This is a genomic window from Mycobacterium sp. NGS59, assembly GCF_059812345.1.
Window position 1 is genome coordinate 55845 of record NZ_JCALCN010000004.1, and the last position, 113415, is coordinate 169259.

The following is a 113415-nucleotide window of genomic DNA, read 5'->3' on the forward strand; positions in this document are numbered from 1 at the left end:
CCCAGCAGGGTGACTTCGAGCACGCCGTCGTCGACCAGCGTCTGGACCTCGGCCAGGATGTCGGTCGGGCTGCGGTCGACCTCCTTGCCCCGCAGCGACGGGACGATGCAGAAGGTGCAGCTGTTGTTGCAGCCGACGGAGATGGAAACCCAAGCGGCGTAAGAGGATTCGCGGGTACTCGGCAGTGACGACGGAAACTCCTGCAGCGCCTCGGCGATCTCCACCTGGGCGGCGTTGTTGTGGCGCGCGCGTTCGAGCAGCGTCGGCAGCGACCCGATGTTGTGGGTGCCGAAGACGACGTCGACCCACGGCGCCCGGCGCAGCACGGTGTCGCGGTCTTTCTGGGCCAGACAGCCCCCGACCGCGATCTGCATGTCGGGATTGCTGCGCTTGCGTGGCGCCAGGTGGCTGAGGTTGCCGTAGAGCTTGTTGTCGGCGTTCTCCCGGACGGCGCAGGTGTTGAAGACGACGATGTCGGCTTCGGTTCCGTCCTGCGCGCGTCGATAGCCGGCCGCCTCGAGCAGGCCCGCGAGCCGTTCGGAGTCGTGGACGTTCATCTGACAGCCGTAGGTGCGGACCTGGTAGGTGCGCGCCGAGTCCGACGCAGCATCGTCTGCCACGTGCCGGGCCACCGTCGAAGTCACGGGGCCATGGTACTGGCGCCCGTCCGCCACGGGCCGCGCTAGACCCGTCGGCGCTCCCGTTCGGCAGCCAGTTCGCCGAACACCACCTCGCACGCGACCGCCTGGCTGTACCCGCGGCGGGCCAGCATCCCGACCAGTCGGCGGGTGACCCTGGTGTCGTCGTCGTCCAGCACCTCCCGGCGCAACCGGGCCCGCACCAACTGCTCGGCGCGGTCCCGCTCGGCGCCGGCGTCGATCCCGGCCAGCACCGTGCTGATCACGTCGTTGTCCACGCCCTTGGTGTGCAACTCGGCGGCCAGCGCGCGCTTGCTCTTGCCCGCGTTGGCCCGTCGGGATCGCACCCACTGTTCGGCGAAGTCAGCGTCGTCCACCAGTCCGACGCCGGCCAGCCGGTCCAGCACCCGGGTGCTGACGTCGTCGGGAAAGCCCTTCCTGGCCAATTGCCCGGCCAACTCGGCCCTGGTCCGGGAGCGTGCGGTGAGCAGGCGCAGGCACAATGCCCGCGCCTGCTCCTCGCGCCGCTCAGAAGTCGACGGGGGCGGGCAGGACGCTGTCATCGGTCACCACTGCGCCAATGCCGAGCTTTTCCTTGATCTTCTTCTCGATCTCGTTGGCGATGTCGGCGTTCTCCAGCAGGAAGTTGCGGGCATTTTCCTTGCCCTGACCGAGTTGTTCGCCCTCGTAGGTGAACCAGGAACCGGACTTGCGAATGAAGCCCTGGTCCACCCCCATGTCGATCAGCGAGCCTTCCCGGCTGATGCCCCGGCCGTAGAGGATGTCGAATTCGGCCTGCTTGAACGGCGGCGACACCTTGTTCTTGACGATCTTGACCCGGGTGCGGTTGCCGACCGCGTTGGTGCCGTCCTTGAGCGTCTCGATCCGCCGCACGTCCATGCGCACCGACGCGTAGAACTTCAGCGCCTTGCCACCTGTGGTGGTCTCTGGACTCCCGAACATCACGCCGATCTTTTCCCGCAGCTGGTTGATGAAGATCGCGGTGGTGCCCGAATTGTTCAGTGCACCAGTCATTTTCCGCAACGCCTGGCTCATCAGCCGGGCCTGCAGCCCGACGTGGCTGTCACCCATCTCGCCTTCGAGTTCCGCGCGTGGCACCAGTGCGGCCACCGAGTCGATGACCACGATGTCCAGCGCGCCCGAGCGGATCAGCATGTCGGCGATCTCGAGGGCCTGCTCCCCGGTGTCCGGCTGGCTGACCAGCAGCGAATCGGTGTCGACGCCGAGTTTCTTGGCGTACTCCGGATCCAGCGCGTGCTCGGCGTCGATGAACGCCGCGACACCGCCGGCGGCCTGGGCATTGGCCACCGCATGCAGCGCCACGGTGGTCTTACCCGAGGACTCCGGGCCGTAGATCTCGATGACCCGGCCCCGGGGCAGGCCGCCGATGCCCAGGGCGACGTCCAGTGCGATGGACCCCGTCGGGATAACTGAGATCGGCTGACGCACCTCGTCGCCGAGGCGCATCACCGAGCCTTTGCCGTAACTCTTCTCGATCTGGGCCATCGCCAGTTCGAGAGCCTTCTCGCGGTCAGGGGCTTGTGCCATGGTGCCTCTCCTGTAGTCGTGTGTTCGGTGACCGGTATCGGTCGGTTGGCCGTGACACTAGAGAAGGCCACCGACAAGTCGAGATCACCGAATGCCACCACAGTAGACGAACATGTGTTCGACCGGGGTTCGACACGCCGCGTGTGGCACCATCTCCCCACATGGACATCTCCGCGGAGCTGGCCGAGATTTCCTCTTACGGTGGGTTTTTCGCCCTGACCGTCGGCGGTGACCCGGTCGGGTGGCACCCGGTCACCCAGTCCTACGCCGACGGATTCGGCGATCTCGTCGGCCGGTACCGCACCTCCGAGCGCCGCATCGGCGCGTCCTTGGTGCACCTGGGCCACGCCGCCCGACTGTGGTCACCCGTGCTGGCCTGCGTGCTCGCCCACGGCGTCCTGCCCGACCTGACCGATTTGCAGCGGGCCGACGACAGCGCGCAACTGCGGCTGCCCATCCCCGTCGGCGATCCCGTCGACCCCTCCCCCGAACTGGTCTACCGCGTCGTGGTGACCGACCACATGGCGCGGTTCGCAGCCGGACTGAGCGTCGACCTGGCTCCGGGACTGCTCTCCGGCAACATTGCATCCGCGCTGGTGGGAACCGCAAGGATGCTGCTCGGTGCGCGGCCCGACCTGCGTGAGCAGATCACGCAGCTGACGACCGCCTTATTGAGCACCGGTGACCTGGCCGGGACCGGGGTGCTCACCAGCCGCGATCTCGGCTTCCGGCGCCACAGCTGTTGCCTGTATTACCGACTGCCCGGCGGGGGTAAATGCGGGGACTGCGGCATCTAACCGATTGACTCTGCGCTCAGGGCGTTGTCTTCTCGCATTTTCCCGCCCTGGGCGCAGAGTCAACAGAGGGCCAAACAATCACCACTGGTCACGAGGCACGTCGAAGTCGGCGCACAACGCCCGCCACACGTCGCGCGGCTCGACACCGTCCTCGATGGCCTGCGCCGCGGTCCGGCCGTCGAAGCCGCTCAGAACGTGATCGACCAGCACCGACGACCCGTAGGCTGCGCCGAACCGCAGCACCACCCGTTCGTTGAACTCCGTCAACCGCACGCCAGCAAGATACCCAGCCGGTTATTCGGCTAAAGCAAGCGCGTCGCGGCACACCCGCACCGGATCGGCCACCTGGGACGCGCTGTCGGCGGCCCGCTGAGCGGCGGCGCGGTAGCTGGGCGACGACAGCACCTCACCCACCGCGGCCACCAGCGCGTCGGCGGACAGCGGCCGGATCAGCTGCCCGCTGCCCTGCCGTACCACGCGATTGGCCATCTCCCACTGATCTCCGCCGCCGGGCACCACCACCAGCGGCACCCCCGCCAGCAACGCCTTGGCCACCAGTCCATGTCCGCCTCCGCCGATCACCAGGTCGGCGTGCTTCAACAGCTCGTCCTGCCGGCCCAGCCCCACCGCCGTCCACGGTGGCACCGTCAGCTCCTCGCCGCCCAGTCGCGAGACCACCAGTCGGGCACCGGTCGGCAACGTCTCCCCCGGCGTCAGGCATTGCAGCGCGAGTCCGGCCAGACCCACCGTGCCGGTCGCCGCGGTCGACGGCGCGATCATCACCACCGGGCCCGAACCCGATGGAATGTCCAGCACCTGATCGGTCGGCTCGAAATGCAGCGGGCCCACCACCACCGCCTCGGCCGGCCAGTCCGGGCGCGGCACTTCCAGCGCCGGCAGCGTGGCGATCAACCGCCGTACCGGCCCCGGATCGTGCGCCGGCAGCCCGATGTCGACCCGGACGGCGGACCGCTGCTGCAGACCCTTGCGCACCGAGCGGGCCGTCAGCGCCCGCATCACGGTGTCACGCAGTCGGCCGCGCAGTCCGACCCCGGGAGCCAGCCCACTGCCGATCGGCGGCAATCCCCTGGACGGCAGATACAGCGGATGTGGGCAGAGCTCAACCCACGGAATGCCGAGGAGCTCCGCGGCCAGACCGCCACCCGAGGTGATGACGTCGGAAACCACTAGATCCGGAGCGAGGTCACCCAGCGTCGGCGCGATCAGCACCGCCATCCGGGCTGCCCGCCGATGAATCCTGGCCCCGGCGTCGACGTCCTCGTCGACCGCTTTGAGTCCGTCCAGCTCGATGGCGTCGACGCCGGCGCTGCGGGCGGCTTCCAGCCATTCGACCCCGGTCAGCAGCGTCGGTGTGTCGCCGGCAGCCAGGAAGCGTTGGCACAGCGCGACGGCGGGGAACGAGTGCCCGGGATCCGGCCCGGCGACCACGGCGACGCGCATCGGCCCTACCCTGCCACAGCCGCCCTCACCTACGCTGGCAAGCATGACCGAGCTGACTCAGACAACGACCGACGACAATATCCGCACGGTCGAGGGATTCCTGTATGCGCTGCAGGACGAGGACTTCGACACCGCGGAGGCCGCATTGGCCGACGACCTCGTCTACGAGAACGTCGGCTTCTCCCGGATGCGCGGCGGGCGCAAGGTGGGCAAGTTGTTCCGCAAGATGGAAGGCCGCATCGGGTTCGAGGTGAAGTTCCACCGCGTGGCCGCTGATGGTAACGCGGTGCTGACCGAGCGCACCGACGCGCTGATTCTCGGACCGCTGCGACTGCAGTTCTGGGTCTGCGGGATCTTCGAGCTCCGCGACGGCCGAATCACCCTGTGGCGGGACTACTTCGATGCCTTCGACTTCCTGAAGGCGATCGCGCGTGGCGTGGCCGGCATTGCCATCCCGTCGCTGCGACCCACGCTCTAGCTACTGAGCTTTTCTCAAGCCGCCGAGCTCGTCGAACGCCTGCGCCCAACCCGACAGACGGTCGGTGGCGCCCACGAGTTCGTCGCGGTAGCGCTGCTGGGTCAGCATGACCACGCCGCCGCCGGCACCGTCGCCGTTCGCCGACGAGACCAGATGCGCCGCGGCGGTGACCATCTCGTTGTACTGACGGACACCCGCGCCGAGCTGCGCGGTGTAGGCGTTGATGGTCGGCACCAGATAGTCGCGCGACGATTTCGAGGACTGCGCGGCACGTTCCATCGACACCACCTGGGCCGCGGTGGCTGCCATCGCCGCAGAGGTTCGCTTGGCGGCGTCGGTGAGGTCGGTGATCTCGTCAGCGGGCAGCATCGCACCGCGCTCGATCACACCGAGCAGCGAATAGAAGCCGCGCTCTGAGGCACCCAGTGCGTACATCGCCGGTCGTGCGGCCGAACCCGATGGTGGCAGCCGACGGGCGCCGGCCGGACGCTGCGCCGGCAGCGGCTCGGACTTCAGCCAGTAGTAGCGGAAGAACAACAGCGTCGCGGGGATCACCATCACGACGGCGACGGCGCCGGTGATCTGCAGCAGCAGCGCGAACCAGCCCCAGGCCGCCAGCACCGCCGTCACCAACGCCCAGAACGCCACCCCGGCGGTGAAGATCCACGCCCAGCGCAGCGCGCGTCGACGGCGGCGCAGCAGACGGGCGCGGGGATCGGATGCTGCGTTGATTTTTCGCGCAACCAGGTCGGACACGTCGGCCAAGGTGTCGAATCCGCGCTGCAGCAGCCGCCGCCACAGCCCGTGCCGATCCGACCTCGCCATCATCACTGCCCCTTACCGACCGCTTACTGACCGAACGGTTTCTCGGGGATCGCCCCGCCGGTCTCGGTGGCCGGCTTGGTCGTGTTGATCCCGGGTGAAGCCGCGCCTCCGGCCGGCAGAGCCTCGCCCCGCATCGACGCGCGGATCTGCTCCAGCCGGGAATGCCCGGCCATCTGAACACCGGCCTGTTCGACCTCGAGCATGCGGCCCTGCACCGAGCTCTGCGCGAGTTCGGCCGAACCGATCGCGTTAGCGTAGCGGCGCTCGATCTTGTCGCGCACCTCGTCGAGACTGGGCACGTTGCCCGGTGCGGCGAGCTCGCTCATCGACCGCAGCGAGGCGCTGACCTGCTCCTGCATCTTGGCCTGCTCGAGTTGACTGAGCAGCTTGGTGCGCTCGGCGATCTTCTGCTGCAGCACCATCGCGTTGCGTTCGACGGCCTTCTTGGCTTGCCCCGCCGCCTGCAGCGCCTGGTCGTGCAGGGTCTTGAGGTCCTCGACGCTCTGCTCGGCGGTGACCAGCTGGGCCGCGAACGCCTCGGCGGCGTTGTTGTACTCGGTCGCCTTGGCGGCGTCACCGTTGGCGACGGCCTGGTCGGCCAAGGTCAGCGCTTGGCGCACATTGACCTGCAGCTTCTCGATGTCGGCCAGTTGCCGGTTGAGGCGCATCTCCAGCTGGCGCTGGTTGCCGATCACCTGCGCAGCCTGCTGGGTCAAAGCCTGATGGGTCCGTTGGGCTTCCTCGATGGCCTGCTGGATCTGGATCTTGGGGTCCGCGTGCTCGTCGATCTTGGAGTTGAACAGCGCCGTCAGGTACTTCCACGCTTTGACGAACGGATTGGCCATCAGTGAGCTCCGCCTTCGCTTCTTGTGTGCCGGTTGGGCCGCAACGCTACCCCTGCAGCCCAATTTAGTGGGTCAGCGCGCATCGCCCTACCCATGGTGCATATCTGGGGCCGGGCGGGTCAGCGATCAGGCAACGGCGAGCGTGGCGACCGGCGGAATGACCACCTTCGTGCTGGCGTCGATGCTGGGAACCGCGCTGCGGGCGGCGCGCTCCTCGCCGGCCATCCGCTGCCCCGCATCGATGAGCACCTGCGACAGCGGGACGTGCAGCGCGCCGCAGATCGCGGTGAGCAACTCGCTGGACGGCTCCTTGCGACCCCGCTCGACCTCGGACAAGTATCCGAGACTCACCCGCGCCGAATCGGACACCTCGCGCAATGTCCGGCCCTGCGTCGTCCGGGTCCCCCGCAGCACGTCGCCAATGACCTCCCGCACCAATGACGTCATCGGGCTCTCCTTCGCTTCTCTCCCACGGATCCCATCCAGAAAGCATGGAACTTTAGGTCAACGCCGGCACTGGGCGGGTTGGTTCCCGGAATGGCGTCCGGATTCAGGCAGCGTGGCCCGTGTGGCGCATTTCGCGCACTGTCGACGCGACGTAGTCGATGCCGGTGACCACCGTCAGCACGACCGCCAGGCCCATCACGACCTGCGCGGCGGTGTGCAGCACCCCCGACAGGGGCAACACGAACAACCCGATCGCCACCGCCTGCACCAGGGTCTTGACCTTGCCGCCCCAGCTCGCGGGAATGACGCCGCGGCGAATCACGGCCAGTCGCAACACGGTGATGGCGATTTCGCGGGTCATGATCAGCACGGTGACCCACCAGGGCAGATCGCCGAGCATCGACAGACCGATCAGTGCCGCACCGATCAGGGTCTTGTCCGCGATCGGGTCGATGAACGCGCCGAACTCGGTCGCCATGCCGTAGTTGCGGGCCAATTGCCCGTCGAATCGGTCGGTAATGCAGGCCAGCGCGAATATCGTCCATGCGGCGATTCGGGCATAAGTATGGTGGCCGTCGCCGTAGAACAACGCGTACAAGAAGATCGGAACCAGCACCAGGCGCAGCAGCGTCAAAGTATTCGCCAGATTGGCGATGCGGGCAGGCCCTGCCACCTCACCCGTTTCAGGCTGCCCCGACACGGCAACAGAATAACGGCTGGCCAGCTCAAGCGGTGGTCGACGTCGATAGTGTCGTTCCGTGACCGAAAGTCGACCGGTGGTACGGCGCGCGCGGACGTCCGACGTCCCCGCGATCAAGCAACTCGTCGACACCTATTCCGGAAGAATCCTGCTGGAGAAGAATCTCGTCACGCTCTATGAAGCTGTCCAGGAATTCTGGGTGGCCGAACACCCCGGGGAGACGGGGAAAGTCGTCGGGTGCGGGGCGCTGCACGTGCTGTGGTCGGATCTCGGCGAAATTCGCACGGTCGCCGTCGACCCCGCCATGACGGGTCACGGCATCGGTCATGCGATCGTCGAGCGGCTCCTCGAGGTGGCCCGTGAGTTGCAGTTGCAACGGTTGTTCGTGTTGACGTTCGAGACCGAGTTCTTCGGCAGGCACGGGTTCACCGAGATCGAAGGCACACCGGTCACGGCCGAGGTGTTCGAGGAGATGTGCCGCTCCTACGACATCGGCGTCGCGGAGTTCCTCGACCTGAGCTACGTGAAGCCCAACACGTTGGGCAACTCCCGCATGCTGCTGGTTTTGTAGCGCGAGCAGACGCAAAAGCCCCTAATTGAGGCGCGAAACGGGGGCTTTTACGTCTGCTCGGCCTCAGAAGTGCCGCCGCGGATCAGCGCTAGTGTCCCGGCCAGTTCGTCGGGTTTGACCAGCACCTCGCGGGCCTTGGACCCTTCGCTGGGGCCGACGATGCCGCGGGTCTCCATCAGATCCATCAGCCGGCCCGCTTTGGCGAACCCGACCCGCAGCTTGCGCTGCAGCATCGACGTCGAACCGAACTGGCTGGAAACCACCAGTTCCACGGCCTGCAGGAACACATCCATGTCGTCGCCGATGTCCGGGTCGACGTCGGTCCGCTCGCCGGTGGGTTTCGCGGCCGTGACGCCCTCGGTGTATTCCGGTTCGGCCTGATCCTTGCAGGCGGCGACGACGGCCTGAATCTCTTCGTCGCTGATGTAGGCACCCTGCAGGCGCACCGGTTTGCTCGCGCCCATCGGGAGGAACAGCCCGTCGCCCATGCCGATCAGCTTCTCCGCGCCGGCCTGGTCCAGGATCACCCGGCTGTCGGTCAGCGACGACGTCGCAAACGCCAGCCGCGACGGCACGTTGGTCTTGATCAGCCCGGTGACCACGTCGACCGACGGGCGCTGCGTGGCCAGCACCAGGTGGATCCCGGCCGCCCGCGCCTTCTGGGTGATCCGCACGATCGCGTCCTCGACGTCGCGCGGGGCGGTCATCATCAGGTCTGCCAACTCGTCGACGATCGCCAACACATAGGGGTACGGCCGGTACTCACGCTGGCTGCCCAACGGCGCCGTGATCGCGCCGGAGCGCACCTTGGCGTTGAAGTCGTCGATGTGGCGCACCCGGGAGGCCTGCATGTCCTGGTAGCGCTGCTCCATCTCCTCGACCAGCCACGCCAACGCGGCCGCCGCCTTCTTGGGCTGGGTGATGATCGGGGTGATCAGGTGCGGAATGCCTTCGTACGGCGTCAGTTCCACCATCTTCGGGTCGATCAGGATCATCCTGACCTCCTCGGGGGTGGCCCGGGTCAGCAACGACACCAGCATGGAGTTGACGAAGCTGGACTTGCCCGAGCCGGTGGACCCGGCGACCAGCAGATGCGGCATCTTGGCCAGGTTCGCCGAGATGAAGTCACCCTCGATGTCTTTGCCCAGGCCGATGACCAGCGGGTGGTGGTCCCGACGGGTCGACGGCGCGGTCAGCACGTCGGCCAGCCGCACCATCTCGCGGTCGGTGTTGGGCACCTCGATGCCGACGGCGGATTTGCCCGGGATCGGCGCCAGCATGCGCACGCTCTCGGTGGCCACCGCGTAGGCGATGTTCTTCTGCAGCGCGGTGATCTTCTCGACCTTGACCCCGGGTCCCAGCTCGACCTCGTAGCGGGTGACGGTCGGGCCGCGGGTGCAGCCGGTGACGGCCGCGTCGACCTTGAACTGGGTCAGCACGTCCCCGATGGCGCCCGCCATGTGGTTGTTGGCGGCGCTGCGCTTCTTCGGCGGATCACCGACGACCAGCAAATCCAGCGGCGGCAGCACGTAGGGGCCCTCCACGACGCGGTCCAGGACTTCAGTGTCCTTGCGCGACTTGCGGTTTCGGGCAACTACGGGTTCCGGCGTCGTCGGTGTGTCGTCCTCGGCCGGAGCCTCCTTCGCCGACGGCCACGCCACCGGCGCGTCGTCTACCGGCTGGTCGTAGTAGCCGTCGGAAAAGTCCTCGCGCGGTGCGACTTCCACGGTGTCGGCGTCGTCACCGGCGAAGTCCTCCGCGAAGTCCTGGTCGTAGTCGTCTTCGTACTCGTCCTGGAACAGGCGGGTACCGAACATGCGCCGCAGGGCATCGGGCACTTCGCGGACCGTGATGCCGGCCAGCAACAACAACCCGAACAGCGCGCCGATGAACAACAGCGGCGCCGCGATCCACGGTGTGAGTCCATCCGAGAGCGGGCCGCCGATCGCGAATCCGACGAATCCGGCTGCCCGCCGGCGCAATTCGGGCTCCTCGGGTGATCCCGCCCACAGGTGCCGCAGGCCCAGGAACGACAGCGCGATCAGGGTGGAGCCCAGGATCAAGCGGGGTCGGGCGTCGGGATCGGGCTCGGTGCGCATCAGCACGACCGCCGTCGCCGCCGCGACCAGCGGCAGCAGCAGGACTGCCGAGCCGACGCACATCCGCAGCCCCGCGTCCAACCACGCGCCCACCGGACGGGCGGCGCCGAACCACGAGCCCGCGGCGACGATGACGGCAAAGCCGAGCAGGGCCAGCGCGATTCCGTCGCGACGGTGGCCCGGTTCGATGTGCCGGGCCTGGCCGATCGAGCGTGCCGCGCCGCCGGTGGCTTTGGCGGCCATCATCCAGGTCGCGCGGGCGGCGCGGCCGCCATTGATCCCGGCCGAGACCAGTAGCGACTGGTTGTGCCGCTTGGCAGGCCTGGTGACCCGCTTGACGGGCTTGCCGGGGCGCTTCTTGGGGGCCCGCGTCGGCGCACCCGAACGCGCACTGCGGGATCCGGCCCCCGAAGCACCCTTGGGCCGGCTCGTTCGGGCACCGGAACTGGCGGCGGTCTTACTGGCCATGACCGCAAGCCTAGTCCCAGTGACCTCATCCGCACCAACCGCCACACTGGTAACAGCGCATTGATCGCGATGTGCTCGTTCGGTGACCTGACGGCGTGAGTAGTGTGTCAACCGGCCAGCCCGTTTGGCCACGTCATACCCGCTGCCCCGCCAGAGTCGTCAGGAGCCCCAGCATGCCCGTCGTCGTGGTCGCCACCCTCACCGTCAAACCGGAGTCGGTCGACACTGTCCGCGAGATCCTCACCACCGCGGTGCCAGAGGTGCACGACGAGCCCGGCTGTCAGTTGTATTCGCTGCACCAGACCGGCGAGACCTTCGTGTTCGTCGAGCAGTGGGCCGACGAGGAGGCGCTGAAGACGCACAGCACGTCGCCGGCGATCGCCAAGATGTTCACCGCGGCCGGCGAGCACCTGGCCGGCGCCCCGGACATCAAGATGTTGCAGCCGATTCCGGCCGGCGACAGCGAAAAAGGGCAGCTGCGCGCCTGATGGCCGAGGGTCCGCTCGCCGGCAAAGTCGCGTTCATCACGGGTGCCGCGCGCGGCCAGGGACGGGCGTACGCGGTCCGGCTGGCCCGGGACGGCGCCGACGTGATCGCCGTCGACCTGTGCGGCCAGATCGACAGCGTGCCTTACCCGTTGGGCACCGCCGAAGACCTGGCCCGCACCGTTCAGTTGGTCGAGGGCACCGGGGCGCGGATCGTGGCCAGGCAGGCCGACGTGCGGGACCGCGCGGGATTGGCGGCCGCCCTGCAGGCCGGGCTCGACGAATTGGGCCGGCTCGACATCGTGGTGGTCAACGCCGGCATCGCGCCGATGCAGTCCGCGGACGGCTGGCGCGACGTCATCGACGTCAACCTCACCGGCGCCTACCACACCGTCGACGTGTCGATACCGGCTCTGGTCGAGCACGGTGACGGCGGGTCGATCGTGCTGATCAGCTCGGCCGCCGGACTCGCGGGTGTGGGCAGTGGCGACGCCGGCTCCCTGGGCTACGCGGCCGCCAAGCACGGCCTGGTCGGCCTGATGCGTCTGTACGCCAATCTGCTTGCGAAACACAGCATTCGGGTCAACTCGGTGCACCCGTCCGGGGTCAACACCCCGATGATCAACAACGAATTCACTCTCAAGTGGCTGGCCGACCTGGTTGCCGAGTCGGGCTCGGCTCCGGGCATGAGCAACGCGTTGCCGGTGCAGATCCTGCAGGCCGACGACATCGCCAACGCGGTGGCCTGGTTGGTGTCCGACCAGGCTCGCTACATCACCGGTGTGACGCTGCCGGTCGACGCGGGTTCGGTCAACAAGCGCTGACCAATGGCTCCGAATCCCGCGGCGCGCACGGCTTTCGGGCCGATGGTGCTGGCAGCGATAGAACAGAACGAGTCCGGCGACCGCAGACTGGTGGACGACGACCTGGCCGGGTTGTTCCTTCCCGCTCCGTTGCGCTGGCTCGTCGCCGCCACCCGGTTCGCACCGTTCCGGCGCGCACTGATCGGTGTATCGGAGTTCACCGGTCGCGGGTTGTGGGCCAATTTGACGTGCCGCAAACAATTCATCGCCGACAAGCTTGCCGGGGCACTCGACGACGTCGACGCGGTCGTGATCCTGGGCGCGGGACTGGACACCCGGGCCTACCGGTTGACCCGGCGGGTCCGGAAGCCGGTGTTCGAGGTGGACCTGCCGGTTAACATCGCCCGCAAGGCCAAGACGGTGCGACGAGTACTGGGCGAGCTGCCGCTGTCAGTTCGGTTGGTCGCAATGGATTTTGAGCGTGACGATCTGCTGACCGCGTTGGCCGAACACGGCTACCGCCCCGACTACCGGGTGTTCCTGATCTGGGAGGGCGTGACCCAGTACCTCACCGAGGACGCCGTCCGCACCACCCTGGCGGGACTGCGCGCGACGGCGCCTGGCAGTCGCCTGGCCTTCACCTACGTTCGCCGCGACTTCATCGACGGCACGAACCGGTATGGCTCCCGCGCGCTGTACCGTTCGGTGCGCCAACGACATCGGTTGTGGCACTGGGGCATTGCGCCCGACGAGATCGCCGCGTTCCTGCACGAGTACGGCTGGCGACTGGTGGAGCAGATCGGTTCCGACGAGATCGTCGAACGCTACCTCGCGCCTACCGGACGCAGGCTCACGGCCTCGCAGATCGAGTGGTCGGGGTACGCGGAGAAGGTTTAGACCTCGATGACGGTCGGCACGATCATCGGCTGTCGGCGGTAGGTTTCGCCGACCCATTTGCCGACGGTGCGACGCACGCCCTGGGCGATCCGGATCGGGTCGACGACGTTGTCGGCCGCCAACACTTCCAGCTCGGCCTCCACCTTGCGCACGGCAGGTTCCAGCGCCTTGGGGTCCTCGGAGAATCCGCGCGAATGCAGGTGCGGCGGCGCCGCCGGTTTGCCGGTGCCGCGCTTGATCACCACGGTCACCGCGACGAAGCCGGACGCCAGGATGAGCCGCTCCCCCAACGTGATGTCGCCGACGTCGCCGGTGATCAGCCCGTCGACGAACATCTTGCCGACCGGCACCGCGCCGGCGATCGACGCCTTGCCGGCCACCAGGTCCACGCTGACGCCGTTCTCCGCCAACAGGATTGAGTCCTCGGGCACCCCGGTGCTGGCGGCCAGTTTGGCGTTGGCCCGCAGGTGCCGCCACGTTCCGTGCACCGGCATGACGTGGCGCGGACGTACCCCGTTGTAGAGGAACAGCAACTCACCGGCATAGGCGTGACCCGAAACATGCACGCGCGCTTGGGCGTTGGTGACCACCCGGGCGCCGATCTTGGCCAGTGCGTCGATCACGCCGTAGACGGCCTCCTCGTTGCCGGGGATGAGTGACGAGGACAGCACGATCAGGTCGCCGGCGGTCAGGGTGATGCTGCGGTGCTCACCTCGCGACATCCGAGACAGCGCCGCCATCGGTTCGCCCTGGGTGCCGGTGGTGACCAGCACCACCTGGTCGGGCGGCAGCATTTCAGCCGCGGCGATGTCGATCAGGTCCGAGTCGGCGACCCGCAGGAAACCCAGTTCGCGGGCGATCGCCATGTTGCGTACCATGGACCGGCCGACGAACGACACCCGACGTCCCAAAGCGACTGCGGCGTCGATGATCTGCTGCACCCGGTCGACGTTGGAGGCGAAACAGGCGACGATGACCCGCCCGTCGGCGCCCCGGATCAGCCGGTGCAGGGTCGGACCGATCTCGCTTTCCGACGGCCCGACTCCGGGGTGTTCGGCGTTGGTCGAGTCACACAGGAACAGGTCCACTCCGGCGTCGCCGAGCCGCGACATGCCGGGCAGGTCGGTGGGGCGTCCGTCGAGTGGCAGCTGGTCGAGCTTGATGTCACCGGTGTGCAGGACGGTGCCCGCTCCGGTGTAGACGGCGATGGCCAGCGCGTCCGGGATGGAGTGGTTGACGGCGAAGTATTCGCATTCGAATACGCCATGCCGGGTGCTTTGCCCCTCTTTGACCTCGACGAACACCGGCTTGATGCGGTGTTCGCGGCACTTGGCGGACACCAGCGCCAGGGTGAACTTGGAACCGACGACCGGGATGTCGGGTCGCAGCCTGAGCAGGAACGGGATCGCGCCGATGTGGTCTTCGTGGGCGTGGGTCAGCACCAGCGCTTCGATGTCGTCGAGCCGGTCTTCGATGTGACGCAGGTCGGGCAGGATCAGGTCGACACTGGGCTCGTCGTGGGTGGGGAACATCACCCCGCAGTCGATGATCAGGAGCCGGCCCAGGTGCTCGAAAACCGTCATATTGCGGCCGATTTCGCTGATGCCGCCGAGCGCGGTGACCCGCAGTCCGCCCGCGGCGAGGGGACCAGGCGGGGTGAGTTCCTCGTTCACGCTTGACTCACCTGAGCACGGACGCCGCACGCATGTCGGCAGCCAGTGCTTCGAGTTGCTCCGGTGTCGCCGCAACTTGCGGCAGCCGCGGCTCGCCGGCGTCGATGCCCTGCAAGCGCAGGCCGGCCTTGGACAGCGTCACCCCGCCCAGGCGGGCCATCGCGTTGCACAGCGAGCCGACCGAGACGTTGATCTTCCGCGCGGTGGCGATGTCTCCAGAATTGAACGCCGACAACAGTTCTCGCAGCTGACCGGCCGCCAAGTGGGAGATGACGCTGATGAATCCGGTGGCGCCCATGGCAAGCCACGGCAGGTTGAGGGCGTCGTCGCCGGAGTAGTAGGCCAGCCCGGTCTCGGCGATGATCTGTCCCCCGCTGTGCAGGTCGGCCTTGGCGTCCTTGACCCCCACGATGTTGGGGTGCGACGCCAGCGCGCGCAGGGTGTCGGGGTCGATCGGCACGATCGAGCGGGGCGGAATGTCGTAGAGCACGATCGGCAGGTCGGTGGCGTCGGCGACGGCAGTGAAGTGCGCCTGCAACCCGCGCTGAGGGGGCCGGGAGTAGTACGGGGTGACGACCAGCAGTCCGTGCGCGCCCTCGGCCGCAGCAGCCTGGGCGAGCTTGATGCTGTGCGCGGTGTCGTAGGTGCCGGCCCCGGCGATGATCCGCGCCCGGTCGCCTACCGCCTCCAGGACGACCCTCAGTAGCTCGCGCTTCTCGTCGTCGGTGGTGGTCGGAGACTCTCCGGTGGTTCCCGAGACGACCAGACCATCGCAGCCCTGATCTACCAGGTGATTGGCCACCCGGGCGGCGGCCCTGGCGTCCAGGGCGCCGTCGGCGTCGAACGGTGTCACCATCGCGGTCAACAAGGTCCCCAGACGTGCCGGGGCGTCAAATCCGACGGTGCTCACGGTTCCTTAGATTACCTGGCTGCGGCAAGGGCTTTGGCAGTTAGGCTTCGGTCGCTAACGGGCTGGTCGCGACCTCGCTGCCGTCGGCCAAAGTCGACACCTCGAAGTCGGCGAACACCGCCGGGGCGACATCGGCGAGCTGACGTAGGCACGCGATGGCCAGTCGCCGGATCTCGACGTCGGCGTGCTCGCTGGCCCGCATGGCGATGAAGTGCCGCCAGGCCCGATAGTTGCCGGTCACCACGATCCGGGTCTCGGTGGCGTTCGGGAGGACGGCCCGGGCGGCCTGGCGGGCCTGTTTGCGCCGCAAGACCCCCATTTTCTCGTTGGGCTGGTCGGTTGCGAACTTGGCTTCCAGCTTGGCCAGCAGCTCTGTATAGGTGGCGCGGCTGGCGTCGGCAGCGGCGAGCAGTATCTCGGCCAGCTCGGGATCGTCCTCCATGCCCGGCGGCAGCACGATCTGCGACTCGGTCTCCGGCACGTAACGCTGGGACAGCTGCGAGTAGGAGAAGTGCCGGTGCCGAATCAATTCGTGGGTGCAGGACCGTGAGATTCCGGTGATGTAGAACGAGACACTCGCGTGCTCGAGCACCGAAAAATGACCGACGTCGATGATGTGCTTGATGTAGCCGGTGTTGGTCGCGGTCCGGGGATTGGGTTTGGACCAGCTCTGATAGCAGGCCCGGCCGGCGAACTCGACCAGGGCGGACCCGCCTTGAACATCAGGGCCGTCGGTCGTCCAGGGCACGTCCGGCGGCGCCAGGAACTCGGTCCTTGCGATCAGTTGCACGCGCAGCGGCGCCGTCTCGGCCACGGCGCTCACCTTAACGCGCTGGTAGCGCATCGCCCGACATCGCAACGGGCAGGATCCCGTCAGATAGAAAAGCAACGCGACCTATGGTCGATCACCCTCAGCCGTCAAATTCCTAACGGTCGGCGCTCACCGGACCGTACGCAGAAGTGAAGTCGGAAGTCCGCGTACGGACATCCTGCGGCCCCCATTTCCGCCGTCGGCCGGGTTGGATCAACGTGCGCAGCGCCTCCCTCGTTTCACGGTCTGTGGAATAGATCACCGTGCCAATCATCCCGCGAGTCAGCAGCACTTTGTATACATGACGGACAAGGACGTCGAACCTGTTGTCCGGCACGGTTTTCGAATTACGAAAGTCAGGGTCTTTGTTGCCCGCGCGAACGCTGATGAAACGTCCATTTCGCCAGACCAGATCTGGTCCGATGATCACACCGCTCCAGTCGTACTCGAACCCTTGGGCCGTGTAAATGCAGCCAACTTGATCGAAGCCGCCGTCGTCAGTGGCCCACAGAGCACTGGGCGGCACATCTCCGATTCGGCGCTCGCTCTTGCTGTTCCACGGCCGTGACCATGTGCCGACTTGAACGTCAGGAACGAGTGAGCCGTCTTCGCGAGCATCGCTCCATTGCCAGCAGTACCCCGCTGTAATCCGTGCTGAATATCCCTGCTGCATCTGCCTCGTTAGATGAAGTTCCATTTCCGCGGGGGTCTCGGCGATCAATACTGCAAACTGCGGATCGTCCGACCAGACAACCGGTGGCTCATCTGCGGCGAGTCCCAGCAGTCGCACCACCCAATGCACGTATTCCTCGCTGCCACCGCATCGGAATTGTTCACCCAATGCGATGTGTTCAAAGCCGAGCCCAAGGTGCCGTGCATGGCGCTCGATTTGTGCAAGGGTGCCCATCTCGCCCGGACGCACCACCTGGTGTTCGTCGAGGAGAAATACCGGCACTCGAGCAGCGGCGATGAGTTCGTCTATCTGCAGGCGGTCGGTCCGTAATTCGGCACGGGTGAATCGATTCGCGGAGGTGTGCCTTATCCGGTGCGCCTCGTCCATGATCAGCACGTCTAGGCCGTTGGGATCGGCGGTCATGAACTGGTTGAAATACTTGAACATTGCCTTGACCTTCGGAGCTCGGACAGCGGCAACTTTGCGCAATGTCTGGGTGAACGACCGAGACCCGGTGGCGTGGATGACAGTGCGGCCGCGCCGCGCCAACTCACCGACCAGAGACAGCGCGATAACGCTCTTGCCGCTGCCGGGACCGCCCGTGATCGCGATGACTCGCTTGGTGTTTCCGGCACGCGCGTGCTCGACGGTGTGCATCACCAGATCGACCGCCAGTTGCTGGTTTCCGATCAATCGGAATTGTGGCCGGTCACGGATCTCTGCCGCCGCGAGTTTCAGCAGTTGTTTCGATGGAGCCACGGGTGAGTTCAGCAACAGATCTGCCGCTTGGCGTCCGGGTCCGGGCGCGAGCCTGGATTGAAGGAATTCCAGCATGGAACCCTTGTCGGCTGCGGTGAACAGTCGCCCTGTCGTCGACACCGGCACGGCGAGCAAATCCTTGACCAGTGCAGGATCGGCGGCGTTGTGCAGGTATGCCATACCGGCCAACGCGTCGGGGAAATCCGCCAGCACGCGCGCGAAGTCGTAAAGGTATTCGCAGTAACCCCGGACCTGGATGACCGGGTGCTGCCGCGGGCCTCCCGGAACGCCCGGTACTTCCAAAATCTCCGGATCGTTTTCGAAGGCGTACGCAGCCGACCACTGCTTCAGTTCCACCACAACGTAGGAAATTTCCTTGGTTTCCGGATGTCTCCCAGCGAGCACAACGTCGGCGCGCTGTGATGTCAGCGGCAGGTGATACTCGACGAGCATCTCGACTTCCCCGAGGCCGGCATCAACAAGATCCCCGGCCAGGACCGGAATACTGCGCTTCCACGAGGTCTGCTCCGCAGGTGCGGCCCGGCGCCCCGTTCGATGCAGCATTTGCTCCAACAGTTGCTCCACCAGCGACTCCGGCGCCATCTCACAAACGCGTGCGGCGGTTGTCCGGATGAGCGTCACGTTGAATCCCCCAGGGCAGCACGAACACAGTCGTGCGGGTGGGGACATATCTGTGACAGCTGCTACCAGCTACGGAAGTCCGTCGAACCGCGAACATCATGCTAGGCAATGTGGCTGCAGATCCGCTGCCAGACGCGATTCAAAAGCACCGCCTGCCCGCAAAGTCCTGACCGGAGTGTTTTGCCTGGCCTAGTCGACGAACCGCTCAACATCTTGTCCGGCAACGGGTTTCGTCGCGGCAGATAGGGAGCCGCGCAGTTTCCCGACGGCCATCCACAACGCGACGTCAGGTTCCCGGGACGCCATCAGCTTGCTCTGCGCACCGGCGCAGCTCTCCAGCGAGGTCACCCCGCGCGGCCACGCTCACCCCGCCCAATCCCAGCCAGGACGCCATCGACTGCAACTCAGCGGCGAGTGCCGCGGCAACCCTTGGCCGCTCGATGTCGGGCTCACCGAATGCGCCCACCACCCGCAGCGTGTCCGCCGCGCGGTCGGCTTTGAGGTCCACCCGCGCCACCAAGTTGCCGTCCAGCAGCAGCGGCCACACGTAGTAGCCGTATTGACGCTTGGCGGCCGGGGTGTAGATCTCGATGCGGTAGTGGAAGCCGAAGATCCGCTCGACCCGCGGCCGGAAAAAGATCAGCGGGTCGAACGGACACAGCAAGGCGGTGCCGCGGTCGCTGCGCGGCACAGTATTTGCCCGCAGGTAGGCCGGCGCAGTCCAGCCGTCGACTTCCACGCGTTCGATCTCACCGGTGCCCAACAGGTCGGCAATCGCCGGCTTGACCTGCCCGGCGGCCAGTCGGAAGTAGTCGCGGATGTCGGCTTCGGTGCCCACACCCAGCGCGGTTGCCGCGCGCAGCGTGAGCTCGCGGATGGCGTGGTCGTCGTCGATCTGACGCGCCAGCACGTCGCGCGGCAGCACTCGTTCGACCAGGTCGTAGTGACGCGCGAAGCCGACCCGGGTGGCCGTGGTGAGCACCCCGGCGGCGAACAACCCCTCGGCTACCCACTTGGTGTCGCTGCGTCCCCACCAGGGGCCTCGCGGACCGCGCGGCTCCGCTTGGAGATGCGCCTCGATCTGCCCGGCGCTGCTGGGGCCGAGTTCGGTGACGGCGGCCACGATGTCCTCGGCGAGTTGGGGGTTGGCTTTGACGATGTGACTGCCCCACCGGCCGTGCCGCCACTGACGCATTCGCCAGCGCAGCAGTGGCCAGTCGTCGACGGCCATCAGCGCCGCTTCGTGCGCCCAGTATTCGACGAGCAACCGCCCTTTGGCCGGTCCCCATGCGGCACGGTCCAGCACGTCGCGGTCATAGGGTCCGAGTCTGCTGAAAACGGGTGCATAGTGGGCTCGCACGGCAACCGACACCGAGTCCAGCTGCAGTACCTGAATCCGGGAAATCAGCCGTCGTAGGTGTGCGCGCGTGATGTTTCCGCGTGGCGGCGGCTCGCTGAATCCTTGCGCCGCAACGGCGATCCGCCGGGCCTGCGCAGCGGTCAACCTGGGGGTCCGGACCGGCACGGCGCCGAGACTACCGGTCGCCGACAGTCGGCGGCGAGATTGCCGCGGGCTTAACCGGTGCCGACTTTCTGGGCCGACGGCATCCGGCCGTTCGACTCGGAACCGGACTCCGCCGCACTCTGTGCGGCTTCGAGAGCGGCCGGAACAGGTTGCAGGTCGCGGTAGACGTCCATCAGTTGCTCGAGCACCTCGATCCGCTGCCGGGTCGCTTCGTCCACCGCCCGCCGCGCCTGCTCGCGATAGTGATCGGCCTCCAGCTTGGCGTCGGCGAGCAACTGCTCACGTTCCCGATTGCTGTCCCGCCAGGCCTCGTCGATCTCCGATCGCGCCTCGGCGCGCATGCCGGCCAGTTCGGCGTCGAGTTGCTGCTTGGTATCGCCGTACTCGGCTTCCATCTCCTGTTGCCGGGCGACCATGCCCGCCACCAACTCCTCGTGCTTGCGCCGCTCATCCTCGGCCTCCTCCCGGGCCGCCACGATCAGTGCCTCCGCCTCGGACTGCGCCTCGGCCCGCATCTGCGACACCTCGTCGACCGTGCGTCGCAGCATCTGGGCCATCCGCTGTTGCACAGCGTGTGGTGAGTCAGAAGTCTCGATGAGCAGCGCAACCTCTTTGCGCAGCGCGGCGACTTCGTCGCCGGATTGAGTCAGCCGTGCCCGCAGGTTCTCGACGTCGGCGCGCAGCAGCTCCTGCCTGGTGGTCAACGCCTCGATATGGGCGTCGACCGCGTTCGTTTCGTAGCCCCAGAATTTACGAGTGAACGCTTTTGCGGGTTCGTTTACCACTGTTGAATTCCCCCTTCAATTGCTCAACGTGCACCGCGGGAGGGATGCGACCGGCTTAAGCCCGAGCGTAGCTGTGAAACCGGTACCGCAGTCCCAGGCGGCTGACCTGCCACTCCCCCGTTGTACCCACCCACGCCTCGTCGAGCAGGGGGGCCAGCGCGTCTTCGTCGTCGCGCGGCAGTTCGATGTCCACTTCGGTGACTTCGCAGCGGTCGGCCAGCGGCAGCGCCAGCGCGTAGATCTCCGCTCCGCCGATTATCCAGGTGTCGTCCGCGGTCAGCGCCTGCTCCAAGGAGCCGACGACCTGCGCGCCGTCGGCGGTGAAGTCCGATCGGCGAGACAGCACCACGTTGCGACGACCTGGCAACGGACGTACGTGAGCCGGCAGCGAGTCCCATGTTCGCCGGCCCATCACCACCGTGTGTCCCAGGGTCAGCTGCCTGAACCGGGCCAGGTCCTCAGGCAGCTGCCACGGGATGTCGCCGCCGCGGCCGATGATGCCGGATGTCGACTGAGCCCACACCAGACTCGTGCGCGTCATACAGCCACGGGGGCTTTGATCGCGGGATGCGGGTCATAGTTCTCTACGAGGACGTCCTCGTAGCGATAGTCGAAAATCGAATCCCTATGCTGCAGAGCCAATTTCGGATACGGACGGGGGTCGCGGGTGAGTTGCAGCTCGACCTGCTCGATGTGGTTGTCGTAGATGTGACAGTCGCCGCCGGTCCAGACGAACTCGCCGACCTGCAGATTGGCCTGCGCCGCCATCATGTGGGTGAGCAGCGCGTAGCTGGCGATATTGAACGGCACCCCGAGGAACAGGTCGGCGCTGCGCTGGTAGAGCTGGCAACTCAATCTGCCGTCGGCGACGTAGAACTGGAAGAACGCGTGGCACGGCGGCAGCGCCATCTGCGGGATGTCGCTGACGTTCCAGGCCGAGACGATGATGCGACGCGAGTCCGGGTCGGTACGCAGCAAATTCAGCGCCGCACTGATCTGGTCGATGTGCGCACCGTCCGGAGTCGGCCAGGAGCGCCACTGCACACCGTAGATGGGACCGAGTTCTCCTGTGTCACTTGCCCATTCGTCCCAGATGGTGACGCCGTGCTCATGCAACCAGCCGATGTTGGATTCGCCGCGTAGGAACCACAGCAACTCGTACACCACCGACTTGAAATGCACTCTCTTGGTGGTGAGCAGCGGGAACCCGGCCGAGAGGTCATACCTGAACTGCTGGCCGAACAGGCTGCGCGTTCCGGTGCCGGTGCGGTCGGATTTCGGCGTCCCCGTTGCTAGCACCAGACGCAACAGATCCTCGTAGGGCGTCGCGATCGGCACGCCGTCAGCTTAGCGGCGATCGCAAGCGCGGCGAAGCCGGGCGCGGCGGGTCGACGCCCAAAAAATCCCGCGGCGATCGCAAGCGCGGCGAAGCCGGGCGCGGCGGGTCGACGCCCAAAAATCCCGCGGCGATCGCAAGCGCGGCGAAGCCGGGCGCGGCGGGTCGACGCCCAAAAACTCCCGCGGCGATCGCAGGAGTAGAACGGAGACCATGCCTGAGATCACCGACACCGTCACCACCCCGGACGGCACCCCCAAAGTGAAATTCTTCACTCCCGACGGCACCGGTCCCTGGCCGGGTGTGGTGATGATTCCCGACGCCGGCGGTGTGCGCACCACGTTCGACGAGATGGCCGCCAAGCTCGCCGGATTCGGCTATGCGGTGCTGCTTCCCGACGTGTACTACCGCGAGGGCGACTGGGCGCCTTTCGACATGGCGAGCGCGTTCGGCGATGCCAAGGAGCGGGCCCGGATCCTGTTCATGATCGGCACCCTGACCCCTGACCGGATCACCCGGGACGCCGACGCCTACTTCGACTACCTGGCCGGCCGCCCCGAGGTCGCCGGTGACCGCTTCGGCGTGTGCGGCTACTGCACGGGCGGCCGCATCTCGGTGCTGCTGGCCGGCCGTCTCCCGGACCGGGTGGCCGCGGCGGCATCCTTCCACGGGGGCGGCCTGGTCACCGACAACGAGCACAGCCCGCATCTGCTGGCCGACCGGATGAACGCCGTCGTCTACGTGGGCGGCGCCAAGAACGACCCGTCGTTCACCGCCGACCAGGCCGAGCAGCTCGGCAAGGCGCTGACGGCCGCGGGCGTGCGGCACACCATCGAGTGGTATCGGGCCGGGCACGGGTTCGCAGTGCCGGACAACGCGCCCTATGACGAGGCCGCCGCCGATCGGCACTGGGCCGCGATGACGGAAACCTTCGCCTCGGCGCTGGGCGGCTGACCCGGCTCGCACTCCCGGGCGGAGCAGCGCGGGCTCCCGACCGGGCTCGCGCTCCCGGGCGAGCAGACGCAAAATCACCCGGGAGCGGACGCTCCAAGGGGATTTTGCGTCTGCTCGCCAGTTCAGGTGACCGGCAGGTCGACCAGGTCGCCCAGCCGCGACCGGTGCCGGTACTCGGTCCCGAAGGCCAGTTGGTCGCTCTTGGCGCGCTTGAGGTACAGATGCGCGGGATACTCCCAGGTCATTCCGATGCCGCCGTGCAATTGCACGCACTCCTCAGCCGCATGCACCGCCGCGCCGCTGCAATAGGCCTGCGCGACCGACGCCGCGACGACGGCGTCGTCGTCATCGCGGGCAGCGCTGTCCGCGGCGTAACGGGCCGCCGACGTCGCCGAACTGACCACTAACCACAGGTCCGCCAGCCGGTGCTTGATCGCCTGATACGAGCCGATCGCGCGGCCGAACTGCTTGCGCTCCTTCGCGTATGCGAGCGTGGTGTCGAAGCACCACTGCACCAGGCCGAGCTGCTCGGAGGCCAGTAGTGCCGCACCTGTCTGCAAAGCCGTTGCCACGGCGCCTGCGCCGGCACCCACGCGGGTGGAGGCGGCACCCGTAAACCGTACGTCGGCGAGGGGTCGGGTCATGTCGAAGGCCAGCACCGGCGTCACCTCGACACCCGCAGAGGAACGCGAAACGGTATGCAGCTCAACCCCGTCCGGTGCGGCCACCGGTACCACCAGCAAGTCGGCTTCGGCGGCACCGGCGACGCTGGTGACCAGTCCGGTCAGCCCGTCGGCACCGGTGCTCACCGCCGGGGCGACATCCCACGGCGCTGTGGGCAGCGGCACCACCAGTGCGGCGGTGCTCGCGCCGGACGCCAGCGCCGGCAGCGCCTCGGTGTCGCCTGCGGTGGTCAGCGCGACCGTCGCGAGCACCGCGCTGGACAGGAACGGCACCGGCGCGACCGCGCGCCCGATCTCTTCCATGACCACCGCAGCCTCGCGGGCGCTTGCTCCTGCCCCGGCAAGGGACTCCGGCACCAGCAGGCCGGCCACTCCCAGCTCCGCGGCCAGTGTGCGCCACAGCGCCGAAAAGTCCGGTGCCACTTGGTCATACGACTTGGCGACGAGTTCCGGGGGACACCGGTCGGCGAAAAGCTGCCGGACGCCGTCGCGCAGTGCCTCCTCGGTGTCGGAATACAGCAGGTCGGTCATCGGGGAATGTCCTTCCAAGCGACGTCCTTGTCGACGCGGTGTTCACCGGGCAGACCCAGCACCCGCTCAGACACCGTGTTGCGCAGGATCTCTGAGGTACCACCCTCGATGGAGTTGCCGCGGGCGCGCAGGTAGCGATAGCCGGGCCCGCGACCGGTCAGGTCCACCACTTCGGGGCGGCGCAAAGTCCAGTCGTCGTAGCGGAGTCCCTGCTCGGCGTGCAGTTCGACTTCGAAGCCCGAAATCGCCTGCGCCAGTTGGGCGAAAACGATCTTCATCCCGGCTCCTTCGGGACCGGGTTGCCCGGCGACGGCCTGCTGGCGTAGTCGTTCCCCGCTCAGCCGGAACACTTCCGCGTCCACCCACAACCGCATCAGATCGTCGTGCATCGCGGGGTTGCGCAGCGCCGGATCCTGCCGCCACGCCTGGGTGACCTTGCCGATATGACCGCCTTCCCGCGGTACCCCCGGCCGGGTGCCGATGGCGACCCGTTCGTTGTTCAGCGTCGTGGTCGCCACCCGCCAGCCGCCGCCCTCGGGGCCGAGCCGATTGGCGTCGGGCACCCGGACGTCGGTGAGAAACACCTCGTTGAACTCGGCTTCGCCGGTGATCTGGCGCAGCGGACGGATTTCGACGCCCGGCTGGGTGACGTCGCACAGGAAATACGTCAAGCCCAGGTGTTTGGGCACTGTGGGGTCGGTGCGGGCGACCAGGATGGCCATCTGCGCGTGCTGGGCCTGCGACGTCCACACCTTCTGCCCGTTGACGATCCACTCGTCGCCGTCGCGCACCGCGCGGGTGGCCGCCGCGGCCAGATCCGATCCCGCCCCTGGTTCGCTGAACAGCTGACAGTAGATTTGCTCGCCAGTGAACAACGGGCGCAGGAACTTTCGCTTCTGCTCGTCGGTACCAAATGCCGCGATCGTCGGCGCGGCCATGCCCATGCCGATGTAATTCTTGGGGGTGCCGCCCACCGGTGCGCCCGCGGCGGCCAGCTGCCGATCGACCCGTTCCTGCACGGTCCGCGGCAGCCCGAGCCCACCGAAACCACTCGGCAGGTACACCCACGCCAGTCCCGCGTCGTACTGCGCGCCCAGGAATTCTCGAGGTTCGGTGCTGGTCGGCGGGTACTCGTCGAGCAGCGCCTGCACCCGCTCCTTCAGCTCGCCGTCGGCGCTCATCTGGCCTGAAAGCCTTCTGCCGCACCCAGTAACAGACCGCCGTCGATCACCATCGTCTCGCCCGTGATCCAACTCGCGGCGTCGGACACCAGAAAAGCGACGGCCCCCGCGACATCGACCGGCTCGCCGATCCTGCCCAGCGCGATCGATCTCGCGAGCGGATCCTCGTGGTCCTTCCACAGTGCCTCGGCAAGCCTGGTGCGCACCACCCCGGGGCAGATCGCGTTCACCCGGATGCGCGGTGAAAGTTCCAGTGCCAGTTGCTTGGTCACGTGAATCAGCGCAGCTTTGGTGGCGTTGTACATGCCCATGGCCGGTGATTGGTGCATGCCGCCGATCGAGGCGGTGTTGACGATCGCCCCACCGTGCTCGCCCATCCCCGACTTGACGACGAGCGACGTCCACAGCAACGGAGCCCACAGGTTGACGTCGAAGATCTTGCTGAATCGCGCGTGATCCTGGTCGATCAGCGGACCATAGGCCGGATTCGTGCCCGCGTTGTTGACCAGGATGTCCACCCGGCCGAACCGCTCCAGCGTGAGATCGACGCAGCGCCGCGCGGCGTCCTCGTCGACCGCGTGCGCACCCACCCCCAGCGCACGGCCACCGACCTCGGCAGCGGCCGCATCGGCCGCCTCCTGTTTGCGTGCGGTCAGCACGACGTTGGCGCCGGCTTCGGCCAGTTGTTGCGCTATCGCCAAACCGATTCCGCGCGAAGCGCCGGTGACGATGGCGGTGCGGCCGGTCAAGTCCAATGAGGTCATCGTGATACGCCTTCTGTCGCTTCGAAGTGGAAATGCGATCTGCTATGCAATGTTTGAATGCCGGTCCGGGTGGTATGCGAGATGAATGTTATCGAAATTGAAGTTCATGAAACCACTGGTGGTGGCCGGGGCAGTCGCTACAGCGATCGCTGCGGCGCCGATGGCCGCGGCTGACGTTGTCGCGGCCGGGCCGGGCACTACCAGCACCGGCATCACCCATTTCGTCCCGCTCGACCCGGGCGGCGGCGGGTGCGACCCCAACGGCAACTGCGGTTCTGGCGGCCTCGACGGCGGCCCGGGTGGCGGCCCCGGCGGCCAGGGCTGCATTCCGGGCGTGGGTTGCGGTAACGGCGGCCAGTTCGGCGGCCCGGGCGGTATACCCGGCGGCGAAGGCTGTCTGCCGGGCATCGGCTGCGGTTCCGGACACGGTTAAAGACTGCCTGCGCGGCGTCCCGGCAGCCTGGCAATCCAGGCCCGGGACTCCGCGGGGTCGATGACGTCGTCGAGCTCGAATGTAGTGGCCGCACGCAACGCCTTTCCGTGTTCGTAGGCCGCCGCGACCAGTTTGTCGAACAAAGCTTGGCGTTCGGAGTCGTCAGCGGCCGCGGCCAACTCTTTGCTGAAGCCAAGGCGCACAGCACCTTCCAGGCCCATGCCGCCGATCTCTCCGGTAGGCCACGCGACGGTGAACTGCGGCGCGTGGAACGAGCCGCCGGCCATGGCCATTGCGCCCAGTCCATAGCCCTTGCGCAGGATGATCATTCCGAACGGGACGGTCAGTTGCGCGCCGAGGACGAACATCCGCCCGAAGCGACGGACCGCGGCCTCCTTTTCGGCTTCCGGGCCGACCATGAATCCCGGTGTGTCGCACAGCGAAACGATCGGCAACCCGAACGATTGGCACAGCGTCAGGAAGTCGCCGACTTTGTCTGCGGCCTCGGCGTCGATCGCGCCGCCCAGATGGTGGCTGCTGTTGGCGATCAACCCGTAGGCCACACCTTCCACGCGCACCAGCGCAGTGACGATGCCGACGCCGTAATCGGGTCGCAACTCCAGCACCGATCCCACGTCGACGACCGATTCGACCGCGCGCCGCACATCGTACGCGCGTAATCGGTTCTCGGGCACCACATGCCGGGCCAGACGCGGATCCGGTGCTTCCCAATCGTCAATGCTGCCTTGAAAATACGAGAGGTATTGCTTGGCCAGCGTGACGGCGTGCGCCTCGTCGCGAGCGACCAGGCTCACCACCCCGTTGCGCCGTTGCACGTCGATCGGGCCGATCGCCTCGGGCGGGTAGACACCCAGTCCCCCGCCTTCGATCATCGCGGGGCCCCCCATGCCGATATTGGCGTCCGGGGTCGCGATTATCACGTCGCAAACCCCGGCCAGCGCGGCATTTCCGGCGAAGCAGCGACCGGAGACGATCGACACCAAGGGGACCCGACCGGCCAGGGCCGCCAGCACCCGGAAGGTCGGGACGTCGAGCCCGGCGTGGCCGCCGACGTCGGTGTCACCGGGCCGACCGCCACCACCCTCGGCGAACAGCACCACCGGCAACCGCTTTCGGCCGGCGAGGTCGAACACCCGGTCGGTTTTGGCGTGATTGCGCATGCCTTGGGTGCCGGCGAGCACGGTGTAGTCGTAGGACACCACCACCGCCTCGGCCGCATCGCGCCCGAATCGATCCGCGCCGATGGTCGCCAGCCCGGCTACCAGTCCGTCCGCGGGGGTATTGGCGATCAGATCCTCCTCCGAACGCCGAGTGCGCTGCGCGGCGATGGCCAGCGCGCCGTACTCGATGAAACTGCCGGGATCGATGAGGTCTGCGATGTTCTCGCGTGCGGTGCGCCGTCCTTGCCGGTGCCGCTTGGCGACGGCCGCCGCCCGCCCCTCGTCCAGGGTGATCAGGTGTCGCCGGCGGACCTCGTCCAGGTCGGCACGCGAACGATCGAGATCTATCGCAGCAGCGGACTTTCCGTCGTTGTCGTCGGCGCCGACGCGGGTGAAGACCACCAGCGCGTCACCGGTTCCCACCACCTGGCCGGGCGCGACAAGGTGCCGGACCGCCCGCAGCGGGGCCGGCGCGACCAGCACGTGTTGCATTTTCATCGCCTCGAGTACCACGACTTGTTGCCCGGCACCGACTTCGGCACCCTCGGGGACCAACTCGATCACCGTCCCGGACAACTGCGCACGCAGCGCCTCTTCGCCCGGGTAGAGCTCGATGTGCGGGTGGCGCTGGGGCTGGCGCGACGCTACCGCAGCCGCCAGCTCGGGCAGTTTCTCGTCCACGAAACCCGTCGTTACTGCCCCGGAGCTGAAACTGTTGTCGGACAACAACTCTCGAAGGAACTCGATGTTGGTTCCGACACCCTCGATGGTGAACTCTCCCAACGCGTTACGGGCTTTGCGGACCGCCGCCGGGAAGGACGTGCCCCTTACATGGGTGATCACCTTGGCGAGCAACGAGTCGTACCGGGGACTGAGCGTCAGTCCCGTCCGGCCGTAGGTGTCCACGCGCACGCCCGGCCCGCTCGGCGGCGAGAATGCGCTCACGGTCCCGGTGGCGGGCAGGACGCTTCCGTCCGGCGCGATCGTCTCCGTGTTGACCCGGGTCTGGATGGCGATGCCGGATCGCGCCGCTGGCTCACCGATGACTTCGGTTCCGTCCGAGGCGATTCCGGACGGCAGACCGAGTTGGTAGTAGGACGCCCCGCCGGCGATGGCCAGTTGCACCGCCACCAGGTCGATCCCGGTGACTTCCTCGGTGACGGTGTGTTCCACCTGTATCCGCGGGTTGACTTCGAGAAAGACGAATTCGTCACCGGTGACCAGGAATTCGACGGTCGCCAGACCGTGCAACCCGATGCGGGCGCACAGCCGGGCCGCGGCGCGGTGCAGGTCACGACGCAGATCGTCGCAAAGATGTTGGGCGGGCGCGATTTCGACGATCTTCTGATAGCGGCGCTGGACACTGCAGTCGCGGTCGCCGAGGGCCAGTGCACGCGTCTGGTATCCGGCCGGTGCCGCCACCACCTGTACTTCGATGTGTCGCGCACCGTCCAGTAGTCTCTCGGCGAACACGGTGGGGTCGCCGAAGCCGAGTTGGGCTTCGGCGGCGCATTGCCGGTAGGCCTCATCGATCTGGTCGGGCCGCGCGACCTTTCGCATTCCCCGGCCGCCGCCACCGGCGAGTGCCTTGACCATGATCGGGCCGTCCTGTGCGGCGAAGAACGAACGCACCTGCTCCAGGCTGCTCGGTCCCCCGGTGGCCGCCAGCACCGGCACTCCGGCGGCGGCCGCCGCGGCACGGGCCTTGGACTTGTCACCGACGACCGCAAGCACCTCTGCGTCCGGGCCGACAAAGGTGAACCCGGCGGCCGCGCAGGCCCGCGCGAATTCCGGCTTCTCACTGAGGAACCCGTAGCCGGGATGAATCAATGTCGCGCCGGCATTCAAGGCGGCCGCCAAGATGGCGCCGTGGTCGAGGTAGGCGGCGACGCCGATGCCCGGCAGACCCAACGCCACGTCAGCCGCGTGCACATGCGGGCTGTCGGCGTCGTCGTCTGCGTAGACGGCCACGGTGCCGATGCCGAGTTCGGTTGCCGTGCGGATGATTCGGAGAGCGATCTCGCCACGGTTGGCAATCAGCAGGGTCGTCTCGATGTCCCGCGGTGGTGGCCGCATGGAGTTAGCGTACGGACCTGATCAGAACACGCCGTGCTTGGGCATGACGACGGGCTTGACGCCGTAGCGGGGCGCCGGGCCGGCACCGCCGTCGCTCGCATTGGCGACCATTCCAGGCGCAAGCGGCGTCGCCTCGGTAGGTTCGTCTTCCTCGCCGACGACCCAGCCGGTCGCCTCCACGGCCGGACGGGCAGCCATTGCCGGGGCTGCCGAAGCCCAGCTTGTCGGCACTGACAGGCCACCGACCACCGACGCGTTGCCCAACCCGGCCACCAACGTCGTGCCACCGACGGGCGCCGGCGTGATCGACTGCGCGAACCCGGGCGTTATCTTGATCGGCGCCTGGAAGCCGGACGGTAGCTCCTCGACTTCGCTTTCTGCGTCGTCTGCGCCACTGCCCAGCTGGCCGATGGTGTAGTCCCAGTAGGTTGCTCGATTGTGGTCGAACCCGCCCCACCACGGATGTTCGACGCTGTCGAGCCAACTCAGGAATCCCAGTACCGTCGTGGGACTGGACTCTGCGGCCGCCGGGGCGGAAAGGCTCATCACGGCCTGCGGGCCGTCGCTGATCAGGTTGCCGAGTTGTACTGCCTGAGCCGAACCGGATGCGGCGGCCTGACCGACCGCGGCGGCCTGATTGGAGATCCCGTCCGGATTGGTGACCTCCGGCGCGCTGGTCAGCGGTTCCAGACGGGCGGCGGCCGCCGACGCGGCGGCGTAGCTGTACATGGCCGCGGCGTCTTGAGCCCACATTTCGCTGTAACGCGCCTCGGTGGCCGCGATCGCCAGCGTGTTCTGACCGAACGTGTTGTTCGCCACCAACGCGGCATGTCGGGCCCTGTTGGCCGCGACGTCGGCCGGCGGCACGGTCATGGCATGGGCCGTCTCGAATGCTGCCGCGGACGCCATGGCCTGAGTGGCCGCCCGCGCCGAGGATTCAGCGGTAGAGCTCAGCCAGACCAATAACGGCTCCACCGCCGCGGCCATCGACAGCGACGCCGGACCCATCCACTGTTGGGAGATCAGCCCGTTGATGATCGACTCGAAGGACGCCGCGGCGGTGCTCAACTCGGCCGCTATGCCGTTCCACGCCGCGCCGGCCGTAAGCATCGGAGCCGCGCCGGCACCTGCGTACATCAGCGCGGAGTTGATCTCCGGCGGAATAGCTCCAAAATCCACTCAGGCATTCCGTTTCTGGTGAGCGCGTCGGCGGCCGGTGCCTCCTTTAAGAAGTCCCCCGTTCCATTTAAACCGCTGCCAACCCGGGGCGCAGGTCGTAGAGGCGCTCGGGTCGGGCAGGCGAACACCTCGACCGCCGGCGTCAGCGACATAAGACGCCGGCCGGTGACACCGTCTGCGGACTGGACAAAGTTCCCATCGCCCATCTGTCGGAAGTCAGGATTCAACACCATACGTACAGTTTCCGTATCATACCTCGCGTTCACGCTGATCAGACACGCCGCGAGTGGTCAGCGTAGCGCCGGACCCCACCGGACCTGTTCACGAAGTTGACCCTTGAGGAGCTTCCCGCCCGCATTGCGCGGCAACGGTGTCGTCACCACGGTGACGTACTGCGGAATCTTGTAGTCGGCGAGCTGCTCGCGGCAGTGCTCGAGTACGGCCGGCACGTCGACGTCCTCCCCCACCAGCACGGCCCCGACCTTCTCCCCCATCACCTCGTCGGGCACCGCCAGCACGCAGGCGTCGTGGACACCGCGCGCCCCCAGCAGCGCGGCTTCGACCTCGACACTGGAGACGTTCTCGCCGCCGCGGTTGATGATGTCCTTGAGGCGGTCGACGAGATGCACCCGTCCCGCGTCGTCCACCCGAACCACGTCGCCGGTGTGCAGCCAGCCGTCCACGATCGTGGCCGCAGTAGTTTCGGGACGGTTCCAGTAGCCGGCGGTGATGTTGGCGCCGCGGGTTACCAACTCACCGACCAACTGACCGTCTTCGAACGGAATCACCCCGAGGTCCACCGAGGGCACCGCGTAGCCGACCGAGTCGGCGTGCTCGATGACTTCCTCGTCGGGCAACGCCGTCATCAACGAAGCGCTCTCGGTCATGCCGTACCCGTTGAACACGCTGGCCTGTGGAAACGCGGCCTTGACCGCCTGCACCAGCGATGGCGCGATGGGCGCGCCACCGTAACCCGCCCAGCGCACAGCGGAGACATCCGCCGTGCTGAATTCGCTGTGCCGCAACAACAACGAGTAGATCGCCGGGACGGTGACCATGACCGAAATGCGCTCGACGCGCAGTGCGGCGATCAGTTCATCGAGGTTGAGCGTCGGCATGATCACCGCCGCGCCGCCGAGCCGGGTCGCGGCCAAAAGCTGTGAGTTGCAACCTGTTACGTGGAACAGCGGTACCGAGACGAGGGTGCGCAGACCCTCGCCGATGTCCCTGGGCTGTCGAAGACACCGGACCGCGTTCTCGGTGTTGGTCACGAACGCCTCGTGAGTGGTCGGCACCCCCTTGGGGTGACCGGTGGTGCCCGAGGTGTAGAACAGGGCGGCGACGTCGGCGCGGCCCAGGTGGTCGGTCACATACGATGCGCCGTCGGGCAGCGGTGCGTCCGGTGCGAGGTCGAAGCTCGCCCCGGCATCGGACAGCACGAAGTCGACCTCCGGCTGAGCGGACCGCGTATTGACCGCCACCGCAATGCCTCCGGCCATCACCGTGCCCCAGAAGGCCAGCACCCAGTTCACACCCGCCGGATATCGGACCGCGACCCGTTCGCCCGCTTTCAGGCCGCCGGCACGCAAACCGCCGGCAACCCGTGCCGCGCGGTCCCACAAATCGCGGTAGCTCAAGCGCTGCGAACCCAGTTCGACCACGGCCTCGCTGTTCGGGCGCGCGGCGACTTGTTCGGCCAGGACGTCCAGCAAGGTGGCCGGCAGGTCGTCGTAGCGCGGGATGCCGTCGCCGTCGATGGAAACCCCAGTTCGCGGGAATGGGTTGTGGCTGCGGGGAATTTCGACCACAGGTGCAATCGGAGGCATGACCACTCCTAAGTTGCCGGTGCCCTATCGTCGTAGCGGTGACGACCGAGGATTCCGTCATCATGCCTGAGGCGTTCTTCACTGTCGACGACGGCTCTTATCACCCCGGCCCGATGACCCGGGGACCGTGGGGTGCGGCGATGGGCGGTCAGATCGTCGGCGGCCTGCTGGGTTGGGGGATCGAGCAATCCGGTATCGACGCGGAATTCCAACCGGCTCGTCTCACCGTCGACCTGCTACGCCCGGCGCTGCTCGAACCGGTACAGATCCAGACGTCGGTGCAACGAGAAGGCCGACGCATCAAGCTCGTCGACGGTGTGCTGACGCAGAACGGGAAAATCGTGGCACGCGCCGGCGCGCTGTTCCTCCGCCGCAGCGACCCGCCCGACGGTGAGGTGTGGTCGACCCCCGTGACGATGCCGCCGCTTCCGACCAGTTCCGAAGGCTTTCCGACGGATATGCCGTTTCTCATCTGGGGCTATGGCGCGACCCTCGAGGGCAGCCCGGGTATCGCCGCCGGCGAGTGGGAGCAGTCTCATTCACCGAAGTTCGCCTGGACACGGCTGTTTCGGCCGATGGTGGCGGGCTTTCCGTTGACCCCGTTCACCCGCCTGGCCTTCGTGGGTGACGTCACGAGCTCGTTAACCCACTGGGGCACAGGTGGATTGCGCTACATCAACGCCGATTACACCGTCACCGCAAGTCGGTTGCCGGACGGCGAGTACATCGGGCTGGCGGCTCAAAGTCATTACGGCGCAGCGGGCGTCGCCACCGGCAGCGCGATCCTGTTCGATCGGCACGGGCCGATCGGCAGCAGTTCGGCGCTGGCGCTCGCGCAGCCGGCTGAAGCGTTTCAGCCGACGTACACCTAGTCCATCAGTTGCGCGGCCACGGTGGCGCCGAGTTCCCAGCACGCCTGCAAGTCGTCTTTGTTCGGCTTGCCCGACACCAGCACGTACTCGGCGGCTTTCACCCATCCCAGCCCGGTGGTGATGGCGGTGACGCCCTTCTCCGCACCCTCGGTGCCCTGGTTGCCGTGCAGGTACAAGCCGAAGGGTCGGCCACGCGTGGAGTCCAGGCACGGGTAGTAGCAGACGTCGAACGCGTGCTTGAGCGCACCGCTCATGTATCCGAGATTCGCCGGGGTGCCGAGCAGATAGCCGTCGGCTTCGAGCATGTCGGCTGGTGACACCCTCAGCGCCGGGCGCCGGACAACCTCCACACCCTCGATCTCCGGATCGGACGCGCCGGCCAGCACCGCCTCGAACATCTCCTGACAGTGCGGAGACGGCGTGTGGTGAACGATGAGCAGCCGCGGCACCGGTCACCTGCCCCGTTTGCGACTGAACATGCGCCGCCAGATGTTCTGGACCTGTTGCTCGGGTAACAGGCGGTGCAACCATGGCTCACCGATCCCGGTCGCGGCCCCGGTTACCAAGGCGGACTTCACCCGCAAAGCCTATAGCTGATTGCGTCAGCTTTCGGTCTCGTCGCCGCGATCATGTAATTCGACGGCGGTCTTCATCGCCTCGCGCGCCCGCCGTCGGTCCCCCGCGTAGTCGTAGGCGCGTGCCAACCGATACCAGCGTCGCCAGTCGTCCGGGTCGACTTCCACTTCGCCGCGCACGGTGTCGAACAGTGCGTCGGCGGCGTCTCGCTGGATGCGCCCGGAGGCGCGCCGCGGTAGTGCGCTGACGTCGAGTTCCATTCCGTCCCGGGCGATCAGGCGAGCCAGCTTCTGGTGGGTGAAGCCGGCTCGCAGCGTCGCGATCATCGCCCACAGACCGAGGAACGGCATGACGAGCACCGCCGCTCCCAAGCCGACGGCGGCAGGTCGGCCGGAGGCGATCATCGTCAGCGCGACCCGGCCGAGCATCAGGAAGTAGACGAGCATCGCCACACAGAGAAAGGCGATGGTCAGCTGTATTCGGATGAGGCGGGCGCTATCGGTCATTGCAGGTCGAGCAGGGGCTCTATGCCTATGGTCAGGCCGGGACGCTCTCCGGCGCGGCGCACGGCGAGCAGCACACCGGGTACGAAGGACGTGCGGTCGATGCTGTCGTGGCGGATGGTCAGCGTCTCGCCCTCGGTGCCGAACAGCACTTCCTGGTGGGCGACGAGTCCAGCCAGCCGCACCGCATGTACCGGGATGCCGTCGACGTCGGCGCCACGCGCGCCAGGCAGACTGCTGCTGGTGGCATCGGGGTTGGGCGGCAGTCCTTTTCGTGCCTGTGCAATCAGTTTGGCGGTGCGGGTTGCCGTGCCCGACGGGGCGTCTGCCTTGTGCGGATGATGCAGTTCGATGACTTCGACCGACTCGAAGAACTTTGCGGCCTGCTGGGCGAAATGCATGGACAACACTGCGCCGATGGCGAAGTTCGGCGCGATCAGGACGGAGGTGTCGGGGCTCTGGGCGAGCCACGACTCAACCTGTCGGACACGGTCATCGGTGAATCCGGTGGTCCCGACGACAGCGTGAATTCCGTTGTCTATCAGGAACTTCAGATTGTCCATGACGACGTCGGGATGAGTGAAGTCGATCACGACCTCGGTGTCGCCGTCGGTCAACAGACTCAGCGCGTCGCCGGCGTCGACTTCGGCAGACAGAGTCAGATCGTCGGCGTCCTCGACGGCCCGCACCATGGCAGCGCCGACTTTGCCTTTTGCTCCCAATACGCCAACCCGCATGGCCTCGAGCCTACTGTTCGGGGTCTGTCGCGAGGACCGGTCGGTAGCCCTCGGCTGCCAACCACGCCCTGGCGCGGCCACGCTTGCGCTCGTCGGACAGCTGAAAGTAGCGCTGCAATTCGTCGGGCCATCGCGAAAGCACATCCTTGAAACGCCGGAACGCCCCTCGTCCCTGGATCGCGATCTCGAGCCGGTCGGCGATCGCGGCGTCGTCGACGGTACTGATGAAGACTTCCATGTCGCCGTAACCGCTGTGCGAGCCCTCGCACAGTACGTAGATCCAGTCGTCGAGATCTTCCTCGTCGATCCCGAGCCACTTGAAATCCGCCTCTTCCGGCCAGCACGCACCGGTTTCGGGGTTGAGGTAGCCCCCGGCGTTCGCTGGGTCGCCTTCCAGCACTGTCGAGAGATCGTCCAGGTCCGCCGGGATTGCTTTAAGCATCGGCGTCGGGGCGTTGCCGAGCACTGCCGACAGCTGCTCGGCCAACTGTTCATCGCCGGTCCAGTCGCGCTCGCGCAGCGCTGCCTCGAATACCGCCCCGATTTGGGCCGCACCGGGCACGTCTTGCGCGACGGCGGCGATCAGAGCATCACCCGCCGATTGCAGGACCTGCTCGACCTCCCGCTCGCGCAGCATCGCGACCAGCGCTGTTGCGTCCGCGCTGTTGACCGCTGCCCGAAGTTTCCGGATGGCTTCCCTATCCCACCCGCGCACGAGGGATACGTTAGCCCGTTCTATCCACAGGTGGCGTTTGGACGTCGCTCTTGTCGGTGGCCGGCGATATCATTCGAACATGCTTTCGATCACGGATGCGGAGGTGGCGGCCCGCCTCGACGCCCTAGACGCCGCCGTGGCCGACCTCGCCGACCTGCCCACCGCCGCCGATCCCAGCGTGCGGGTGCGCGCCCTGGAGCGCCTGGAAACAGCCCGTCGCCACCAAGCGGTGATCAGCCACGACATCATCCACACCCTGGCCGCAGAACAACCCGCCGACATCGGCGGCCCCGTGCACCAGATCGTGGCCGACTGGTGTCGCATCAGCTACACCGAGGCACGCCGCCGCATCCGCGATGCGGCCCAATTGGCCCCCCGGCTGACGCTCACCGGCCAGACACTGCCACCCGAACTCCCCGCCACCGCCCGCCAATGGCGCCAGGGCATGCTCGACGCCCAGCACTTGCGCGTCCTACAAACCTTCATCCGAGACCTGCCGCAGGAGCTGCCCGTCGCCCTGGTCGAACAGGCCGAGAATTTCCTGGCTGATCAAGCCACTCAGCTACGCCCCGACCAACTCGAGAAAGCCGCCCAGCGCACCGCGCTCTACCTCAACCCCGACGGCAAATTCTCCGACGCCGACCGCGCCCGCAAACGCAGCTTCACCTGGGGCAAACAACGCCCCGACGGCATGAGCCAAGCCACCCTGATCGCCACCCCCGAACTGCGCGCAATGATCGATGCCTGGCTGGCCAAATACGCCGCCCCGGGAATGTGCCACCCGGACGACGAAAACCCTGCCGTCAACGGCGAACCCTCGGATGAGGCCGCCGCCCGAGACACCCGCACCTACGGCCAACGCCAACACGACGCGCTCACCCAACTGATCCGCGGCCGACTCGGCGACCCCGCCCTGGGCCACCACAACGGCCTGCCCGTGACCGTCGTGGTCTCCACCACCCTGCAAGAACTCACCACCGCCACCGGCCACGGTGTCACCGCCGCCGGCACCCTGATCCCCATGCGCGACCTCATCAAAATGGCCAGCCAGGCCTGCCACTACCTGGCCATCTACGATCAACACTCCAACCGGCCCCTCTACCTCGGCCGCGCCCGCCGCACCGCGTCCGCCGACCAACGCCTCTTCCTCTACAACAACGAACGCGGCTGCACTTACCCTGGCTGCGACGTACCGGCCGACAAATGCGAAGTCCACCACCTCCACGACTGGGCCAAAGGCGGACACACCGACATCGACAAACTCACCCTGGCCTGCCCCGCCAACCACAAACTCATCGGAAAAGGCTGGACGACAACCAAACTCCCCAACGGCCGCACCGCCTGGCACCCACCCCGCATTTTCGACCGCGGCGGACCCCGCACCAACAACTACCATCACCCCGAACGCCTCTTAGACGACAACGACGACGAGCGCGCAGGACCCTAGTTCTAGTCTTAGATGGTCAAACTGCCGCGCGACCGGAGGTGCTTACGTGAGATCCAGCGACATCCGGATCCGCGAAGCCAGACCGAAGGATTTCGCCAGGGTCGCGGCGATGCATTATCCGGTGTGGCGGCAATCCTGGAACGGCATTGTGGCGACACATGTCCTGGACATGCTCGGCACGCCGAAGACATGGGTGGACATCCAATACTCGACGACTCTGAAGCGCGGCGGCTGGAGCATGTGGTTGGCCGAGTCGCGCGGCAGGTTGGTGGGGATGGCGCTGTTCGGTCCGGATCTGTCCAATCCCGAGCACATCCAGCTCGATGCGCTCTACATCGCGGAACAAGAGCAACGGCATGGCGTCGGGAAGCTGCTGCTGGACAGAGCGCTGCAGGAATACCCGGACAACGACATGATCCTGTGGTGCGCCGACAAGAACCAGAAGGCGCGCGATTTCTACGAGAAGCAGGGATTCGAACTCGATGGTCGCACCTTCGTGTGGAAGCCGCTGCCAGGCGTGACCGTGCCTCATGTCGGCTACCGGCTGTTCCGTTCGGAACCCGAACCGGCCGTGGTCGAAGCTGCAACGGCGGCACCGATCACCTCACTGCTCATGACAGCGAGTGCGCCCGTCGACACGCGGATCCAGCCTTACCCAGTGGATGTCCCCGAAGCCCAGCTCGACGACCTTCGTCAGCGTCTCAACATGGCGCGCTGGCCAGCCGAAATCACCGGTGCAGGTTGGGATTACGGCACCGAACAGGCGTTCTTGAAGAACGTGATCGAACACTGGCTGCACCGCTACGACTGGCGACGTACCGAGGCCGAGCTCAACGCGGCGGGTTCCTTCGTCACCCAGGCGGCAGGTCAGCGCGTGCACTTCCTGCACGCCAAGTCCGAGCACCCGCAAGCCATTCCGCTGGCTGTCACACACGGCTGGCCCGGCTCCATCGTCGAGTTCCTCGACGCACTGCCTTTGCTGCGCAAGCACTTTCACGTGGTGGTGGTGTCGATGCCCGGCTACGGGTTCTCCGGTCCCACTGGCGAACCGGGAGTCGACGTCGCGCGCGTCGCCGCGGCCGTAGCTGACGTGATGGCCCAGCTCGGCTACGAACGCTACGTCGCCCAGGGCGGCGATTGGGGTGCGCTGGTCACCCGCTACCTGGGTGAGCACTACCCGGCGAATGTGGCGGCGATCCACACCAACATGCTGTTCGCCCCGCCCGACCAGAACGACCCGCAGCTGTTGGCGGACGTCTCCGAAGCCGAACTCGCCGCGATCGCTGCCAGCTTCGAGCGGACCAAGGACGGCACCGCGTACCTGGAAGTGCAGTCCACGCGGCCACATTCGCTGGGCTTCGGTCTGGACGACTCGCCGTTGGGACTGGCGGGCTGGATACTCGAGAAGTTCCACGCCTGGTGCGACATCAGGGAAGGCATGCCGATCAGCACCGACCGACTGATCGACAACCTGATGCTGTACTGGCTCACCGGCACCGCCACCTCGGCAGCGCGGCTGTACTGCGAATCAAGACGGGCGGGCACCGGCGCGCTCGACGAATGGACCGGTCGCGTCGACGTTCCCACCGGGTACGCCGTCTACCCGGGCGAGCTGCTGCAGACGCCGCGGGCCTGGGCCGCCGCGCGATACAACCTGGTGCACTACTCGGTTCAAGACCGCGGCGGGCACTTCGCCGCCTTCGAACAACCCGCCCTGTTCGCCGCCGATCTGACCAGGTTCGCCGACGTCCTGACGGAACGGAACGTCTTCTAGACGTCGACGACGACCCGGTCGCCGTCGGACCGCGAGACGCAGACCAGCATCTCGTCGTCGCCCTCGGCGGCGCGGCCGCGCCGATCGACTTGGCCGGCAAGCACTTTGACCTTGCAGGTGCCACAGAAACCCTGTCGGCACGAGTAGGCGGTGGTGGGGTCGCGGTCGAGCAGCACGTCGAGCGCCGAACGATTCGCCGGGATGCGCAGCACTTCCCGAGATCGGCCGAGTTCCAGCTCGAACGGCGTGCCGTTGACGATCGGCGGCGGACTGAACCGTTCGTAGTGCAGCGGCGCATCGGCGTATTCGTCGCGTGCCGTTCGGACCGCTTCGAGCATGGCGGCCGGGCCGCACACGTACACCGCGGTCGTCGGCCCGGCACCGGCCAGCAGGTCTTCGACCGGCGCAAAGCCGCCACGCTCGTCGTCGGCCCATATCGTGACGCGCTCCGGAGCCACCGCCACCACTTCGTCCAGCAACGGCATATAGTCCCGACTGCGACCGGTATAGATTGCGCGCCAGTCGATTCCGCGCTGCGCGGCGACGCGCATCATCGGCAGGATGGGAGTGACGCCGATGCCGCCGATCACGAACAGCACATCCCGCTCCGACGTTCCGAGGTAGAACGCGTTGCGGGGGCCTTCGAATACCAAGGTGTCGCCCACGTCGAAGGCGTCGTGCATCTCGATCGACCCGCCGCCGCCGTCGGCAATGCGGCGCACGGCGATCCGGTAGTCGGTGCGCCGCCCGGGCGGGCCGCACAGCGAGTACTGCCGACGCCGGCCCGACGGCAACTGGACGTCGATGTGCCCGCCAGGCGTCCAGGACGGCAGCAGTCCCCCATCCGGGTCGGCCAACCTCAACGCGACCACGTCCGGCGCCACGAGTTCGCGTCCGACGACCTTCGCCTCGTGTGTGCGCCGCACCGGCGCCACCCGCGCCGGTGTCCACCGCGACGTCGCGGACATCCCGCCCATCACCGTGCGCAGTCCCCACAGCACCGTCAGGAACCGGTCCCGGTCCCGACGGCCGTACAGGTCGGCGGGTCTGCTCGTCCAAATGCTCTCCGGCACAATCACATCCCTACGTCTGATGCGCGTCTCTGCCGGATCGCCGATGAGCCGAGTCGCCGCATCGCTTGCCCGACCCTGGACGTCCAGCCACCGGTCCGGACGGACTTGACGATCGCTCTGGCGCTGCGATGAGCGGCATCCTCGGTGACATCGGTGTCGACCGAGCGCGGGTACACGGCGGTGACCGCGATGCCCTCGCCGGCAAGACCGGAGCGCAGGGACTTGCTGAGTTCTGCCGCGCCGGACGGCGACGCCGCGGCCGGCGAGACGTTGACGATGGCGCCGCCTTCACCTCGTTCGGCCATCTGGTCACCGAAGGTCCCCGAAAGAACGAGCGCCGCGCCGTCAGCAGCGTTGTTCACCAGGATGTCGACCACTCCGTGCTCGCTAAGCACCTCGGCGGCAAGGCGATCGATCGCGCCTTCGTCGGTGCCGTCGACCTGGTAGACCGCCGCCTCGGCGCATGCGGCGCGGACGGCATCCGCGGTTTCGTTGGCAGCGGCCAGATCTCGATCGACGATCACCACCGTGCGGGCGCCGTTGCGCGCCAACTCAATCGCGGTAGCGCGCCCGATGCCCACGCCGGCACCGGTGACCAGCGCCAGTTTGCCGCGCACCTCCCGGGGGCCGCCGCGGATCACCGAGGCTGCTGAAGGGGCGGTCCCACTCGTCACCTGGTCGACCCATTCGGCGGTCAGCCGGGCGACGACGTCGGGCCGTGACGTCACCACCCAATGCCCGCCTTGAATCGGGATAACCCTGCCGCACAACGGAACCGCACCGATGAACCGCTGCAGGGCGGGTGAGATGAACATGTCCTTGCCCGGCACCAGCACCTGGACCGGGACGCGGATTCGTGGCAACTCGCCCGGCGACGCCAGCGGGCCGGGCAGGTTCTCGCGGTAGAGGTTCAGCCCGTTGACGTAGTCACCGATCGACCGTGGCGTCTTGACGCTCCGGCTGTTGACGCTGGTGCGGCCGATACGTTCGGTGGCCTCGACGACTTTGACGCCCACCCGCGAGCGGAAGGCCAACTCCGGGACACCCGGACACAGCAAAAACCCCAGATAGCCCGACGACATCACCTGCCTGGCAATCTCGGCCGCAGCGCGCGGGGTCCGCGCCGACCGCAGGAACTTGCCGGCGTACTGCAGGTGCGGACCCGAGATCGACGTGAAGGACGCGATCTTGGGCGCCACTTCGCCGTCGCTGACCGCGGCCCAGCCCTGCACAGATCCCCAGTCGTGCGCCAGCAGGTGCACCCGGTCGACACCGAGGCTGTCGATCACCGAATCCACATCGGACACCAGTTGTTCCACCCGGTATCCGGATCTGGTTGCCGGACAACCAGATTCACCGGCACCCCGGACATCGTAGGCGGCCACGTTGTAGCGTTTCGCCAGAGTCTCCGCCGCGCCGTCCCAGATCCGGTGGTTGTCGGGGTAGCCGTGAATGGCCAGGATGGTCGGGCGCTCGGAGGCGAAGTCGTTGTATCGGTGGACCGCCAGGGCAACGCCGTCCGACGCAGCGATGGTGGTCATGGATCAGTGCGACGCGCGGGCAGCGGGCGAGACCGCGAGGTAGTCGACGGCCCGCTCCAGCCCGCCCAACTCCGACGGGTGAAAGCCCGGCCGGTAGTAGGAGCCCACCACCCGCATGAGCCGAAGAGGCCCGGGCGCCAGTCCACGGCGCGCCGCGCTGAGGTAATCGCGCCACCGCGCCTTGGTGCCCGGCGGGACGCACGGGTCCAACGAGAACATGAAGCGCACGCCGCGGATCCACAACAGCAGCAGCACCGGCGCGACCACCAACTGGGCGCGTACCTGCCGCCAATACCCCGCGCGCAGATGCTTCATCGTGTCGAACGCCACGGCCTTGTGCTCGACTTCCTCGGCGCCGTGCCAGCGCAGCATGTCCAGCATCACCGGGTCCGAACCGGCTGCGTCGAGCGCCGGCGAGTCCAGCACCCACTCGCCCAGGACGGCCGTGTAATGCTCGACCGCCGCGATCATCGCGACCTGCTCCAGCAGCCAGGCGTGCTGGCGACGTCGGCTGCGATACGGCTTCTCGCCGAGCAGTTTCTCGAACAGCCACCTGATCTGGTTGGTGAACGGCGTGAGGTCGATGCCCTGTGCGTCGAAATGAGCAAGCACTCCGGAATGCGCCTGCGAGTGCATGGCTTCCTGGCCGATGAATCCCTGTACGTCCAGACGCAGTTGGTCGTCCTGGATCAGCGGCAGCGTCTTCTTGAACACGTCGACGAAGAACTCCTCGCCGGCGGGCAGCAGCAGATGCAGGACGTTGAGCACGTGGGTGGCCATCGGCTCATTCGGGACGTAGTGAAACGGCAAACCGGACCAGTCGAACTCGACGTTGCGGGCTTCCAGGACCAGACGCTCATAATCGCCCGATACCGTCGAGTGCGGGCCGACCGCCCGGTCGTCGACTGTGCTCATCAAGGCCCCCTCGCCGCGCCGTTCTACCCGGCGAGTCTATCGAAATGGGCCGGGTATGCGATACCCGCGGTACTACGTTTCTTCGGCTCGCCGCTTGAGGCGCTGCAGTGTCAGCTCGATGTTCTTGGCGTTCTCCGTGTCGCGGTCGACGACACCGGTGGCCAGGCCGGCGAGCTTGCGGAACCAGCCCGGCCGCCGGTCCCAGCTGCTCTCGGTGACCCGGCAGCCCCCATTGGTCGCGACGAGGTCGTACTGCCAGCGGGCGATCGGAAGGACGGTGTGCCGCACCTCGAAGGCGAACGCGCGGCCGGGTTCGGCCTCGGTGACGGTGCACTTGGTGCGCCAGCGCTTGCCGCTGTTCTCGTTGTGCCCGACGAACACCGCGCCCTCGCGGACCGAATCGCCCTTGCGCAACTCCATCTGCGCGACCTCCTCGGCCAGCGACGCCAGTGTCGGCAGGTCGGTGATCAGTCCGTACACGACATCGGGTGAGGCGTCGATCTGCACGGTGGCGGTGGCCGAAGGTGTAGTCATCGGCTGATCATAATTGGCGGGCGCCACGGAGATTCGGAGACAATCGAGGAGTCAACTACACGCGGGCTCGGCAGGAGGCGATCATGCGAGTCGGAATCCCGACCGAGACCAAGAACAACGAATTCCGGGTCGCCATCACCCCGGCGGGCGTCGCCGCGTTGACCCAGCACGGCCACGAAGTACTGATCCAGGCCGGCGCCGGCGAGGGTTCGGCCATTGCCGACGAGAAGTTCAAGGCGGCCGGCGCCCAACTCACCGATACCGCCGAACAGGTCTGGGCGGAGGCGGATCTGGTGCTCAAAGTCAAGGAACCGCTGCCGGCCGAGTACGGCTATCTACGCTCGGGGCAGACCCTGTTCACCTATCTGCATCTGGCCGCGTCGCGCTCCTGCACCGACGCGCTGCTGACCTCCGGCGCCACCTCCATCGCCTACGAAACCGTCCAGACCGCCGACGGCGCACTGCCGTTGCTGGCGCCGATGAGCGAGGTCGCCGGACGGCTCTCGGCTCAGGTCGGCGCGTACCACCTGATGCGCACCGAAGGTGGGCGCGGTGCCCTGATGGGCGGGGTGCCCGGCGTCAAACCCGCTGATGTCGTTGTGATCGGCGGTGGTACAGCGGGATACAACGCGGCCCGGGTCGCCGGCGGCATGGGCGCGTCGGTCATGGTCCTGGACGTCAACCTCGGCAAGCTCCGGTTGCTCGACGCGGAGTTCGCCGGGCGCATCGGCACCCGTTACTCGTCGACCTATGAGTTGGTGGGTGCGGTCAAACGCGCCGACCTGGTGATCGGCGCGGTACTGGTACCGGGCGCCAAAGCTCCCAGCCTGATCTCGAATTCGCTTGTCGCACAGATGAAACCCGGCGCGGTGTTGGTGGACATCTCCATCGACCAGGGCGGTTGCTTCGAGGATTCGCGACCGACCACCCACGACGAGCCCACGTTCGCCGTGCACGAGACGTTGTTCTACTGCGTGGCCAACATGCCCAGCGCCGTCCCGAAGACGTCGACCTATGCGCTGACGAACGCGACCATGCCGTATGTGCTCAAGCTCGCCGACCTGGGCTGGCAGCGCGCGTGCCGATCGGATCCCGCTCTGGCCAAAGGTCTTTCGACGCATGCCGGTGCGCTGCTGGCCGACCATGTCGCCGAAGACCTGGGCCTGCCGTTCACCGACCCGGCCGGCGTGCTGACCGCAAACGGCTAGCGGATATAGGGCGCCAGGGCGGTGACAATGTCGGCGGCCGGCCCCGGCTGCACTTCCTTGTAGGCTTCGCCCGCCCACAGGTTGGTGCCGTGCGGATCCTCTTCCTGAATCGCGGCCGCCCGGATGGGCTTGGTCATCTGGTTGACCTCGGGATAGCCCAGCGGGGCCACGTGGTCGAGCAACCGGGTGAAGTTGTTCGCCAGCCCGCGCGCGTACCGGCCGGAGAACGCCCGGGTGACCACGGTCGCGTCGAACAACGGATTCTTCAGTGCGACACGGTAAGCCGGATGGGTGCCCGCTTCGTCGGAGAGCAACAGCGCGGTGCCCACCTGCGCCGCCACCGCCCCCCGCCGCAGCGCGGCCGCGATGTCTTCGACGGTGCCCAAGCCGCCGGCCGCGATCAGCGGAACATCGTGCATGCTGCCGATCCGCTCGAGCAGCTGGTGCAATGACTCGTTGCCCGGCTCCATGTCCGGTGCGAACGTGCCGCGGTGCCCGCCCGCTGCGGGCCCCTGCACCACCAGATTGTCGGCACCGGCCGCGACGGCGACACCGGCCTCATAGACCGAGGTCACCGTGATCGACACCAGCAGTCCCAGCGCGCTCAACCGACGAATGACGTCCGGCGGAGGTGCGCCGAAGGTGAACGACACCATCTCCGGACGGACGTCGGCGAGCACCTCGAGCTTGGCCTCCCAGTCGTCGTCATCACCGTAGACCGGCCGGCCGACGTCGACGTGGTAGTGATCGGCAACCTCTTCGAGGTCTTCTGCGTAGTACTCCAGGGCATTCCAGTCGGCGACGCTGGGTTGGGGCACGAACAGGTTGGCCCCGATCGGACCGGTGGTCGCGGCGCGCGCCGCGGCGATATCGGCGGCGAACTGATCGGCACTGAGATAACCGCCGGCGACGAAGCCGAGGCCGCCGGCGTTGGATACCGCCGCAGCCAGCGCCGGAGTACCCGGGCCGCCCGCCATCGGCGCACCGACGATAGGCGCGGCGATGTCCCAGAAACCCAGTACCATCGAGTTAACTTATCATTGCTCGAAGTTGTTGCGGCAGCGACCGTTTCGACTTGTACGGACCGAGGACGGCGGCCCCGAACGGTTTGCTCAACACCCGCTTGGCCACGGCGTTGACCTCGTCGAGGGTCACCCGGTCGATCTGGCGCAGCGTGTGCTCGATGCTGCGGTGCGCGCCGTAGTTCAGTTCGCTGCGGCCGATCCGGCTCATCCGTGAACCGGAATCCTCCAGTCCCAGCACCAGCCCGCCCCGCAGCGAGCCCTTGGCGATCCGACACTCGTCCTCGGTGATTCCTTCGCGCGCAACCGATTCCAGTACCGTGCCGGTCACCTTCAGCACGTCGGCGAACCGCTCCGGGAGGCAGGCCGCGTACACCGACAGCGCCCCGCTGTCGGCGAACAGGTCCAGCGCCGAGTAGACCGAGTAGGCCAGCCCGCGGGCCTCGCGCACCTCTTGGAACAGCCGCGACGACAGACCGCCGCCGAGTGCGGTGTGCAGCACGGACAGCGCCCAGCGGTGCTCCCAGCCGCGACCGGGGGTCCGCACGCCCAGCGAGATGTGCGTCTGCTCGGCGTCACGGCTGCCCAGCATCAGACCGGGTGCACCGTTCACCCGTCCCGCTCCCTTGCGCGGCGCCACCGGCTTACGGCCGCGGACCAGGCGCGCCCCGAAGTGCCGGCGCACCAACCCGACGACCTCGTCGTGGTCGACGTTGCCGGCCACCGCCACCACCATCCGCTCCGGCGTGTAGCGCCGCTGGTGAAACGAATGCAGTTGCGAGCGGGTCATCGCCGACACCGATTGCGCGCTGCCGATCACCGGCCGGCCCACCGGATGGTCGCCGAACAAAGCCGTCATGAACATGTCGGCCAGCGCGTCCTCGGGGTCGTCGTCGCGCATCGCGATCTCCTCGAGCACCACGTCGCGTTCGAGTTCGACGTCGTCGACGGCACACCGGCCGTTGAGCACCACGTCGGCCACCAGGTCGACGGCCAGCGTCAGGTCGCTGTCCAGGACATGCGCGTAATAGCAGGTGTGCTCTTTGGAAGTGAACGCGTTGAGCTCACCGCCGACGGCATCCATCGCCTGCGCGATGTCCACCGCGGTGCGGGTCGGGGTCGACTTGAACAGCAGGTGTTCCAGGAAGTGCGCGGCGCCGGCCACCGTGGTGCCCTCGTCGCGCGATCCGACCCCGACCCAGACGCCGACGGACGCCGACCGCACCGCCGGCAGGTATTCGGTGACGACCCGAAGACCGCCCGGCAGTGTGGTCCGGCGTACTGCCGTGCGGTCCGGGTCAGCTGCTGACCGGCGCGGCATCTGCCGGGGCGGCGGTCTCTGCAGCGGCCTCTTCGTCAACGAGCACCAGCGAGATCTTGCCCCGCTTGTCGATGTCGGCGATCTCCACGCGCAGCTTGTCGCCGACGTTGACCACGTCCTCGACCTTCGCGATGCGCTTGCCCCGGCCCAGCTTCGAGATGTGGACCAGGCCGTCACGGCCCGGGAGCAGCGACACGAACGCACCGAAATCGGTTGTCTTGACCACGGTTCCGAGGAACCGCTCACCCACAGTCGGCAGCTGCGGGTTGGCGATCGCGTTGATCCGGTCGATCGCGGCCTGCGCCGACGGGCCGTCGGTGGCGCCGACGAACACCGTGCCGTCGTCCTCGATGGAGATCTGCGCGCCGGTCTCCTCGGTGATCGCGTTGATCACCTTGCCCTTGGGTCCGATGACCTCGCCGATCTTGTCCACCGGGACCTTGATCGTGGTGACCCGCGGCGCGAACGGGCTCATCTCGTCGGGGCCGTCGATGGCCTCGGCCATCACCTCGAGAATGGTCAGTCGCGCGTCTTTGGCCTGTGCCAGCGCACCCGCCAGCACCTGTGACGGGATCCCGTCCAGCTTGGTGTCCAGCTGCAGCGCGGTGACGAAGTCCTTGGTGCCGGCGCACTTGAAGTCCATGTCGCCGAACGCGTCCTCGGCGCCCAGGATGTCGGTCAAGGTGACAAAACGACGTTCGGTCTCCCCGCCGTCAACTTCAATATCGTCGGACACGAGACCCATCGCGATCCCGGCGACCGGCGCCTTCAGCGGCACACCGGCGTTGAGCAGCGCCAGCGTGGACGCACACACCGAGCCCATCGACGTCGAGCCGTTGGAGCCCAGAGCTTCGGACACCTGCCGGATGGCGTACGGGAATTCCTCGACGCTGGGCAGCACCGGCATCAGCGCCCGCTCGGCCAGCGCGCCGTGCCCGATCTCACGCCGCTTGGGCGAGCCGACCCGGCCGGTCTCGCCGGTGGAGAACGGCGGGAAGTTGTAGTGATGCATGTAGCGCTTGGAGGTCTCCGGTCCCAGCGAGTCGATCTGCTGAGCCATCTTGACCATGTCCAATGTGGTGACCCCGAGGATCTGGGTCTCACCGCGCTCGAACAGCGCGCTGCCGTGTGCCCGCGGCACCACCGCGACCTCGGCGGACAGCGCGCGGATGTCGGTGATCCCGCGGCCGTCGATGCGGAAGTGATCGGTCAGGATGCGCTGACGGACCAGCTTCTTGGTCAGCGACCGGAACGCGGCGCTGACCTCCTTCTCGCGGCCTTCGTAGGTGCCGGCCAGGCGCTCGAGGACCTCGGCCTTGAGCTCGTCGGTGCGCTGGTCGCGCTCGGCCTTGCCGCCGATGGTCAGCGCCTTGGTCAGCTCGTCGGTGGCCACCGAGGCCACCGAGTAGTAGACGTCTTCCTCGTAGGGCGGGAAGACCGGGTAGTCGTTGGTCGGTTTTGCCGCCGCGTCGGCCAGTTCCTGCTGCGCGGTGCACAGCGCGGCGATGAACGGCTTGGCCGCTTCCAGGCCCTCGGCAACGATCGTCTCGGTCGGCGCCTGCGCTCCGCCCTCGACCAGCTCGATGACCTTCTCGGTGGCCTCGGCCTCGACCATCATGATCGCTACGTCATCATCGACTTTGCGACCCGCCACCACCATGTCGAACACCGCCCGCTCGAGCTGCTCGACCGTCGGGAAGGCGACCCAGGTGCCGTCGATCAGCGCCACCCGCACGCCGCCGACCGGACCGGAGAACGGCAGCCCACCCAACTGGGTCGACGCCGACGCCGCGTTGATCGCCAGCACGTCGTACAGGTCATTGGGGTCCAGGCTCAGGATCGTCACCACGACCTGGATCTCGTTGCGCAGACCGTCGACGAACGACGGGCGCAGCGGCCGGTCGATGAGCCGGCAGGTCAGGATCGCGTCGGTGGACGGCCGGCCCTCGCGGCGGAAGAACGAGCCGGGGATGCGGCCGGCGGCGTACATCCGCTCCTCGACGTCCACCGTCAGCGGGAAGAAGTCGAAGTGCTCCTTGGGGTTCTTGCTGGCGGTCGTCGCCGACAGCAGCATGTTGTCTTCGTCGAGATAGGCGACCACCGCGCCGGCGGCCTGCTGGGCCAACCGGCCCGTCTCGAAACGGATGGTGCGGGTGCCGAAGCTCCCGTTGTCGATGGTGGCGGTCGTTTCGAACACGCCTTCTTCAATTTCAGTCGCAGACATACGTCTGTGCGGCCTCTCTGGTCATTCGCTGTTTCGCGTACGTCACGCGGAAACCCAGAGGGCGGTCACCAACCTGGATGCGGCTACGGCCGTCGATCGAAGCGGCCGACCTTTCCCAGATCCGGGGAGCCCGGCAGCCACTACCGAAGACCGCCCGATTCAGGCAGCTCCCTTGATACGCAGTGACCCGCTGGAACGGCACACGCGGGTCTGCGTGAACCGCACCGAGGTGCTTGGGCCGATCCGGCCCAGAACGCACTCACTCTACACCGGCTAACTCGTCATATCGGCAGGACGACCCCTACAGCCTCTAGTTTCCGGGTCCGGCGGTGACGTTCTCCACGCACACCGCGAACCTCCGCTGGGCATAGGTGTAACCCAGACCGCTCGCGCACTGGTCGACACCGGCCTGCGGGTCGAGGTCTCTGAGGATCTGGGTGGCGCGCTGCCGGTGCGGCGCGGCGGTGTCGCTGCACTCGACCCGGACCGGGTCGGTGGTGTGCTGCGGGTCAACGCTCATACATCCGCCGACCACCCAGTCGATGTCCAGGCACAGGGTGTTGTCAGCGCCGCTGACCGAGTTGTGCACCGAGTAGGACGAGTCGACGTCGGCGGGGCACTTGACGTCACCGCTGACGAGCGCGGCGACTTTGAAGTTGGATTCCCGGCTGCCGCACACCGCTTTCGTCGCTTGCGGGCGGTCGGCCGTACCGCCGAGCTTCAGACAGTCCCCCACTTTGACGTCGGCGAGGTCGGGCCCACCGGGCCGTGCCGAACATCCCGTCAATGCGCCGGCGACCAGAGCCAGGACAACCCCGGTGAAGGCGGCGCGCACGACGCCACGCGTCAGCGGCGCAGACCCAGCCGTTCGATCAGCGAACGGTAACGCTCGACGTCGACCTGGGTGAGGTACTTGACCAGCCGCTTGCGCCGGCCGACCAGCAGCAACAGGCCGCGCCGCGAGTGGTGGTCGTGCTTGTGCACCTTCAGGTGCTCAGTCAGATCCGCGATCCGCCGGGTCAGCAGCGCGATCTGGGCTTCCGGCGATCCGGTGTCGGTCTCGTGCAGCCCGTAGGACTTCAGAATTTCTTTTTTCTGCTCGGCGGTAAGCGCCACGAAGACATCTCCATCAATAGGTCCGCGATCAAGATCGAAGGGCGCGGCCACCGCGAACCGCAGCGCACGCCGTCGGGCAGTCTAACAGCGGCGGGCCGCCACCATCTAACCCGTGGCGGTCGCAAGCGCGGCGAAGCCGGGCGCGGCGGGCCGCCACCATCTAACCCGTGGCGGTCGCAAGCGCGGCGAAGCCGGGCGCGGCGGGCCGCCACCGTCTAACCCGTGGCGGTCGCAAGCGCGGCGAAGCCGGGCGCGGCGGGCCGCCACCATCTAACCCAGCAGTTTGCGGGTGCGTTTGGTGTCCTTGCCGATCTCGACGACCAGATCGTCGATCGAATCGAACTTCTTCTGCCCGCGGATGCGCGCGACGAAGTCCAGCGCGACGTGCTGGCCGTACAGGTCGGCTTCGGTGTCCAGGACGAAGGCCTCCACCGTGCGGGTACGCCCGGAGAAGGTCGGGTTGGTGCCTACCGACACCGCCGCCTCGTACCGCTCGCCGGGCACGACGGTGCCGGTGGCCGGTCCGTGCCCGAGCACGGTGAACCAGGCCGCGTAGACGCCGTCGGCCGGGATCGCCGAATACATCGGCGGCGCCACATTGGCGGTGGGATACCCCAGCTCGAGCCCGCGCCCGTAACCCCGCACCACGACGCCCTCCACCCGATGCGGCCTACCCAGGGCCTCGGCCGCCGCCACCACATCGCCGGCGTCCACGCAGGACCGGATGTAGGTCGAGGAGAACGTCACGTTCTCGTTGCTGTGGTGCTCGGACAGCAGCGACACCGACTCCACCGCGAAACCGAACCGCTCGCCGGCCCGGCGCAGCGTTTCGACGTTGCCGGCCGCCTTCTTGCCGAACGTGAAGTTCTCCCCCACGACCACTTCCACTACATGCAAGTTCTCCACGAGGAGTTCGTGCACGTAGCGGTCCGGCGTGAGCTTCATGAAATCGGTGGTGAACGGCATTACCAGGAAGACGTCGATGCCCAACTCTTCGACCAGCTCGGCGCGGCGGGTGAGTGTCGTGAGCTGCGCCGGGTGGCTACCGGGGTAGACCACTTCCATCGGGTGCGGGTCGAAGGTCATCAGCACCGACGGGACACCGCGGGCGCGGGCGGCCTTGACCGCGTGCGCGATCAACTCGGCGTGCCCGCGATGCACACCGTCGAAAACCCCTATGGTCAGCACGCATCTGCCCCAGTCCGTGGGGATCTCGTCCTGGCCGCGCCACCGCTGCACGACCGCAAGCCTACGGCGTCGACGAAGGCGCTCCGATAACGCCGAGACACCAAATCAGGCGAGCTCGGATCCCGCGGGCCTAAACTTTCTTGCTGTGAGGGCTGACGAGGAGCCGGGCGGGCTCACCGCGGTTGCCCAGGACTATCTCAAAGTCATCTGGACGGTCCAGGAGTGGTCGCGAGAGAAGGTCAGCACCAAGCTGCTGGCGGAAAAGATCGGGGTCTCCGCCAGCACCGCGTCGGAATCCATCCGCAAGCTCGCCGAGCAGGGTCTGGTCGACCACGCGAAGTACGGTGCGGTGACGCTGACGGCGTCCGGACGGCGTGCGGCGCTGGCGATGGTGCGCCGGCACCGGCTGCTGGAAACGTTCCTGGTCGACGAGCTCGGCTACGGCTGGGACGAGGTGCACGACGAAGCTGAGGTGCTCGAGCACGCGGTGTCGGATCGGCTCATGGCCCGCATCGACGCCAAGCTCGGCTTCCCCCGTCGCGATCCGCACGGTGACCCGATCCCGGCGCCCGACGGTCAGGTTCCGACGCCGCCGGCCCGGCAACTGTGGGCCTGCGACGACGGCGAGACCGGGACGGTGGCCCGCATCTCCGACGCGGACCCGGAGATGCTGCGTTACTTCGACAGTGTGGGGATCAGCCTGGACTCGCAGCTGCGGGTGCTGACCCGGCGCGAGTTCGCCGGGATGATCTCGATCGCTATCGAAGCCGACGACGGCGCGGCGACCACGGTGGAGTTGGGCAGTCCGGCGGCGCGGGCGATCTGGGTGGTGGCCTGAGCCGCGGCGACCTGGCCTAGGTGATGTGGGGTCAGCGCTCGGCGCGCTGGTAGGCGGTGACGACGGCCGCGCCGCCGAGACCGATGTTGTGTTGCAGTGCGGCCGTGACGTTTTCGACCTGCCGCTTATCCGCGGTGCCGCGCAGCTGCCAGGTCAGCTCCGAGCACTGCGCCAGCCCGGTCGCGCCCAGCGGGTGCCCCTTGGAGATCAGCCCACCCGACGGGTTCACCACCCAGCGGCCGCCGTAGGTGGTCTGTTCGTCGTCGATCAGCTTCGGCGCCTCACCCTCGCCGCACAGCCCCAACGCTTCGTAGAGCAGCAGCTCGTTGGCCGAGAAGCAGTCGTGCAGCTCGATCACCTGGAAGTCGTCGGGCCCGAGACCGGACTGCTGGTAAACCTGTTGCGCGGCTTGAACATTCATGTCGTAGCCGATGACGTTGCGGGCACTGCCGTCGAAGGTGGATTCGAAGTCGGTGGTCATCGCCTGCCCGACGATCTCCACTGCCTGCCCGGCCAGGCCGTGGCGGGCCACGTAGTCATCACTGGCCAGCACCACCGCGGCCGAGCCGTCGGAGGTCGGCGAGCACTGCAGTTTGGTCAGTGGGTCGCTGATCACCTTGGCGGCCAGGATGTCTTCGAGGGTGTACTCGTCCTGGAACTGCGCGTAGGGATTGTTGACCGAGTGCTTGTGGTTCTTGAAGCCGATCTTCGCGAAGTGCTCGGCGGTGGTGCCGTACTTCTTCATGTGCTCGCGGCCGGCCGCGCCAAACATCCACGGCGCCACCGGGAATGCGAACTCGTCGATCTCGGCCAGCGCCTTGATGTGGTTGCCCAACGGCGACTCGCGGTCGGCGGCGCCGCCCTGCAGGGCGCCGGGCTGCATCTTCTCGAAGCCCAGTGACAGCACGCAGTCGGCCAGTCCGCCCCGGATGGCCTGCGCGCCGAGATAGAGCGCGGTGGACCCCGTCGAGCAGTTGTTGTTGACGTTGACGATCGGGATGCCGGTCATGCCGAGTTCGTAGAGGGCACGCTGCCCCGACGTGGAGTCACCCGAGCAGTAGCCGACGTAGCCCTGCTCGATCTCGGAGTAGTCGACACCGGCGTCCTGCAGCGCCTTGGTGCCGGACTCCTTGGCCATCTGGGGGTAATCCCAACCTTCGCGGCGGCCCGGTTTTTCGAATTTCGTCATCCCGACGCCGACGACGAACACTTTGTTGGTTGCTTTAGGCATCGTTGCCCCTCTCGAACGGCTTTGACTCAGTCTGCAATGCGCCGAAGCCAAGCTGCTTGCCGGGTCAGCTTTTTCTGTGACCCACGACATATTGGGAATCTATTCGACGCTCTTCAACTTGACCCCGACGTAACGCAAGCGTCCTAGGAGGTCGTCGAGATGAGCACAGCAATCCTGAGCGGGAGGCGAGCACTGGTCACCGGTGGTTCGCGCGGCATCGGCGCCGAGATCGTCCGCCGCCTGGCGGCAGACGGTGCCGCAGTGGCATTCACCTACGCGTCATCGGCAACCAATGCCGAAAAACTGGTTGCCGACGTGACGGCCGGTGGCGGCAAAGCGGTCGCGATCCAGGCAGATGCTGCCGACCCGGCCCAGATCGCCGCGGCGGTCGATCGGACCGTCGCCGAACTCGGCGGCCTGGATGTGCTGGTGAACAACGCCGGCACCATTCACATCGCACCTATCGATGACTTCGATGCCGAGCAGTTCGAGCGGCTGGTGTCCATCAACATCGGCGGCGTCTTCTGGGCCATCCGCAGCGCGATCAAGCATCTGCACGAGGGTGCGCGGATCATCAACATCGGCAGCATCAACGCCGACCGGATACCGGGACCCGGGGTCTCGGTGTACGGGATGACCAAGGGTGCGGTGTCGTCGCTGACCCGCGGATTGGCCCGCGAACTCGGCCCGCGCGGCATCACCGTGAACAACGTGCAGCCCGGTCCGATCAACACCGAGATGAACCCCGACGAAGGCGAATTCGCCGACAGCTTAAGGTCTCTCGTCGCGCTCGGCCGCTACGGGCACACCAGCGACATCGCTGCCATCGTCAGCTTCCTGGCGGGCCCCGAGTCCGGATTCGTGACCGGCGCAAACCTGAACGTCGACGGCGGATTCACCGCCTAGCTCAGGGTCGCGGGGCGGATCACCACCACCGACTTGGTACGCGAACCTTCGTCGCGCAGCAACGCGATCACCCGCCCGTCCGGGGCGGCCCCGGCGTACACGCCCTCGATACCGGCCGGGGACAGCGCCCGGCCGTTGGCGGCGGCGTCGACCTCGCCGGCATCGAGGTCCCGGCGCGCAAACATCAGCAGGCACGCCTCGTCCAGGCTGAGGCTCAGTCGCGGCCGCTCAGCCAATTCGTCGAGCGTGACCGCGTGACTCAGATCGAAACGGCCAACCCGGTTGCGCCGCAACGCCGTCAGGTGAGCGCCCACCCCGAGCGCGTCACCCAGGTCGCGGGCCAGCGCGCGGATGTAGGTGCCCGACGAACAGTCCACCTCCACGTCGAGATCGACCAGGTCTCCTGAGCGCCGCACCGCCAGCACCTCGAAGCGGTCGATGCGCACCGGGCGTGCCGCCAGCTCGACGGCCTCACCGGCCCGGGCCAGCTGATAGGCGCGACGGCCGCCGACCTTGATCGCGCTGACCGCCGAGGGGACCTGGTCGATGTCGCCGCGCAAGGCCCCCACCGCGTCGGCAATCACATCGTCGGTGACGTGCGCGGCCGAAACAGATTGCAGCAGCACACCTTCGGCATCTTCGGTGGAGGTGCGCTGGCCCAGCCGGATGGTGGCCGCGTACGACTTCGAGGTCGCGGTGAGCAGTCCGAGGATTTTGGTGGCCCGCTCGACACCGATCACCAGCACCCCGGTGGCCATCGGATCCAGCGTCCCGGCGTGACCGACCCGGCGGGTACCGAAGATCCGCCGGCACCGCCCCACCACGTCGTGGCTGGTGATGCCGGCCGGTTTGTCGACGATCACCAGCCCGGCGTCGCTCATAACACGATGGCGGTCAGCACCAGGCCGCTCTCCACCGACCAGCGCCCAGCCAGCGATGTCAACGGCGGCCCGGACAGCGCGGCCGGATCGATCAGGATGCGGGACACGAATCGCCCGCTGGATTCGGAGTCGGCCGAGAACGTGATGTGGGCGTCCTCGAACCCCAACCAACGGTTGGTCAGCGGAAACCAGGCTTTGTATGTTGCTTCCTTGGCGCAGAACAGGATTCGGTCCCAATGCAGGCCCGATGGCACGGCCCGGGGGATCTCGATGCGCTCGGCGGGCAGGCTGATCGCGTCCAGCACGCCGTTGGGCAGCACGTCGTGCGGTTCAGCGTCGATTCCGATCGATCGCACGGCACCCCGACGTCCGACGACCGCGCCCCGGTACCCGGTGCAGTGCGTGAGGCTGCCCACGACACCGTCGGGCCAGCGTGGTTCGCCCTTGTCGCCCTTGAGGATTGGCACCGGCGCCACCCCGAGCTCACCGAGGGCGACGCGGGCGCAGTGCCGTACCGTGATGAACTCGTTGCGGCGCTTGGCCACCGACTTGGCGATCAGCGACTCCTCCTCCGGCAGCGGGGCCAGCCCGGGCGGGTCGGAGTACAACTCCGCGTAAGCCATGTCCTCGACCAGCGTGCCCGGCAACAGCGTCGACACCAGCATGCGCGCCGTCACCGATTCTGCCGCTGCCGCAATCGTTCCCGGAACTGGGTGGCCTGCGCCTTCATCTCGGGCGTGATGACGAAATGGCCACCGAAGTCGTTGAGGTAGCCCGGCGCGTACTGCGGATCCGGCAGCACCTGGCGCAGCCAGCTGTAGGGCTTGCGGCGCCGCCACTCCCGCGGGTAACCCACCGACACCTCTTCGAACCGCACGTCGTCGTACCAGGTGGTGCGCGGAATGTGCAGGTGGCCATACACCGAGCAGACCGCGTTGTAGCGGGTGTGCCAGTCGGCGGTCTTGGTGGTTCCGCACCACAGCGAGAACTCCGGGTAGAACAGCGCGTCGCACGGGTCGCGCACCAGCGGGAAGTGGTTCACCAGGACGGTCGGCTGCATCCAGTCCAGCTGCTCGAGGCGCGCGCGGGTCTTGGCCACCCGGTCGCGGCACCAGGCGTCGCGGGTGGCGTAGGGCTCCGACGAGAGCAGGAACTCGTCGGTGCACACCACGTTGCGTTCCTTGGCGATCGCCATGCCTTCGGCTTTGCTCTGCGCTCCGGCCGGCAGGAAGCTGTAGTCGTAGAGCAGGAACATCGGCACGATGGTGGCCGGCCCGCCCCGCTCGGTCCAGACGGGGAACGGGTGCTCGGGGGTGACGACGCCCATCTCGTCGCACATGTTGACCAGATAGTCGTACCGTGCGCGCCCGAAGATCTGCATCGGGTCCCGGTTGGTGGTCCACAACTCGTGGTTGCCCGGCACCCAGATCACCTTCGCGAACCGGCGGCGCAGCAGGTCCAGCGCCCAGCGGATCTCGTCGGTGCGTTCGGCGACGTCGCCGCAGACGATCAGCCAGTCGTCCGGCGACGACGGGTGCAGGGACTCGGTGACGGGCTTGTTGCCCAGGTGGCCGGTGTGCAGGTCGGAAACGGCCCACAGCGTCGGCTGCCCTGCCTCATGTCCTGCCACGACTCATTAGCCTAGCGACCGGACGTCACTGGTTTCGCTGTGACCGCGCGGAGCCGGCTTGTACACTCCCGGCAATAGTGCCGCCAACAGCAGGGGGTTTCGTGTTCGCCAAGGTGCGTCTGGCTGCAGCGTTCGGTGCGGTGGCCACAGCGGTCACAGTGGGGGTGGCGGGCTGGCAGTACGGTCCGCCTCCGGCCCAACGCGGCCACGTGGAGTTGCGATCGACCGCCGCGCCGATGCAGACCACGATGAAAAGCCCGATCGTGGAGACGCAGGACCCGAGCCCGTTCGATCCGTGCACCGACATCCCGTTCGAGGCGGCGCAGCGACTGGGCCTGGCATTCACGCCGCCGCAACCCCAGGAGGGGCTGCGCTGCCAGTTCGACGCGGGCAACTATCAGCTGGCCGTGGAACCGATCGTCTGGCGGACCTACGCCCAGACGCTGCCGCCGGACGCCATCGAGACCACGATCCAGGGGCACCGGGCAGCGCAGTACTGGGTGATGAAACCCACGTACCACAACAGCTTCTGGTACATCTCCTGCATGGTGACGTTCAAGACCAGCTACGGGGTGATTCAACAGTCGCTGTTCTACTCCACGGTCTACTCCGAACCCGACGTCGACTGCCCTTCGACGAACCTGCAGCGGGCCAACGAACTCGCTCCCCTCTACAAGTTCTGAGCCGTTTCCCTAACCTGGGCAGGGTGAGCACTACAGCGATAGACGAGCCGAGACTGCGCACTCGGGTAGCTGGTGTCGGCGGCAAGGTCGCTATGGGTGCACTGGGCCGGGTGCTGGGCCTGCCAAGGGCGAGAACGGGCTACACCGTGCAGCAGGTGCGGATCCCGATGCGCGACGGCGTGCACCTGGTCGGCGACCACTACGCACCGCAGACGTCCAAGCCGGCCGGCACGCTGCTGGCCCGCGGCCCCTACGGCCGCGGATTTCCGTTCTCGCTGGCCTTCGCCCGCCTGTACGCCGCCCGCGGGTACCACGTCGTGCTGCAGAGCGTGCGGGGCACCTTCGGGTCCGCCGGCGACTTCGAGCCGATGGCCAACGAAGCCGCCGACGGCTCCGACACGGTGGAATGGCTGCGCCGTCAGCCGTGGTTCACCGGCCGCTTCGCCACCGTGGGTCTGTCCTACCTCGGCTTCACCCAGTGGGCGCTGCTGCAGGATCCACCGCCGGAGTTGGCGGCGGCGGTGATCACGGTGGGACCGCACGACTTCCGGGACTCGGTGTGGGGCACCGGCACGTTCGCGGTGAACGATTTCCTGGGCTGGAGCGCTATGGTCGCCCGCCAGGAGGATCCCGGCCGCATCCGGACCGGTATCCGTCAGCTGCGCGCCCCTCGCAAGGTGGCGCGAGCCGTCGGTGAGGTGCCGCTGGGCCCGGCCGCGCGGGCGTTGCTCGGCGCGGGGGCGCCGTGGTTCGAATCGTGGGTCGAACACACCGACGCCCACGACCCGTTCTGGGATCGGCTGCGCTTCCCCGACGCGCTGGACCGGGTGGACGTGCCGGTGCTGTTGCTCAGCGGGTGGCAGGACATCTTCCTGCGCCAGACCTTGCAGCAGTATCGGCACCTGCAGGACCGGGGCGTCAATGTGGCGCTGACGGTCGGTCCGTGGACGCACACCCAGATGCTGTTTCAGGGAATGCCGACCTGCGCGCGCGAAACGCTGGACTGGCTCGACACGCACCTCGGCGGCGCACCCGAGCTGCGTCGTCCCAGCCCGGTGCACGTGTTCGTCGCCGGCCGGGGTTGGCGGCATCTGCCCGACTGGCCGCCGGCGACCACCGATCAGGTGTTTTTTCTGCAGCCCTACGGGCATCTGGGCGACACGCCGCCGACGACCAAGACGCGGCCGGCGAACTTTCACTACGACCCGGCCGACCCGACGCCGACCACCGGCGGTCCGCTGCTCTCGCCGAAGGGCGGCTACCGCGACGACACCCGCCTGGCGTTGCGCGACGATGTGCTCAGCTTCACCGGCACCACCCTCACCCACGACCTGGACGTGTACGGCAACCCCGTCGTCGAGCTGGAGCACAGCGCCGACAACCCCAACGTCGACCTGTTCGTCCGGGTCAGCGAGGTCGACGCAAAAGGCAAGTCCCGCAACGTCAGCGACGGTTACCGCCGGCTGGCCACCGACGAGTCGGGCACCCGACGCGTCACCATCGAACTCGATGCCATCGCGCATCGATTCGCCGCCGGGTCCCGCATCAGGGTGCTGATCACCGGCAGCTGGTTCCCCCGTTACGCGCGCAACCTGGGCACCGAGGAGCCGATGCTGACCGGGCATCAGCTGCGCCCGGCCACGCACTCGGTGCATTTCGGTGATTCCCGGCTAGTGCTGCCGGTGCAACGAAGATCAGCCGACGGCGGCGCGAACTCGCCCGGCGACCTCGGCTAATGCGGCGTCGTCGTGCACCGGTTCGGTCAGGGCGGACGTGACGGGCAACTCAACCCAGCTGGTGCAGCCGGCGTAGTCGGGAGTGCGGCTCAGCCGCACCGGCCCGGCGAGCGGGATCGCGTTGACCACGAGCACGGCGAGCTTGTGTTTGGGCCGGAAGTCCAGCCGGTCGGCTTGCACCGACTCGGCGGTCCAGATATGCAGATCCTCGATCTGCGCCAGCCCCTCCGGCCGGTTGACTGCCAGCGCCGCAACGACTTTGGCCGCAGCCCGGATCGTGACGCGCTCGTCGGTGCTGTCTTCGGCCGCCCGTTCCAGTAAGCCCTGGTGCTCAGGCCGCACGCGCTGGGCGTGGCTGTGCGCGACCGTCGGGAACAGCAGGAACTCGCGGGCCGCGACGTCGAACCGCTTCTCGCCGATGCCGCCTTTGCGCAACAGGATCCTCTGACGCCCGTCGAGCAGGGCGTGCACAGCGGCGCTCCACTCTTTGAGCGCGGGACTCATTGCAATCTGGCCAGCACCTCGGGGCGGCGGAGCGGCGGCACCGTCCTAGGCGGTTGCCGGCGTTGCGGCAGCGCCTCCAGCAACCGCGTCGTGGTCGCCGTGACCTCGGCGACCGCTGCTTCGAACGCGGCTTCGTTGGCCGCCGACGGGCGGGTGATGCCGCTGACCTTGCGCACATACTGGCGCGCCGCGGCCGCGACTTCCTCGGGTGTGGCGGGCGGCTCCAGCCCGCGCAATTCGGTGATGTTCCGGCACATGGCGTCCACGATAGGCGGGCGAATACCAGTTACCAGACGGCAACCGGTCGTGGGTGTCGATGACTCCGCAGTCCGCGATCCTTGGTCACCAGTCGCCAGCCATGCTCGACAGCGCAGGCGTAGATCAGGCGGTCAGCCGGGTCACCCGGGAACGACGAGGGAAGCGAGACCGCAGTCGCGGCCACGGCCGGCGTGATACCGATCGTGCGCACATTTTCGGCGAGCTGTTGTAGCCACGTTCGCACAGGGATCGTCAGCAGGATGCGTTCGTGCTCGGCAAGCCAGGCAAGTTCGAACCACGTGATCGCGGCAACGGCCAGCTCGTCGGCTTGTTCGACGGCTTGGCGCGCCGATTTGCTCAGGCGCGCCGGCTCGGCCGACCACCAATGCAGCACGTGCGAGTCGAGCAACACGGTGGTCACGAGACGTCCCAGGAAACATCGGTGCCGAAGAGTTCATCCTCTTCGACGGCGCTCATCGCCCTGCCGGACATCCGCCCCTTGAGCGCGTGCGCGCCGCGCGCACCGACCAATCGGGCCACCGTACGGCCATGTTTGGTGATCTCGATTTCCTCACCGTCGGCGACTTCGTCGAGCAGGGCCAGAATCTTTGCTTTGACGTCAGTGGCGGTCATAGTTCTGGTCATGGCGTTAGTTTACTGGGCTGCCCTGCGCGATTGACTACGGTGAGAGCATGACCGACGACATCCTGCTGATAGACACCGACGAGCGGGTGCGCACCCTGACGCTGAACCGCCCGCAGTCGCGCAACGCGCTGTCCGCCGCGCTGCGCGACCGGTTCTTCGGCGCGCTGGCCGACACCGAAACCGATGACGACGTCGACGTCGTCATCGTCACCGGCGCCGACCCGGTGTTCTGCGCCGGTCTGGACCTCAAGGAATTGGGTGGGCAGACCGCGCTACCCGACATCTCCCCGCGCTGGCCGGCGCTGACCAAGCCGGTGATCGGCGCCATCAACGGCGCCGCGGTCACCGGCGGACTCGAACTGGCGCTGTACTGCGACATCCTGATCGCCTCCGAACAGGCCAGGTTCGCCGACACGCACGCCCGGGTGGGTCTGCTGCCCACGTGGGGGCTGAGCGTGCGACTGCCGCAGAAGGTGGGCGTCGGCATGGCCCGGCGGATGAGCATGACCGGCGACTACCTTTCGGCCGCCGACGCGCTGCGCGCCGGGCTGGTGACCGAAGTCGTGCCGCATGACCAGCTCCTGCCGACCGCGCGCGGGGTCGCGGCGTCCATCGTCGGCAACAACCAGGACGCGGTGCGCGCGTTGCTGGCGTCCTACCATCACATCGACGACGCGCAGATCGGCGGCGGGCTGTGGCTGGAAGCCGCTGCGGCACGGCAGTTCCGGACCAGCGGGGACGACATCGCCGCCAATCGGGAAGCGGTGCTGCAGCGCGGACGGTCGCAGGTGCGTTAGCCCAGGCGAATTTCGGTCGCGCTGTCGAAGAACCGCACCTCATGCGGGTGCGGCGCGATGGCCAACGACTCCCCCACCCTGACCGAGGTGCGCCTGTCGGTGCGGAACACGATGCGCCCGGCGCGGGGTGACCAGCTCTCCTCCGGCCGCGGCGTCGCGTAGACGAAGGATTCGAAGCCGAGTTCTTCGACAAGTTCGACCTGTACGTTCACCGACCCGGGTGCCCCCGGGGTGGTGACGTCCCACGACTCGGGCCGCACACCGAGCAGCACCCGGCCGTTCGTGCCGCCGGGCACCGGTATCGCCAGAGCGGGAGAGGTGACTGCGCCGTCGGTGACCTCGGCGTCGATCAGGTTCATCGACGGAGCCCCGATGAAGGTCGCCACGAACGTGTTGGCCGGGTTGTCGTACAGCGCGCGTGGGGTGTCGACCTGTTGCAGCACACCATCTTTGAGCACGGCGACCCGGTCCCCCATCGTCATCGCCTCCACCTGGTCGTGCGTGACGTAGACGGTGGTGGTGCCCAGTCGGCGCTGCAATGCAGAGATCTGCGATCGGGTGCTGACTCGTAGTTTGGCGTCCAGGTTCGACAGCGGCTCGTCCATGCAGAACACCTGCGGCCGACGCACGATCGCCCGGCCCATCGCCACCCGTTGGCGTTGCCCGCCGGACAGCTTTGCCGGCTTACGGTCGAGCAGCTCGGTCAGTTCCAACATGGTGGCGACTTCTCGGACACGCAGGCGGGTGTCAGCGCGTGACATCCCCGCATTGCGCAGCGCGAACCCCATATTGGCAGCCACCGTCATGTTCGGGTAGAGCGCGTAGTTCTGGAAAACCATTGCGACGTCGCGCGCCCGCGGCGGCAAGTGGGTGACGTCCACGTCGCCGATTGTGATCTGGCCGCTCGCAACGGATTCCAGTCCGGCCAGCATCCGCAAGGTGGTGGACTTGCCGCAGCCGGAAGGTCCGACCAATACCAGGAATTCGCCGTCGGCAATATCCAGGCTCAGGTTGTCCACTGCCAGCTCGGCTGCACCCGGGTAGCGGTGGGAGACCGCGCGGTAGCGGACTTCAGCCATGGCGCATATCCGATAGCTTCCGCTTGATCTGACGGTCGTAGATGACCTGCAATTGCTTTTCGATGCCGCTGAATGTCGCTGTCACGTCGGATCCCTTCAGGCCGATGGTTTCCAGACCCGCCGCGATGATGCGGTCCGCGCCCGGCAGGAAGACACGCGCGTAGTCTTGCGGCCGGGTATGCGGCAGCTGGTCGAAAGCTACTCGCGCATTGGGGTTTTCGGCCAGATACTGCTGTTCGCTCGGATCGTCGGCCGCCGACTTTCGCACCGCGAGATAGCCGGTGCGCTGACTGAAGTAGACGGTGGACCGCGGACTGGTGATGTAGGCAATGAACTTGAGTGCGTTGAGTTTTCGTTCGTCGGACAGCTTGGCCGGGATGGCCAGCCCGGCGCCGCCGGTCGGGCAGGCGGGCGCGCCGCCGGGACTGCTCGGCAGCGGCGCCACCCCGAAGTCGAATCCAGCCGCGGCGGTGATGCCCACGAGCGCACCCGTCGATGCCACCGCCGAGGCGAGGATGCCGGTGGCGAACTCGTTGGCGACATTGTTGGCGACTACTGCGTAACGCCCGCCATGAGTGGAGTCCCGCAGGAAATTACCCGCCGCGATGGTCGCCGGATCGGTGAACTTCAGCGTCCACTTGTCGGAGTACGCGCCGCCGAACGCCCAAATCGGACCCTCGAATGTCCAGGAGATCCCTTCGGAATTCGCCCAACCATGCGCCCAGTTGCGGGGCCCGACCACCCGTTGCAACCGCGGCCCCCACTCCGCGAACTCCGGCCACGAGACGGGTCCGCGATCCGGCAGGCCGGCACGTTCCCATACCGCTTTGTTGTAGTAGAACAGCGGCGTCGAGCGCGCATAAGGCAACGCGTAATGGTGGCCGTCGAACTCGTAGTCGGCCAGCAACGAGTCCACATAATCCGAAGTGTCCAGGCCGACCTGGCGCCAGAGTTCGTCCAGTGGCGTGAGGACACCGCTCAGCGCGAAATGGAACCACCAACGATCGTCTAGCACAACGACATCGGGAACATCGGTGCCGATGAGCGCAGCGTTGAACTTCTGCGCCACCTCGTCGTAGTCCTTGCCGGCGTCGATCAACTTGACCTGCAGGTCAGGGAACTTCTGCTCGAAGCGCGCGATCAACTCTCGCTCCACCGCGGTGGACATCCCGGGGTGATTGGACCAGAAGGAAATGGGGCCGTTTCCGGATTTGATCGTGCCGTTACCGCGCATCCCCGCGCACCCGGTGGTCACACCGGCCGCGCCGATCAGCCCGAGAAATTGCCTGCGGTTGACGGTATGCACGGCTACCCTTTGACCGCGCCCGACGTGAGGCCCTTGATCATCTGCCGTTGCAGCGCGATGAAGATGAGCAGGATCGGCAGCATCGCCAGCAGCGTCACCGCCATGACCGGACCCCAGTTGGTCACTCCTTCTGCTTGCTGGAGGAACGTCAGCCCCACCGGCAGGGGTGCTACCGATTCGTCGTCGGCCATCAGGAACGGCCAAAGGTATTCGTTCCATTCGTTGACGACGGTGATGATGCCGAATGCCACCATGGTGGGTCCCGACATCGGCAGCACCACGCGCAACAGCAGTTGCCACCAGCGTGCGCCGTCCATCCGGGCCGCTTCGATGACCTCGGTAGGCAACGACAGGAAGTGGTTGCGCATCAGGAAAGTTCCGAACGCGACGCCGGCCAACGGCAGGATGATGCCAGGAAAGGTGTTGCGCAGTCCCAATTGAGAGATCAACGCGTAGTTGGAGATCACCGTGATCTGGTTGGGCACCATCAGCGCGGCGATGATCACCAGGAACACCGCGTTGCGGCCCGGGAAGTGCAGGAACACCAGTCCGAACGCGCTCAGGACACCGAGCACGAACTTCACCGCCGCCAGCGCGGTGGTGAGGATCACCGAGTTGCGCAGGTAGGTCCAGAACGGAATCTGTTGCGTGGCAGTCCGATAATTCTGCGGGTGCCAGTGCGGCGGCCACCAGGTCGTCGGCTGCGAATAGATGTCCGGCTGATCCTTGAACGAGGTGAAGAACACGAATGCCAGCGGCCCGGCAACCAGCGCCACCACCAGCAGCATGGCCGCATAACCCAGAAAACGTGCGGATCTCATTGGCGCTCAGCCCGATCCATTACTCGCACCTGATAGTAGGTGATCGCCAGCAGCACCAGGAACATGACCGTGGCGACGGTGGCACCGTAGCCGGCACGGAAGTTGCGGAAGGTCTCCAGATACACCTGGAAGACCATCGTCGTGGTGCCAGTGCCCTCCGGACCTCCGCGGGTCATGACGTTGATGACATCGAAGACCTGCAACGAGTTGATCAGCACGGTGATCGACAGGAAGAACGTGGTGGGCCGCAACTGCGGCAGCAGCACCCGGCGGAACGTGGTCCACCGGCTCGCACCGTCGATCTCAGCCGCTTCCAACAGGTCTCGACGCACACCCTGCAACGCCGCCAGATAGATGACGAAGGTGTAGCCGAGGTTCTTCCAGACGTAGGTGACGACGATCATGAACATCGCCCAGCGCGCGTCCTGGTAAAAGTCCGGCACCCCGGCTCCGAAGCGGCGCGCCAGATCCTGGATCAGACCGAAGTGCGGGTCGAAGACGAACTGCGCGGCCAGGCCGACCGCCGCACCGGATATCACGAACGGTGCGAAAACCATGGAGCGCACCAGGTTTCGTCCGCGCAACCGTTGGTCCAACAACATCGCCAACGCCAGCCCCAACACCATCGAGCCGACCACCGCGGCCACCGTGAAGATCACGGTGTTGAGCACGATTTGGCGGGTGTCTACGCGGGTGAGCCACTCCCCATAGTTGGAGAACCCGACGAACTTCGCCTGCGGGTCTGAAATGTTCCAGTCGAAGAACGACAGCCGGATGTTGTCTATCAGCGGGCGGTAGATGAACAGCGACAGCAACGCCACGTTCGGGCCGACCAGGACGACGAACAATGCGTAGTCACCCCACGGCCGGTTCCGTGCCTGCCGCGTCGTCGTCACCGGCGCAGTGTAGCGCCGCAGAACTGCCGCCCTACGCCGCTCCTGGCACCGCCCAACGCCCGGACAGCGTCCGCCAACCGCCGAACGCCAGCCGCAACACCATGAAGGTGCTCAGACCCGACCAGATGCCGGTCAAGCCCCAGTCGTAAGCCAGCGACAGCCAGATCAGCGGCAGGAAACCCACCAGTGCGCTCACCACGGTCGCGGTGCGCATGAACGCGGCATCCCCGGCCCCCAGCAGCACCCCGTCCAGGGCGAAAACGATTCCCGCGACCGGCAATTGAGCCACCAGGAACCACCACGGCACCCCTATCGCAGCCAGCACGGAGCCGTCGTCGGTGAACAAGTTGGGCAACACCGTGGAGCCCGCGGCGAAACAGGCTGCCAGCACCCCGGAAGCCAGCAGCGAGAACGCCGTCACCCGCCACGCCACCCATTTCGCGTGCGCGACCTCCCCGGCGCCCAAAGCGGCGCCGACCAGTGACTGCGCCGCGATGGCCAGCGAATCGAGCACCAGCGCGAGGAAAGTCCACAGCTGCAACACGACCTGATGGGCCGCGAGCGCCGCGGCCCCGAACCGGGCCGCCACCGCCGCTGCCGACACGTAACAGGTTTGAAAGGCCAGGCTGCGCAGGATGAGATCGCGCCCCATCACCAACTGGGCGCGCAGCGCGGCCCGGTCCGGCCGCAGTGGTACCCGCTCGGTCAGCAGCGCGCGGCCGAACAGCAGTGCCGCCAGCCACTGACCCACCAGGTTGGCCACCGCCGATCCGGGCAGCCCCAGCCGCGGCAAGCCCAACCAGCCGTAGACCAGCAGCGGGCACAGCAGCCCCGACACCGCGAACCCGGTGGCGACGAAACGCAACGGCCGCACGGTGTCCTGCACGCCGCGCATCCAGCCGTTGCCGGCCAGCGAGACGAGGATCGCGGGTGCGCCCAGGATCGCCAGCCTCAACCACGGCAGCGCCGCCGCCGCGATCGGTCCACCCGCGGCGATCGCCGACACCACCGGCACCGCCGCGACCTGGACCGCGACGACGATCGCCGCTCCGACACCCAGCCCCAGCCAGGTCGCCTGCACGCCTTCGTTGACCGCGGCCGCGCGGTCGGCGGCTCCGAAGTAGCGGGCGGCGCGGGCCGTGGTGCCGTAGGACAGGAACGTCAGCTGGGTGCTGACGACGCCGAGCACCAGGCTGCCGATCGCCAGCCCCGCCAGCGGCACCGCCCCGAGGCGACCTACCACGGCGGTGTCGAACAACAGATACAACGGTTCGGCGGCCAGCACCCCGAGGGCCGGCAGGGCCAGCGCCGCGATCTGCCTACCACTGGCGGCGGGACGGCCGCCCTCGGTCAAGGCTGGTCAGCCCAACGCCGCGCGCAACGACGCTACGACGTCTTCGATGGAGCCGGCCGTCGAGTAGCCCGCGGCCAACCGGTGTCCGCCGCCACCGAACCCGGACGCGACCGAGGCCAGGTCCACGTCGTTCTTGGCGCGCATCGACACCGACCACTGCTGCGGGTCGACCTCCTTGAACACCGCAGCCACCTCGGCCTGCTGGGTGGTGCGCACGATGTCGACCACGCTCTCCACCTCCTCGGCGCGCGACCCGAGCCATTCCCGATGGTCGACTACGGCGTAGACCAATCCGCGCCCGCCGACCGCCTCGGGCACCAACTGCGCCGAACTCAGCACCCGCGAGAGCATCGGCAACCACGCGAACGGGTGGCTGTCCATCAGGGAGCGGCTGATCGCGGCGTTGTCCACACCGAGTTCGACCAGCCGCGCGGCCAGCCGCAGCGCGCGGGCGCTGGCCCACCGGAATGACCCGGTGTCGGTGGTCAACCCGGCGTAGATGCAGTGCGCCACGCCCCGGTCGATCGGCTTGCCCCAGGCGTCGAGGATCTCGGCGACCATCATCGTGGTCGAATCCGCCGACGCGTCGACGAAGTTCGCGGTGCCGAACATGCCGTTGGAGGCGTGATGGTCGATGACGAGCAGTTGCTGGTCCGGACCGGCCAGATCACGCAGCCCACCGAGTCGGTGGATGCTCGGAACGTCGACGGTCACCACCAGGTCGACGTCGCGCCGCAGTTCCTCGGGGCTGACCAGCAGGTGGCAGCCCGGCAGCGAGCGCAGTGATTCCGGCAGCTCTGCGGGGGCGGCAAAACTGACCTGGACCTTCTTGTCGGTGTGGTCGAGCACCGCGGCCAGCGCCAGCCCGGCGCCGATGGTGTCGGCATCCGGATGGACGTGGCAGATCACCGCGACCGTGTTGGCGGACGACAGCAGTTGAGCGGCGTCGACAGCGTCGACGCGCGCCCCCGAAAGGCGCGACATCCCGGTCAGCTCAGTCTTCGGGTCGGTCTTGCGGTCGATTTTGCGGTCGGTCTTGCGGTCGGTCGAAGTCATCGGCGTTCCCAGCTTCGCTAAGTCCCCCGGAGACCGGCGGTTCGGCCGCCGACCCAGTATCACGGTACGGGTCGGCCTCCCCGGCCGGCTTCGCACCCACCCGTACCCGTGCCAGATCGGCGTCCGCCGCCCGTGCCCGGGCGAGCAACTCTTCCATCCGATTCACCGCGTCGGAGGTGGTGTCGCGTTCGAACGTCAAGGTCGGAGTGAACCGTACCCCCGTACCCGCACCCACCTTCGTCCGCAGCACACCCTTGGCGCGGTCCAGTGCCGCGGCCGCGCCCGCATAGTCGGGCTCGTCGTCCAGCGTCGGCCCCATCACCGTGTAGTAGACGGTCGCGTCGTGCAGGTCGGCGGTCACCTTCGTGTCGACGACGGTGACGCCGGCCAGCCTCGGGTCCTTGATCTCGTATTCGATCGCCGAGGCGACGATGGTGCTGATCCGCTTGGCCAGTCGGCGCGCGCGGGCCGGATCAGCCATGCGCCGGCCTCATGACCGTTCCTTCTGGACCAGCTCGAAGGACTCGATGATGTCGCCTTCCTTGATGTCCGAATAGCCCAGTGTCAGACCGCATTCGAAACCCTCGCGGACCTCGGTCACGTCGTCCTTCTCCCGGCGCAGCGAGTTGATCGACAGGTTTTCGGTGACCACGATGTTGTCCCGAAGCAGCCGAGCCTTGGCGTTGCGGCGCACCACACCGGAACTGACCATGCAACCGGCGATGATGCCGACCTTGGAGGACCGGAAGATCGCCCGGATCTCGGCCCGACCCAACTGGTTTTCCTCGTAGATCGGCTTGAGCATGCCGCGCAGGGCCTTCTCGATCTCGTCGATCGCCTGGTAGATCACCGAGTAGTAGCGGATCTCCACACCCTCGCGGTTGGCCAGTTCGGTCGCCTTGCCCTCGGCGCGGACGTTGAAGCCGATGATGATCGCATCCGACGCCGACGCCAGGTTGACGTTGGTCTCGGTGATGCCACCGACACCGCGGTCGATGACGCGCAACGCCACCTCGTCGTCGACCTCGATACCCATCAGGGCCTCTTCCAGCGCCTCGACGGTACCGGCGTTGTCGCCCTTGAGGATCAGGTTCAGCTGGCTGGTTTCCTTCAGCGCCGAGTCCAGGTCCTCCAGGCTGATCCGCTTGCGACTGCGGGCCGCCAGCGCGTTGCGCTTGCGGGCGCTGCGCCGGTCGGCGATCTGGCGGGCGATGCGGTCCTCGTCGACGACCAGGAAGTTGTCACCGGCACCGGGCACCGACGTGAAGCCGATGACCTGCACCGGACGCGACGGCAATGCTTCCTCGACGTCCTCGCCGTGTTCGTCGACCATCCGCCGGACCCGGCCGTAGGCGTCGCCGGCCACCACCGAGTCGCCCACCCGCAGGGTTCCGCGCTGGATCAGCACGGTGGCAACCGGACCGCGACCGCGGTCCAGGTGCGCTTCGATGGCCACACCCTGGGCTTCCATGTCGGGGTTGGCCCGCAGGTCCAGAGCGGCGTCGGCGGTCAGCAGCACCGCCTCCTCGAGTGCCTCGATGTTGGTGCCCTGCTTGGCCGAGATGTCGACGAACATCGTCTCGCCGCCGAACTCCTCGGCCACCAGACCGTATTCGGTGAGCTGACCGCGGATCTTGGCCGGGTCGGCGCCCTCCTTGTCGATCTTGTTGACCGCCACCACGATCGGCACGTCGGCGGCCTGCGCGTGGTTGATGGCCTCCACCGTCTGCGGCATCACACCGTCGTCGGCCGCGACCACCAGGATGGCGATGTCGGTGGCCTTGGCGCCGCGGGCACGCATGGCGGTGAACGCCTCGTGACCCGGGGTGTCGATGAAGGTGATCAACCGGTCGGCGCCGTCGTGTTCGACACCCACCTGGTAGGCACCGATGTGCTGGGTGATGCCGCCGGCTTCGCCCTCACGGACGCTGGCTTTCCGGATGGTGTCCAGCAGGCGCGTCTTACCGTGGTCGACGTGACCCATGACGGTCACCACCGGCGGACGGGTCTGCAGGTCGTCCTCGCCGCCCTCGTCCTCGCCGTAGGTGAGGTCGAAGGACTCCAGCAGCTCGCGGTCCTCGTCCTCGGGGCTGACGACCTGGACGACGTAGTTCATCTCGCTGCCCAGCAGCTCCAGCGTCTCGTCGCCGACCGACTGGGTGGCCGTGACCATCTCGCCGAGGTTGAACAGCGCCTGGACCAGCGCGGCCGGGTTGGCGTTGATCTTGTCGGCGAAGTCGCTCAGCGAGGCACCGCGCGCCAGCCGGATCGTCTCGCCGTTGCCGTGCGGCAGCCGCACGCCACCGACGACGGGCGCCTGCATGTTCTCGTATTCGGCGCGTTTGGCCCGCTTGGACTTGCGGCCGCGTCGGGGCGCACCGCCGGGACGGCCGAACGCGCCGGCCGCGCCGCCGCGCTGACCCGGACGGCCACCGCCGCCACCACCGGGGCCGCCGCCGCCGGGACGGCCGCGGAATCCGCCGCCACCGCCGGGTGCGGCACCGACACCACCGCCACCGCGGTAGTTACCGCCGCCGCCGGTGCGGTCGCCGCCGGGACCGCCGGGACGGGCACCGCCGGGACGCGGCGCACCCGTCCGGGGCGGACGGGGGCCTCCGGCGGCGCCGCCGGGACGCGGCGGCATGCTGCCGGGTGACGCACCGGGCCGGGGTGCACCCGGGCGGGGCGCTCCGGGACGCGGAGCCTGCGGGTGCGGACGGGGAATCGGCCGGTCGACGGGCTGCGCCGACGAGAACGGGTTATTGCCGACGCGCGGCGTGCGTACCCCGGGCTTCGGCGCCGGGCCCGGACGCGGCCCGGGAGTCATGCCGGGATGGGGCGCCTGTGGGCTCGACGGCTGTCCCGGGGTCGGCGTGGGGGCCGATGGTCCCGGGGTCGGCGGGGCCGCAGGCTTGGCGCCGGCTGCCGGAGCGGCCGGGCGGGCCGGGGCCGCGGGCGGCGCCGTCCTGGTGGGATCGGCGGGCTTGACCGGCGCGGGGGTGGCCGCGCCGTTGCCGACCGCTTTGTCCAGCGCCCGGTCCAGGTCCGCACCGGGGGCGGCGACCGCCGCCTTCTCGGGGGCCTTGGCTGCGCTGTCGGCGCCCTTGGGCGCTGCCGGTTTGCCGCCGCCGAACGACTCGCGCAGCCGGCGGGCTACCGGCGCCTCGACCGTCGACGATGCGGATTTGACGAATTCGCCCTGTTCACTCAGTCGGGCGAGGACTTCCTTGCTGGTGACACCGAGTTCCTTGGCTAACTCGTGTACGCGGGCCTTACCTGCCACTACATCTCCTGTCTCAGAGGCGACAGTCGTGGGCCGCGCCTCAAGTATTAGCTATGACGCATGGTCATCGGGACTTCACGGTGTGCTCATGTTCTTGCTACCTGTTCTGTTGCCCGGTGGGACGAGCGCGCCTCGACGTGCTCGACCACCGCGGATGTTTCCGGTGAACCGGTGATGCGCAGCGCTCGGGCGAAAGCTCGCCGCCGAATCGCCTGCTGTACACACTGCGGAACGGGATGCAGCCATGCACCTCGCCCCGGCAGGCGTCCGGCCGTGTCAACGATCACGGCGTAGCTGCCGTTCCCGTCAGACCGAGCCACCACTCGAAGCAGTTCGACGGCCAACTCTCGCTTCCGGCATCCGACACACATCCGCACCGGTCCGCTGGGGTTGTCCGGGCTTCGGTGCGCCGAGGCCGAAGGCTCGCGCTGGATCACGGCTCAGTCTAGCGTTACCCGACCACTGCTCCGAACCACCCGCTGGGTAGTCGGACCCCACTACCGCTCGTGGGCCATTCCGTGGCTGGCGCCGTGGTCGGGTTGGGTGCCGGGTTGGGCCGGCGCGTCGCCCCGGATGTCGATGCGCCACCCGGTCAGTCTGGCCGCCAACCGCGCGTTCTGCCCTTCCTTGCCGATGGCCAGCGACAGCTGGAAGTCGGGCACCACCACCCGTGCCGCGCGCGCGGTCGCGTCGATCACCGAGACCGAGACGACTTTCGCCGGCGACAGCGCGTTGGCCACGAAGCGGGCCGGGTCCTCGTCGAAGTCGATGATGTCGATCTTCTCTCCGGACAGCTCGCTCATCACGTTGCGGACCCGCTGCCCCATCGGACCGATACAGGCGCCCTTGGCGTTCAAGCCCGCGACGTTGGACTTCACCGCGATCTTGGAGCGATGCCCCGCCTCCCGGGCCACCGCCACGATCTCCACCGATCCGTCGGCGATCTCGGGCACTTCCAGCGAGAACAGCTTGCGCACCAGGTTGGGGTGGGTGCGGGAGAGCGTGATCACCGGCTCGCGGGCGCCGCGACTCACGCCGACGACGTAGCAGCGGACCCGGTTGCCGTGCTCGTAGGTTTCGCCGGGGACCTGTTCGGCGGCCGGGATCACTCCTTCGGACGCCTTGGTCTCGGTACCCATCCGCACCACGACCAGCCCGCGCAGGTTGGCTCGGTTGTCGCGCTGGATCACCCCGGCGACGATTTCGCCTTCCCGGGTGGAGAACTCGCCGAAGGTGCGCTCGTTCTCGGCGTCGCGGAAGCGCTGCAGCATCACCTGACGTGCCGTGGTGGCGGCGATGCGGCCGAAACCCTCCGGGGTGTCGTCCCACTCGCTGATCAGGCGGCCTTCGTCGTCGGTTTCGCGGGCGATGACCTTGACGACGCCGGTCTTGCGGTCGATCTCGATGTGGGCGTCGGTCTGATGACCCTGGGTGTGCCGGTACGCGGTGAGCAGCGCGGACTTGATCGTCTCCAGCAGCTCGTTGACCGAGATGCCCCGGTCGACTTCGATGGCATGCAGAGCGGCCATGTCGATGTTCATGTTCCCGCCTCCGTCCCGTGCGCCAACTCCAGCTCTGCTCGTGCTGGCGTCGAAAACTCAACCTGCACAACAGCTTTGGCGATTTCTCCGAGCTTGATCTCGCGCACCGCCAGGTCGCGGCCGGCGCGGACCACCAGCGCGACCGTGCCGTCGCCGGTCTGGCCGACCCGCCCGGACAACTGCGAGCCGTCGGCCAGCACCACGTCTACCTTGCGTCCCCGCGCCCGACGGAAATGCTTCTCGCTGGTCAACGGGCGCTCGACGCCGGGCGAACTGACCTCGAGCACGTAGGGGGTGCCGCGACCGTCGTCCGCGCCGTCCAGCAAAGTCGACGCCGAATGGGACAGCGAAGCGATGGTGTCCAGGTCCAGGGCGGTGTCGCCGTCGGCGATCACGGTGATGCGCGGCGGACGGGTGCGACTGTCGATGACTACGTCTTCGATCTCGTAGCCGGCGCGCGCGAACTCACCACTGAGTAGCTCGATCACCTGCGTCTGCGAAGGTAGCCCGGTGGTCACGGCGAGCTCCTCATCTTGAGTTGTCTTTGAGCCAGCTATCAACGATACGCCAGGAACCGCCGATAACGCCCTGATCGTCTCGTCCGGGTCCGACCGCAACGTGCCTACCGTCCGAGGGGCACCGTGATGGCAGGATGTGGAACGTGCCCGAAGCAGTACCCGTCATCAGTCGGCGGGGTGTACTCGCCGGTGGCGTCGCTCTCGCTGCACTTTCAGTGGCAACCGCTTGCAGCGAGTCGGCGCCCAAGCCGCCCGTCGTCGAAGAGTTGCTGAGCCCGCTGGAACAGGCGCGCCACGACAGTGCGCTGGCGGCCGCGGCGGCCGGAGCGATCGGCAGCCCGCCGCAGATCGCGGCCGCGCTGACCGTGGTAGCCACCCAGCGCGCCGCGCACGCCCGGGCGTTGTCCACCGAGATCGCCCGCGCCGCGGGCAAGTTGGTTTCGTCGACCAGCGAGACCAGCAGCTCCAGCGCGAGTGCGACCCCCACCGAGCCGGAGGGGCCGCCACCGCCGCCGCCTCCGGTGTCCGACGTCATCGACTCACTGCGCAAGTCGGCCGAGGACGCCAGCCGGCTGGTCGCGACGTCGTCGGGCTACCGGGCGGGCCTGTTGGCCTCGATCGCCGCCTGCTGCACCGCCTCTGCGACCGTCGCGCTGGTACCCGGGGGACCGTCGATATGACCGGACCGAAACGTGCCCCCGCCGGCAAAGACGCCGACATCACCGCGTTCAGCGACGCGCTCGCCGTCGAGCACGCCACCATCTACGGCTACGGGATCGTGTCCGCGATGTCGCCGCCGAGCGTCAACGACCTCGTGGTGGAAGCCCTCAACCAGCACCGCCAGCGCCGCGACGACGTCATCGCGATGCTGACCGCCCGCAAGGCCACCGTGCCGGTCGCCGCGGCCGGCTACCAGTTGCCCTCCCCGGTGGCCAGCCCGTCGGAAGCGGCCCGGCTGGCGGCGCGGATGGAGAACGACGGCGCGACGGCGTGGCGGGCGGTCGTCGAGCACGCCGACACCGCCGAGGACCGCGCCTTCGCCTCGAATGCCCTGACTCAGAGTGCGGTGCTGGCGGCCCGCTGGAACAAAGTGCTGGGTGGCTGGCCGATCACCACGTCGTTCCCCGGCGGCAACGAGTAAGCGCGAGCAGGGGGGCACCTCCCGCTCGCGAGCAGACGCAAAAGCCCCCATTTCGTGCCGAAATGAGGGGCTTTTGCGTCTGCTCGCCGTACCTCGCTAGGGGCTGATCGCTGCCACGATGTCGGTGACCAGTGAATCGCCGACGGCCAGCTCGGTCGTCTGACTGGCGAAGCGGTCGCGGAGCTCGATCCGGCCGTCCGCCCAGCCCCGGCCCACCACCAGGACCCACGGCACGCCCAGCAGTTCGGCGTCCTTGAACTTGACGCCCGGCGAGGCCTGACGGTCGTCGAGCAACACGTCGACGCCGACCTTGTCCAGATCCGCGGCCAGCTTGGCCGCGCCCAGGCGGGCTTCGGCGTCCTTGTTGGCGATCACCAGGTGGACCCCGAACGGCGAGATCGACGACGGCCACCGCAGCCCGAGCTCGTCGTGGTGCTGTTCGGCGACGACGGCGACCAGCCGCGACACCCCGATGCCGTAGGAACCCATCGTCAACCGCACCGGTTTGCCGTCCTCGCCGAGCACGTCGGCGGTGAATGCGTCGGTGTACTTGCGGCCGAGCTGGAAGATGTGGCCGATCTCGATGCCACGGGCCATCACCAACGGACCGGCGCCGTCGGGCGAGGGGTCGCCTTCGCGCACCTCGGCGGCCTCGATGGTGCCGTCGGCGGTGAAGTCGCGGCCGGCCACCAGCCCGACCACGTGGCGCCCGGGTTCGTCGGCCCCGGTGATCCAGCTGGTGCCGTCGACCACGCGCGGGTCGACGAGGTAGCGAACTTTGTTGTCCTGCAACGCTTTAGGGCCGATGTAGCCCTTGACCAGGAAGGGGTGTTCGGCGAAGTCGGCGTCGCTGAGCAACGCGTACTCGGCGGGTTCCAATGCCGCGCCCAGCCGCTTGTCGTCCACCTCGCGGTCCCCGGGCACACCGATGGCGAGCAGCTCCCAATCGCCGCCGGGCTGGCGGACCTTGACCAGGACGTTCTTGAGGGTGTCGGCGGCGGTGATCGTGCGACCCAGGCTTTCGTTGGCCCAAGCGACGAGGGTGGCGATGGTCGGGGTGTCGCCGGTGTCGTGGACCTGGGCGGCCGGCAGGCCGTCGGTGGGTGTCGGCTCGGGGCGCGCGGTGACGACGGCTTCGACGTTGGCGGCGTAGCCGGATTCCAGGCAGCGCACGAAGGTGTCTTCGCCGACGGGGCTTTCGGCCAGGAACTCCTCGGAGGCACTGCCGCCCATCGCGCCGGAGACCGCCGACACGACGACGTAGCGCACCGCGAGGCGGTCGAAGATGCGCTGGTAGGCCTCGCGGTGCGCGTCGTAGGAGGTTTGGAGCCCGGCGGGGTCGATATCGAAGGAGTAGGAGTCCTTCATGACGAACTCGCGGCCCCGCAGGATGCCGGCACGCGGGCGCGCCTCGTCGCGGTACTTGGTCTGGATCTGATACAGCGTGAGCGGGAAGTCCTTGTAGGAGCTGTACTCGCCTTTGACGGTGAGGGTGAACAGCTCCTCGTGGGTCGGGCCCAGCAGGTAGTCGTTCTTCCGGCGGTCTTTGAGCCGGAACAGGTTTTCGCCGTATTCGGTCCAGCGGTTGGTGGTCTCGTACGGCGCACGCGGCAGCAGCGCGGGGAACAGGATCTCCTGCCCGCCGATGGCGTTCATCTCCTCGCGCACGATGCGTTCGATGTTGCGCAGGACCTTCAGGCCGAGCGGGAGCCAGCTGTACAGCCCCGGCGCGATGGGCCGGACGTAGCCGGCGCGGATCAGCAGCTTGTGGCTGGGCACTTCGGCGTCGGCGGGATCGTCGCGCAGGGTGCGCAGGAACAGCTCGGACATCCGGGTGATCACGAGCGGCAAGCCTAGCCTGCCGTCCGGTGCGGTGAGCGTCACGCCAGCGCGACGATCGAGCGCTTGCGCCACCCTGGCGTGACGCTCGGCACGGCGGCCGCTAGCGAACTACAGCTCCCCCGCGTCGATCGCTTCCTTGACTTCCTGCGCGTGCGCCACCTCTTCGGGTGTGTAGCCGATGAACAGCGCCGCACAGCCGACGATGACGGCCGTCCCGGCCACCCACAGCAGGCCGTAGGTGTAGCCCTTGTCCAGTGCATGCAGCTGAAGTTCGTTCATGAACTTCACCGGCCCGGTGATGCCGCCGTTGTAGAGAGTGCGGGAGGTGATCACGGCCTGGATGACGGCCAGCACCAGCGGCCCGCCCAGGCTCTGCAGCATCAGCGTCATCGCCGACACCGGGCCGATCTGGTCGAAGCCGACCCCGGCAATGGCCGACAAGGTCAGCGGCACGACCACCATGCCGATGCCGATGCCGCCGACCACGATGGGCAGCACCAGGTTCGGGAAGTAGGGGGCGCCGCGGTGCATGCAGAACGAGCCGTACAGCATCGCGCCGAGCAATAGCCATCCACCACCGATGGTCAGCACCCGCGGCGAGAACCGGGACACCAGCTGCGAGGAGATGCCCAGGCCGATGCCCATGGCGATCACGAACGGGATGAAGCCGACGCCGGCCCGCAACGCGCTGTAGCCCAGGATGTCCTGCACGTACAGGCCGATGGACACGGTCAGGCTGAACATGACGCCACCGGCGAGGAAGATCGCGCCGAAGGTGACCAGCCGGTTGCGGTCACGGAACAACTCGAACGGGATGACGGGGTTCTCCGCGGTGCGCTCGACGATGATGAACGCGATGGCCGCGCCCAGCGCCACCACACCCGAACCGATGGTGGTGACCGAGATCCAGCCCTTCTCCGGGCCGATCGAGAAAGCGAAGACGGCCGCGGTGCAGGCCAGCGTGGCCAGCATGGCGCCGGCGGCGTCCAGCTTCATCCGCTCCCGGTTGGTCTCCCGCAGCGCGGTGCGGGCCAGGTAGATCATCACCAGCCCGATCGGCACGTTGACCATGAACGCCAACCGCCAGGAGTACTCGGTCAGGAAGCCGCCGACCACCAGACCCATCACGGACCCGATCGCGGTCATCGCGGCGAACACCGCGGTCGCGGCGTTACGCGCCGGGCCCTTCGGGAAGGTGGTCGCCACCAGAGCCAGGCCGGTCGGTGACGCGATCGCCGACCCGACGCCTTGGGACAACCGGGCGATGACCAGCGTCACTTCATCCCAGGCCACCGCGCACAGCACCGAGGAGATGGTGAACAGCGCGACACCGACGATGAAGGTGCGCTTGCGCCCGATGGTGTCGCCGAGCCGGCCGCCGAGCAGCATCAATCCGCCGAAAGTCAGCACGTAAGCGGTGATCACCCAGCTGCGGCCCGCATCGGACAGGCTGAGCTCGTCCTGAATCTTAGGAAGGGCGACGATGGCGACGGTGCTGTCCATGGTGGCCAACAGCTGCATCCCGCCGATCGCGATGACCGCCGCGATGAAGCGGTACGAGGGCATCCAGGTCGGGTAATACCTGCTCAGGCGCTGCAAAGGGGTCTCCACCGATTCTGTGGGACGCTCCGACGCCGAACTTTTCGAGCTGCCGTCCGTCCAGCTGTGGACAACCCGCTCTGAGTCGTTGAGAGCCGTCATAGCAGGTTACCTTACAGTAATCTTAAGATTTGTTTAAAGCGTAAGGCCCACTCAGCCCCGCCACGGGCCCGATTACGACGATCGCGGGAGGTCGGATTCCCTCCGCGCGGACCTTCGTCGGCGTGTCCGCCAGGGTCGCCCGCAACGTGTGCTGAGCGGCCGTCGTGCCGTGTTGCACCACCAGGACCGGAGTATCCGCAGGTCGGCCGCCTTTGAGCAGCGCGGCGACGAAGAGTTCGATCCGTTCGACGGCCATCAGCAAAACAATGGTGCCGGTCAAGGCTGCCAAAGCGTCCCAATTCACTAACGATTCGGGATGATCCGGCGCCAGATGGCCGCTGACCACCACGAATTCGTGATTCGTGGCCCGATGGGTGACCGGAACACCCGCCATCGCAGGAACTGCTATGGCACTTGTCACACCTGGCACGACGGTCACCGGAATGCCCGCTTCGGCGCACGCCAGCACTTCCTCGTAACCGCGTGCGAACACGAACGGATCGCCGCCCTTGAGCCGGACCACGAACTTGCCGGCCCGGGCGCGTTCGATCAGGACGGCGTTGATCGCATCCTGGGCCATGGCGCGGCCGTACGGAATTTTCGCCGCGTCGATCACCTCGACGTGGGGGGCCAGCTCGGCCAGCAGCTCTGGCGGTGCGAGCCGGTCGGTGACCACGACGTCGGCCTGGGCCAGCAGCCGACGCCCCCGCACGGTGATCAGTTCGGGATCGCCGGGGCCGCCGCCGACCAGGGCCACCCCACCGCGAACGACGTCGGAGCTCTCCGCGGTGATGAGGCCCTGCTGGAGTGCCTCCCGGATCGCCGACCGGATGGCCGCCGACCGGCGGTGTTCGCCGCCGGCCAGCACACCCACCGACAGACCCGCGTACTCGAACGACGCGGGGGTGACCGCGGTGCCTTCGACGGCGGCGTCGGCGCGCACACAGAAGATCCGGTACCGTTCGGCTTCGGCGGCGACGGCCGCGTTCACCTGCGGATCGTTGGTGGCGGCCAGGGCGTACCAGGCGCCGGCCAGGTCACCGTCGCGGTATTCCCGGACCGTGAGGGTGATGCCGTCCATCGCCTCGACGGAGCGGGTGGCGCTGCGGGAGATGACGTGGACGTCGGCCCCGCTGGCGATGAGCAACGGTAGCCGTCGTTGGGCCACGCTGCCCCCGCCGATGACGACGACCTTCCTGCCGGTCAGTCGCAGTCCCACCAGGTAGGGGCTCTCGGTCACCGGGCAAGCCTAGTGCTGGACACCGTCGCACCGCAGGCCGTGGCGTGCGCGACGAAACGCGCCACCGCTTCGGGCGTGGCCGCGGCGTGGGTGTGCAGGTAAGACGCGTGCACCCCGAGGTGTACCGCGCCCTCACGCACCGTGCCGGAGTCCTGCCGGTACGCCCACGCAGGCTGGTAACCGCTGGTGAAAGTGATTGCGGTCCGGTGGAATTCGTGCCCGGTCACCCTCTCACCGGCGGCGTACACCGACGAGTCGGCCACCGCGACGGCGTCACGGTAGGCCAGGGTGAGGCGCTGGGTGAAGCGCGCCGACCCGTTCAGCACCCCGCACATCGGGTGTCCGTCGACGTCGGACACCAGGTAGATCAGGCCCGCGCATTCGGCGTGGATCGGCGCCCCGGCGACGGCCAGGTCGCGGATCTGACGGCGCACGTCGTGGTTGGCCGACAGTTCGGCGGCGAACTGCTCGGGGAACCCGCCCGGTAACAGCACCGCGTTCGCACCGTCGGGCAGGGATTCGCTCAACGGGTCGAACTCGACGACGTCGGCGCCGGCGGCACGCAGCAGCTCCGCGTGTTCGGGGTAGCCGAAGGTGAACGCCTTGCCCGCCGCCAGGGCGACCACAGCTTTGCGGGGCCGGTCGCTCTGGACACTGCGTTCCACCGCGGCCGCCGGGTCCCACGCCGCGTCCTCGACGCGGCTGCCCGCGGTCGCCAGCACCCCGGCCAGGTCGACCTGACGGGCCACCAGATCCGTCATGGCCGCCACCGCCTCGCGCGCGTGCCGACCGTACTCCACGGCGGTCACCAAGCCGAGATACCTTGACGGAAGCTCCAATTCGGCCGTGCGGGGAATCACCCCCAGTACCGGGACACCGGCATGCTCGCACGCCTGCCGCAGCACCTGCTCGTGCCGGGCGGTACCGACGCGGTTGAGAATGACGCCGCGGACCCGGGTTTGGGCGTCGAACGTCGAAAAGCCATGCAGCAGAGCGGCGATGCTCTGACTCTGCCCGCGCGCGTCGACAACCATGATCACCGGCGCCTGTAGCAGTCCCGCGACGTGCGCGGTGGAGCCCACCGCCGGGCCCGTCACCGATTCGCCGATGCGCCCGTCGAACAGGCCCATGACCCCTTCGATCACCGCGATGTCGGCGCCGCGGGCGCCGTGCCGGAACAGCGGGCCGATGAGGCGCTCCCCCACGAGCACCGGATCCAGGTTGCGGCCGGGGCGCGCCGCGGCCAGCGCGTGGTAGCCGGGGTCGATGAAGTCCGGCCCGACCTTGAACGGGGCCACCCGGTGCCCCGCCCGGCGCAATGCGCCGATCAAACCCGTTGCGACCGTGGTCTTTCCGCTACCGGAAGCCGGCGCGGCAATCACCACGGCGGGTGTCACCGGAGCCACCTGCGCCGCGAGCGTGCAGAGAAGGACGCGTGGCGCGGCGTGTCGGCGCACGACTGTGCACGCTCGCCGACCAGCGGGGCGGGTGCAGCTACCACTCGATGCCCTTCTGGCCTTTGCGCCCGGCGTCCATCGGGTGCTTCACCTTCGTCATCTCGGTCACCAGGTCGGCGGCCTCGATCAGCGCCGGCGGCGCGTCGCGCCCGGTGATCACCACATGCTGGTGACCGGGCCGCGCCAGCAGGGTCGCCACCACGTCGTCGACGTCCACCCACCCCCACTTCAGGGGGTAGGTGAACTCGTCGAGGACATAGAAGTCGTGGCGCTGGGCGGCCAACCGCTGCTTGATCTCGGCCCACCCGTCCGCCGCGGTCGCCGCGTGATCGACGTCGCTGCCGGGCTTGCGAGACCAGGACCAGCCGGCGCCCATCTTGTGCCATTCCACCGCGCCGCCGACGCCCTGCTCCTCGTGCAGCTGACCGAGCCGGCGAAAGGCCGACTCCTCGCCCACTTTCCATTTCGCGCTCTTGACGAACTGGAACACCGCGATGTCCAGGCCGACGTTCCAGGCCCGCAACGCCATGCCGAACGCGGCGGTCGATTTCCCTTTTCCGGCGCCGGTGTGTACGGCCAGTACCGGGGTGTTGCGTCGCGCCCTGGTGGTCAGCCCGTCGGCGGGGACCTCGGCTGGAATCCCTTGTGGCATATCAGGCCACGCTACGGACTGCTCGGGTCAACTGGTCGGCGTGCAACTGCTCGAGCCGGATGGCCTGCGCACCCAGTTGTCGGGCGAGCTCACCGGCCAATCCCAGCCGCACATAAGACGTCTCACAGTCCACCACCACCGCGGCCACACCCTCGGCGCGCAGACGGCCCGCCGCAATCCGGCTGCGGCCCAACGGGTCCGGGCCGGCAGTGGCACGCCCGTCGGTCAGCACCACGATGAGCGGACGCCGGGCCCGGTCGCGCACTTTCTCCCGCATGACCAGCGCACGGGCGGCCAACAGACCCTCGGCCAGCGGGGTCTTGCCGCCGGTGTCGAACCGGGCCAACCGGCGTCCGGCGATGTGCGCCGAGGACGTGGGCGGCAGCAACACCTGCGCTGTCAGCTGACGGAACGTGATGACCGCGACCTTGTCGCGCCGCTGATAGGCATCGCGCAGCAGCGAAAGGGTGGCGCCACCGACCGCCGCCATCCGATCCCGCGCGGCCATCGACCCGGACGCGTCGACCACGAAGATCACCAGGTTGCTCTCGCGTCCCTCGCGCACCGCACGGCGAATGTCGTTGGGCCGCAACCGCAACCGTCCGCGGCCGGATGCCTGCTCGGCCGCGGACAGCACGGTGGCGAACAAATGCAGGCCGTGCGCGTCGGGCACCGACGGATCCGCGGCCGCCACCACGCTCCCCGAGGCATTGCGGGCGCGCGAACGCCGTCCCGGAGCGCCCTCGCCCACTCCCGGCACCGTCAACGCCCTGGTGCGGAAGACCCTCGACGGCGGTGCGCTGGGCCGCGGTGGCGGGGGTGCGGGTCCCGGCGCCGATTGCGGCTCTGGGTCACCGGGCGACGCACCCCCGCCGGGCGGATCGGGGTCCGGCTGCGGATCGCCTTGCGATTCGGCGGCTTTGGCGAGTGCCTCGTCGAGCTGCTGGCGGTCGATGCCGTGGTCGTCGAACGGGTCGCGCCGGCGCCGATGCGGCAACGCCAGTTCGGCGGCAACCCGAATGTCCTGTTCAGCCACCGTGTCCCCGCCCCGCCAGGCCGCGTGCGCGACCGCGGTGCGGGCCACCACCAGGTCAGCCCGCATGCCGTCGACGTCGAACGCCGCACACAGCGCCGCGATTCTGCGTAACTCGCCGTCCGGCAACACCACGTCGTCGACGATCGCGCGGGCGGCCGCGATGCGCCGGGCCAGCTCGGCGTCGGTATCGGCGTAGCGTTGCGCGAACGCGTCCGGGTCCGCCTCGTACGCCATCCGCTGGCGGATCACCTGCACCCGCACGTCGACGTCGCGCGACGCCTGCACGTCGACGGTGAGCCCGAAGCGGTCCAGCAGCTGCGGACGCAGTTCGCCCTCTTCGGGATTCATCGTGCCGATCAGTACGAACCGGGCCTCGTGCGAATGGGATATGCCGTCGCGTTCGACGTGGACGCGGCCCATCGCCGCGGCGTCGAGCAGGATGTCGACCAGATGATCGTGCAGCAGGTTCACCTCGTCGACGTAGAGCACGCCGCCGTCGGCCCGGGCCAGCAGGCCGGGCGCGAACGCGTGCTCGCCGTCGCGCAGCACCCGCTGCAGATCCAACGAGCCCACCACCCGGTCTTCGGTTGCACCCAAAGGCATCTCGACCAGACCGGCGCCCTCCTTGCCGGTCGCCGCCGACAGCAAGCCGGCCAGGCCCCGCACGGCGGTCGACTTCGCGGTGCCTTTCTCGCCGCGGATCAGCGCGCCGCCGATCTGCGGGCGCACCGCGCACAGCAGCAACGCGAGTCGCAGTTGGTCCTGTCCGACGATGGCGCTGAACGGGTAGGGCTTCACCGCTGCGCCCCCGACCCGGGTCTGAGCATCGGCACGTGCGGGATGCCGCCGTCGATGAATTCGTCTCCGTCCCGGACGAACCCGTGTTTGGTCCACATGTCCGTCAAGTATGTCTGTGCGTCGATCCGGCACGGAAAGTCGCCCACCTCGGCCAGCGCGGCGCGCAGCAGCCGGGTGGTATGGCCCTGGCCGCGGGCGCTGCGCTTGGTACACAACCGGCCGAGTCGGAACCCCTTCTCGCCGCCGGGATGTTCCTCCATCAGCCGCAACGTGCAGATCACCTCGCCCTGCGGGGATTCCAGCCAGAAGTGCCGGGTCTCGGCAAGAAGATCGCGTCCGTCCAGTTCCGGATACGGGCAGGCCTGCTCGACCACGAAAACCTCCACCCGCAGTTTCAGGAGCTCGTAAAGAGTTTGTGCGTCAAGGTCTTTGGACCAGACTCGGCGCAGCGCTTCGGTCATGCGGCTTCCAACTGTAGAGTCCGGGCGGTCCAGGAACGCAGCTCGTCGTACAGCATGGGCTCGTCGGACAGCTTGGCGCCCAGGGACGGCACCATCTCCTTGAGCTTGGGCAGCCAGGACTGATAGCGGTTGGCGAAGCAGTCTCTCAAGACGTCCAGCATGATCGGGACCGCGGTGGAAGCACCGGGGGAACCGCCCAGCAGGCCGATGATGCTGCCGTCGGCGGCACCGACCAGGGCGGTGCCGAATTCCAGCACCCCTCTGCCGCGGCTGTCGCGCCGGATGACCTGCACCCGCTGGCCCGCCACCGTCAGTTCCCAGTCCGAATCTCTTGCGCTGGGCGCGAATTCGCGCAGCACACGGAGCCGTTCGGCTCTGGTGAGTCGCAGCTGGCCGAGCAGGTAGCTGAGCATGGTCGTCTCTGTGACGCCGACGCCCAGCACCGACATCAGGTTGCCGCGCCGGATGGACCGGGGCAGGTCGCTGATGTGGCCGTGTTTGGAGAACTTCGGCGACCAGCCGGCGTAGGGGCCGAAGACCAGCCACGACTTGCCCTGCACGTAGCGGAGATCGAGGTGGAGCGCGCCCAGCGGCGGGGCGCCCGGGGACGGAACGCCGTACACCTTGGCGCGGTGGGCCGCGGTCAGGGCCGGGTTTGCCGCGCGAAGGAACCGGCCGCCGATTGGGAAGCCGGCGAAACCCTTGATCTCCTTGATGCCTGACTTCTGCAACAACGGCAGCGCGTCGCCGCCGGCGCCGACGAAGACGAACTTGGCGTCGAGCTTTTGCTGTCGGCCGGTGCGGCGGTCGGCGACGGTGAGCGTCCAGCCGCCGTCGGGCTGCCGGGACAGCGCGCGGACCCGGTGCCCGAACAGCACGGTGGCGCCGCTGCGCACGCAGTAGCCGATCAGCTGCCGGGACAGGGCGCCGAAGTCGACGTCGGTGCCGTCGGCGGACCAGTTGAGGGCGACGGGTTCGGAGAAGTCACGCCCGTCGGCCATCAACGGCAGCCGGCGTGCGAACTCGTCGGGGTCGTCGATCAGCTCGGTCGCGGCGAACAACGGGTTGTGCGCCAACGCCTCGCGGCGGCGCCGCAGATAGTCGACCCCGGCCGCACCGCGGACGAAACTCACGTGCGGGACCGAGTTCAGGAAGCCGCGCACGTCGGCCAGGATGCCGTTTTCGGCTGCGTACGCCCAGAACTGGCGCGTGACTTGGAACTGCTCGTTGACCCGCACCGCTTTGCTGATGTCGATCGTGCCGTCGGGCCGCTGCGGGGTGTAGTTCATCTCGCACAGCCCGGCGTGGCCGGTGCCGGCGTTGTTCCACGGGCTGCTGCTCTCGGCGCCGACCCCGTCCAGGCGTTCGACCACCGTGATCGACCAATCCGGCTCGAGCCGACGCAGCATCGCGGCCAGGGTGGCACTCATGATTCCGGCACCCACCAGCACGACGTCGGTTCTGAGTCGTTCTGACACCGGATCGATGACCCTTCCTCTGGCTATGCCGGTCCCAGATTATCCCGACACGTGACGCCAAGTGCCTGGCCACCAATGTGGGCGGCCCGGCGACGCCTTCTTTAAGCTGGCCATCGTGACTGGCTGGGTGCCCGACGTCCTGCCCGGCTACTGGCAGCACTCGATCCCGCTCGGGCCCGACCCCGACGGGGAGGGCGATATCGTCGCCACCCTGATCCGGCGCGGGGAGATGGCGCCGGCCGCTCACGCCGTACTGGCGGTGCACGGCTACACGGACTATTTCTTCAACACCGCGCTGGCCGATCACTTCGCCGACCGCGGGTTGGCGTTCTATGCACTGGACCTGCGCAAGTGCGGGCGCTCGCATCGGCCGGAACAGACCCCGCACTTCACCACCAACCTCGCCCAGTACAACACCGAACTAGACCGGGCGCTGGACCTGATTCGCCGGGATTGCCAGGACGTGTTGATGTACGGGCATTCGGCGGGCGGCCTGATCGTGTCGTTGTGGCTGGACCGCCTGCGCCGCGCCGACGCTTCGGCCGGCATCCGCGGCCTGGTGCTCAACAGCCCGTTTTTGGATTTGCACGGTCCGGCAATCCTGCGACTGGGCCTGACGTCGGCCACCATCGCGGCGTTGTCGCGCATGCGCAGCAAGGCCGTGGCCCGGGCCAGCGGCGCCGGGGGCTACGGCTCCAGCCTGCACCGCGACTACCACGGCGAGTTCGACTACAACCTGCAGTGGAAACCGTTGGGCGGCTTCCCCGTTACCTTCGGGTGGTTGCACGCCGTGCGCCGCGGTCAGGCGCGGCTGCATCGTGGACTCGATGTCGGTGTGCCCAACCTGATCCTGCGCTCGGATCACACCGTTGCCGAAGACGCCGGACCGCAGGCGCTGCAACGCGGTGACGCCGTCCTCGACGTCGCGCAGATCGCCCGGTGGGCCGGGTGCATCGGCAACCGCAGCACCATCATCCCGGTACCGGACGCCAAGCACGACGTGTTCCTGTCGCTGGAACAGCCGCGCCGGCTGGCCTACCGCCACCTCGACCGGTGGCTCGACGATCATCTGTGCACACCCGACGTGTCGACACCGGAGAATGGGAAAGGCTGACGGCTGAATGGAAAGCTACGACCTCGCGATCATCGGAACCGGTTCGGGCAACACAATTCTCGACGAACGGTATGCGAGCAAGCGGGTGGCGATCTGCGAACAGGGCACCTTCGGCGGTACCTGCCTGAACGTCGGCTGCATCCCGACCAAGATGTTCGTCTACGCCGCCGAGGTCGCCCAGGCCGTCCGGGAGGCCGCGAAATACGGCATCGACGCACACGTCGACGGGGTGCGCTGGGACGACATCGTCTCGCGGGTCTTCGGGCGTATCGATCCGATCGCGAACAGCGGTGAGGCCTACCGGCGCTCGCTGCCCAACGTCGAGGTCTACGGCCAGCACACCCGCTTCGGCCCGGTGCAGGACGACGGCCGCTATCTGTTGCGCACCGAAGCCGGTGCGGAATTCACCGCCGAGCAGGTGGTGATCGCGGCGGGCTCGCGACCGACCGTCCCGCCGGCCATCCGCGACAGCGGCGCGACGTACCACACCAGTGACACGATCATGCGGATCCCCACCCTGCCCGAACATCTGGTGATCGCCGGAAGTGGTTATGTGGCAGCCGAATTCGCGCACATCTTCGCCACGATGGGGGTCCAGGTCACCGTCGTCCTGCGCGGCGGCACCATGCTCAGGCACGCCGACGAGGCGATCAGCGAACAGTTCACCCGGCTCGTGGCCAGCAAGTGGGAGCTGCGCGCCCAGCGCAACATCGTCGGCGTCGAAGACCGGGACGACGGGGTCACCGTCGAGCTGGACGACGGGAGCACCATCGAAGCCGGCGCGCTGCTGGTGGCCACCGGTCGGGTGTCCAACGCCGACCTGCTGGACGCCGAACAAGCCGGAGTGCGGCTCGAACACGGCCGAGTGGTGGTCGATTGCTACCAAAGAACCTCGGCGCGTAACGTTTTCGCGCTCGGTGATGTTTCTTCGCCCCACCAGCTCAAGCATGTCGCCAACCACGAAGCGCGGGTGGTGCAGCGCAACCTGCTGTGCGACTGGGACGACACCGCGTCGATGACGCTCACCGATCACCGATTCGTTCCGTCGGCGGTGTTCACCGATCCGCAGCTGGCCAGTGTGGGCTTGACCGAAAACCAGGCTCTGGCAGAGGGATACGACATCTCGGTCAAGATCCAGGAGTACGGCGACGTCGCCTACGGATGGGCGATGGAAGACACCACCAGCATCGTCAAGCTGATCGCCGACCGCGGCACCGGGCTGCTGCTGGGAGCGCACTTCATGGGATATCAGGCTTCGGCACTGATCCAGCCGTTGATTCAGGGAATGACCTTCGGGCTCACCGTCGGGCAGATGGCCCGCGGCCAGTACTGGATCCACCCGGCGCTGCCGGAGGTGGTGGAGAACGCGCTACTGGGACTGGACGTCAGCGACGCCGCGTCCGGGTGACCTGCCGGCCGGTGGGCCGCGGGTCGGTCGGATCACTCTCCCCCGCAAGATGGTCCTGCACGCTGTCCTGGCAAGCCGGACACAAGCCGCGCAACGTCAGACCGGCCTGCTCCGACAACGCGAACCGGCTGGCCGCCATCGCGTGCGCGAGCGCCGAACTGAGTTCGGGCGCGGGCACTTCGATGACCGCGTCGCACTTGGTGCACACCGCGTGGTGGTGCGGTGTGGTGGCCATGCCGTAGGTGGTGACGCCGTCGTCCATGGTCAGCCCGTGCAGGACGCCCTGATCGACCAGGGTGGTCACCGTACGGTAGATGGTGGCGAGATCGGGGGGCTGAATGCCCGCGGGCAGGCAGGCGGGCAGCCGGTTGTGGATCTCTGCCACCGACAGGTGTCCGCGGACGGGTTCGAGCACCGCGAGCACCTGGATCCGCGACGCCATCCGCCGCAACCCGCGCGCACGCAGCAGCGCGCCGATCCGTTCGGTGACCGCTGGGTCCAACCCTTCCGCTTGGGTCGTCACCCCCTCAGTGTCGCGTCCCGGACCGGTGATTGCCAACGCGGGGGTCACCGGCGCGTCGCCTGCTGACAGCACCTCGGCTCGCGCACAGCTGATTTCGTGCCACACTGACCGCGTGCCCGGTTCGATCTGCGACGTGCTGCCCAGCGTCGCGGCATTGTTCGGGGCACCGGACGCGACGGACACGCTGGCGCTGGCCGACTCGCTCGGCGTCCCTGAGCGCGTCTGCGTGGTGCTGGTCGACGGGATGGGCTGGGAGCTGTTGCCGGACCTGGCCGACGACGCGCCGCTGCTGGCCTCGGTGCTCGCCGGCGGCACCGGGCGGCTGCGACGCCTGGACTGCACCTTCCCGTCCACCACGCCGACCAGCCTGGTGTCGCTGGGCACCGGCGCACCGCCCGGCCGGCATGGCGTGCTGGGTTTCACCGTCAACGTGCCCGGCACCGACCGGGTGCTCAGCCACATCCGGTGGCGCGACGACCCACCGCACCAGCAATGGCAGCCGCTGCCGACGTGGTTCGAGCGGCTGACGCGGGCCGGGGTCAGCGCGCGCGCCGTGCTGCCGGAGTGGTTCCTGGGCAGCGGTCTGACAGCGGCGGCCTACCGGGGCGCGCAGTTCGTGGGGACGCGCTCCGATGGCGACTACGCGGCACGGGTAGCCGAAGAGCTACGCGCGGGCCCGGGTCTGGTCTACGGGTACACCGCCGACCTGGACACCGCCGCGCACGTGTTCGGGGTCGGGTCGGCCGAGTGGCACGAGGCCGCGGCCGGGGTGGACGCCCTGCTCACCCGGGTGGTCGAGTCGCTGCCCGACGATGCCGCGCTGCTGGTGACCGCCGACCACGGCGGCCTCAACGTCCCGCCGGACGCCCGCGTCGACATGGCCGCCGATCCCCGGCTGGCGGCGGGTGTGCGGGTGGTGGCCGGTGAGCCGCGGGTGCGCTACCTGCACACCGAACCGGGCGCCGCCGAAGACGTGCTGGCCATCTGGACCGATGTGCTGGCCGGTCAAGCAGAAGTGCGCAGCCGGGACGACGCCGTCGCGTCGGGGATCTTCGGCCCGGTCAGCGCCGAACACCTACCCAGGATCGGCGATGTCGTCGTCGTCTGCACCGGCGAGTCCGCGATTCTGGCGAGCGGTCACGAACCTCCCGAAACGGCTAGCCTCGTCGGGTTCCACGGCGCGGCGACCACGGCGGAAATGGCGATTCCGCTGATAGAGCTGTTCTAGTCGAACTCAAATTATTTTCGTGTGGCTGACCTAAATTGGTCGCGATAGGTTGGGAAGGTGGATCTCCGCGTCGCGCGCGTCTCCCGACGGTCGCGGCCGACTGCTGGGGAGAGGTAGCCGTGGATTACGGGGCGATTCCGCCGGAGGTCAACTCGGCGCGGCTGTATTGCGGTCCTGGTCCGGGATCGCTGTTGGCCGCCGCGACGGCGTGGAACCGGTTGGCGGACGGGTTGGACGAAGCGGCGGACGGCTTCCGCTCGGTGACGACGCGGCTGACCTCTGGATGGCAGGGTCACGCGGCGATCGCGATGACCCAATCCGCGGTGCCGTACCTGGGGTGGCTGGCCGCCGCGGCCGCCACGGGCGAGCAGGCGGCGGCGCATGCGATGGCGGCCGCGAGCGCCTACGAAGATGCGCGTGCCGCGGTGGTGCCTCCCGCGGTGATCGCGGCCAACCGTTCCCAACGCAGGTCGGTGGCTGACGGGAATCCGCTGGGTCAGGACACCGAGACGATCGCTGCCATGGACGCCGACTACGAACAGATGTGGGCCCAGGACGTTGCGGCGATGTACAGCTACGCCGACGCTGCTGCCACGGCGGCCCGGGTCACGCCGTTCACGTCGGCGCCGCTGGCGGTCGCTCTGCCGGCCCAACAAAGCGTGGCCGGCGACCCGGAAGTCGTGACCGCCGGATCGCAATTGATCGCCGCTCTCCCGCAGGTGCTGCAGTCTCTCGCGTCGTCGCCGTCGGCGGCATTCGACGCGGCGTTGCTGTCGGTGTCGGCGTCGCTGGCGCGGCTGGGTTCGTTGCGGGCGCCGGTCAAGTTCCCGATGCACCTGCTGAACTTTTTGGGCAGAGGATCCGGTCCGGTCGGGCGCAAACCGGCGGCCGGCCGAACGACGGTGACCGCGCGCTGGGGCGGTGGCCGAAGGGTGGGCCGTCTGTCGGTGCCCTCGGCTTGGAGCGACATCGAACCGCCGAGCCCGGTCAGCGTCGATTTCCGCGCTTCGGCGCGGCGACTGCGGACGATCGGCGGGCGGGCAGTCTGCGCGAGGCTCGTCTACTCCTGACGCCGCTACAGCGGTGTCACGTAGGCCGAGCTGATGCCGCCGTCGACCAGGAATGTGGACGCCGTGATGAACGACGCGTCGTCGCTGGCCAAAAACGCCACGGCGGCGGCGATTTCGTCCGGCTCGGCGAATCGGCCCAGCGGTACGTGCACCAGACGGCGCGCGGCCCGTTCCGGATCCTTGGCGAAGAGTTCTTGAAGCAGCGGTGTATTGACCGGACCCGGGCACAGGGCGTTGACGCGGATACCCTGCCGCGCGTACTGCACGCCGAGTTCCCGAGACATGGCCAGCACCCCGCCCTTGGAGGCGGTGTAGGAGATCTGCGAAGTGGCCGAACCCAGCACCGCGACAAAGGATGCCGTGTTGATGATGGCGCCCTTCCCGGCCGGCACCATGTGCCGCAACGCCGCCCGACAGCACAGATACACCGACTTGAGGTTGACGTCCTGGACGTGTTGCCAGGCCGCCAGTTCGGTGTTCTCGATCAGGTCGTCCTCCGGCGGTGAGATGCCGGCGTTGTTGAACGCGATGTCGACCGCCCCGCAAGCGTGCCCGGCGGCGTCGAACAGCTTGTGCACCGAGTCTTCGTCGGAAACGTCGACGGGCACGAACAAACCGGAGAGCTGTTCTGCTGCCGCGCCGCCGGCTTCGGTGTCGATGTCACCGATCACGATCTGGGCGCCCTCGGCGTGCATGCGGCGGGCCGCGGCCAGGCCGATGCCGCTACCGCCGCCGGTGATGACGGCCACCCGGCCGGAAAGCCGCTGCGTGAGGTTGATCATCAGCTCTCCTTGATCGCGATGAAGACGTTCTTGGTCTCGGTGAACTGCAGCGGCGCGTCCGGCCCCAACTCACGACCGAGGCCCGACTGTTTGAACCCGCCGAACGGGGTGCTGTAGCGCACCGAGGAATGCGAGTTCACCGACAGGTTGCCCGCTTCCACCGCCCGGGACACGCGCAGCGCGCGGGACAGGTCGTCGGTCCAGATCGACCCGGACAGACCGTATTCGGTGTCGTTGGCCAGTGTCACCGCGTCGTGTTCGTCGTCGAACGCCAACACCGTGACCACCGGCCCGAAGATCTCGTCGGTGACGCTGCGGTCGGTGCGCTGCGGGGTGAGAACCGTTGGCGGGAACCAGAACCCGGGCCCGCGTGGTGCCGTCCCCCGAAAGGCGACGGGCGCGTCGTCGGGCACGTAGGAGGCCACCTTGTCCCGGTGCGCCGCCGAGACCAGCGGGCCCATCTCGGTGTCCCGCGCTCCGGGATCCCCGACCACCACTGCCTGCACGGCCGGCTCCAGCAACTCCATGAACCGGTCGTAGACGCTGCGCTGCACCAGGATCCGGCTGCGGGCGCAGCAATCCTGGCCCGCGTTATCGAAGACTCCGGCCGGCGCCGTCGCGGCCGCGCGCTCCAGGTCGCAGTCGGCGAAGACGATGTTGGCGCTCTTGCCGCCCAGTTCCAGGGTCACCCGCTTCACCGCGGCCGCCGCACCGGCCATCACCTGCTTGCCGACGCCGGTGGACCCGGTGAATGCGACCTTTCGGATCCCGGGATGGGTGACGAAGCGCTCCCCCACCACCGATCCCCGCCCGGGCAGCACCTGCAGCAGGTTCGGGTCCAGCCCGGCCTCGACCGCCAACTCCGCGAGTCGCATCGTGCTCAGCGGTGTCCACTCGGCGGGCTTGACCAGGACCGCGTTGCCCGCGGCCAAGGCCGGCGCGATGCCCCAGGTCGCGATCACCATCGGAAAGTTCCAGGGGGTGATCACCCCGATCACGCCCATCGGCTCGTTGAAGGTGACGTCGAGCCCACCGGCCACCGGAATCTGCTTGCCGCACAGGCGCTCCGGGCTGCCGGCGTAATACTGCAGCACGTCGCGGACGTTGCCGGCCTCCCATTCCGCCGAGCCGATCGGGTGTCCGGAGTTGGCCACTTCGAGGGCGGCGAGTTCGTCGCGGTGGGTGTCGACGACGGCTGCGAAGGCACGCAGGCCGGCGGCCCGCTCGGCCGGGGCCAACTTCGCCCAGCGGCGCTGCGCAGCGTGGGCCCGCCCCACCGCGTCGTCGACGGCAGCGGCGTCGGCGTGCTCGACCGTGCGCAACACCTCTTCGGTGGCCGGGTTGACCACGTCGGTGGCCGTCATAGGCCGGCCCTCGCCGCGTCCACCAGGGCCGTGAACAGCCGCAGATCGTCCAGCGCCTTCTCCGGATGCCATTGCACCGCAAGCGCGAACGCGTCGCCGGGTAGCTCGACGGACTCGACCACGCCGTCGACGTCCCACGCGCCGACCACCAGTCCGTCGCCGACCTTGTCGATGGCCTGATGGTGATAGCACGGCACGTCGGCGGTTTCGCCCAGCAGCGCGGCCGCGCGGGTGCCCGCCACGGTCCGCACCGGCAGCCGGCTGAATATCCCGTTGCCCGCACGATGCCCGGAGTGGCCCAGCACCTCGGGCAGATGTTGGTGCAGGGTGCCGGCGAAGGCGACGTTGAAGATCTGCGCGCCCCGGCAGATGCCGAGCACCGGCAGTCGCCGGTCCAGCGCGGCCCGCAGCAACGCAAACTCCCAGGCGTCGCGGTCGGCACGCGGTTGATCGGTGCTCGGGTGGGGTTGCTGGCCGTAGGTGGCGGGGTCGAGGTCGTAACCGCCGGTGATGACCAGAGCGTCCAGACTGTCGAGCAGCGCCTCGACGGTGTCGCTTCGCACCGGCTGGGGAGGCAACAGCACCGGGACACCGCCGGCCTGCACGACGCCTTCGAAGTAGTCGGACGGCAGATAGGCCGCGGGGATGTCCCAGACCCCGGTGCGTACCTGCTCCCGGTACATGGTCAGGCCCACGACCGGGGGCCTAGAGCCGCTCAAAACCACGCATCCTCTCCCAATCGGTGACCGCCGCGTTGAACGCCGCCAGTTCCACGCGCGCGTTGTTCAGGTAGTGCGCGACCACGTCGTCGCCGAATGCCTGCCGCGCCACCGCCGAATCCCCGAACAGCGCGGCCGCCTCGGCGAGGGTGGACGGTAGCCGCTCGACATCGTCGGCCTGATAGGCGTTTCCGGCGTACGGGTCGCCGAGTTCCAGGCCCTGCTCGACACCGTACAAGCCGCCCGCGATCAGCGCCGCCACCGCGAGGTACTGGTTGACGTCGCCGCCGGGGACGCGGCATTCGACTCGGATATTGCGTTCGTGCCCCACCACCCGCAGCGCGCAGGTGCGGTTGTCCAATCCCCACGCCACCGCGGTCGGGGCGAAGCTGCCGTCGACAAAACGCTTGTAGGAGTTGATGTTCGGCGCATAGAACAAAGTGAGCTCGCGCACCGTGGCCAGCAGCCCGGCGATGAAACCGCGGAACGTCGCCGACATGCCGCGCGGCGCGCCGGGATCGAAGAATGCCGAGGCGCCGTCCGCGTCGCGCAGCGACAGGTGGATGTGACAGCTATTGCCTTCGCGCTCATCGTATTTGGCCATGAACGTCAGGCTCTTGGCGTGTTGGTCGGCGATCTCCTTGGCGCCGTTCTTGTAGACGGCGTGGTTGTCGCAGGTGACCAGCGCCTCCGCGTAGCGGAAGCCGAGTTCCTGCTGGCCGTTGTTGCACTCGCCTTTGATCGCCTCGATCTGCAGACCCGCACCCTGCATGCCCAGCCGGATGTCGCGCAGCAGTGGTTCCATGCGCGAACCGGCCATGATCGCGTAGTCGATGTTGTAGTCGCTGGCCGGCGTCAGGCGGCGGTAGCCGTCGGCCCACGCCTGGCGGTAGGACTGGTCGAACACGATGAACTCCAACTCGGTGGCGGCATCGGCGACCAAGCCACGCCGCTCGAGGCGCTCGAGCTGGCGGCGCAGGATGGCACGCGGCGACTGCACGACCGGGCCGCCGTCCAGCCAGGACAAGTCGGCGATCACCAACGCGGTGGCGGGCAGCCACGGCACCAGCCGCAACGTGGACAGGTCCGGCGTCATCACCATGTCGCCGTAGCCGGTTTCCCAGTTCGACATGGCGTATCCCGCCACGGTGTTGACGTCGACATCCACGGCCAGCAGATAACTGCAGCATTCGGCGCCGTGGCCGGCAACCTCGTCGACGAAGAACCGGCCCGCGACCCGTTTGCCGACCAGCCGGCCCTGCATGTCGGTGAAGGCCACGATGACGGTGTCGACGTCGCCGGCTGCGACCAGTCGTTCCAGGTCGGACGGCGAGAGGTGCCCAGTCATGCCCGCCAGTCAACCACTCTGCCGCGCTACCAGCCGCTGGTGCGCAAGATGATCTCGGTGGCCAACTGCGCGGTCGACTCGCTCGCGCTGCGCCGGCCCAGCAACTCCACCACCCGGTAGTCGCCGAAGACGAACCGCTGGCTCTCGCGGGCGGCGTCGCGCATCGCCGGCGTGCTCACCAGCACGGTCGTGGCAATCTCCACCGGCGGACAGATTTCGTCAGCGTCGTCGGCAGCGGCCACCCGCGGGTGCACGCGATCGATCGCGACCAGCCCCGCGAACCTGCCCAACCTGGTGGCCGCCAATTCCCAGGCCAGCTCGGCGCCGGCGCGGTCGCCGACCGCCACCGCCCACGCAATGCCCAACGAGTCGAGAATGCCGATCACCGACTTGGCGGTCAGCCGCGGGTCGGCGCCGATGACGACGGTGCGCAACGACGCGTTGTGCAGCCGCTCGCACACGGCGTCGTAGGCCGACGGGGCACGCTGCTCGGCGGCCAGTATCACCACGACGGTGCCGTTGTCCGGACCGGACACGCCCACTGGCACAGGGAATCCATCGAGCGTGGTCATCATCGTGGGCACCCCCCGCAAATTACCCGAAACCGGGGCCACGAGCACCCGGGACGATTCCGGTCGAAGAGGTGCGTCCGGCGCCGCCAACGATCGGCTCGACCGTCTTCATTGCGACCGGTTTGCTGCCGGCTGTTCGTCGACGTGTTACGGCAGCGTGAGGATCTCGGCGCCGGTGTCGGTGACCAGCAGGGTGTGCTCGAACTGCGCTGTCCACTTGCGGTCTCTGGTGACGACCGTCCAGCCGTCGTCCCAGATCTCGTAATCCAGCGCGCCGAGGTTGATCATCGGCTCGATGGTGAACGTCATCCCGGGTTGCAAGACGGTGCTGACGGCCGGCTGGTCGTAATGCAGGACCACCAGCCCGTTGTGGAACGTGGTGCCGATGCCGTGACCGGTGAAGTCGCGAACTACGTTGTACCCGAACCGATTTGCGTACGCCTCGATGACCCGACCCACCACCGACAGCGCCCGGCCGGGCTTGACGGCTTTGATCGCGCGCATCGTCGCCTCGTGCGTGCGCTCGACGAGCAAGCGGTGTTCCTCGGCGACGTCACCGGCCAGAAAGGTCGCGTTGGTGTCGCCGTGCACCCCGTTGATGTATGCGGTGACGTCGATGTTGACGATGTCGCCGTCCTCGATCACCGTCGAATCCGGGATGCCGTGGCAGATGACCTCGTTGAGCGACGTGCAGCACGATTTCGGAAAACCCTTGTAGCCCAACGTGGACGGGTAGGCGCCGTGGTCGACCATGTAGTCGTGCGCGATGCGGTCCAGATGGTCGGTGGTAACGCCGGGCGCGACGGCCTTGCCGGCTTCCTGCAGCGCCTGCGCCGCGATCCGCCCCGCGACGCGCATGTTTTCGATGACCTCGGGTTCCTGGACCCAAGGCTCGGTGCCCTCTTTGGCGGTGGCCTTGCCGACGTATTCCGGGCGCGCGATCCACTTGGGCACCGGCAACGTGGACGACAGCACGCCGGGGGCAAGCGCGGTGCGAGCAGGCATGGGACACAGCTTAGCGATGTGCGGCTCGGCCCGGCGCGGCACCGAGTTCGGCGCACGCATCGAGATTGCACCTCTGCAGGCCCGCGCTCGAAGAGTTCGTCTGCAGCCTTTCGATCTCGGCGAGCGGCGATCAGAACCGAGGCCGGCGCAGCAACGTCCGGCGGCGGGGACCCCGGATGATCACCGACCCGAACACCAACTGACCGCTCAGGACGACGTGCGGGTTGCCTTCGGCCGGCGGATCTTTGCGACGGTCGGTCGCGCTACCGACGTAGGCTTCCACGTTGTCGATCGAGGCACTCGCACCGTCGGGCAACCGCAGGTCGAGGTTGCCGAACTTCATGTCGATCTCGATGACGACGACGGGACCGGCGAAACGGGCTCTGGTGAGGTCGAGTTCGATGTTGCCGAACCGGCGCACCAGCGACAACCGGGTCGGCACCGTCCACTCGCCGTGGCGCTTGAGCGAGCCGGCCCAGCCGCGCAACTCCACCCGATCGGTGGCCGACGTCACGATCGCGCCCGGCGCGGGCAGGTCACCGACCAGACTGTCCAGCTCGTTGCGGGTGCGCGCAAAAGACACCTGCGTCGAGCGCTGCTCGAATTCGTCAAGGTCGATCAGCCCGAGCGCCAAAGCGTTGTGCAGCCGCCGCATGGTGCCGTTGCGGTCAGCATCCGACACCCGCACTGCCATGTCCCCGCCGGATTCCGTCATCGCCTTTTCCACTGCTCGACTACTGGCGATGATTCGCCCACCACACGTAACTTACCGGCGGACGTAGCTTCGTTGCAGCAAAGCCCTCGTCGGCGCGCGGTTCTCGGCTGCTGTCTGCACGCTTGGTCCGATGCATGTGTATCTACATACACATGAGTAGGCGAGTTCAGGTGATTCTGTCCGAGGAAGAGCGGGAAGCCTTCCGCCAGCAAGCCGCGGCGCAGCAGATGTCCCTCAGCAACTGGCTGCGACAAGCGGGACTCAAGCAACTCGAGGCCCAACGGGAACGTCCCATTCGTACCGCCCGGGACCTGCTTGAGTTCTTCGCGCATTCCGAAGACGCAGGAACAGAACCTGATTGGGAGACGCATCTGCAGGTGATGGCCGAGTCCCGCCGTCGCGGGCTCACGACGTCGTGATTTTCGTCGACACCAACGTCTTCATGTATGCGGTGGGTCGCGATCACCCACTGCGAACGCCCGCCCGCGAGTTCCTCGTGCACAGCGTGGAACACAAGGAGCGGCTTGTCACCTCAGCTGAGGTCGCCCAGGAATTGCTGCACGCGTACCTGCCGGTGGGCCGGATCTCGACGCTGGATTCGGCATTGACATTGGCACGGGAGCTAGCGGAAATCTGGCCCGTCGAGATGGCCGACATCCTGCACGCTCGAATACTGCACACCCGCCACCGCGGTCTCGGCGCGCGCGATCTGCTTCACCTGGCCTGCTGCCAGCGTCGCGGTGTCACGCGGATCAAGACGTTCGACCCGACCCTGGCGAGCGCCTTCGGCCCGTAGGCCGGCGAGCGGCCGCTAGCAGCGTTTGTCAGGCCAGGTAGCCAGGCGCCAGCGAGTCGAACATCACTTTGGTCATCCGGACCGCGTATTCCGAGCTGCCGCCCCCGACGATGAGCGCCGCGAACGCCAGGTCACCGCGGTATCCGGCGAACCAGGAATGTGATCCGCCCGCGAACTCGGCCTCGCCGGTCTTGCCGTAGATCTCCCCGCAGCCGGCGATCTCCTTGGCGGTGCCGTTGGTCACGACCAGGCGCATCATCGGCCGCAACGCTTCGACCATCTTCGGGCTGATCGGGGTGTTGTCGCCGGAGACGGTGGTGGGCCGACCGGCGATCAGCTGCGGGACCGGAGTCTTCCCGGCCGCGACCGTGGCCGCGACCAAAGCCATGCCGAACGGGCTGGCCAGCACCCGGCCCTGCCCGAAGCCGTCCTCGGTGCGCTCGGTCAGGTCCACCGTGGGCGGCACCGAGCCGGTCACCGTGGTGATGCCCTCGACCTGATAGTCCAGCCCGATGCCGTAGCGGTTGGCGGCCTGGGTCAGGCCGCGCGGCGGCAACTTGCTGCTCAGTTCGGCGAAGGTGGTGTTGCAGGAACTGGCGAACGCCCGCGACAGGGGCACCACGCCAAGATCGAAGCCGCCGTAGTTGGGGATGGTGCGGTGCCCGATGTCCAGGTGGCCGGGACATCCGAGCATGGTGTTCGGGGTGGCCATGTCGCGCTCCACGGCCGCACCGGCGGTGATCATCTTGAAGGTGGACCCCGGCGGATAGAGGCCGGTGGTGGCGAGCAGGCCATCGGCGTTCGCACCCGCGTTCTGCGCGATGGCCAGGATCTCGCCGGTCGACGGTTTGATCACCACCAGCATGGCTTTGCCGCCACGGGTGTCCACGGCATGCTGTGCGGCGTTCTGCACCGCGCGGTCCAGCGTGATCGAGACCGACGGCGCCGGTGTGCCCTCGACTTCGTGCAGCACCGCGACGTCGACCCCGTTCTGGTTGGTGGTGACGATCCGCCACCCCGCCTGCCCGTCGAGTTGGTCGACCACCGCCTTTTTCACCTGGCCCATCACCGCGGGCGCGAAGTTCGGATCGGTGGGCAACAGCTCGGGGCGCGGCGTGACGACGACGCCGGGCAGTCTGCCGATCGCCGGGAAGACGCGGTTGCTGTCGTCGGGCAGCAACGTGACCAGATCGACGGGTTGGGTTGCGGAGCTTGCCATTTCGGCAAGCAGTTGCGGGTCGTTGAGTTGGTCGTTGAACGGGTGCAGCGCCTCGATGACGGCGTGGGACGTGGCGATCAATTCGGTCCCGGCTTGGGTGGCGTCCAGTGAGTAGTTGTACAGGTAGCCCGGCGCCAGCACGTCGGTGCCGCCGAACTCGTTGACCGAGGCGCGCCGGGGCTGGTCGGCCCGCAACGCGAACGTCTGGTGCTCACCGAGCCTGGGATGCAGGCCGGTCGGGGTCCAGCGCACCTGCCAACGTCCCTCATCGCGGGCCATCTTCAGCTGGCCGTCATAGCTCCAGATCCGGTTCTTGGGCAGGTGCCAGGTGAAGCGGTACACCACCGTGCCGGTGTCCTCGGCGTACTTCGAGCTCAGCACCTGCGCGTCAAGGTGGGTGGCCTGCAGGCCGGCCCAGGCCGCGTTGAGCGCTTCGCGCGCGTCGTTGGGGCTGTCGCTCAGTTGCGCCGCGGTCGCGGTGTCACCGACGGACAGCGCGGCCAGGAACTTCTCGGCGGCGGGTCCGGGACCTTCGGGCCGCGGGGTACAGCCGGGCAGGACGGCGAGCGCCACCAGCAGGCACACCACCGAGGTTGCCAGTGTGACTGCTGAGACTGGAGTTTTTTTTGTGACCATCGATGCTGATGGTAGAAACTGTCGGCGTCACCGCCTCGTAGACACACCGAGACGAAACCGTGACGCTTGCTAGGGCGCGAACGGGTTGAGGATCGGCGGGATGATCTGGTTGCCGGTCACACCGGTGAACCGGACGAAGATCTGCGCGGGGATATTCAGGGTCTGGTAGACGCCGGCACCGACCCACGAGACCGGCAACTGCAAGAAGCTCGGCACTGCATCCACAAGGCTTTGGATCGGGTCGTAGACGAAGTAGGGAATCGAGGCCGCGAGCGTGCGCGAGTCCAGGATCAGGTTGGTCGGAACATCGGGATAACCCTGGGCGGCGAATGTCTGGTTGAGCACATTGAACAAGTTGACGTCGGGATCGAAGTAGGTGCCGTTGAAGACCGGGGACGTCAGCGGCGCACCCTGCATGTAGCTCGGCGTCGGAAGGCTGAAGGTATCCATGATCGTCGGCGTCGTACTGACGATCTGCCATGAGTTGTTGATCCAGCCGTCATGGATATTGTTGCCGGCCTGATCCCACATCAGGAAACTTGCTGTCTCAACGGGTGATTGGAAACCGTGACCGATGCCGGCGATGTTGGTATCCGTGTGGCCGTGGTCGGTGACGATGAGGGTGTTCCATTCCTCGCCGGGGTGGGTGGGCTGCCACATGGCCTCCCAGTCGGCTACCGCGCCCAGCACGCCTCTTGTCGCCAACGGCTGACCCGCAATTTGTTGGCCGAGGTTGGCGTCCATGTTTCGAAGGGCCGCCGCGTACTCCGGCGAGCCGCCGCCGAATGCATGCCCCATCTCGTCGACACCTACGTAGTAGGAGAAGATGAAATTCGCTTTGTCGGGGTCGGCGAGCATGATCGCGGCCTGGGTTTCCTGGCCGACCATGTTTTGCGACGCTACCCAGTACGGGTCGCTCGCGGCGTCATGCGGGACGAAAATGACATTGTCCGCAGGATGCGACCCGGCGCCGGCGATGTCGGTGATGACCGGCCAGTTGCCGATGACCGTCGTGTTGATGTCGTCGCCGTACGCGCCCTCGAGTTGGTTGTAGACGGTCGGCCAGTTGTCGTACGTCCACGGGGTGAAGACGTTGTTGGTGACGCCGGCCGTCTCGCTCCACACACCGGTCTGGATGGTCGTCCACGACGGGTTGGACACGCTGGTGTGTCCGACGATCGTCGACGCCGAGGTGGTGCTCTGCTCCATGAACAGATGGAAGTTCGGGGTCCCAGTGGGATCCGCCAGGATTCTGCTCAGATTCGTGCCGTCGGTGCCGATCAGCAGGAAATTCCCGTCCGGTGTGGCTAGCGCCCACTCGGCGAACTGGGCTTCAGTCACGAAGGTGGCCGTGTTGAGGAATGCGCCGGCGTTGCCGGTTGCGCCCGGGGCACCGAACAAGAACGGCCTGCCGCCGGCTCCCCCGGCCCCGCCGGCGACGGTTCCGGCGCCGCCGTACAGGTTGCCGCCGAGACCGCCGGTACCGCCGGCCCCGCCGTTGCCCCAGAACAAACCGCCGGTGCCGCCGGCGCCGCCCGCTCCGCCGCGCAGGCCACCGGTACCGCCGGCACCGCCGTTGCCGAAGAAGCCGGCGTTGCCCCCGCGTCCGCCCGTCCCGCCCGCAATTCCTGACCCGCCCCGGCCGCCATTGCCCCACAGGATCCCGCCGTCCCCGCCGGCTTGGCCGGTGCCGTTCACGCCGTTGAACCCGTCGCCGATGAGCGGCCGTCCCAGCAGCAGGTTCGTCGGCGCGTTGATCGCACCCAGAATGGGGTCGACGAGTGGCTGCAGCGGACCGGCATTGATCGCCTCGGCGGTCGCATACGCCTTGCTGGCATTGCCTAGTGCCTGCACGAATTGCTCGTGGAAGGCGGCGGCCTGCCGGCTGGCAGCCTCGTATGCCTCGCCGTGGCCGGAAAACAGCGAGGCGATCGCCGCCGACACCTCGTCACCGGCGGCTGCGATCAGCGTGCTGGTCGGTGCCAATGCCGCCAGATTCGCTGCGACGAGCGAGGATCCGATACCTGCGGCATCCGCCGCGGCTGAAGTCAAAAGGCTTGGTGCGGCGATCAGAAACGACATCATTGTCCTCCCAGCCGGAAACACTGACGATCGGAGATTGTGACGATACTCGTAAGTCGGCCAATTACGGCCCTTTTCGAGTCAGCCGGGTGGCGCTATGACGCCGGATCGCGTCGAGTGTGCAGCCAGCCGCACACCCGAGGCGAGCACTAATCCAGCAACACCGTTGCGAAGGTGCCGACTTCCTTGAACCCGATGCGGGCGTAGGCGGCCCGCGCCACGGTGTTGAAATCGTTCACGTACAGGCTGGCGATCCGCCCGCTGCCGACGATAACCGCGGCCAGCGTCGCGGTGCCCGCGGTGCCCATGCCCAGGCCCCGCCGCTCGGGATGGACCCAGACGCCCTGGATCTGGCCGACCGAGGGTGACTGCGAACCCACCTCGGCCTTGAACACGACCTGGCCGTGCTCGAAGCGGGCCCACGCCCGTCCGGCCGCAATCAGGCTGGCGACGCGACGACGATATCCGCGGCCGCCGTCGCCGAGTCGCGGATCGACCCCGACCTCGCCGATGAACATGTCCACCGCCGCGACCAGATAGGCGTCCAGTTCCTCCGGACGCACCTGGCGCACTTCGGTGTCCAGCGTGCAGTTTGGATGGGCGTTGAGCGCCATCAGCGGTTGGTCGGCGCGCACGTCACGCGCGGGCCCCCAGGCGGGTTCGAGGCGCTGCCACATCGGCAGCACCAAATCGGCCCGACCGACCAGCGACGAACACCGCCGTGCCGTGCTCTTGGCCTCGTCGGCGAACGCGTTGAGATCAATCAGGTTGCCGCGCAGTGGAATCAAATTGGCGCCGGCGAAACACAGCGACTCGTCCACGCCGCCGCGGGTCCACAGTTCGCCGCCGATGGAATTGGGCTCGACACCGTAGTCGGCGACGCGGGCGGCCACCATGCACGATTCGACCGGGTTCTCCCCCAGGACACGCCAGACGGCGGCGGCGTCACGCACCACTGACACCCGTCTCTCGCCAACCAGGCGCAAGATGGGCGGAGCCGACATCTCATAACTCTCTGTGGTGCGAATCGAGGGCCGGTGAGTTTGGCCCCTATCAGCTTACGGTGACAATAGGCGAACCGCTTGCTGCCGTCCCCGGATCCGTCTCGGTCAGGTCACCCATCTCCGAGGCGAGCCGCATGGCCTCTTCGATCAGCGTCTCGACGATCTGCGCCTCGGGCACCGTCTTGATCACTTCGCCCTTGACGAAGATCTGACCTTTGCCGTTGCCGGACGCCACGCCCAGATCTGCCTCGCGGGCCTCCCCCGGCCCGTTGACCACGCAGCCCATCACAGCCACCCGGAGCGGCACGTCGAGCCCGTCCAGCCCGGCGGTCACCTCGTTGGCCAGGGTGTAGACGTCCACCTGGGCGCGGCCGCACGACGGGCAGGACACGATCTCCAGCCCGCGTGGGCGCAGGTTCAGCGACTCCAGGATCTGCGTGCCGACCTTGACTTCCTCGACGGGCGGCGCCGACAACGACACCCGGATGGTGTCGCCGATCCCCCGGGAGAGCAGCGCGCCGAAGGCGACGGCGGACTTGATGGTGCCCTGGAACGCCGGACCGGCCTCGGTGACCCCGAGATGCAGCGGGTAGTCGCACTGCGCGGCCAACTGCTCGTAGGCCGCGACCATGATCACCGGGTCGTTGTGCTTGACGCTGATCTTGATGTTGCCGAAGCCGTGCTCCTCGAACAGCGAGGCCTCCCACAGCGCCGACTCGACCAGCGCCTCGGGGGTGGCTTTGCCGTACTTCTGCATGAACCGCTTGTCCAGCGAGCCGGCGTTGACACCGATGCGGATCGGGATGCCCGCGGCCCCGGCGGCTTTGGCCACCTCACCGACCCGGCCGTCGAATTCCTTGATGTTGCCCGGGTTGACCCGAACCGCCGCGCAGCCGGCGTCGATCGCGGCGAAGATGTATTTCGGCTGGAAGTGGATGTCGGCGATCACCGGGATCTGGCTGTGCTTGGCGATCTCGGCCAGCGCGTCGGCGTCCTCCTGACGTGGACAGGCCACCCGCACGATGTCGCACCCGGCGGCGGTCAGCTCGGCGATCTGCTGCAGGGTGGTGTTGACGTCGTGGGTCTTGGTGGTGCACATGGACTGCACCGCGATCGGGTGATCGCTGCCGACCCCGACGTCGCGGACCATCAGCTGTCGCGTCTTGCGCCGCGGCGCCAGCGTGGGGGCCGGGGGCTGCGGCATACCCAGGCCTATGGTCACTTGGCTTCGCCTTCTCTCTGTTTCTAGAAGAGCCGGATGGGATTGACCAGGTCGGCGGTGACGGTCAACAGGAAGAATCCGGCTACGAGAGCCAGCACCACGTAGGTCGCCGGCATGAGCTTGAGGTAATTCACCGGGGCGCCAGCCACCTTGCCGCGCGCCGACCGGATCATGTTGCGGATCTTTTCGTAGCACGCGACGGCGATATGGCCTCCGTCGAACGGCAGTAACGGCAGCAGGTTGATGGCGCCCAGGATGAGGTTCAGCTGGGCCAGGAAGAACCAGAAGGCCACCCACAGCCCGTGGTCGACGGTGTCGCCGCCGATGATGCTGGCGCCCACGACGCTCATCGGGGTCTGCGGGTCGCGCTCACCGCCGCCGATGGCTTGGACCAGGGCGCCGATCTTGGAGGGAATGGCGGCCAGGGATTTGCCGACCTCGACGGTGAGTTGGCCGGAGAAAGCTACCGTGGCCGGCACCGCCGACAGCACGTTGTACCGGGTCGGCGGTTCGGGCGACGGCGCCGCCACGCCGATGGCACCGACCGTCGCGGCTTTGGCGTCAGCGTCGCGTCCGGCGGAGACGAAACGCTGGGTGCTTTCGACATTGACGTTGGTGACGATGGTCTTCCCGTCACGTTCGACCACGACGGGCACGGTGCCGTGCAGTTTGCGCACCGCCGTCGCCATTTCCTCGAAGGTCGACACCGGGGTGTCGCCCACCTTGACCACGACGTCGCCGGCGCGGATCCCGGCCAGCGCCGCGGGGCCCGGTCCGTCGCATTTGTCGAGCTTGCCCTTGACGGTTTCCTGTGCGACGCAGCTGGTTTCGCCGACGACTGCCTTCGTCGACTGATGCAGGTTGGGCAGCCCCCAGATCACCGCGATGGCGTACATCAGCACCAGGAACAGCACGAAGTTCATTCCCGGCCCGGCGAACAGCACTGTCACGCGTTTCCAGGTCGCCTGCTTGTACATCGCGCGGTCTTCTTCGTCGGGCGCGAGTTCCTCGGCGGGAGTCATCCCGGCGATGTCGCAAAAACCGCCCAGCGGCAGGGCCTTGATCCCGTACTGGGTCTCACCACGTCGGGTCGACCACAGCGTCGGCCCGAAGCCGACGAAGTAGCGGCGCACCTTCATGCCGGTGCCGCGCGCTGCCCACATGTGGCCGCATTCGTGCAGGGCGACCGAGATGAGGAGGCACAGCGCAAACAGCACAATGCCGATAACGAACATCATCAGCCTGTTACGACCTTTCTCATGCCAAGCCGGAGACTCGGACCGACACGGGGTTAGCTGTCGCGATCGCATGTTGCGCCCGCTCACGAGCCCAACGCTGCGCCTCGAGTACTTCATCCACGGTAGCGGGTGAAACGGCCCACTGGTCAGCAGCGTGCAGCACGTCGGCGATGGTGGCGACGATCGCGGGGAACGGGATGCGCCGTTGCAGGAACGCCTCTGCGGATTCCTCGTTGGCGGCGTTGTAGACCGCGGTCATGCAGCCGCCGGTTTCCCCGGCCTGCCGGGCCAACTCCACCGCCGGGAACACCTCGCTGTCCAGCGGCTCGAATTCCCAGGTAGAAGCCTTGGTGAAGTCACAGCGGGCGGCGGCCCCGGGGACTCGGTGCGGCCAGCCCAGCGCCAGCGCGATCGGCAGCTTCATGTCCGGTGGACTGGCCTGGGCGATCGTCGAACCGTCGACGAAGGTGACCATCGAGTGCACGATCGACTGTGGGTGTACGACGACCTCGATGCGGTCATAGGGGATGCCGAACAGCAGGTGCGTTTCGATGAGTTCGAGGCCCTTGTTGACCAGTGAGGCCGAGTTCAGGGTGTTCATCGGCCCCATCGACCAGGTCGGATGCGCGCCCGCCTGCTCTGGGGTCACCCCCTGCAGGTCATCCGCCGACCAGCCGCGGAACGGCCCGCCGGAGGCCGTCAGCACCAGTTCGGCGACCTCGTCGGGGGTGCCGCCGCGCAGGCATTGCGCCAGCGCCGAGTGCTCGGAATCCACCGGTACGATCTGCCCCGGACCCGCCGCCGCCAACACCAGAGGCCCCCCGGCGATCAGCGATTCCTTGTTGGCCAGGGCCAGCCGGACCCCAGACTCCAGCGCGGCCAGCGTCGGCCGCAGTCCCAGCGCACCGACCAGCGCATTCAGCACGACGTCGGCCTCGGTCTCCTGCACCAGGCGAGTGGCGGCATCGGGTCCCCGGTAGGGAATATCGCCGGCCCGTTCGGCGGCGGCCGCGTCGGCGACCGCGATGTTGGTCACGCCGGTCTCGGCGCGCTGTCGTAGCAAGGTGTCCAGGTTGTGACCTCCGGCGGCCAACCCGACGACCTCGAAGCGGTCCGGGTTGGCGGCGATGACCTCCAATGCCTGGGTACCGATCGAGCCGGTGCTGCCCAGCACCAGCACTCGCAGGCGGCGATCGGAGATTGTCACCCGACCATTGTGCCGCGTGGGTGCGTCATGTCGGGCGGTACGCGGTCAACTCGCGCGTGTTCGACCCGTCCGTGCCGATGCTGACTCCGAATGACTGTGTAACCAATCCGCGGCGCGATCCGCGACGAATAGCTGACATGTTGACTCTCGCGTTGGTCGGCTTTCTCGGTGGCCTCATCACCGGGATCTCGCCGTGCATCCTGCCGGTCCTACCGGTGATCTTCTTCTCCGGGGCGCAAACAAACTCAGCCGGTGTGACGACGAAAACCGAAGGCTCCGTGGCAGTTCTACCGCCGCAAACCCACTCCGACAGGTCCCGTCCCTACCGCGTGATTGCCGGTTTGGTGCTCAGCTTCAGTGTGGTCACCCTGCTCGGCTCGGCGCTGCTCTCCGCGCTGCGACTGCCGCAGGACGCCATCCGTTGGGTTGCGTTGGTGGCCCTGCTGGCGATCGGAGCCGGGTTGATCTTCCCGCGCTTCGAGCAGTTGCTGGAGAAGCCGTTCTCACGCATTCCGCAGAAGCAGATCAGCACGCGCGGAAAGGGTTTCGGACTCGGCCTGGCGTTGGGTGTGCTCTATGTACCGTGTGCGGGACCGGTGCTGGCGGCCATCGTGGTGGCCGGTGCGACCGCCCAGATCGGTGTGGGAACCGTCGTGCTCACCGCCGCCTTCGCCGGCGGTGCCGCATTGCCGTTGCTGTTCTTCGCCCTCGCCGGTCGACGAATTGCCGTGCGGGTGAGCGCGTTTCGACGCCGGCAACGCGAAATCCGGATCGGCGCAGGAATCATGACCGTTCTGCTCGCGGTCGCGCTGGTGTTCGATCTGCCCGCCGTACTGCAACGCGCGATTCCCGACTACACCTCCTCGCTGCAGGACAAAGTCGGTGGCACAGAACAAATCCGCCGCCAACTCGAGCTCGGCGGCATCGTCACCGACCAGAACGCGCAGCTGTCCAACTGCAGCAACGGTGCCGCTGAACTTCTGAACTGCGGAACCGCACCCGATCTGCGAGGCATCAGCCGATGGCTCAACACCCCCGGGGGCGAGGCGGTCACGCTGGCTTCGTTGCGCGGCAAGGTGGTACTGGTCGACTTCTGGGCGTACTCGTGCATCAACTGTCAACGCGCTATCCCACACGTCGTCGGCTGGTATCAGGCCTACCGGGACAGCGGTCTGGTGGTCGTCGGCGTACACACACCCGAGTACGCCTTCGAGAAGGTCCCCGAGAACGTCGCCAAGGGAGCAGCCGACCTGGGCATCACGTATCCGATTGCGTTGGACGACAACTTCTCTACGTGGACGAACTACCGCAATCGGTATTGGCCGGCCGAGTATCTGATCGATGCCCGGGGCACGGTGCGGCACATGAAGTTCGGCGAAGGCGGTTACAGGGAGACCGAATCGTTGATCAGGCAGTTGCTCACCGACGCCACACCCGGCCGGCCACTTCCCCGGCCCGTCGACGCACCCGACCTCACACCGAAAACGATCCTGACCGCCGAGACCTACTTCGGCGTCGGCAAGGTCGTCAACTTCGGCGGCGGCGGGGTCTACGACGAAGGATCGGCGATTTTCGACTACCCGCCCACCCTGGCCGCGGACAGCTTTGCGCTGAAGGGCCGCTGGTCACTGGACTACCAGGGGGCGACGGCCGACGGCGACGACTCGTCGATCAAGCTCAACTACCACGCCAAGGACGTCTACGCCGTCGTCGGCGGCACCGGCACCCTGCAGGTGATCCGCGACGGCAAGACCACCACGGTGCCGATCGGCGGACCGCCGACCAACCGCAAGATCCTCGCCGGTGAGGCGCAGGCAGCCGGAACGGTCGAGGTGCGGCCCAGCAAGGGTGTGCAGATTTTCTCGTTCACTTACGGCTGAACCCCGTCCGGGACCCAATCGACTCCGAATCATCTACGTCGGGGACCCAACGAGGCGGCACACCGCCTCGGTACTCAATAGGAGCGAACGAAATGAAGACGGAAAACACGGTGGCGGCAACCGGTCTCGCGGTAGCTCTGGTGGCATGCGGACTGGCGATGGCGCCATACGCGGCAGCGGCCGACCTGGTGGGTCCGGGATGTGCGGACTACGCGGCGGCCAATCCCTCCGGACCGGCGTCGGTACAGGGCATGTCGCAGGTGCCGGTGGCGCAGGCCGCAGCGAACAACCCCATGCTCACCACGTTGACGTCGGCGTTGTCGGGTGGGCTCAATCCCCAGGTGAACCTCGTGGACACCCTCAACAGCGGCCAGTACACGGTGTTCGCTCCCACGGATGCCGCCTTCGGGAAACTGCCGCCGGCCACCATCGACCAACTCAAGACGGACTCGGCGATGCTGACCAGCATCCTGACCTACCACGTCGTCAACGGCCAGGCGACTCCGGCCAGGGTCGTGGGCACGCACACCACACTGCAGGGTGCGAGCGTGACGGTGACCGGCCAGGGCAACAACATCCGGGTCAACAACGCCGGTCTGGTCTGCGGCGGGGTGTCCACGGCGAATGCGCAGGTGTACATGATCGACACGGTGTTGATGCCGCCGGCATAGCAGGAGCGGACCTGCCCACGGCCAACCGGCCTGTGCCAGAATGTGGGTCGACAGTCCAGTCCAACCGGAGGGATCACCGTGGCCAGTACTGAGGTGGAGCCGTACAGCGGCGTCGATGAAGCTGAGGTGCCGTCCGCGCAGTGGGGCTGGAGCAAGATCAACTACCGCACCTGGTATGTCGTGGGCGGGTTCATCCTGGTCATGTTGTTGGCGTTCCTGCGCGGCAACCACGTCGGTCACGTCGAAGACATCTTCTGCATCGGGTTCGCCGCGCTGGTGCTCTTCATCCTGGTGCGCGACATCTGGGGGCGTCGCCGCGGCTGGCTGCGCTAGCGATCGGCGACCGCGGAACGCTTGTCGCGGCGCCTCCGGCGATAGCCGTTGCCCGCCGATGCTGCGACCAGCAGAACCGCCAACGCCACCAGCCATGGCCATCCGCCATGCTGATGCACCCAACCCGCCAACGAGCCCTGTAACCGGCTTGCCGCAGCGATCACCGCATCGTCCGGGCTGGCGTCCAGACTGAACAGTCGCACCTCATAGAGGCCGTAGTAGCCGACGTACAAGCCGACCAGGATCAGCAGCGCACCCCCGAACCGGTTGACGATCGGCAGCATCCCCCGCATCCGGTCGATCAGCGCTGCGCTCGCGGTTGCCACCGCCATCGCGAGGACACCGACGACCAGCGTCAGCCCCGCGATGTACGCGGCGTAGATGGCGACGCCGTCGAGCACCGATCCGCCCCGCAGTCCGGCGCCGGTGACGGCCAGGAACGGGCCGACGGTGCAGGACAGTGAGGCCATCGCATAACTCGCGCCGTAGCCGATCATCGAACTCAGTCGCGCGGTCGGAGCCCGGCGCGGGCCGACGGGCCTCAGCGCGGGCAGTTCCCGGCCGGACAGCAGCCAACCGCCGCTGCCGATCAGCAGTACTCCGATCAGCACCGTGACGTAGGGCAGGTAGCGCTGCACTGTCGAGGCCGCCGAGATGGTCAGCACGCCGAACGCGCCGAATACCGCTACGAAGCCGACCGCCATACACCCGGTGGCGACGGCCGCCCGGGCGACCGCGGCGATCGGGCTTCGGGTTTGCATCCCGCGCACCACCAGCAGCAGATAGGCGGGCAGCAGCGCGAACCCGCACGGGTTCAACGCGGCCACCAGGCCGGCGGCGAACGCGAGCCCGACGAGGGGCTGGTTCACCCCGGTCAGGACGTCAGCGCCGTAACCCGACCGGACAGTTCCTGCTGTGACATGGCCGAAGTGGTGTTGTTGACGAACGTGGACGAGCCGTCCGGGCGATAGAACACCCAGGCCGGCTGCCAGGGCACGTTGTAGCGGGCCCAGATCGCGCCGTCGGCGTCGTTGAGGTTGGTGAAGTTCAGTCCGTATTTGGCGACGAAGCCCTGCATCTGCCCGACGTCGGAGTGTGCGGCGACGCCGACGAAGGTGACGTTGGGGTTGGCGGCCGCCAGCTGGCTCAGGGCGGGCGCTTCGGCGTTGCAGTACGGGCAGAACGGCGTCCAGAACCACAGAACCGCCGGCTTGCCCTGCAATGTGGCGCCGTCGAACGGGGCGCCGCTGAGAGTGGTGCCGGTGAAGTTCAGGCGGTCATCGGCGGCGGACGCGTTCGGGGTGGCGCTCAGGCCGAGCAGCAGCAGGACGGCGATCGCCCCGGCGACAAGGATCCTCAATGGCGACAGAACTTTCATGGCAGACCTCATTTCCGGGCGTGTGCCTTGATCACGTACCCCTGTCTGCGCGGGTTCAACACCCCGCCTCACCGAGGATGCGCAGGCTACCCGCCCGCCAAGCCTTCACTGGCCAGCTGTCCACAGGCTCAGGCTGAACGGCCCGTGCTCCAGCTACCCGCCCTCGGCGGCCAGCTGTCCACAGGCTCAGGCTGAACGGCCCGTGCTCCAGCTACCCGCCCTCGGCGGCCAGCTGTCCACACGCCGCACTGATCTCGCGGCCGCGGGTATCGCGCACTGTGCACGAAACACCCTGCGCGCGAACGCGTCTGACGAACTCACGTTCGGCCGGCTTGGGGCTGGCATCCCAGTCACTGCCCGGCGTGGGGTTCAGCGGGATCAGGTTGACGTGCGCCAGCGGGCCCAGCTTCCGGTGCAGCAGTTTGCCCAGCAGGTCGGCTCGCCACGGCTGGTCGTTGACGTCGCGGATCAGGGCGTACTCGACCGACACCCGCCGACCGGTCACGTCCGCGTAATAGCGGGCGGCGTCCAGCACCTCGCTGACCTTCCACCTGTTGTTGACGGGCACCAGGGTGTCGCGCAACTCGTCGTCGGGGGTGTGCAGGGACAGCGCCAGCGTCACACCGAGCCGCTCGTCGGCCAGTTTGCGGATAGCCGGAGCCAGACCCACCGTCGACACAGTCACCGAGCGGGCCGAGATACCGAATCCCGACGGCGGCGCCTCGACGATCCGGCGGACCGCGGCGACCACCCGGGCGTAGTTGGCCAGCGGTTCGCCCATGCCCATGAAGACCACGTTGGACAGGCGCTCACCGAATTCGTCGCGCGATGCGACCGCGGCGGCGCGCACCTGCTCGAGGATCTCGGCGGTGGACAGATTGCGGGTCAGTCCGCCCTGGCCGGTGGCGCAGAACGGGCAGGCCATGCCGCAGCCGGCTTGCGAGGAGATGCATACGGTGTTGCGCTGTGGGTAGCGCATCAGGACTGACTCGACGGTGGCGCCATCGACGCAGCGCCACAATGTCTTTCGCGTTTGACCCGCGTCGCAGGTGACTTCGCGCGCCGCGGTGATCAGATCCGGGAACATGCTGGCGGCCACCCGGTCGCGCACCGCCGCGGGTAGATCCGTCATCTGACGGGGATCGGCGATCAGACGCCCGTAGTACTGGTTCGCCAGCTGTTTGGCCCGAAAAGCCGGCAGTCCCAGCGCGGTAACGGCGTCGGCGCGCCCGGCCGCGTCGAGGTCGGCCAAGTGCCGCGGCGGCTTACCGCGGCGGGGCGCATCAAAAACCAATTCCTGGACCATTACCAGTCCAGTATCAGGGCAGCAGCGCCAGAACGGTCCACGCGGCCACCGCCGACGGCAGGATGCCGTCCAGCCTGTCCATGATGCCGCCGTGGCCGGGCAGCAGTCGACCCATGTCCTTGATGCCCAGATCGCGCTTGACCTGCGACTCGATCAGGTCGCCCAGCGTGGTCGTCAAGACGAAGAGCACCCCCAGGAGTGCCCCGACCCACCACCGTTCACCGGCCAGGAAGGTCGCGGTCAGGATCGTCGCCGTGATCCCGCACACCAGCGAACCGGTGAAGCCCTCCCAGGACTTCTTCGGGCTGATCATCGGCACCATCGGATGCTTGCCGAACATCGCGCCTACCGCGTATCCCCCGGTGTCGGAACTGATTACGGCGATCATCATGCAGAACACCCAGCCTGGCCCGTACTGCGGGTCGTAGACGAGCATCGCGGCGAAGGACCCGAACAGCGGCACCCACGTGCACAGGAACACGGTTGCGGAGACGTCACGCAGGTAATTGCTCGACGGCGGGGGGCCGTCGGTTTCGTCGACGTGGGCACGCTCGTCCTGCATGAACAACCGCCAGATCATGCAGATCACCACCATCCCGCCGAAGCCGGCGAGGGCACCGGTGGCGCGATACGGCCACGTCAGCCAGATCGTCGCCTGCCCCCCGACCAGCAATGGGATGACCGGGATCAGATAACCCGCTTCCCGGAGTCGGCGCACCACCTCGTGACTGGCCACCAGGATCGCCAGTGAGCACCACAACACCCAGAAGTGCGGCACGCACAGCAAAGTGGCGATGAGGGCGGCACCGATGCTGGCCCCCACCGCGATCGCGGCAGGCAGGTTGCGCCCGGCCCGGGACTTCTTCTTCTTGGGTCGGCGCGCTCTGACGTCGACCGGCTCGTCGGTCGGGTTGCCGGCTTCGGCATCGGTGGTTGCCACGGACGTGGAAGGACTTGACTGCTGCGGCCGCTAGACCTCCAGCAGCTCGCCCTCTTTGTGCTTGACCAGCTCGTCGATCTGGGCGACGTACTGGTGGGTGGCTTTCTCCAAGTCC

The 113415-nt window shown here is 67.6% G+C and carries 112 protein-coding genes (2 of these 112 running past the window's edge); 28 read left to right on the top strand and 84 right to left on the bottom strand.

Features of this window, described 5'->3' with window-relative positions; genetic code table 11:
• The 3 genes in view from miaB to recA are tightly spaced (at most 38 nt apart) and all read right to left on the bottom strand, a layout consistent with a single transcriptional unit that may run on beyond the window.
• A protein-coding gene (miaB, locus tag AC5Y46_RS06815; protein ID WP_499942335.1) for a tRNA (N6-isopentenyl adenosine(37)-C2)-methylthiotransferase MiaB crosses the window boundary here: on the bottom strand, positions 1-644 show its 5' portion. The gene continues 880 nt to the left of window position 1, outside the view; 644 of the gene's 1524 nt are visible here — the first part of the coding sequence; its start codon is at positions 642-644; its stop codon lies beyond the left edge, outside the window.
• A gap of 38 nt (positions 645-682) precedes the next feature.
• On the bottom strand, positions 683-1201 hold the full coding sequence (gene recX / locus AC5Y46_RS06820) for a recombination regulator RecX (protein ID WP_499942333.1): 519 nt from the start codon (positions 1199-1201) through the stop codon (positions 683-685).
• Positions 1167-2207 carry a recombinase RecA gene (gene recA / locus AC5Y46_RS06825; RefSeq protein WP_499942331.1) on the bottom strand — a complete coding sequence of 347 codons (1041 nt, stop codon included), beginning with the start codon at positions 2205-2207 and terminating at the stop codon, positions 1167-1169. Before recA ends, recX begins: the two co-directional genes overlap by 35 nt.
• A 161-nt stretch (positions 2208-2368) precedes the next feature.
• Here recA and AC5Y46_RS06830 point away from each other — a divergent pair, with 161 nt between their 5' ends.
• Complete coding sequence (locus tag AC5Y46_RS06830) at positions 2369-3004, top strand: (2Fe-2S)-binding protein (RefSeq protein ID WP_499942330.1); 636 nt, start codon at positions 2369-2371, stop codon at positions 3002-3004.
• Positions 3005-3082: 78 nt separating this feature from the next.
• Here the strand turns inward: AC5Y46_RS06830 and AC5Y46_RS06835 are convergent, their stop codons facing one another.
• The gene (locus AC5Y46_RS06835) at positions 3083-3277 is read right to left on the bottom strand and encodes a DUF3046 domain-containing protein (RefSeq protein ID WP_499942328.1); all 195 of its coding nucleotides are present in this window, start codon (positions 3275-3277) and stop codon (positions 3083-3085) included.
• A 21-nt stretch (positions 3278-3298) separates the two neighbouring features.
• Positions 3299-4465: a glycosyltransferase gene (locus tag AC5Y46_RS06840; protein WP_499990508.1), complete on the bottom strand. Its 1167-nt coding sequence runs from the start codon at positions 4463-4465 to the stop codon at positions 3299-3301.
• A gap of 43 nt (positions 4466-4508) precedes the next feature.
• On the opposite strand from AC5Y46_RS06840, the gene AC5Y46_RS06845 reads away from it, so the two are divergent.
• A complete protein-coding gene (locus tag AC5Y46_RS06845) occupies positions 4509-4943 on the top strand; it encodes a limonene-1,2-epoxide hydrolase family protein (RefSeq protein ID WP_499942324.1) in 435 nt (144 codons plus the stop codon).
• On the opposite strand, the gene pspM is transcribed toward AC5Y46_RS06845, so the two are convergent.
• From pspM to pgsA, 4 genes are all read right to left on the bottom strand, one after another.
• A complete protein-coding gene (pspM, locus tag AC5Y46_RS06850) occupies positions 4944-5771 on the bottom strand; it encodes a phage shock envelope stress response protein PspM (protein WP_499942323.1) in 828 nt (275 codons plus the stop codon).
• A 20-nt stretch (positions 5772-5791) separates the two neighbouring features.
• Entirely contained in the window at positions 5792-6613 is an 822-nt protein-coding gene (pspA, locus tag AC5Y46_RS06855; RefSeq protein WP_499942321.1) for a phage shock protein PspA, read from the bottom strand.
• A gap of 126 nt (positions 6614-6739) precedes the next feature.
• Entirely contained in the window at positions 6740-7060 is a 321-nt protein-coding gene (clgR, locus tag AC5Y46_RS06860; RefSeq protein WP_499942319.1) for a transcriptional regulator ClgR, read from the bottom strand.
• Positions 7061-7163: 103 nt separating this feature from the next.
• Positions 7164-7760 (bottom strand): CDP-diacylglycerol--glycerol-3-phosphate 3-phosphatidyltransferase, encoded by a 597-nt coding sequence (gene pgsA / locus AC5Y46_RS06865; RefSeq protein WP_499942317.1) that lies wholly within the window; start codon positions 7758-7760, stop codon positions 7164-7166.
• 58 nt (positions 7761-7818) lie between these two features.
• Here pgsA and AC5Y46_RS06870 point away from each other — a divergent pair, with 58 nt between their 5' ends.
• Positions 7819-8331, top strand: coding sequence for an amino-acid N-acetyltransferase (locus AC5Y46_RS06870; protein ID WP_499942315.1), 513 nt, complete (start codon positions 7819-7821; stop codon positions 8329-8331).
• Positions 8332-8378: 47 nt separating this feature from the next.
• On the opposite strand, the gene AC5Y46_RS06875 is transcribed toward AC5Y46_RS06870, so the two are convergent.
• Complete coding sequence (locus AC5Y46_RS06875; RefSeq protein WP_499942385.1) at positions 8379-10676, bottom strand: FtsK/SpoIIIE family DNA translocase; 2298 nt, start codon at positions 10674-10676, stop codon at positions 8379-8381.
• A gap of 395 nt (positions 10677-11071) precedes the next feature.
• On the opposite strand from AC5Y46_RS06875, the gene AC5Y46_RS06880 reads away from it, so the two are divergent.
• The 3 genes from AC5Y46_RS06880 to AC5Y46_RS06890 are packed head-to-tail and all read left to right on the top strand — an operon-like array spanning position 11072 to position 13083.
• On the top strand, positions 11072-11386 hold the full coding sequence (locus AC5Y46_RS06880; RefSeq protein WP_499942313.1) for a putative quinol monooxygenase: 315 nt from the start codon (positions 11072-11074) through the stop codon (positions 11384-11386).
• On the top strand, positions 11386-12207 hold the full coding sequence (locus tag AC5Y46_RS06885; protein ID WP_499942311.1) for a mycofactocin-coupled SDR family oxidoreductase: 822 nt from the start codon (positions 11386-11388) through the stop codon (positions 12205-12207). Before AC5Y46_RS06880 ends, AC5Y46_RS06885 begins: the two co-directional genes overlap by 1 nt.
• Before the next feature lie 3 nt (positions 12208-12210).
• Entirely contained in the window at positions 12211-13083 is an 873-nt protein-coding gene (locus AC5Y46_RS06890; RefSeq protein WP_499942309.1) for an SAM-dependent methyltransferase, read from the top strand.
• On the opposite strand, the gene AC5Y46_RS06895 is transcribed toward AC5Y46_RS06890, so the two are convergent.
• From AC5Y46_RS06895 to AC5Y46_RS06930, 8 genes are all read right to left on the bottom strand, one after another.
• Positions 13080-14756 carry a ribonuclease J gene (locus AC5Y46_RS06895; RefSeq protein WP_499942307.1) on the bottom strand — a complete coding sequence of 559 codons (1677 nt, stop codon included), beginning with the start codon at positions 14754-14756 and terminating at the stop codon, positions 13080-13082. The genes AC5Y46_RS06890 and AC5Y46_RS06895 overlap by 4 nt on opposite strands.
• A gap of 7 nt (positions 14757-14763) precedes the next feature.
• Positions 14764-15666 (bottom strand): 4-hydroxy-tetrahydrodipicolinate synthase, encoded by a 903-nt coding sequence (dapA, locus tag AC5Y46_RS06900; RefSeq protein WP_499942305.1) that lies wholly within the window; start codon positions 15664-15666, stop codon positions 14764-14766.
• Positions 15667-15706: 40 nt separating this feature from the next.
• The gene (thyX, locus tag AC5Y46_RS06905) at positions 15707-16480 is read right to left on the bottom strand and encodes an FAD-dependent thymidylate synthase (protein ID WP_499942304.1); all 774 of its coding nucleotides are present in this window, start codon (positions 16478-16480) and stop codon (positions 15707-15709) included.
• Between the two features lie 112 nt (positions 16481-16592).
• Positions 16593-18551, bottom strand: coding sequence for a DNA/RNA helicase domain-containing protein (locus tag AC5Y46_RS06910; protein ID WP_499942303.1), 1959 nt, complete (start codon positions 18549-18551; stop codon positions 16593-16595).
• 286 nt (positions 18552-18837) lie between these two features.
• Positions 18838-20076, bottom strand: a complete 1239-nt coding sequence (locus AC5Y46_RS06915) for a winged helix-turn-helix domain-containing protein (protein ID WP_499942301.1) — start codon at positions 20074-20076, stop codon at positions 18838-18840.
• A 50-nt stretch (positions 20077-20126) separates the two neighbouring features.
• Entirely contained in the window at positions 20127-20861 is a 735-nt protein-coding gene (locus tag AC5Y46_RS06920; protein WP_499942300.1) for a cell division protein DivIVA, read from the bottom strand.
• Between the two features lie 55 nt (positions 20862-20916).
• The gene (locus AC5Y46_RS06925) at positions 20917-21402 is read right to left on the bottom strand and encodes a dihydrofolate reductase (protein ID WP_499942298.1); all 486 of its coding nucleotides are present in this window, start codon (positions 21400-21402) and stop codon (positions 20917-20919) included.
• On the bottom strand, positions 21399-22199 hold the full coding sequence (locus AC5Y46_RS06930; RefSeq protein ID WP_499942296.1) for a thymidylate synthase: 801 nt from the start codon (positions 22197-22199) through the stop codon (positions 21399-21401). The genes AC5Y46_RS06925 and AC5Y46_RS06930 overlap by 4 nt, the downstream gene beginning before the upstream one ends.
• A gap of 211 nt (positions 22200-22410) precedes the next feature.
• On the opposite strand from AC5Y46_RS06930, the gene AC5Y46_RS06935 reads away from it, so the two are divergent.
• On the top strand, positions 22411-23151 hold the full coding sequence (locus tag AC5Y46_RS06935) for a dienelactone hydrolase family protein (RefSeq protein WP_499942295.1): 741 nt from the start codon (positions 22411-22413) through the stop codon (positions 23149-23151).
• A gap of 122 nt (positions 23152-23273) precedes the next feature.
• On the opposite strand, the gene AC5Y46_RS06940 is transcribed toward AC5Y46_RS06935, so the two are convergent.
• The 3 genes from AC5Y46_RS06940 to AC5Y46_RS06950 are packed head-to-tail and all read right to left on the bottom strand — an operon-like array spanning position 23274 to position 26310.
• On the bottom strand, positions 23274-24365 hold the full coding sequence (locus tag AC5Y46_RS06940) for an acyl-CoA dehydrogenase family protein (protein ID WP_499942293.1): 1092 nt from the start codon (positions 24363-24365) through the stop codon (positions 23274-23276).
• Entirely contained in the window at positions 24362-25546 is a 1185-nt protein-coding gene (locus AC5Y46_RS06945; protein ID WP_499942291.1) for an acyl-CoA dehydrogenase family protein, read from the bottom strand. Before AC5Y46_RS06945 ends, AC5Y46_RS06940 begins: the two co-directional genes overlap by 4 nt.
• On the bottom strand, positions 25543-26310 hold the full coding sequence (locus AC5Y46_RS06950; RefSeq protein WP_499942289.1) for an SDR family oxidoreductase: 768 nt from the start codon (positions 26308-26310) through the stop codon (positions 25543-25545). The genes AC5Y46_RS06945 and AC5Y46_RS06950 overlap by 4 nt, the downstream gene beginning before the upstream one ends.
• A gap of 106 nt (positions 26311-26416) precedes the next feature.
• On the opposite strand from AC5Y46_RS06950, the gene AC5Y46_RS06955 reads away from it, so the two are divergent.
• Positions 26417-26743 carry a PE-PGRS family protein gene (locus AC5Y46_RS06955; protein ID WP_499942287.1) on the top strand — a complete coding sequence of 109 codons (327 nt, stop codon included), beginning with the start codon at positions 26417-26419 and terminating at the stop codon, positions 26741-26743.
• On the opposite strand, the gene AC5Y46_RS06960 is transcribed toward AC5Y46_RS06955, so the two are convergent.
• The 3 genes from AC5Y46_RS06960 to AC5Y46_RS06970 all read right to left on the bottom strand — a co-directional run bounded on the left by AC5Y46_RS06960 (position 26740) and on the right by AC5Y46_RS06970 (position 32987).
• Positions 26740-30000 carry an acetyl-CoA carboxylase family protein gene (locus AC5Y46_RS06960; RefSeq protein WP_499942285.1) on the bottom strand — a complete coding sequence of 1087 codons (3261 nt, stop codon included), beginning with the start codon at positions 29998-30000 and terminating at the stop codon, positions 26740-26742. The genes AC5Y46_RS06955 and AC5Y46_RS06960 overlap by 4 nt on opposite strands.
• Before the next feature lie 21 nt (positions 30001-30021).
• A complete protein-coding gene (locus tag AC5Y46_RS06965) occupies positions 30022-31179 on the bottom strand; it encodes a PPE family protein (RefSeq protein WP_499942283.1) in 1158 nt (385 codons plus the stop codon).
• 290 nt (positions 31180-31469) lie between these two features.
• A complete protein-coding gene (locus tag AC5Y46_RS06970) occupies positions 31470-32987 on the bottom strand; it encodes a class I adenylate-forming enzyme family protein (RefSeq protein WP_499942383.1) in 1518 nt (505 codons plus the stop codon).
• A gap of 56 nt (positions 32988-33043) precedes the next feature.
• Between AC5Y46_RS06970 and AC5Y46_RS06975 the strand changes: the two genes are divergently transcribed.
• Positions 33044-33877, top strand: coding sequence for a thioesterase family protein (locus AC5Y46_RS06975; RefSeq protein WP_499942281.1), 834 nt, complete (start codon positions 33044-33046; stop codon positions 33875-33877).
• On the opposite strand, the gene AC5Y46_RS06980 is transcribed toward AC5Y46_RS06975, so the two are convergent.
• The 4 genes from AC5Y46_RS06980 to AC5Y46_RS06995 form a co-directional block, all read right to left on the bottom strand.
• Positions 33874-34326, bottom strand: a complete 453-nt coding sequence (locus AC5Y46_RS06980; protein ID WP_499942280.1) for a flavodoxin family protein — start codon at positions 34324-34326, stop codon at positions 33874-33876. The genes AC5Y46_RS06975 and AC5Y46_RS06980 overlap by 4 nt on opposite strands.
• A gap of 153 nt (positions 34327-34479) precedes the next feature.
• Positions 34480-34959, bottom strand: a complete 480-nt coding sequence (locus tag AC5Y46_RS06985) for a hypothetical protein (protein ID WP_499942276.1) — start codon at positions 34957-34959, stop codon at positions 34480-34482.
• Entirely contained in the window at positions 34956-35693 is a 738-nt protein-coding gene (dapB, locus tag AC5Y46_RS06990; protein WP_499942274.1) for a 4-hydroxy-tetrahydrodipicolinate reductase, read from the bottom strand. The genes AC5Y46_RS06985 and dapB overlap by 4 nt, the downstream gene beginning before the upstream one ends.
• 10 nt (positions 35694-35703) lie before the next feature.
• Positions 35704-36330 carry a UPF0158 family protein gene (locus tag AC5Y46_RS06995; RefSeq protein ID WP_499942272.1) on the bottom strand — a complete coding sequence of 209 codons (627 nt, stop codon included), beginning with the start codon at positions 36328-36330 and terminating at the stop codon, positions 35704-35706.
• 157 nt (positions 36331-36487) lie between these two features.
• Here AC5Y46_RS06995 and AC5Y46_RS07000 point away from each other — a divergent pair, with 157 nt between their 5' ends.
• Positions 36488-37855, top strand: a complete 1368-nt coding sequence (locus AC5Y46_RS07000; protein ID WP_499942271.1) for an HNH endonuclease signature motif containing protein — start codon at positions 36488-36490, stop codon at positions 37853-37855.
• Positions 37856-37901: 46 nt separating this feature from the next.
• Positions 37902-39629, top strand: a complete 1728-nt coding sequence (locus tag AC5Y46_RS07005; protein WP_499990518.1) for an alpha/beta fold hydrolase — start codon at positions 37902-37904, stop codon at positions 39627-39629.
• Here AC5Y46_RS07005 and AC5Y46_RS07010 read toward each other — a convergent pair.
• From AC5Y46_RS07010 to AC5Y46_RS07025, 4 genes are all read right to left on the bottom strand, one after another.
• On the bottom strand, positions 39626-40702 hold the full coding sequence (locus AC5Y46_RS07010) for a PDR/VanB family oxidoreductase (protein WP_499942267.1): 1077 nt from the start codon (positions 40700-40702) through the stop codon (positions 39626-39628). The genes AC5Y46_RS07005 and AC5Y46_RS07010 overlap by 4 nt on opposite strands.
• A 2-nt stretch (positions 40703-40704) precedes the next feature.
• On the bottom strand, positions 40705-42243 hold the full coding sequence (locus AC5Y46_RS07015) for an SDR family NAD(P)-dependent oxidoreductase (RefSeq protein ID WP_499942265.1): 1539 nt from the start codon (positions 42241-42243) through the stop codon (positions 40705-40707).
• A gap of 3 nt (positions 42244-42246) precedes the next feature.
• Positions 42247-43158, bottom strand: a complete 912-nt coding sequence (locus AC5Y46_RS07020; protein WP_499942263.1) for a metal-dependent hydrolase — start codon at positions 43156-43158, stop codon at positions 42247-42249.
• A gap of 72 nt (positions 43159-43230) precedes the next feature.
• Entirely contained in the window at positions 43231-43692 is a 462-nt protein-coding gene (locus tag AC5Y46_RS07025; protein WP_499942262.1) for an SRPBCC family protein, read from the bottom strand.
• A gap of 83 nt (positions 43693-43775) precedes the next feature.
• Between AC5Y46_RS07025 and ald the strand changes: the two genes are divergently transcribed.
• A complete protein-coding gene (gene ald / locus AC5Y46_RS07030; RefSeq protein ID WP_499942260.1) occupies positions 43776-44900 on the top strand; it encodes an alanine dehydrogenase in 1125 nt (374 codons plus the stop codon).
• On the opposite strand, the gene AC5Y46_RS07035 is transcribed toward ald, so the two are convergent.
• The 6 genes from AC5Y46_RS07035 to AC5Y46_RS07060 all read right to left on the bottom strand — a co-directional run bounded on the left by AC5Y46_RS07035 (position 44897) and on the right by AC5Y46_RS07060 (position 51822).
• The gene (locus AC5Y46_RS07035) at positions 44897-45925 is read right to left on the bottom strand and encodes a nitronate monooxygenase (protein ID WP_499942259.1); all 1029 of its coding nucleotides are present in this window, start codon (positions 45923-45925) and stop codon (positions 44897-44899) included. The two genes, ald and AC5Y46_RS07035, sit on opposite strands and share 4 nt — an antisense overlap.
• Before the next feature lie 4 nt (positions 45926-45929).
• On the bottom strand, positions 45930-47243 hold the full coding sequence (locus AC5Y46_RS07040; protein ID WP_499942257.1) for a M16 family metallopeptidase: 1314 nt from the start codon (positions 47241-47243) through the stop codon (positions 45930-45932).
• Positions 47221-49467, bottom strand: coding sequence for a polyribonucleotide nucleotidyltransferase (locus AC5Y46_RS07045; RefSeq protein WP_499942255.1), 2247 nt, complete (start codon positions 49465-49467; stop codon positions 47221-47223). The genes AC5Y46_RS07040 and AC5Y46_RS07045 overlap by 23 nt, the downstream gene beginning before the upstream one ends.
• A gap of 310 nt (positions 49468-49777) precedes the next feature.
• Positions 49778-50302 carry an LppU family putative lipoprotein gene (gene lppU / locus AC5Y46_RS07050; RefSeq protein WP_499942253.1) on the bottom strand — a complete coding sequence of 175 codons (525 nt, stop codon included), beginning with the start codon at positions 50300-50302 and terminating at the stop codon, positions 49778-49780.
• Between the two features lie 11 nt (positions 50303-50313).
• Positions 50314-50583 carry a 30S ribosomal protein S15 gene (gene rpsO / locus AC5Y46_RS07055; RefSeq protein WP_499942381.1) on the bottom strand — a complete coding sequence of 90 codons (270 nt, stop codon included), beginning with the start codon at positions 50581-50583 and terminating at the stop codon, positions 50314-50316.
• A 270-nt stretch (positions 50584-50853) separates the two neighbouring features.
• Positions 50854-51822 (bottom strand): bifunctional riboflavin kinase/FAD synthetase, encoded by a 969-nt coding sequence (locus tag AC5Y46_RS07060; RefSeq protein ID WP_499942252.1) that lies wholly within the window; start codon positions 51820-51822, stop codon positions 50854-50856.
• A gap of 94 nt (positions 51823-51916) precedes the next feature.
• On the opposite strand from AC5Y46_RS07060, the gene mntR reads away from it, so the two are divergent.
• Positions 51917-52609, top strand: a complete 693-nt coding sequence (gene mntR / locus AC5Y46_RS07065; RefSeq protein ID WP_499942250.1) for a manganese-binding transcriptional regulator MntR — start codon at positions 51917-51919, stop codon at positions 52607-52609.
• A 31-nt stretch (positions 52610-52640) separates the two neighbouring features.
• On the opposite strand, the gene AC5Y46_RS07070 is transcribed toward mntR, so the two are convergent.
• Positions 52641-53840 (bottom strand): lipid-transfer protein, encoded by a 1200-nt coding sequence (locus tag AC5Y46_RS07070; RefSeq protein ID WP_499942249.1) that lies wholly within the window; start codon positions 53838-53840, stop codon positions 52641-52643.
• 159 nt (positions 53841-53999) lie between these two features.
• Between AC5Y46_RS07070 and AC5Y46_RS07075 the strand changes: the two genes are divergently transcribed.
• Entirely contained in the window at positions 54000-54746 is a 747-nt protein-coding gene (locus AC5Y46_RS07075) for an SDR family oxidoreductase (RefSeq protein WP_499942247.1), read from the top strand.
• On the opposite strand, the gene truB is transcribed toward AC5Y46_RS07075, so the two are convergent.
• The 3 genes from truB to pptH are packed head-to-tail and all read right to left on the bottom strand — an operon-like array spanning position 54743 to position 57257.
• On the bottom strand, positions 54743-55627 hold the full coding sequence (gene truB / locus AC5Y46_RS07080; RefSeq protein ID WP_499942245.1) for a tRNA pseudouridine(55) synthase TruB: 885 nt from the start codon (positions 55625-55627) through the stop codon (positions 54743-54745). The genes AC5Y46_RS07075 and truB overlap by 4 nt on opposite strands.
• Positions 55624-56292, bottom strand: a complete 669-nt coding sequence (gene pptT, locus AC5Y46_RS07085) for a 4'-phosphopantetheinyl transferase PptT (protein WP_499990593.1) — start codon at positions 56290-56292, stop codon at positions 55624-55626. Before pptT ends, truB begins: the two co-directional genes overlap by 4 nt.
• 8 nt (positions 56293-56300) lie before the next feature.
• The gene (gene pptH / locus AC5Y46_RS07090; RefSeq protein ID WP_499942243.1) at positions 56301-57257 is read right to left on the bottom strand and encodes an ACP phosphodiesterase PptH; all 957 of its coding nucleotides are present in this window, start codon (positions 57255-57257) and stop codon (positions 56301-56303) included.
• 101 nt (positions 57258-57358) lie between these two features.
• On the opposite strand from pptH, the gene AC5Y46_RS07095 reads away from it, so the two are divergent.
• Positions 57359-57940: a DUF3558 domain-containing protein gene (locus tag AC5Y46_RS07095; RefSeq protein WP_499990595.1), complete on the top strand. Its 582-nt coding sequence runs from the start codon at positions 57359-57361 to the stop codon at positions 57938-57940.
• A 23-nt stretch (positions 57941-57963) separates the two neighbouring features.
• Positions 57964-59676, top strand: a complete 1713-nt coding sequence (locus AC5Y46_RS07100) for a CocE/NonD family hydrolase (protein ID WP_499990521.1) — start codon at positions 57964-57966, stop codon at positions 59674-59676.
• On the opposite strand, the gene AC5Y46_RS07105 is transcribed toward AC5Y46_RS07100, so the two are convergent.
• Genes AC5Y46_RS07105 through AC5Y46_RS07120 form a run of 4 tightly spaced genes read right to left on the bottom strand, consistent with a single transcriptional unit; the run spans position 59635 to position 61071 of the window.
• Positions 59635-60180 (bottom strand): DUF1802 family protein, encoded by a 546-nt coding sequence (locus AC5Y46_RS07105; RefSeq protein WP_499990522.1) that lies wholly within the window; start codon positions 60178-60180, stop codon positions 59635-59637. The two genes, AC5Y46_RS07100 and AC5Y46_RS07105, sit on opposite strands and share 42 nt — an antisense overlap.
• Positions 60177-60437 carry a DUF2277 domain-containing protein gene (locus AC5Y46_RS07110; RefSeq protein WP_499990523.1) on the bottom strand — a complete coding sequence of 87 codons (261 nt, stop codon included), beginning with the start codon at positions 60435-60437 and terminating at the stop codon, positions 60177-60179. The genes AC5Y46_RS07105 and AC5Y46_RS07110 overlap by 4 nt, the downstream gene beginning before the upstream one ends.
• Positions 60438-60466: 29 nt before the next feature.
• Positions 60467-60859 (bottom strand): type II toxin-antitoxin system VapC family toxin, encoded by a 393-nt coding sequence (locus AC5Y46_RS07115; protein WP_499990525.1) that lies wholly within the window; start codon positions 60857-60859, stop codon positions 60467-60469.
• On the bottom strand, positions 60856-61071 hold the full coding sequence (locus AC5Y46_RS07120; RefSeq protein ID WP_499942375.1) for a type II toxin-antitoxin system Phd/YefM family antitoxin: 216 nt from the start codon (positions 61069-61071) through the stop codon (positions 60856-60858). The genes AC5Y46_RS07115 and AC5Y46_RS07120 overlap by 4 nt, the downstream gene beginning before the upstream one ends.
• A 59-nt stretch (positions 61072-61130) precedes the next feature.
• Between AC5Y46_RS07120 and AC5Y46_RS07125 the strand changes: the two genes are divergently transcribed.
• Complete coding sequence (locus AC5Y46_RS07125; protein WP_499942233.1) at positions 61131-61880, top strand: enoyl-CoA hydratase; 750 nt, start codon at positions 61131-61133, stop codon at positions 61878-61880.
• Here the strand turns inward: AC5Y46_RS07125 and AC5Y46_RS07130 are convergent.
• The 11 genes from AC5Y46_RS07130 to rimP form a co-directional block, all read right to left on the bottom strand.
• Positions 61877-62959, bottom strand: a complete 1083-nt coding sequence (locus tag AC5Y46_RS07130) for an ABC transporter ATP-binding protein (RefSeq protein WP_499990526.1) — start codon at positions 62957-62959, stop codon at positions 61877-61879. The two genes, AC5Y46_RS07125 and AC5Y46_RS07130, sit on opposite strands and share 4 nt — an antisense overlap.
• The gene (locus AC5Y46_RS07135; RefSeq protein WP_499990527.1) at positions 62952-64265 is read right to left on the bottom strand and encodes an ABC transporter substrate-binding protein; all 1314 of its coding nucleotides are present in this window, start codon (positions 64263-64265) and stop codon (positions 62952-62954) included. Before AC5Y46_RS07135 ends, AC5Y46_RS07130 begins: the two co-directional genes overlap by 8 nt.
• A 2-nt stretch (positions 64266-64267) precedes the next feature.
• Positions 64268-65086 (bottom strand): carbohydrate ABC transporter permease, encoded by an 819-nt coding sequence (locus AC5Y46_RS07140; RefSeq protein WP_499990528.1) that lies wholly within the window; start codon positions 65084-65086, stop codon positions 64268-64270.
• Entirely contained in the window at positions 65083-65982 is a 900-nt protein-coding gene (locus tag AC5Y46_RS07145; RefSeq protein ID WP_499990529.1) for a carbohydrate ABC transporter permease, read from the bottom strand. The genes AC5Y46_RS07140 and AC5Y46_RS07145 overlap by 4 nt, the downstream gene beginning before the upstream one ends.
• Before the next feature lie 31 nt (positions 65983-66013).
• Positions 66014-67336 (bottom strand): MATE family efflux transporter, encoded by a 1323-nt coding sequence (locus tag AC5Y46_RS07150; RefSeq protein ID WP_499942223.1) that lies wholly within the window; start codon positions 67334-67336, stop codon positions 66014-66016.
• Between the two features lie 6 nt (positions 67337-67342).
• Entirely contained in the window at positions 67343-68392 is a 1050-nt protein-coding gene (locus tag AC5Y46_RS07155) for a DHH family phosphoesterase (RefSeq protein WP_499942221.1), read from the bottom strand.
• The gene (gene rbfA, locus AC5Y46_RS07160; protein WP_499942220.1) at positions 68331-68873 is read right to left on the bottom strand and encodes a 30S ribosome-binding factor RbfA; all 543 of its coding nucleotides are present in this window, start codon (positions 68871-68873) and stop codon (positions 68331-68333) included. The genes AC5Y46_RS07155 and rbfA overlap by 62 nt, the downstream gene beginning before the upstream one ends.
• Positions 68874-68882: 9 nt before the next feature.
• Positions 68883-71675, bottom strand: coding sequence for a translation initiation factor IF-2 (gene infB, locus AC5Y46_RS07165; RefSeq protein WP_499942218.1), 2793 nt, complete (start codon positions 71673-71675; stop codon positions 68883-68885).
• 86 nt (positions 71676-71761) lie between these two features.
• Positions 71762-72046, bottom strand: a complete 285-nt coding sequence (locus AC5Y46_RS07170) for a YlxR family protein (RefSeq protein ID WP_499942373.1) — start codon at positions 72044-72046, stop codon at positions 71762-71764.
• Between the two features lie 126 nt (positions 72047-72172).
• A complete protein-coding gene (gene nusA / locus AC5Y46_RS07175) occupies positions 72173-73216 on the bottom strand; it encodes a transcription termination factor NusA (protein ID WP_499942216.1) in 1044 nt (347 codons plus the stop codon).
• Entirely contained in the window at positions 73213-73734 is a 522-nt protein-coding gene (rimP, locus tag AC5Y46_RS07180; RefSeq protein ID WP_499942214.1) for a ribosome maturation factor RimP, read from the bottom strand. Before rimP ends, nusA begins: the two co-directional genes overlap by 4 nt.
• A 134-nt stretch (positions 73735-73868) precedes the next feature.
• Between rimP and AC5Y46_RS07185 the strand changes: the two genes are divergently transcribed.
• A complete protein-coding gene (locus tag AC5Y46_RS07185) occupies positions 73869-74414 on the top strand; it encodes a hypothetical protein (RefSeq protein ID WP_499990531.1) in 546 nt (181 codons plus the stop codon).
• Complete coding sequence (locus AC5Y46_RS07190; RefSeq protein ID WP_499990532.1) at positions 74411-74875, top strand: ferritin-like domain-containing protein; 465 nt, start codon at positions 74411-74413, stop codon at positions 74873-74875. The genes AC5Y46_RS07185 and AC5Y46_RS07190 overlap by 4 nt, the downstream gene beginning before the upstream one ends.
• Positions 74876-74971: 96 nt before the next feature.
• Here the strand turns inward: AC5Y46_RS07190 and AC5Y46_RS07195 are convergent, their stop codons facing one another.
• From AC5Y46_RS07195 to mqo, 8 genes are all read right to left on the bottom strand, one after another.
• Positions 74972-76717, bottom strand: a complete 1746-nt coding sequence (locus AC5Y46_RS07195) for a proline--tRNA ligase (protein WP_499990533.1) — start codon at positions 76715-76717, stop codon at positions 74972-74974.
• 108 nt (positions 76718-76825) lie between these two features.
• Positions 76826-78418, bottom strand: coding sequence for an MFS transporter (locus AC5Y46_RS07200; protein WP_499990534.1), 1593 nt, complete (start codon positions 78416-78418; stop codon positions 76826-76828).
• Between the two features lie 22 nt (positions 78419-78440).
• Positions 78441-79658, bottom strand: coding sequence for a uroporphyrinogen-III C-methyltransferase (gene cobA / locus AC5Y46_RS07205; protein ID WP_499990535.1), 1218 nt, complete (start codon positions 79656-79658; stop codon positions 78441-78443).
• Positions 79655-81055: a cobyrinic acid a,c-diamide synthase CobB gene (locus AC5Y46_RS07210; protein WP_499990536.1), complete on the bottom strand. Its 1401-nt coding sequence runs from the start codon at positions 81053-81055 to the stop codon at positions 79655-79657. Before AC5Y46_RS07210 ends, cobA begins: the two co-directional genes overlap by 4 nt.
• Positions 81056-81152: 97 nt before the next feature.
• A complete protein-coding gene (gene cobO, locus AC5Y46_RS07215; protein ID WP_499990537.1) occupies positions 81153-81767 on the bottom strand; it encodes a cob(I)yrinic acid a,c-diamide adenosyltransferase in 615 nt (204 codons plus the stop codon).
• Position 81768: 1 nt separating this feature from the next.
• A complete protein-coding gene (locus tag AC5Y46_RS07220) occupies positions 81769-83601 on the bottom strand; it encodes a magnesium chelatase subunit D family protein (RefSeq protein ID WP_499990538.1) in 1833 nt (610 codons plus the stop codon).
• Complete coding sequence (locus tag AC5Y46_RS07225; protein WP_499990539.1) at positions 83598-84062, bottom strand: GNAT family N-acetyltransferase; 465 nt, start codon at positions 84060-84062, stop codon at positions 83598-83600. Before AC5Y46_RS07225 ends, AC5Y46_RS07220 begins: the two co-directional genes overlap by 4 nt.
• Positions 84059-85540, bottom strand: coding sequence for a malate dehydrogenase (quinone) (gene mqo, locus AC5Y46_RS07230; protein WP_499990541.1), 1482 nt, complete (start codon positions 85538-85540; stop codon positions 84059-84061). Before mqo ends, AC5Y46_RS07225 begins: the two co-directional genes overlap by 4 nt.
• Before the next feature lie 115 nt (positions 85541-85655).
• Here mqo and AC5Y46_RS07235 point away from each other — a divergent pair, with 115 nt between their 5' ends.
• Together AC5Y46_RS07235 and mtr are read left to right on the top strand one after the other, a co-directional pair.
• Entirely contained in the window at positions 85656-86654 is a 999-nt protein-coding gene (locus AC5Y46_RS07235) for an alpha/beta hydrolase (RefSeq protein ID WP_499990542.1), read from the top strand.
• 7 nt (positions 86655-86661) lie between these two features.
• Positions 86662-88062, top strand: coding sequence for a mycothione reductase (gene mtr / locus AC5Y46_RS07240; RefSeq protein ID WP_499990543.1), 1401 nt, complete (start codon positions 86662-86664; stop codon positions 88060-88062).
• On the opposite strand, the gene AC5Y46_RS07245 is transcribed toward mtr, so the two are convergent.
• Positions 88040-88585, bottom strand: coding sequence for a Fur family transcriptional regulator (locus tag AC5Y46_RS07245; protein ID WP_499942192.1), 546 nt, complete (start codon positions 88583-88585; stop codon positions 88040-88042). The genes mtr and AC5Y46_RS07245 overlap by 23 nt on opposite strands.
• Positions 88586-88697: 112 nt before the next feature.
• Here AC5Y46_RS07245 and AC5Y46_RS07250 point away from each other — a divergent pair, with 112 nt between their 5' ends.
• Together AC5Y46_RS07250 and AC5Y46_RS07255 are read left to right on the top strand one after the other, a co-directional pair.
• Positions 88698-89813: an alkaline phosphatase family protein gene (locus AC5Y46_RS07250; protein ID WP_499990545.1), complete on the top strand. Its 1116-nt coding sequence runs from the start codon at positions 88698-88700 to the stop codon at positions 89811-89813.
• Positions 89814-89932: 119 nt separating this feature from the next.
• Positions 89933-90883 (top strand): PPE family protein, encoded by a 951-nt coding sequence (locus tag AC5Y46_RS07255; RefSeq protein ID WP_499990546.1) that lies wholly within the window; start codon positions 89933-89935, stop codon positions 90881-90883.
• Positions 90884-90888: 5 nt separating this feature from the next.
• Here AC5Y46_RS07255 and AC5Y46_RS07260 read toward each other — a convergent pair whose 3' ends face one another.
• From AC5Y46_RS07260 to AC5Y46_RS07290, 7 genes are all read right to left on the bottom strand, one after another.
• On the bottom strand, positions 90889-91665 hold the full coding sequence (locus AC5Y46_RS07260) for a 3-oxoacyl-ACP reductase (protein ID WP_499990547.1): 777 nt from the start codon (positions 91663-91665) through the stop codon (positions 90889-90891).
• Positions 91665-93029, bottom strand: coding sequence for an aldehyde dehydrogenase family protein (locus AC5Y46_RS07265; RefSeq protein ID WP_499990548.1), 1365 nt, complete (start codon positions 93027-93029; stop codon positions 91665-91667). Before AC5Y46_RS07265 ends, AC5Y46_RS07260 begins: the two co-directional genes overlap by 1 nt.
• Positions 93026-93769, bottom strand: a complete 744-nt coding sequence (locus tag AC5Y46_RS07270; protein WP_499990596.1) for a gamma-glutamyl-gamma-aminobutyrate hydrolase family protein — start codon at positions 93767-93769, stop codon at positions 93026-93028. Before AC5Y46_RS07270 ends, AC5Y46_RS07265 begins: the two co-directional genes overlap by 4 nt.
• Positions 93735-95096, bottom strand: a complete 1362-nt coding sequence (locus AC5Y46_RS07275; RefSeq protein ID WP_499990549.1) for a glutamine synthetase family protein — start codon at positions 95094-95096, stop codon at positions 93735-93737. The genes AC5Y46_RS07270 and AC5Y46_RS07275 overlap by 35 nt, the downstream gene beginning before the upstream one ends.
• A gap of 26 nt (positions 95097-95122) precedes the next feature.
• Entirely contained in the window at positions 95123-95671 is a 549-nt protein-coding gene (locus tag AC5Y46_RS07280) for an alpha/beta hydrolase (protein WP_499942182.1), read from the bottom strand.
• Positions 95672-95815: 144 nt separating this feature from the next.
• Positions 95816-96673 (bottom strand): type I methionyl aminopeptidase, encoded by an 858-nt coding sequence (gene map / locus AC5Y46_RS07285; RefSeq protein WP_499942180.1) that lies wholly within the window; start codon positions 96671-96673, stop codon positions 95816-95818.
• 130 nt (positions 96674-96803) lie between these two features.
• A complete protein-coding gene (locus AC5Y46_RS07290) occupies positions 96804-97388 on the bottom strand; it encodes a DUF1707 SHOCT-like domain-containing protein (protein ID WP_499942178.1) in 585 nt (194 codons plus the stop codon).
• 152 nt (positions 97389-97540) lie between these two features.
• Between AC5Y46_RS07290 and AC5Y46_RS07295 the strand changes: the two genes are divergently transcribed.
• Positions 97541-97807, top strand: a complete 267-nt coding sequence (locus AC5Y46_RS07295; protein ID WP_499942177.1) for a plasmid mobilization protein — start codon at positions 97541-97543, stop codon at positions 97805-97807.
• On the top strand, positions 97804-98184 hold the full coding sequence (locus AC5Y46_RS07300) for a type II toxin-antitoxin system VapC family toxin (protein ID WP_499942175.1): 381 nt from the start codon (positions 97804-97806) through the stop codon (positions 98182-98184). Before AC5Y46_RS07295 ends, AC5Y46_RS07300 begins: the two co-directional genes overlap by 4 nt.
• A 28-nt stretch (positions 98185-98212) precedes the next feature.
• On the opposite strand, the gene AC5Y46_RS07305 is transcribed toward AC5Y46_RS07300, so the two are convergent.
• The 6 genes from AC5Y46_RS07305 to dxr form a co-directional block, all read right to left on the bottom strand.
• Positions 98213-100039, bottom strand: a complete 1827-nt coding sequence (locus tag AC5Y46_RS07305; RefSeq protein WP_499942174.1) for a penicillin-binding transpeptidase domain-containing protein — start codon at positions 100037-100039, stop codon at positions 98213-98215.
• Between the two features lie 69 nt (positions 100040-100108).
• Positions 100109-102121, bottom strand: coding sequence for a PE domain-containing protein (locus AC5Y46_RS07310; RefSeq protein WP_499942173.1), 2013 nt, complete (start codon positions 102119-102121; stop codon positions 100109-100111).
• Positions 102122-102270: 149 nt separating this feature from the next.
• Positions 102271-103125 (bottom strand): GNAT family N-acetyltransferase, encoded by an 855-nt coding sequence (locus tag AC5Y46_RS07315; protein ID WP_499942171.1) that lies wholly within the window; start codon positions 103123-103125, stop codon positions 102271-102273.
• Positions 103126-103174: 49 nt separating this feature from the next.
• Positions 103175-104347, bottom strand: a complete 1173-nt coding sequence (gene ispG, locus AC5Y46_RS07320) for a flavodoxin-dependent (E)-4-hydroxy-3-methylbut-2-enyl-diphosphate synthase (protein ID WP_499942170.1) — start codon at positions 104345-104347, stop codon at positions 103175-103177.
• A 23-nt stretch (positions 104348-104370) separates the two neighbouring features.
• On the bottom strand, positions 104371-105585 hold the full coding sequence (locus tag AC5Y46_RS07325; protein WP_499990552.1) for a M50 family metallopeptidase: 1215 nt from the start codon (positions 105583-105585) through the stop codon (positions 104371-104373).
• Between the two features lie 19 nt (positions 105586-105604).
• On the bottom strand, positions 105605-106792 hold the full coding sequence (gene dxr / locus AC5Y46_RS07330) for a 1-deoxy-D-xylulose-5-phosphate reductoisomerase (protein ID WP_499990554.1): 1188 nt from the start codon (positions 106790-106792) through the stop codon (positions 105605-105607).
• Positions 106793-106929: 137 nt separating this feature from the next.
• Here dxr and AC5Y46_RS07335 point away from each other — a divergent pair, with 137 nt between their 5' ends.
• The 3 genes from AC5Y46_RS07335 to AC5Y46_RS07345 all read left to right on the top strand — a co-directional run bounded on the left by AC5Y46_RS07335 (position 106930) and on the right by AC5Y46_RS07345 (position 109676).
• Positions 106930-108672, top strand: coding sequence for a cytochrome c biogenesis protein DipZ (locus AC5Y46_RS07335; RefSeq protein ID WP_499990557.1), 1743 nt, complete (start codon positions 106930-106932; stop codon positions 108670-108672).
• Between the two features lie 92 nt (positions 108673-108764).
• Positions 108765-109343: a fasciclin domain-containing protein gene (locus AC5Y46_RS07340; RefSeq protein ID WP_499990558.1), complete on the top strand. Its 579-nt coding sequence runs from the start codon at positions 108765-108767 to the stop codon at positions 109341-109343.
• Between the two features lie 78 nt (positions 109344-109421).
• Entirely contained in the window at positions 109422-109676 is a 255-nt protein-coding gene (locus tag AC5Y46_RS07345; protein WP_499942161.1) for a DUF2631 domain-containing protein, read from the top strand.
• Here the strand turns inward: AC5Y46_RS07345 and AC5Y46_RS07350 are convergent.
• From AC5Y46_RS07350 to frr, 5 genes are all read right to left on the bottom strand, one after another.
• Complete coding sequence (locus AC5Y46_RS07350) at positions 109673-110545, bottom strand: cytochrome c biogenesis CcdA family protein (RefSeq protein ID WP_499990559.1); 873 nt, start codon at positions 110543-110545, stop codon at positions 109673-109675. The genes AC5Y46_RS07345 and AC5Y46_RS07350 overlap by 4 nt on opposite strands.
• A gap of 5 nt (positions 110546-110550) precedes the next feature.
• Positions 110551-111054 carry a disulfide bond-forming protein DsbE gene (dsbE, locus tag AC5Y46_RS07355; RefSeq protein WP_499990560.1) on the bottom strand — a complete coding sequence of 168 codons (504 nt, stop codon included), beginning with the start codon at positions 111052-111054 and terminating at the stop codon, positions 110551-110553.
• A 211-nt stretch (positions 111055-111265) separates the two neighbouring features.
• The gene (gene rlmN / locus AC5Y46_RS07360; protein ID WP_499990562.1) at positions 111266-112360 is read right to left on the bottom strand and encodes a dual-specificity RNA methyltransferase RlmN; all 1095 of its coding nucleotides are present in this window, start codon (positions 112358-112360) and stop codon (positions 111266-111268) included.
• A gap of 13 nt (positions 112361-112373) precedes the next feature.
• The gene (locus tag AC5Y46_RS07365) at positions 112374-113300 is read right to left on the bottom strand and encodes a phosphatidate cytidylyltransferase (RefSeq protein ID WP_499990563.1); all 927 of its coding nucleotides are present in this window, start codon (positions 113298-113300) and stop codon (positions 112374-112376) included.
• Positions 113301-113330: 30 nt separating this feature from the next.
• Positions 113331-113415 carry the end of a ribosome recycling factor gene (gene frr, locus AC5Y46_RS07370; RefSeq protein WP_499942153.1) on the bottom strand. Its footprint extends 473 nt past the window's final position, so only the last 85 of its 558 coding nucleotides appear in the window; its start codon lies off the right edge, out of view — the gene reads right to left on this strand; its stop codon occupies positions 113331-113333.

Bases quoted from the DNA above. Each gene is read 5' to 3' on its own strand.
- AC5Y46_RS06940 (WP_499942293.1), bottom strand. From the start codon at position 24,365: ATGACCGACCTGCTGTATTCCGACACCGAGGAGGCACTGCGCGACGGC.
- AC5Y46_RS06955 (WP_499942287.1), top strand. From the start codon at position 26,417: ATGAAACCACTGGTGGTGGCCGGGGCAGTCGCTACAGCGATCGCTGCG.
- truB (WP_499942245.1), bottom strand. From the start codon at position 55,627: ATGAGCGACGCCGGGCTGGTGATCGTCGACAAACCGGCCGGCATCACC.
- AC5Y46_RS07070 (WP_499942249.1), bottom strand. From the start codon at position 53,840: ATGCCTAAAGCAACCAACAAAGTGTTCGTCGTCGGCGTCGGGATGACG.
- AC5Y46_RS07340 (WP_499990558.1), top strand. From the start codon at position 108,765: ATGAAGACGGAAAACACGGTGGCGGCAACCGGTCTCGCGGTAGCTCTG.
- AC5Y46_RS07275 (WP_499990549.1), bottom strand. From the start codon at position 95,096: ATGACTGGGCACCTCTCGCCGTCCGACCTGGAACGACTGGTCGCAGCC.
- AC5Y46_RS07265 (WP_499990548.1), bottom strand. From the start codon at position 93,029: ATGACGGCCACCGACGTGGTCAACCCGGCCACCGAAGAGGTGTTGCGC.
- AC5Y46_RS07125 (WP_499942233.1), top strand. From the start codon at position 61,131: ATGACCGACGACATCCTGCTGATAGACACCGACGAGCGGGTGCGCACC.
- AC5Y46_RS07020 (WP_499942263.1), bottom strand. From the start codon at position 43,158: ATGAGCACAGTCGACGACCGGGCGGTCGGCCCGCACTCGACGGTATCG.
- AC5Y46_RS07155 (WP_499942221.1), bottom strand. From the start codon at position 68,392: ATGACTTCGACCGACCGCAAGACCGACCGCAAAATCGACCGCAAGACC.
- AC5Y46_RS07045 (WP_499942255.1), bottom strand. From the start codon at position 49,467: ATGTCTGCGACTGAAATTGAAGAAGGCGTGTTCGAAACGACCGCCACC.
- AC5Y46_RS06875 (WP_499942385.1), bottom strand. From the start codon at position 10,676: ATGATGGCCGCCAAAGCCACCGGCGGCGCGGCACGCTCGATCGGCCAG.
- rbfA (WP_499942220.1), bottom strand. From the start codon at position 68,873: ATGGCTGATCCGGCCCGCGCGCGCCGACTGGCCAAGCGGATCAGCACC.
- cobO (WP_499990537.1), bottom strand. From the start codon at position 81,767: ATGCCACAAGGGATTCCAGCCGAGGTCCCCGCCGACGGGCTGACCACC.
- AC5Y46_RS07120 (WP_499942375.1), bottom strand. From the start codon at position 61,071: ATGACCGCCACTGACGTCAAAGCAAAGATTCTGGCCCTGCTCGACGAA.
- AC5Y46_RS07170 (WP_499942373.1), bottom strand. From the start codon at position 72,046: ATGTGTGTCGGATGCCGGAAGCGAGAGTTGGCCGTCGAACTGCTTCGA.
- AC5Y46_RS07000 (WP_499942271.1), top strand. From the start codon at position 36,488: ATGCTTTCGATCACGGATGCGGAGGTGGCGGCCCGCCTCGACGCCCTA.
- AC5Y46_RS06985 (WP_499942276.1), bottom strand. From the start codon at position 34,959: ATGACCGATAGCGCCCGCCTCATCCGAATACAGCTGACCATCGCCTTT.
- clgR (WP_499942319.1), bottom strand. From the start codon at position 7,060: ATGACGTCATTGGTGCGGGAGGTCATTGGCGACGTGCTGCGGGGGACC.
- AC5Y46_RS07305 (WP_499942174.1), bottom strand. From the start codon at position 100,039: ATGGTCACAAAAAAAACTCCAGTCTCAGCAGTCACACTGGCAACCTCG.
- pptT (WP_499990593.1), bottom strand. From the start codon at position 56,292: ATGCTGGTGTCGACGCTGTTGCCGGGCACGCTGGTCGAGGACATGGCT.
- AC5Y46_RS07140 (WP_499990528.1), bottom strand. From the start codon at position 65,086: ATGAGATCCGCACGTTTTCTGGGTTATGCGGCCATGCTGCTGGTGGTG.
- AC5Y46_RS06995 (WP_499942272.1), bottom strand. From the start codon at position 36,330: ATGCTGCGCGAGCGGGAGGTCGAGCAGGTCCTGCAATCGGCGGGTGAT.
- AC5Y46_RS06925 (WP_499942298.1), bottom strand. From the start codon at position 21,402: ATGACGCGCACGAGTCTGGTGTGGGCTCAGTCGACATCCGGCATCATC.
- pspA (WP_499942321.1), bottom strand. From the start codon at position 6,613: ATGGCCAATCCGTTCGTCAAAGCGTGGAAGTACCTGACGGCGCTGTTC.
- AC5Y46_RS06840 (WP_499990508.1), bottom strand. From the start codon at position 4,465: ATGCGCGTCGCCGTGGTCGCCGGGCCGGATCCCGGGCACTCGTTCCCC.
- AC5Y46_RS07075 (WP_499942247.1), top strand. From the start codon at position 54,000: ATGAGCACAGCAATCCTGAGCGGGAGGCGAGCACTGGTCACCGGTGGT.
- AC5Y46_RS06845 (WP_499942324.1), top strand. From the start codon at position 4,509: ATGACCGAGCTGACTCAGACAACGACCGACGACAATATCCGCACGGTC.
- pspM (WP_499942323.1), bottom strand. From the start codon at position 5,771: ATGATGGCGAGGTCGGATCGGCACGGGCTGTGGCGGCGGCTGCTGCAG.
- AC5Y46_RS07225 (WP_499990539.1), bottom strand. From the start codon at position 84,062: ATGACCGAAGCGCTGCGCCGAGTCTGGTCCAAAGACCTTGACGCACAA.
- AC5Y46_RS07260 (WP_499990547.1), bottom strand. From the start codon at position 91,665: ATGATCAACCTCACGCAGCGGCTTTCCGGCCGGGTGGCCGTCATCACC.
- AC5Y46_RS07025 (WP_499942262.1), bottom strand. From the start codon at position 43,692: ATGACTACACCTTCGGCCACCGCCACCGTGCAGATCGACGCCTCACCC.
- mtr (WP_499990543.1), top strand. From the start codon at position 86,662: ATGGAAAGCTACGACCTCGCGATCATCGGAACCGGTTCGGGCAACACA.
- nusA (WP_499942216.1), bottom strand. From the start codon at position 73,216: ATGAACATCGACATGGCCGCTCTGCATGCCATCGAAGTCGACCGGGGC.
- rlmN (WP_499990562.1), bottom strand. From the start codon at position 112,360: ATGGTCCAGGAATTGGTTTTTGATGCGCCCCGCCGCGGTAAGCCGCCG.
- map (WP_499942180.1), bottom strand. From the start codon at position 96,673: ATGCCTGCTCGCACCGCGCTTGCCCCCGGCGTGCTGTCGTCCACGTTG.
- AC5Y46_RS07190 (WP_499990532.1), top strand. From the start codon at position 74,411: ATGACCGGACCGAAACGTGCCCCCGCCGGCAAAGACGCCGACATCACC.
- AC5Y46_RS07105 (WP_499990522.1), bottom strand. From the start codon at position 60,180: ATGAGTCCCGCGCTCAAAGAGTGGAGCGCCGCTGTGCACGCCCTGCTC.
- AC5Y46_RS07200 (WP_499990534.1), bottom strand. From the start codon at position 78,418: ATGACGGCTCTCAACGACTCAGAGCGGGTTGTCCACAGCTGGACGGAC.
- AC5Y46_RS06885 (WP_499942311.1), top strand. From the start codon at position 11,386: ATGGCCGAGGGTCCGCTCGCCGGCAAAGTCGCGTTCATCACGGGTGCC.
- AC5Y46_RS07295 (WP_499942177.1), top strand. From the start codon at position 97,541: ATGAGTAGGCGAGTTCAGGTGATTCTGTCCGAGGAAGAGCGGGAAGCC.
- dapB (WP_499942274.1), bottom strand. From the start codon at position 35,693: ATGCGGGTTGGCGTATTGGGAGCAAAAGGCAAAGTCGGCGCTGCCATG.
- recA (WP_499942331.1), bottom strand. From the start codon at position 2,207: ATGGCACAAGCCCCTGACCGCGAGAAGGCTCTCGAACTGGCGATGGCC.
- AC5Y46_RS07035 (WP_499942259.1), bottom strand. From the start codon at position 45,925: ATGGTACTGGGTTTCTGGGACATCGCCGCGCCTATCGTCGGTGCGCCG.
- AC5Y46_RS06960 (WP_499942285.1), bottom strand. From the start codon at position 30,000: ATGCGGCCACCACCGCGGGACATCGAGACGACCCTGCTGATTGCCAAC.
- AC5Y46_RS07325 (WP_499990552.1), bottom strand. From the start codon at position 105,585: ATGATGTTCGTTATCGGCATTGTGCTGTTTGCGCTGTGCCTCCTCATC.
- AC5Y46_RS07015 (WP_499942265.1), bottom strand. From the start codon at position 42,243: ATGACCACCATCGCTGCGTCGGACGGCGTTGCCCTGGCGGTCCACCGA.
- AC5Y46_RS06890 (WP_499942309.1), top strand. From the start codon at position 12,211: ATGGCTCCGAATCCCGCGGCGCGCACGGCTTTCGGGCCGATGGTGCTG.
- AC5Y46_RS07185 (WP_499990531.1), top strand. From the start codon at position 73,869: ATGTGGAACGTGCCCGAAGCAGTACCCGTCATCAGTCGGCGGGGTGTA.
- AC5Y46_RS07335 (WP_499990557.1), top strand. From the start codon at position 106,930: ATGTTGACTCTCGCGTTGGTCGGCTTTCTCGGTGGCCTCATCACCGGG.
- ald (WP_499942260.1), top strand. From the start codon at position 43,776: ATGCGAGTCGGAATCCCGACCGAGACCAAGAACAACGAATTCCGGGTC.
- AC5Y46_RS07110 (WP_499990523.1), bottom strand. From the start codon at position 60,437: ATGTGCCGGAACATCACCGAATTGCGCGGGCTGGAGCCGCCCGCCACA.
- dsbE (WP_499990560.1), bottom strand. From the start codon at position 111,054: ATGAAAGTTCTGTCGCCATTGAGGATCCTTGTCGCCGGGGCGATCGCC.
- AC5Y46_RS06880 (WP_499942313.1), top strand. From the start codon at position 11,072: ATGCCCGTCGTCGTGGTCGCCACCCTCACCGTCAAACCGGAGTCGGTC.
- AC5Y46_RS07040 (WP_499942257.1), bottom strand. From the start codon at position 47,243: ATGCCGCGCCGGTCAGCAGCTGACCCGGACCGCACGGCAGTACGCCGG.
- AC5Y46_RS06945 (WP_499942291.1), bottom strand. From the start codon at position 25,546: ATGAGCGCCGACGGCGAGCTGAAGGAGCGGGTGCAGGCGCTGCTCGAC.
- AC5Y46_RS06950 (WP_499942289.1), bottom strand. From the start codon at position 26,310: ATGACCTCATTGGACTTGACCGGCCGCACCGCCATCGTCACCGGCGCT.
- AC5Y46_RS06830 (WP_499942330.1), top strand. From the start codon at position 2,369: ATGGACATCTCCGCGGAGCTGGCCGAGATTTCCTCTTACGGTGGGTTT.
- AC5Y46_RS07290 (WP_499942178.1), bottom strand. From the start codon at position 97,388: ATGACGGAATCCGGCGGGGACATGGCAGTGCGGGTGTCGGATGCTGAC.
- recX (WP_499942333.1), bottom strand. From the start codon at position 1,201: ATGACAGCGTCCTGCCCGCCCCCGTCGACTTCTGAGCGGCGCGAGGAG.
- AC5Y46_RS07130 (WP_499990526.1), bottom strand. From the start codon at position 62,959: ATGGCTGAAGTCCGCTACCGCGCGGTCTCCCACCGCTACCCGGGTGCA.
- AC5Y46_RS07280 (WP_499942182.1), bottom strand. From the start codon at position 95,671: ATGATGACCACGCTCGATGGATTCCCTGTGCCAGTGGGCGTGTCCGGT.
- AC5Y46_RS06935 (WP_499942295.1), top strand. From the start codon at position 22,411: ATGCCTGAGATCACCGACACCGTCACCACCCCGGACGGCACCCCCAAA.
- AC5Y46_RS07315 (WP_499942171.1), bottom strand. From the start codon at position 103,125: ATGTCGGCTCCGCCCATCTTGCGCCTGGTTGGCGAGAGACGGGTGTCA.
- AC5Y46_RS07310 (WP_499942173.1), bottom strand. From the start codon at position 102,121: ATGTCGTTTCTGATCGCCGCACCAAGCCTTTTGACTTCAGCCGCGGCG.